Genomic DNA, 115,343 nt, shown 5'->3' with positions numbered 1-115,343 from the left:
GCACGCCCATGAACATCACCGCCACCGGCTCGGTGAAATCGAGGACGTGCCGCGCGTCGGAGACGATGAGCTCGGGCCGGTGATAGTCGGAGTCCAGGTAGACGGTGACGCCCGCGTCGGTGGTATCGGCCAGCAGCGCGCGGGCGTGGGCGAGCACGAGCGGATCGTTGTCGACGTAGACGATCTTGGATTCGGGTGCGACGCGCTGGGCCACCTCGTGCGTGTTCTGCATCGTCGGCAGGCCGGTGCCGATATCGAGGAATTGCCGAATCCCCTTCTCCGCGGCCAGGAATCGCACCGTCCGGATGAGGAACTGCCGTGACTGGACGGCCATGGTGGTGATCTCCGGATCGACCGCGATTCCCGCGTCACCGGCGATGCGATCGACCTCGTAGTAGTCCGTGCCGCCCATCCAGTAGTTCCAGATACGGGCGGAGTGCGGGATATCGGTGCGGATCGCGGGGCGGTGCTCTTCGGACATGGCGGACTCCTGGGCGGTCATGGTCGGAACGCGCCGGCGCGGATACCGGCGGTGGGGCCCGACGGCTGGTGAAACCGATGTCCACTGCGACAGTACAAGACTCGTCGCGGCCGACCCCGGTGGTCGGCGCAGTCCGATTCGACTCCGGCGGTTCCCTTCGCGGGCGGGCCGCGGGTGTGGTCACCGGTATCCGCCGGGGCTGTGCGCCTGCGCCGGGGGCCTGTGAACACGGTGTGGCGAACTTCGTGCTATCGTCCTGATGTCGGTGCAGATGCAAGAACACCTGCGTTTGCATCTGTAAGGACCGACGGTATGCGACAGTGGCGTCAGCGACCATGAGCAAGGAGTGGGTCCTATGTCGGAAGTTACGAACCAGGTGATCGGAGCCTGGCGGAAGAGCACCTTTAGTAACCCGAGCGGGAACTGTGTCGAGTTCGCCGAGGCGGCCAACAATCTGGTGGCCATGCGTAATTCGCGCTTCCCCGACGGCGGGGTGATCTTCTACACGCGCCCGGAGATCGAGGCTTTCCTGCAGGGTGCCAAAGCCGGAGAGTTCGACGATCTAGCGGGTTGAGAGGTAGCATGGGCCGTCGGCGTGGTGCGCCCGATCCGATGAGCGGCGCACCGTGGGTTAACCCGAAATCGGAGACGACTCCATGATCGCAGAGCCCGAGAACCGTGGTGGCGCGCAATCCGTCGAGGCGGAACGTGGCCCCACGGTTCTACGAATCGCTCTGGGCGGCCAGTTACGAAAACTGCGCGAGAGCAAGAAGATCACCCGAGAAGCCGCGGGGGACGCCATCCGCGGTTCCCACGCGAAGATCAGCCGGCTCGAACTGGGCCGGACGAGTTTCAAAGAGCGGGATATCCGCGATCTGCTGACGTTGTACGGCGTCGACGATGCGGAAGAGCGGGAGAGCTTTCTCGAACTCGCGCGTAAAGCAAACGAACCAGGGTGGTGGCACCGCTACGGCGATCTGCTGCCACCCTGGTTCAGCACGTACTTGGGTCTGGAGCAGGCCGCCAGCAAGATCCGTACCTACGAATCGCACCTGGTGCCCGGCCTGCTGCAGACACCGGACTACGCCCGGGCGGTTGTGACGCTCGGTTACGAGGATTCCGATACCGATCGCCGGGTGGCATTCCGCCAGCGCCGGCAGGAAATACTGCATCGTGCCGATCCGCCGGTCATCTGGGCGGTACTCGACGAAGCGGCGCTGCACCGTCCGGTCGGTGGCCGGGATGTGCACCGGGCGCAGATGGAACATCTGCTGGATCTGACCCGGCTGCCGAATGTGACCATCCAGGTTGTCCCCTTCTCCGCCGGTGAACACGCCGCTGCGGGAAGCTCTTTCACTATTCTCCGCTTCGCCGAGACCGAGCTGCCCGATATCGTCTACCTCGAACAGCTGACCAGCGCACTGTATCTGGACCGGCGTGAGGATCTGGCGCTGTACCTGTCGGTGATGGACCGGTTGAGCGTGCAGGCGGCGCCGCCGGAAGAGTCGCGCAGGATCATCGCGGACTATACGAAAGGCCTGTGAGCCGGGTCGAGCGGCGAAAGTCACGACCCGGCTTATGGTCTCGGCGACTCGACGCCGAGACCATAAGCCGGGGTCGGCGCGCGTCAGGCCCGGATGAAGGTCGACGCGACGCGCCAGAAGGTGTCCGGCCGCAACGACCGGAAGTCCCAATCGTCTGCCAGAGCGTGCGCGGTGGTGACGATCTGGTCGATATCGAAATCGTCCCGAGTCGCCGCACCGGTGGATTCGATAGCGTCGATAACGAATTCCACGGCGGTTTCGCGCGTCGAATCGCCGAGCGGGTGGCCGCTGTGAAGGCCGAATGTTGTCATATCAATACCGTTCGCCGGCTTGCCGATCGGGGTGGGACCGATTCCTGCTGGAGTGGTTGCGAATCGGGTCGGATCCGCCGGACTCTCCCGCAGGTGCGGCAGTAAACCACTGGCGAATGGTGTCGTCGGCTCACTCACGCGGCCTCCCCTTGTTTTCCCCTGTATAGCGGTGTGGAAAGAGTCTAGGTCGCTGGTGCTTTCAAATGCAAGTACATCTGCACGATCGATTCTTTGTGTGCGAACGGTTTTCGATGCCGGAATCAGCGTGCCAACGCGGCGACCGCGGCCTCGATCGGTGTGCTGCCGGCGATCAGATCCAGGGTGTGACCGGCGGTATGGCCCGCTTCGAGCAGTGCGGCGCATACCGCGGCCACATCCGCGCGCGGGATATCCCCCCGGTCGAGCCGCGGCGGCGCCAGGGTGACCGAACCGGTGCCGGGGGAGTCGAGCAGCCGACCGGGCCGCAGGATTGTCCAGTCCAGGTCACGGCTGCGCAAATCGTCCTCGGCCTGGGTCTTGGCGTCGATATAGGCGGCCCACACCTCGTCGGTGCCGGCGGCCGGGGCCAGGCCCGCACCCATCGCCGAGATCTGCAGGAAGCGACGGGTCCCCACCCGTTCGGCGGCCTCGGCCAGCAGCACGGAGCCGTCGCGGTCGACGGTGTACTTGCGGGCCACCCCGCTGCCCGGCCCGGCGCCGGCCGCGAAAACCACTGCGTCGGCCCCCTGGACGGTCGCGGCCAGGTCGGTCACCACCGCCTGCTCCAGATCCAGGACCACGGATTCGGCGCCGGTCGCGTAGACCTCCGGCGCATGGGCGGAGTTGCGGATCAACGCGATGACGCTGTGGCCACGGCCGGTGAGGAGTTCGGCGAGCAGGAGGGCGATCTTGCCGTGTCCACCGGCGATGACGATGCGCATACGGGGTCCTTTCGTGGTCAGCGTTCGGGTCCGCCGGGGTTGCAGGCGGCGTCGACGGTCGCGTCGTAGCCCACCGGCGGCCGCCAGGGTTCGAGATTCCAGGTGGGTTTGTCCGGGGCGATGAGGCGCGCCCACTCCCAGTGGCAGCGAAACTGGTCCCACATGCCCGGGGTGTCGGCGGCCGGATCGGCGGTACGGATCTCCTGCCAGGCGCGGAGGTCGGATCCGGGATAGGTGGTGTCGCGGCCCGCCCGGGTCGGATGGACCATCAGTCGCGGGCCGTCGGCGTTCTCGGTCCATTCCAGACGACCGATCAGGGGCTGCCCGGCGTACGGATCGACCGTGGGAGTGGGGCGGGGGGTGCGGGTGACGGCGGTCGCCTGCGCCGTGATCGTGGGCGTCGTGGTGGCCGCGGGCGCACTGTCGGACCTGATATCGGAGTCCGAACTCGCGCAGCCGCTGGCCAGGGTCGAGAGGATCGCCAATACGCCGACCGCGCGGGTCGCGGATTCGATCGGCACACTCGCTCCTAGGCCTCGGAGCCGGCCCGTCCGTCGCGCCGACTGCTTCCGAGCCTAGAGGGTCCCGCTGCTACGGTGCGGATCTGCCGGTGAATGCGGCGCGCGCCGGGATGCACGCACCGCCCCCGGCCGGCCGCTCAGCGCCACAGACTGTGGCAGGGTAGCCGGCGCAGGCCGGGTCTGATCTTGCTGTCCACCGTCACGGTGAGCCCCGCGTGCATTGCCGCGGAAGTGAATTCCCAGGCTTCGGCATTGGTCGCCGCGTACTCCAGGACGAGAGCGCTGCCCGCGGTGGTGCCGTCGAAGTAGACCGTGACCCGGTGGGTGAGGTGGTCGCGGGCGATGTCGTCGCGTTCGGCAGTGGCCGGTGTCGTGGCGTCCAAGATCCGCGTCTCCTTCCAGGCGTCCCCGACGGCGCCGTTGTGTGCCACAGTAGGTTCGCACCATTGCTGAGAACATGTTCCGGTGGTGGGTCTGGGGAATTCACAGTGCGCCGCGGAAGGCGCTCGGGGCGGTTCACACCGGTGTGTTCCCGCTCCTGTAGCGGGGTCGTGGGTATGAACCGCGTCGCAGCGGCCCGGCCCGGCGGGTTCGATGTCGGGTCCCTCCTCCGGCGAATGTCGTTCACACCACGACTGTTTCGTTTGGTCTCCGGCACCGCTCCCATGCGAAACTCGAATAATGGGTGCTTCTGGAATGCGATCGGCGTTGGAGGCGGAGACCTCGGCCGTCCCGGGGTTCACGGCGCGCGCCGCGGCCGACGGCGGGCCGACAGTGCTGCGGATGGTGCTCGGTGGCCGGTTACGGCGGCTGCGCGAGGCCAGCGGGTTGTCCCGGGAACAGGCCGGTGACCATATCCGTGGTTCGGATTCGAAGATCAGCCGGCTCGAGCTCGGGCGCACCAGTATCCGGGAACGCGATCTGGTGGATCTGCTCGAGCTGTACGGGGTCATCGATACCGAGGAACTCGCCGCGTTCCAGGAACTCGCTCGGCAGGCCAATACCTCCGGCTGGTGGCACCGGGACAACGACTGGCTGCCGAAATGGTTCGATATGTACCTCGGCCTCGAGCAGGCCGCCCAGGTGATCCGCTGTTACGAACCGCGTGCCGTGCCGGAGCTACTACAGACCGCGGACTATGCGCGCGCTCTGCTGACGCTGGCGCATCCGGGGGAGCCGGAGGACGCGATCGAACGCCGGGTGGCGCTGCGGATGCGCCGCCAGCACATTCTCGACCGGCCGCATCCGCCGCATCTATGGCTGATCGTGGAGGAGGCCGCCCTGACCCGCCGGATCGGTGGCTCGAGGATATGGGGCGCGCAGATCGACCGGCTGCTGGCCGCGGCTCGGCAGCCGCACATCACGGTGCAGATCCTGGCCGATCATGTGGGCGGTCCGGCACTGGCCGACGGCGCGTTCACGTACCTCCGGTTCGTCGAGGCGGATCTACCCGATATCGTCTATCTCCAGCAGCTCACCGGCGCTCTCTACCTCGACAAGCAGGCGGACCTGGACGCCTACCGCGCGGTCGCCAACCAACTGTCGGTGCACGCGGCGCCGCCGGAATACACACCGGGCCTGCTGACGGCTCTGCGCCGGCGTCAGCCGCGGATCATGGATCAGCCGGCCCGCCGGGAACAGGGCGGCGCCGGTCGCTGATCACCCCGGGGGGCTCGCCGGCCGTCGCGCCGAATTGCCCGAGTATTGAACTCGCAGGGGGTAACTCGTTACCGTCTTGTGATCGAACCCAAAACCGCGGGCCGGTCACTGATGAACTCTCCGGAGTACCGGTGGATCGTATCGACCGGCCGCGAGAGAGGTTACTGTTCGGTAGTTATGGTGGGCAGTAGAGCCGATTCCGGGAGCACGGACCTGGAAACCGAACTGGTGGCGCATCTGCGGCGCCCCGATCGATTCGGCGGAACCGCGGAGGTGGGCACGACGGTGCGGCGGTGTCTCGCCGATATCGCCGAAGTTCTCGCGCCCGAACCCGCCGCTCCCGCCGCCGCGCCACCGGCGGTCGTGACCGCGGCGGTGCGCTGGGCTCGGGAGGGGGTGGCACTGGAAACGGTGCTCACCGCCTGCCACGAATGTGCCCGGGATGCCTTGGAATTCCTCGCGGAGCGGATCGCCGCCACGGCATTGCGGGCCGAGGCGATGGTGGACGGGGCCCGGCTGCTGGTCCGGGTGGTGGAAGTGGTGAGCACCGCCGCCGCGGCGGCGTATCTGGACGAGCACCGGGTCGTCGCGCGGGAACACCAGACCTCGGCGCAGACCATGGTGGCCGCCCTGCTGAGCGGGCACGGAGTGGCCGCGCTGGCGAAACGGTCCGGCTTCCGGGTGGCGCCGGCCTATCAGGTTGTGGCGCTGGCGCTTCCGCCGCACGCCGAGGAACGCGCGGGCGGCCCGGAAGCGGTGTCGGCGGCCCGCCGGAAACTGCGCCGGGTGCAGGCCGCGCTGGGCACGCCGCTGGGGTCGCGGTCGCTGTCGCTTCTGCGTGCCGACGGTGGAACTGTGCTGATCCCGCTGGAAACGGACCGGTCCGGTCCGGGCAGTCCAACCGCGGCGGGGCTGATGAGCGCCGAGGTGCTGCAGTTGGTGGCCGAGGCCGCGGAGGTGCGGCCCATGGCAACGGTCGCCGCGGGCACTACCGCGGAGGTCCCGGAGCTGGCGGGGCGCACCCACGACGTACTGGACCGGCTCCGTACCAGCGGACAACCCCCCGGCCTGTACCGGATAACCGACGACGCGACCGCCGAACAGGACGACGCGGTCGCCGACGCGCTGCGAGTGCACCGGCTGCCGCGTCCCGTCGCCGCGCCGGGCCCGCGCGCCCGTCCGGGCACTCCGGGGGCCGCGTGATGGGTGAGCCGGGTGTGCGAGCGTTACTGCGAGGTACGAGATGAAATCACGGGTTCCGTTCCTGGCCGCACTGGCCGTACTGGGTGCGGTCGCCACTGCGATGCCCCCGGCCGCCGCCGATCCCGCGGGAAACCCGCCGCCTCCGGCGCCGGCCGCACCGGCCACGAGCACGCAGGAGTCCGGCGGCCGGTTGCTGCGCGTCCAGGTACTCGAGGATCGGCGGATCCGGTTACACATCCGTTCGGCCGCCATGGGCCGCGAGATCGCGATCGACACCCTGATCGGTTCCGGTCCGGCGCCCCGGCCCACGCTGTATCTGCTCGACGGCGTGGACGGCGGCCCGACCTCGGGCTGGCTGACCAAGGGTGGCGCGGCCGAATTCTTCGCCGACAAACCGGTCGACGTGGTGCTGACCACCGGTGGTACGGCCAGTATGTACGCCGACTGGATCCGGGTGGACGCCGCGCTGGGCCTGAACCGCTGGGAGACCTTCCTCACCGAAGAGCTCCCGCCCATTGTCGAAAAGTATCTGGGTTCCAACGGGACCCGGGCGATCGCCGGGGTGTCCATGGGTGCGCAGGCGGCGATGATGCTGGCCCAGCGGCATCAGGGTTTCTACCGGGGGGTCGCCGGGATGAGCGGCTGCTATTCCACCTCCGACCAGCTCGGCCGTGCGGTGACGACCATGACGGTGGCCTCGCGTGGCGGCAATCCGGAGAACCTGTTCGGCCCGCCCGCTTCGCCGGAGTGGCTCGCCCACGACAGTCTGCTCGGCGCGGACAAATTGCGGGGCACGCGGATCTATGTGTCGGTGGCCAACGGTTCCCCCAGCAACGCCGCACTGATGTCGATCGGTGACAGCCCGGAAATTCTGGCGGTTCTGCTCGGCGGCGGCTCGCTGCTGGAATCGGGTGCGCATCTGTGCACGCAACGATTCGCCGCCCGTCTCGCCGAACTCGGCATTCCCGCGGCGGTGGATTATCTGCCCGCGGGAATGCATTCCTGGCCGGATTTCGAAGTGCAATTGCATCGCAGCTGGCCGACCCTGCGCGCCGCTCTGGAATTACCGCAGAATTCCTGAATTACCGCAGTCGTGCGTGATCGCCACGGCGGACGAGCCGGTCGGGTCTCGTGGCGGGCGCGGTGATGCCGGTGCACGGGTGCCGGCGACCGCGGCGAGGACGGGGGCGGTGAACACGATCGGCGGTGCCGGGCCCGCGGGTTCGATGTGCGAACGGACCTCGCACCGGCTGATTTCGGGAAGACGGCGCCGACGGCCGCGGGTCGGCGACGTGGTCGCGCCGGTGTGGACCGGGCCGCGAGCGGCGCGGCGGCCGGAGCCGACGGGTGCGTCGAACAGGGAGCACTCCGAACGAGTGGGGTCCGAAACTCGAATCGAGAGAATTGCGCGATCCATATTCGCGCCGGTGTGATCGATTCTGTATCCGCTCGGATATAGGAAAGTCCATGGTTCCGTGCCGATTTGTTCGGGACGAAATACGACACGATCCGTCGATTCCGGATCGTGGCCAGAGGATCTCGCCGAAACCCGGCGCGCATCGCTCTGTGACGCGCGCCAAATCCATAATCTGCGCTTCGTGAGGTCTCCAGTTCCTGTTTGTGCGCGGCCGAAATCGGCTGCGGCGCCCGTACTGTCGGCGCAACTCGCCTGACGGGAAATCCCACCGCGCCAGGCGAATCGGACAGTGATGTTCTCCAGGAAGGCCCCCGATGACAAAACCGAACCCTGCCCGGCTGCGGTCGGCGGTATTGCTGGCCGCCACGGTGCTCGTCTGCGGACTCGCCGGTACCGGCGCGCGGGCGGAGCCCGCGACGGCGTGGACCGAACAGGATCTCGCCGCCTATATCGCGGCAGGCCGCACCGGTCAGCCGGTGGCCGGTTCCGGGAGCGCCAGCGGCTCGGCCTGTAACTCCGGCAGTGGGGCCGGGTCCGGTAACGGGTCCGGAGACTGTTACGGCGGCTCGGGCAGCAGCTCCGGCCTGTCGGGCGGATACGCCTCCGATACGGTCGGTTACGGACCGACGCAGACCGCGTGGCTGGCCGCTTTCGGGTACGGGCTGGCCCACGGTGACGCGGCACCTCCGGGCGCGAACGACTGGAACTGCAAACCCACCGCCGAACATCCGCGTCCGGTACTGCTCGTCCACGGCACCTGGATGAACGCCTACAACGGGTTCGCGTTCATGGGGCAGCCGCTGAAGGACGCGGGATTCTGCACCTTCACCTTCAACTACGGTCGCTCGAACCTCGTCCAGGGCGGTGGTGTCGGGTCGGTGCTGCCGGGCACCATGGGCACCGGTTACATCCAGGATTCGGCGAAACAGCTGGCCGTTTTCGTGGACCGGGTCCTCGCGGCGACGGGTGCGCCGGAGGTCGATGTGATCGCCCACTCGCAGGGCGGTTCGATGGCCAACTGGTACACCAAGTTCGACGGCGGGGCGGACAAGGTGAACAAGCTGATCACCTTCGGTGCCACCCATCACGGCACCACCCTCGACGGGATCGGGGCGCTGGGCCGGGCCATCAACAACTTCGGTATCGATATCCTCGGGTTCATCGAGATATTCGTCGGCCATTCCGGCATCCAGCAGACGGTCGGCTCGGATTTCGTGAACGAACTCAATGCCGGTGGCGATACGGTACCGGGCGTCGACTACACCGTTGTGGGCACCCGGTATGACGAGGTGACCACCCCCTACGATCTGACCTTCCTGCGTCCGGGCCCCGGGGCGACGGTTCGCAACGTCACCCTGCAGGATGGCTGCGAACAGGATCTCTCGGATCATCTGACGGTGATGTACTCCCCGCGGGCGCTGTCCATCGCGCTGCAGGCGCTCGATCCCGCCCGGTTCCCGGCCCTGCAGTGCACGTTCAATCCGTGGCTGATCGGTGGCGGCGGCAAGCTGTGACCGGCGGGTAGACGGGTGTGCTCGGAGTCCGGCCGGCCCGACTCCACCGGTCGGCTCGGAGCACACACGGCCGCCGCGGATTCGCGCAGGTCTTCTGCCTCACGGCCTGTGTCCCCTCGTCCGCGCGCGGCGGCAGCACGCCCACCGGGTGGCCACCGCTCGGATCACCCGGTGGGCTCGGCCGATCCGGTTGCCACCGGCCCCGTACCGCGTCCGGGCCGGTGGCACCGCGGTCTATGCGCGGGCGAGGAAGTCGGCCGCCTGGGCGCCGATGAACACACTGGGTGCGTGGGTGTGCCCGCGCACCAGGACCGGCATGATCGAGGCATCGGCGACGCGCAGGCCCCGCACGCCGCGTACCCGCAGTTGCGGGTCCACCACACTGTTCTCGTCCGAGCCCATCCGGCAGGTGCCGGCCGGATGGTAGAGGGTGTGCGAATAGCCGTTGAGTGCCAGCGCGCGGGTGGCTTCCGAGCCGCCGTCGGCGGGTGCGTCCGGCGGATAACAGAGGGGACCCAGCACCTCTCGCATGGCGGCGGTATCGGCGATCTCGGCGCAGTACCGCAGGCCGGTCATCAACGCCGCCCGGTCGATGCCCTGCTCGTCGGAGAGGTACTTCGGATCGATCACCGGCTTGGCCAGCGGATCGCCGGAGGCCAGTGTGATCGTACCGCGACTGTGCGGGCGCACCAGGACGGTCGCCAGGATGACGCCGTGGGCGGTCGGCTCGATCAGGCCCTCGTGGTAGAAGGGCGCGGGCGCGTAGACCAATTCGAGGTCGGGATGTTCCAGCTCGGGGCGGCTGCGGACGAATCCGTACGCTTCACCGACGTTCGAGGTGAGCATGCCGCGATGGCGCAGCAGGTAGTTGATCAGCTGGGCCGGTTTCTCGGCGTCGAACAGGGAATCGGTGTCGACGCCGTAACCGAGTCCGGTGACGAGATGATCCTGCAGGTTGGCGCCGACCTCGGGCGCGTGGTGGCGGACCGTGATCCCGTGCCGTTCGAGTTCGGCTCGATCGCCGATACCCGAGAGCATCAGCAGTTGCGGGCTGTTGATCGCGCCGCCACAGAGCACCACCTCGGTCCGGGCCGTCACCTTCTCGACCCGGCCGCCACGCGAGTACTCGACACCGACGGCGCGGTCGCCGTCGAACAACACCCGGGTGGCGGTGGCCTCCGGGTACACGTCGAGATTGCGCCGCTTCAGCGCCGGTCGCAGATACGCGTCGGCGGTGCTCCATCGTCGCCCCTTGTACTGGGTGACCATGGTCTGGGTGAAACCCTGCGGTTCGGGCAGGTTCGGTTCCTCGACGGGGAAGCCGCGTTCGGCGACGGCCCGCAGATAGGCGGCGGTCGACGGGCGCGGGCTGCGCTGGTGGGAGATGTGCAGGGGTCCGCCGGTGCCGTGGTCGGGGCCGGTCGCGCCGTCGACGTTCTCGATCGAACGGAACTGCTCGACCGCCCGGTCGAAGCCCCATTCCGGGCCCCCGGCGACCGACCACTCCTCGTAGTCGGCGCGGAAACCGCGCACCCACATCTGGGCGTTGAGCGAGGACGAGCCGCCGAAGGTTTTGCCGCGGGGCCAGTAGATCTGCCGATCGTCGAGCTGAGGCTGGGGTTCGGTCAGGTAGTCCCAGTCGTAGGGGGTACGGAAGAGTTTGGCGAAGGCGGCCGGTATGCGGATGAATTTGTCCTTGTCGGCCGGGCCGGCTTCCAACAGGATCACCGAGCGGCCCGGATCCGCGCTGAGCCGGTTCGCGAGTACGGCTCCCGCCGATCCCGACCCGACGATCACATAGTCCGCACTGACTTCTGTCACCTTCGCACCTTTCGATCTCGTGTACCCGCAAACATACGAGAGTGGAGCCGGATGCGAGGCGACTTCGCCGCGGCGTACGAATCGATCGGAAAAGCTCGTTCGTGGGTGACTTCGCGCGCCACCGGGGTATAACCGGCGCATGAGTTACCCGGTGGATTTCGGGGTGCTGCAAGCCGGTTCGATCCTCGCGATCATCCTCGGTGTGGCCCTGCTGGTTTCGGCGTTGTTCGCATTGCGCAAGAGGGGGCCGCGGGCCCTGATCGCCCGGGGCGCCGGCGGCGCGCTACTTCTGGCCGCCGCGGCGCTGGTGCTGTGGATCGCCACACTCGTCCAGACCTACCTCGGTCTGACAGGGGAGGTCCGGGCGGCGCACGTGGTGGTGGCACCGGTGTCGGGCGCGGAGCATCAACTCGAGGTAGAGCTGACGCTGTTCGATACCGATGGCGGTACCGCCGAGCGCAGTACGCACCGGGTCGAGGGCGATATGTGGGTACTGCAGGCGCAGTTGGTGGAGCTGGAACCGTGGGTCAATGCCCTCGGCTTCCATTCCGGATACAAGGTGTCGCGCCTGTACGGGCAGCGGCTCGACGGGGTGGCCACCGCGCAGAACCACATCTTCCTCAACGGCGGGGACCGCGACTTCTTCGAGGATATGAGCGAGAACCGCTGGTTCACCTCGCCGTTCGTCCGGTCGGCCTACGGCAACGCGGTGATCGCGACGCCCGGTGAGTACGACGTGTTCATCTCGCGCGACGCCATCAAGACCCGCGCGGTGGAGTGAGCGCGCTACCGGTCCTCGACCGCACCCCGGCAGATCTCGCTCAACTCCTCGACCACCGTGTCCAGTCCGCGTTCGGTGCGGGCGACGATCAGCGCGCCCTCCAGCGCGCTGATCACCAGTAGCGCGATGGAGCGGGCCCGCTCCGGCCGGGCCCCGTCCTCGACGAGTTTGGCGGCGACGAGTTCGCGCAACGTGTCGAATGCCGATCCGGCGGCGGCGACGGCGCCGGGTTCGTTGCCGAGTGCGGCGGCGGCGATCGGGCACCCGAGCGCGTAGTCGTGTTTGTCCAGCCCGCGGGCCAGCATATCGGCGAGTGCGCGCAGGGCCGCCGCGGACTGCGGCGCCGTCAGCGCTTTGGTGACTCCTGTGGTCACCCGGCTGCTCGCGGCCTCGGTGGCCTCGGTCATCAGCTGTGCCCGGCCGCCGGGGAAGTGGTGGTACACCGATCCGCGCGGTGCGCCACTGGCCTGGAGTACGTCGGTGAACGAGACGGCCGCGACGCCACGCCGCCGGATCAGTGATATCGCGCTGTCGATCATGGCCGCCCGTGGGCCCTCGGGATCCTTCGGTCGTGGCATGCGCTGCTCCCTCTTGCCCGTGATTACTATGTATGTTGTCATACTTATAATCGTCTCGCCGTGTCAGCGGCCCGATTGTTCTGGAGGATTCGTGACCGGGATCGACGCGCCGACCCATCCCTTCGATACGGCCATCGCCGTGGAATACACCGACGCGCACCGGCTGGCCGGTCACACCTGCCCCGATTACGCCAATATGGTCGGCCCGTTCGGCGGCGTCACCGCGGCGGCACTGCTGCGCGCGGTCGAGCGGCATCCCGAACGGGTCGGTGATCCGCTGTCGTTGACGGTGAACTACGCGGGCCCGATCGCCGATGGGCTCTTCGAGATCACCGCGCGGCCGGTGCGCACCAATCGCACGAATCAGCACTGGCAGCTCGAACTCACCCAGGACGGCGCGGTCACCACCACCGCGACCGCGGTATTCGGCATCCGCCGCGACACCTGGTCGGACCTCGAGCTGAGCATGCCGTCGGTGCCGGGGCCCGACGCCGAGGACGTGGTGCCGCAGATCTTCCCGGATTTCATCGCCTGGGGCCGCAACTACGATCTGCGGTTCGTCGCCGGCGCCGTCCCCGATGTCGAGCCCACCGCCGAGATTCCGGAGAACCCCGATTCGGTGAGCACCCTGTGGCTCCGCGACACCCCGGTCCGGCCGTTGGATTTCGCCTCGCTCACCGCTATGTCGGACGCGTTCTATCCACGCGTGTTCCTACGTCGCGGCCGCTACCTACCGGCCGGCACGATCTCGCTCACCGTGTACTTCCACGCCACCGCCGAAGAACTGGCCGCCCAGGGCACCGAATATCTGCTGGGCCGTGCCCGCGCGAACCGCTTCGGGCACGGCCATTTCGATCAGATCGCCCACCTGTGGGGTCACGACGGCACCCTGCTGGCGACCAGCCATCAGCTGGTCTACTTCAAGGGCTGAGGCCGCTGGTTCAGCTTGCGGCCGGATCGGTCACCGGTGTGATCGGCAACCGCAGCGCGCCCGGCGCCGATTCGGGGACCACCGGAGACTTCGGTGCCACCGGGGCGATCCGGCGGTACGGAGCGTCCTGCGGGGGCCGGGGATCCTGTTCGCCCTTGTTCGGCCAGTACGCGGCGGCGCGCTCGGCTTGGGCGGTGATGGTCAGGGACGGATTGACCCCCAGGTTCGCCGAGACCGCGGCGCCGTCCACCACGCTCAGGGTCGGGTAGCCGAAGACCCGGTGGTAGGCGTCGATCACCCCGGTATCGCGGTCGGCGCCGATCGCGGCACCGCCGAGGAAATGCGCGGTGAGGGGGATATTGAACACTTCGCCCCAGGTGCCGCCCGCGGTGCCGCCGATATGCTCGGCGACCCGGCGGGTGGCCTCGTTGCCGGCCGGGATCCAGGTCGGGTTCGGCTCGCCGTGCCCCTGCTTGCTGGTCAGCTTGCGGCCGAAGAGTCCCCGGGTGGTGTAGGTGGTGATGGAGTTGTCCAGATGCTGCATAACCAGCGAGATGATGGTCCGTTCGCTCCAGTTGCGGACACTCAGGAAGCTGAGCAGCAACAGTGGGTGCCGCAACGCGGTACCCAGGAACCGCAGCCACCGCGGAATCCGGCCGCCACCGTCGACCATCAGCGTTTGCAGTAATCCCATCGCGTTGGAGCCCCGCCCGTATCGCACCGGCTCGATATGGGTGTCGGGGGTGGGGTGGATCGAGGAGGTGATCGCGACGCCCCGGGTGAAGTCCTGGCCCGGCGCGAGCTTCTTGGTGGCGGCGCCGACGATCGATTCGGAGTTCGTACGGGTGAGCAGGCCGAGCCGGTCGGACAGTTCCGGGAGTATCCGCCGGTCCCGCATATCGTGCAGCAGGCGCTGGGTGCCGAGGGTGCCGGCGGCGACCACGACCTGGCGGGCGGTGTAGGTGGTGCGCTGTTTACGCACCCAGGCACCGGTGCGCTGCGCCGAGACCACCCAGCTTCCGTCGGGTTGGGGCCGCAGTTCGGTCACCGTCGTCATCGGCACCACCTGCGCCCCGGCGCGTTCGGCCAGGTACAGGTAGTTCTTGACGAGGGTGTTCTTCGCCCCGAACTTGCATCCGACCATGCAGTCGCCGCACTCCAGGCACCCGGTGCGGGCCGGGCCGACGCCGCCGAAGTAGGGATCGTCCACGGTTTCGCCGGGTTCTCCGAAGAACACGCCGACCGGGGTCCGGACGAAGGTGTCGCCGACGCCCATATCCTCGGCGACCTGTTTGAAGACTTCGTCGGCGGGCGTCATATGCGGGTTCTGCACCACGCCGAGCATGCGCTTCGCCTGCTCGTAGTAGGGCGTGAGTTCCCCGCGCCAGTCGGTGATATCGCGCCACTGTGGATCCTGGAAGAACGGCTCCGGCGGGACGTAGAGAGTGTTGGCGTAGTTGAGCGATCCGCCGCCGACCCCGGCGCCGCCGAGAATGAGCACATTGCGCAGGGGATGGATGCGCTGGATGCCGTAGCAGCCGAGTTTCGGCGCCCACAGGAATTTGCGCAGCTCCCAGCTGGTCTTGGGCAGCTCGTCGTCGGCGTAGCGGCGGCCGGCCTCGAGGACGCCGACGGTATAGCCCTTTTCGATCAGCCGCAGGGCGGTGACACTGCCACCGAACCCGGAACCGACGATGAGGACATCGAAATCCGTGGCCGCCTCGGACATGGGACTTCTCCTTGGGTTCGGATGGTCAGCAGTGACTTGCGGTAACATTAACACAGCCGAAGCGGAGCAACGCTCACTACTGTTGACAGTGCTCTCTGAATTGGTCAGGGTGGTCGTATGACCACCCCCCGCGCCCGCGCCCGGGCCCAGACGATGATCGATATCAAGCGGATCGCGCGCGAACATCTTGCCACCGACGGCGCCGCCGCCCTGTCGTTACGCGCGGTGGCCCGTGATCTGGGCGTGGTCTCCTCCGCGGTCTACCGCTACGTCCGCAGCCGGGACGAATTACTGACCCTGCTGGTGGTCGACGGATACGACGCGCTGGGCGATGCGGTGGACGCTGCGCTCGCCGCCGCACCCGACGATCCGATCGAACAGTTCCGGGTCACCGCGCGCACCGTCCGCGCCTGGGCGCTCGCCGAACCCGCCTGGTACGGCCTGCTGTTCGGTACTCCGGTACCCGGATACGCCGCCCCGGCCGATCGCACGGTCACCCCTGGCACCCGGGTGATCGTGACGCTGATGGGGCTCTTCGCCGCGGCCCATCGCCGCGGACTGCTCATGCCCCCGGTGACGGACGGGCCGCCGCTCACCGGGCCGCTCGCCGGTGATTTCGTCCGGATCCGTGCCGAATTCGGGCTGGAGGTGCCGGACTGGGTGCTGGCTCGCGGGCTCACCGTCTGGTGCGCGCTGTTCGGCGCCGTGAGCTTCGATGTCTTCGATATGTACGGTGCGGACACCTTCACCGACCGTACACAGGTCTTCGAAACCCATATCGCCGGCCTGGAAACGCTGCTCGGCGTGGCGTGAACCGGCTCTCGGAGCAGCTCGGGCTCGGCGTCACCGGCCGGGTTCCGCGGACTTTCCGGTATCCACCTCGGGCGACGCCGGATCCGCCGCGACCTCCTCGGCCGGACCCGCTTCGGCCACGGCCACATCGATCTGTTCGCTGATGTAGCGGACCACGACCGCCACCACCGCGACCACCGGTACCGCCAGGAACGCCCCCGTGATGCCGTACAGGGTGCCGCCCCCGGTGACCGCCAGCAGCACCACGACCGCGTGCAGTTTCATGGTGCGGCTCTGCAGTACCGGTTGCAGCACATTACCCTCGAGCTGCTGCACCGCGATGATGATGACGAGCACGATGAGCGCGGTGGTGAACCCGTTGCCGACCAGTGCCACGAGCACCGCCAGCGCGCCGGCGACGAACGCGCCCACCATGGGGATGAAACCGCCCAGGAACGTCAGCGCGGTGAGCACACCCCACAGCGGCACGCCGAGCAGGACCAGCCCGAGCCCGATGAAGAACGCGTCGATAAAGCTGACCAGCGCCTGGGTGCGGATGAATCCGCCGAGCACATCCCAGACCCGCACCAGCACTTCCTCGAAATGCCGGCCGCTGCGCCCGCCGGTGAACTTGTGCATCCACGGGACGAATTTCGGCCCGTCCTTGACGAAGAAGAAGCTGAGGATCAGCACCAGGAATATGGTGACCAGCACGGAGGTGGCGGTACTGACTCCGCTGAAGACACCGGAGGCGATCTGTTCGGCACTGGACTGCATCCGCGACACCACCGCGTCGACGGCCGAGTTCAGCTGTTCGTCGCGGATGTTCAGCGGTGGGCCCTGCAGCCAGTCCCGCACCGTATTGATACCCGTGGTGGCCTTGTCGGAGAGTTCGGGCACCTGATCCACCACCGAGGGCACGATCAACGCGATACCACCCGCCAGCACCCCGATGAAACCGATGAGCGTGAGCGAGGCCGCCGCGGCCGGCGGCAGTCCGGCTTTCACCAGCAGGCGGGTGGGTGGCCAGAGCACCGTGGAGACCACGATCGCGAGCAGCACCGGCAGCAGGACCACCCACAGTCTGGCGGCCAGGAACCCCAGCACCCAGGCGCCCGCCGCGATGGCGACCACGCATACCGCCCATTTGGCCAGCCACCACACGCCGGAACCGAAGACCTCCCCCCGATCGGGAGGCCGCGTGGCGCTGGTGGAGCGAGTAAGGTCGGCACGGACTTTCTTCTCCCCGTTCACCCGGCCAGTCTCGCACGACCCGCCCACTGCGGCATCGCACCGGCCGGGCCGAACGGATCACAGCACCACGCCGCGGTCCGGGCCGGTGCGGGGGTCGAATATCCGGCCGTGGGGGAGGCCGGTCGCGTTCGCCGAACGCTTCGGCCTGGATCCGGTGCCGGCTCGGCAACTGGTGCCCACGGCGCAGCGGCGTCCTGGATGCTCGCCGCCCGCGCCGCGTAGGTGCCTGCCCACGGCGCAGCGTGCCACCGCGACCCGGCCGGCGGTTGTTCGTGATGGACGCGGCCTGGTGCCGGCCGGTGCCGCGCGGCGAGGGGCTGTTCGGGCTCGCCGGATGATCGCATCGTGGCCGAACTGGGAACCACACCCCTGGCATGGCTGACCGCCGAACGTGTCACGCTGGCGTGCCGGCTGCTCGAACGCGGCGAACAGAACCTCCACCGTGTCGCCCGCCCGGCGGACTGGGAACTCCGTCCAATCTCAGGGCATGTATGCGCCGCCGAATCGGATTGACCCCCACCACCTACCGCCGCGATTCGGACCAATCACGACACCTTCCCCTTACCCCGGGCAGTGAACTACTACGCCACCCGATGTGCGACCGCGGGCATCCGAAGGGTCCGCAATTCGGCTACTACCGGGCGCGGAAGCCGGGCACTGTGGCCGACGCCGGAAGGCGGCTTGGCATCCGCCCAGCCGGTCGGGTCACCGGACGCGGATCAGCGCGGCACGGTGACCCCACCGGTGCAGCTGGTGAGTCCGTCCACGATCGAACACGCGCCCGGCGCCCGGGTCGGCCGGTAATCGCCGAGGACGCCGCCGCGCCGGGTGACGGCCGCATAGGCGTCCACGGCGTCGGTGGGCCGGCGGGCGAGGGCGGGATCGCCGAGCACGTCGACGGTGTACAGCCCGAACCTCGGTGTGTAGGAGCCCCATTCGTAGTTGTCGGTGAGGCTCCAGTAGTTGTATCCCATGACGTTCACACCGTCGGCCACCGCGCGCTGTATCCAGTACACGGTGTCGCGCAGGAGGTCGGCGCGGGTGTAGCCGTCCGCCCGCGGGCGCCCGTTCTCGGTCGGCATCCCGTTCTCCACGATGTAGAGGGGTTTGCCCGGAAACCGCCGCGCATAGTGGTCGAGCGCGTAGTAGATACCCTCCGATTGCAGCGGCATCGTCCACAATTTGCCGGGGTCGGGGATCCGGGCGAGGATGTCGGTGGGGGAGAACCCGTAGTAGTAGTCGATCCCGATGTAATCCAGTTTCGCGCCGACCCGGCCGATGAACGCGCCGTTCACGGCGTCTTCGGCCGTGGGGATATAGGCGACATTGCTGCTCACCATGGCCCCCGGCTGTACTCGGTGGATGTGGTCGTAGATCGCATTGTGGGCGTCGGCCAACCGGTCCTGCATCGCCGGGATATCCGTGACACCGATCCCGCCGTGACGCACCTCGTTCATGAGGTAGACGGCGGGTTCGTTGAAGGTGATCCACAGTGGTTCGTACCGGGCGTACCGGTCGACGACCCGGCGGGCGTTGGCGAGCCAGTCCTCGACCATTCCGGCGCGCCGCCACCCGCCGCGATCGACCTGCCAGCCCGGATAGACCCAATGGTCGACGGTGAGCATGGGGCGCATACCCGCCGCGCGAATGGCCGCGACGACCTCGTCGTAGAACCGGAACCCGTCCTCGTCCCACCCGCCCGGACGGGGTTGTACCCGGGCCCATTCGATCCCGATCCGGTAGGCGCGCACCCCGAGTTGTTCGGCCAGGGCGATATCGGACCGGTAGCGCGAGTAGAAATCGACCGAGTCGAAATACGGGTCCTCGGTTTTCCCCGCCGCGATATAACGGGTCCAGTTGCTGTCGGGCGCATGCCCTTCGGACTGGAATCCCGAAGAGGCCACCCCCCACAGGAAGTCGGCACCCAGCGGGGCGACCTCGACCGGGGGAGCGGGGCGCGCACCGGCTCGTCCCGTTCCCAGGACGACAGCGCCGGCGGCTACCGCGCTGGTGGTCAGAAATCGGCGACGGTTCACCGGACCCATCGGATCGGTCTCCTGTCCTCTGCTCGTCTCCGTCTCGCGGCGTTCGCACCAGACTAGCGGCGCGGCACCGCCTTCGGGCCGGACCGTTCGTATCCCCTTCCAGCAGCCTCGGCCGGGCGGAGTGGGGGAGTGGCAGGTGGCCGGGCCGGTGCCTTCAGGGAAAGACGCGTGCCGTGGTCAGTGAAAGGATCGGATCTCGATGGCCCATTCGGGCTATCGGAACTGCTGCGGTCAATTCTTGTTCGAGCACGGTGGTGGGGTCGCCGTCGGTGTACTGGACTTGCGGACCGAGGCCCGGTCCGTCTGCCGGGCCTCGGTCGGCCTCAACGACTTTCTGGTCGAGAGGATCTTATGCAACGCCGAGGACTCGGCGGCATCGTCTACCGCGAATGGGACTTGCCCTACGCGAGTAGATCAGGCCCTGGTTTCGGTTTGTTGGGGTGGATTCGTGATCGGCGTGTTCTGGGCCCCCGCAAGCCACCATCTGCCATCCTTCTCGACCAGTACGTACAGGGCAATCTCGGAGAATCCGCCCGCTTCGGCGGCGAGCCTGCGGATCTGGGTCAGCACGACCCCTGGCGCGGGCGAAGTCGCGCCGACAACTTCGAAGTGTGACGGCGGCGCAACCCGGGCGTTCATCAAGCGACGGTGAATGGCGTTCAATTCGGAGTAGCCGCTTACTGACGCACCATATGGACTGCCCCACACCACATCTGCCGCGAAAGCAGCGTCGTAGCCGTCCGCGTCGTGTGCTGCGCCTGACTGTTGCAGCCCTTCGGCGAACCGGGAGGCCACCTCGTGAGCCGTGGTGGCTCGCGATGGATCACCGAGAGTAGGTCGGGTTTGCATTCTGCCTTGCTCCAATCCTTCAATTATCGTCACCGAAAGCTCGGTGAATTTGCGCTCAGCGGAGGCTGCCGAGGAGCACACCGTGGAAGGGGGTGAGTTTGTCGATTCCGACGTGCCACAACTGCGGCATGATCCGGCCTCCCGCCTGATGGACCGCCTCGGCCACGGCCGACCAGCCCGCCAAAGCCTCGTCGCCGTAGAAGTGCGGGACCCGGGCGCTGTCGCCCGCCGAGTCGTGGACGATATAGGTGCCTCCACGACGCCGACCGCAAGGACGACGTGCAATGGCAGTTCGAGATCGGCCTGGACTCTGTTCTCGATGGCATCGGGACGCGCCTGGGTGATCCGAAGATATCTCGGGGACCGGTCGGCGCAGAGTAGGCCGAAGGACCGCTGCGGAGGCACCCGCAGCGTATTGGTTGGATGTGCGCGACTGCGACCCGGTCGCGACGGCCACGGTGGATCGTGCTGCTCAACCTGCGCGTCATCGACCAATCCGCCGTGACCGACGAGCAGTGCGAGGGTTGCCTGTAATTTTCGAGGTGCGATGGGCTGGTGCCGGCGATCGCTGCACGTCACTGTCGAAACCGCCACGCTCACACGCCGGCCGGAACGGCGGCGTCGGCGAATCGTGCTCCAGCGTCCGCGCCGGCAGGCGCTCGTGCAGCTCCTGCAACTCCATCCCATCCGCCGGCCGCCATGCCAGATGCCTGCCACCAACGTCAGGTCGGACTGTCGATATCTAGATATGCGCATCTGACTATGTAATCAAAACAGGTCCTTGCCGACTTTCGTGCGGGTAACTCAAAGCAAGGAGGGGAGGGCGCACCGTGCCGGCCGCAGGTCGGCGCCGTCCCTGGAAGGTGCGGCGTAGATCGCTGGTCCATTCGTCGGGGATCTCCCAGGGGATGAAGTGGCCGCCGTGCTAACTGCCGCGCACCGGCGGGCGCTCGCCGCCGCCTTGCCTGCCCTCACCCGGCTGACCCAGCTGGAGCGCGAGCGCTGACGCATGGCTCTGCCCGCAGCCGCCCCGGTCGCGGCAGCTCCGCGACCGTGCGCTCGTCTTCCCCGTCGCCTCGCTTCGTCCGGTTCTACCTGAACGCCTCGATATTGCGCTCCGCCCAGTCGGCGAAAGTGCGCGGTGGCCGTCCCAGCAGCCGCTCGATATCAGGGCTGATCCGCTGTTCGGCTTCCGTGGGCGTGCCGAGTACGCCGAGCGTCGCTTCGACCACCGGCTCAGGCATGTATTCCGTCATCCGGTCCCGCGCCTGGGTCCGGCTCAGTTCGGTGAACCGCACCGGTTCGCCCAGGAGATGCGCGATCACTTCGGCCTGCTGCCGGGGTGTGATCGCCACGGGCCCCGTGAGCGTATAGGTGTTTCCCTCGTGTCCCGGTTCACGCAGGGCGCGGGTGGCGACCGCGGCGATATCGGCCGGGTCGACGGCCGGAAGGCCGATATCGCCGAAGGGGGCGGCCACCTCCCGGCGGGTATGGACGCTGTGTGCCCACTGCAGCGCATTGGAGTCGAAATTCCCCGGCCGCAGAACGGTCCAATCCAGGCCCGACTGCCGGATCGCGTCTTCCAGATGCGGGGAGTGGCGCTGGGTACCGACCCCCTGCGACGACAGCAGCACCACCCGCCGGACCCCGGCCCGGCGTACCACCTGGACGACGGCGTCGATATCGCCGGCTGCCAGGAAATCCGCTGCGGTGAGCAGGAACAGCGAGTCCGCGCCACGCAACGTTCCCTCGATACTCGCGGGGTCGATCAGATCGGCCTGCCGGAACTGGACTCCGGCGGGTACTTCCGCTTTCTTCCGCGAGACGGCGGTGACCTGTTCCCCGGCTCCGGCCAAGGCCTCCACCAGCGGCCGGCCGACATTCCCTGTTGCTCCTGTAACCACGATCATCTCGTAACTCCCGTTCTCGACTGGCCTTTCGGACGATCCGACGGTACTTTCCTGTGGCTAGTAGGTACCTAGAGGAAAGTGAGGGAGTTGTGATCGAGGCCACACGTGAGGTGGATCCTGAACTCGCCTGCCCGATAGCCCCCGTCGTGGATATCGTCTTCAGCCGGTGGACCACGCCGATTCTCTGGACGCTCAATGAATTCGGCCGCCAGCGGTTCGGGGAACTGGAGCGGCGGATCACTACCATCACGCCGAAAGTGATGACCCAGCGACTGCGTCAGCTCGAGCGGGACGGCCTCGTCGTGCGCACCTACTACGCAGGTGTCCCGCCGCGGGTCGAATACGAGATCAGCGACTTGGGCCGGAGCTTGGCGCCGTTGTTCGCGACCCTGGCCGAGTGGTCGGTCAATCTCGACAAGGTCGAGGCGGCGCGACGTGCATACGACGCCCGGCAGCGGCCCCGGAACCCTGAAGACGGCCGCGCCGCGGAGTAGTCTCACCTGCACTGTGTCGCAGGTCACAACGGATTCGTGTCATATTTCCGATCTGTGCGGTGTCTCGGGGGCGTGATCGAGCACAACACACACCGCAAGGTTGTCGTCATCGGCGGCGGTTACGCCGGAACGGTCGCGGCCAATCGTCTGCGGAGGCGCACCGATGTCGATATCGCGCTGGTCAATCCTCGCCCAGAGTTCGTCGACAGAATCCGGCTGCACCAGTTCGTGTCCGGCACCGGTGATGTGGCGGTCGACTACGGCACCCTGCTCGGCGAGGGCATCGAATTGGTGGTCGACAGCGCGACGCACATCGACACCGCCGATCGTATGGTGCGGCTGGCGTCGGGTCACGCGCTGGACTACGACTACGTCATCTACGCGGTCGGCAGCACTACGGCGGTACCGTCTGTGCCCGGCGCGGCCGAGTTCGCCTTCTCTGTCGCCGAGGTGGAGTCCGCGCAGCGGCTGCGTGCCAGGCTGGAGGAGGTGCCTCGCGATGCTCGGCTCACTGTGGTCGGAGGCGGACCGACCGGCGTCGAGACGGCCGCCGAGCTGGCCGAACAAGGATGTACGGTCGCGCTGGTATGCGGCGGATCCCTGCTACCGTCGCTGAGTGCGCCGGGTCGGCGTTACGTCGCCCGGTGGCTGTCCAGGCATGGTGTGAGTGTGCTCGAGGGCGCCACCGTGACCGAGGTCCGGCCGGATGCGGTCGTGTTCGGCGACGGTGCGGTACGTCCGAGCGCACTCACCATCTGGACCACAGGTTTCGGCGGCCCGCAGTTGGCGGCCGAGAGCGGGCTGCGCACAGACACACTCGGACGGCTGCTCACCGACGAAACGCTGACCAGCATCGACGACGACTGCATCGTGGCGACCGGCGACGCCGTCGCGCCGTCGGGCCGGCCGCTGCGGATGAGTTCCCAGGGCGCCGGGGCGCTCGGGGCGCCGGCCGCCGACACTGTGCTGAGTCGCATCGCGGGCACCGAACCCGCGGTGGTCGATCTGGCACTTATCGGGACGTGCATCAGCCTTGGCCGGCGGGTCGGTATCCGGCAGCTCGCCCGCAAGGACGACACCGCGGTGAACTTCTACGTCGGCGGCCGCGCGGGCGCGAGGATCAAGGAGGTGACCTGCAAGGTCGGGGTGGGGAAAATCCGCCGCGAGGCCCGTAAGCCGGGTTCTCTCATCTGGCCCAAGGGCAACCCGCGTCCTGCCTTCGCCGCGTCGGTGGTCACCTCCATATGACGACCGACGAGCATGCAGGGCGGTTTACCGTGCTGCGTCCGCTGCTGTTCACGATCGCCTACGAAATCCTCGGCTCGGCAACCGAATCCGACGACGTGCTGCAGGACAGCTATGTGCGGTGGGCCGCGGTGGACTTGGCGACGGTGCGCGACACCAAGTCGTACCTGGCACGGCTGGTGACCCGCCAAGCGCTCAACGCCGTGCGGGCCGGCAGGCGCCGTCGTGAGGAGTACATCGGCCCGTGGCTGCCCGAGCCGCTGTTGCTCGACGAGCACGATGCGGCGGCGGACGTGATGCTCGCCGAGTCGGTATCGATGGCGATGCTCGTGCTGCTGGAAACACTCACACCCGACGAACGCGCGGTGTTCGTGCTGCGTGAGGTTTTCGGATTCGACTACGGCGAGATCGCCGCGGCGGTGGGCAAATCTGTGATGACGGTGCGCCAGGTGGCACACCGTGCCCGCTTTCACGTGCACGCGCGGCGTAAACGCTTTCCACCGGCCGACGCAGCGGAGATCGCGCGGATCACCGACCAGTTCATGACAGCGGCGACCACCGGTGACACGGCCGGGCTGCTTTCCCTCCTCGCGCCCGACGTCACCTGGACGGCCGACAGCGGCGGCAAGGCCACGGCGGCGCGGCGGCCGGTGGTGGGCGCGGAGAAGGTTGCCGCGGTCCTGATGAATCTGTTCCACAAGTGGCCGCCCACGTCGGCCACGCGGATCGAGATGATCCATTGCAACAACACGCCCGGGGTGGTCGCCTACACCGGCGACTGCCTGGCAGGCGTCTTCCTGATCGAAATCTTCGACAGCAAGATCACCAATTTCTACGCCATCCGCAACCCCGACAAGCTTGCGTCCCTGACCGTCCCGCGCACCCTCACGCGAGGAGTGCCCGGCGCCCACGTCCCGAATACACCGGACCGATTCGATATGGAGAGCTGAAATGCGCACTCGAGAAGCCCCGACAGGCCACTACGCGACCGAAGAGAAGCCGGCCCGCACCGCCCACACCGATCGGAACCGAGGCCGTATCCGATCCGTCGCCTTCTGGGCAACCACGGTTGCCATCGTCTTCGAGCTGGTTGCCGGATCGGTGTGGAACCTGGTGCTGATCGAATGGGTGGAAATCCAGTTGCGGCACCTGGGATACCCGCACTACTTCGCCTACGTTCTGGGTGCGTGGCAGGTCGGCGCGGCCGTCGCGATCATTGTGCCCGGGCTCCCCCTCATCAAAGAATGGGCGTATGCGGGTGCCTTTTTGCTGTGGTCGGGTGCCGTGGTGTCACATATGGCAGTCGGTGACGGCCTCGAGTCGCTGACATCGTGGGGCGTGGCGCTGATGTTCGCGATCTGCGCCATTGCGTCGTGGCTGCTGCGGCCGGCCGACCGTCGACTCCCGCAGACGCGGCTGCCCCGGGACCGCACTGCCGACGTCGGACAGGGCGAGGCCCCTCTGCCGAGAACCCGCCCTCGCGAGTGGGCCGTGGCAACCGGGCTCCTCGGTGTCCTGTATGCCACTTCATTCCTCACGCTGCCCGCAGTCGAGGACTTCATGCACCAGAACGCGACCGAACTCGGATGGATCGCCGAGTAGCTGCAAGGGAGAACTCGTGCACACAGGGAAGAAATACGACCGTCGAGCGCTGGTGGTCGGGCTCGGGATCAGGGGTCGCCGTAGCATTCGCCGAAAATCGGGCGGATATGGCGTAGTTGGCTGGTAGGGGCGGGTTCTCGTGTTAGCGGTGCGGATGTGGTGGGTTGGTGCTTGGCTGGGTGGTCGATGAGGTTGTTCGGCGCGGGTGGAGGCTGGGTTCGTGGCGACGCGGGTGTTCGCGGACGAGGAGTTGGAGCGTCTGCGGGGGTTCCCGGAGATCAGCCGTGAGGGGTTGTTCCGATATTTCACGTTGACCCCGGCTGATCTGGGGTTCGTGGATCCGGGTCGGGGCCGGGGTCCGGCTGACAGGTTGGGTTTGGCTGTCACGTTGTGCACGGTGCCTTGGTTGGGGTTTGTTGCGGATCGGTTGACGACTGCGCCGCCGGTGGCGGTGGCTCGTTCGGCCGAGCAGTTGCGGGTGGATCCGGTGGAGATCGGTTCCTACGGTCGGCGTGCGAAGACTCGTACCGAGCATGTGCGGCTGGCCGCACAGTATCTGGGCTGGCGCCCGGCCGGGACGATGGAGTTCAAGGAGCTGGAGGAGTTTCTGCTTGCGCGGGCGATGGAGCACGATTCGCCGACGTTGTTGTTCCGGCTGGCGTGTGAGTATCTGATCTCGGCGCGGGTGATCCGGCCGGGCCCAAGCCGAGACCTACGACCGGTTGGCTCACGAGTTCACCCCGCGGCGTTGCGCGGAGCTGGATGCGTTGCTGGATGTCGATCCGTCGATCGGGGTGTCGCGGTTGCGGTGGCTGTCGACCGGGCCGGTGGAGGCGTCGGCGTCGGCGGTGAAGGCCGAGGTCGACAAGCTGGGGTTTCTGCGCAACCTGGGTGCCGACACGGTGGACCTGTCGGTGTTGCCCGCGGAGCGGCGCCGGTTTCTGGCTACGATGGGCGGGCGCCTGACCCCGCACTGCCGAACGGTGGATGCGCGACGAACTCGCCGAACGCGGTAAGTCCGGAGAGGACCGTCAGGTTCTGCTGGACGAGTTGCTGGCGATCATCAACGACCCGTTGATTCCCGACGAGCAGGTCGGTGGCCTGGTGCAACGCCACCGGGCGTCGCAAGGTGTTCGATGACGCTCCGGCCGGGTTCGTGCCGGCCAAGTGGCGCAAACGGTCGAACGCGTCCGGTCACAACGGCGCACATCAGGAACCGGCGGCGTTGATGCCGGCGGTGTCCAGGACTCGTTCCCGGCCCTCGCCGCGGGTGACGGCGAGCATGGCCTGGCCCAAGCGCAGGCTGGTGGTGACATGGCCGGGGATGATCCGCCGCAACAGCGGGTACAGCGGCGTCACCACCCGATACAACGCGACATAGGTCTTGGTCTTGGCCCGGGTTCCGGGCAGGGGCACGATGAACGCGGGCCGGAACATGCAGGCCCGTTCGGACAGGGCGAGCAGTGCGTTCTCGGTCTCACCCTTCACTCGCGCCCACATCATGCGCGAGGTGCCGGTGCTGTCGGTTCCGGCGCCGGAGACGTAGCAGAACACCAAGTCGGGGTTGGCATCCAGCAGGGCGCGGGCCGCGGCGAGGGTGTAGTCGTAGGTGATGGTGCGGTAGTCGGTTTCGCTCATGCCGACCGCGGAGGTACCCAGGCAGAACAGGCAGGCGTCATAGCCGGGGAGTTCGGCCTGGATCGGGGTGAAGTCGGTGAAGTCGTCGTGGCGGAGCTCGCGCAGTTTCGGGTGGGTGCGGCAGGTGGCGGTGCGGCCGATCACCAGCACGTCGGTGACCGTGTCGTCGAGCAGGCAGGCTTGCAGTACGCCTTGGCCGACCATGCCGGTGGCGCCGAAGACGATGATGCGCATCGGGTCCCTGTTTCTGTGGTGTGTGCGGGCGATTCGGTCAGTCGAGGTAGCTGACGCCGGTCAGGTCTTCGGAGACCTGCCACAACCGTCGCGCCAACTCGGGGTCGTGGGACTGCTTGCTCGACGAAACCGGCTTCGGGTGGCCGCGCAGGCCCCCGAGACCGTCGGGGCCGTAGTACTGCCCGCCCGTCACACCGGGGTCGGTCGCCGCGCGCAGGGTCGGCAACGCGCCCATCGCCGCGGATTGGGAGAACAGCTTCATCGCGGAGACCTCGAGCACCGTGGGCAGGTGACGGCCCAGTTCGGTGTTCGATCCGCCGGGGTGTGCGGCGACCGCGATCGTGGCCTGGCCGGCGGCGGCCAGGCGGCGCTGGAGTTCGTAGGTGAACAGCAGGTTGGCGAGCTTGGATTGAGCGTAGGCGGCCACACGGCTGTAGCCGTGATCGAAGTTCAGGTCATCGAAGTGGATTGCCGCACGGATACGGTGCCCGACGCTGCTGACCGTGACCACCCGCGAGCCGGGCACGGGCAGCAGCGTGTCGAGCAGCAGGCCGGTCAGCGCGAAGTGCCCGAGGTGGTTGGTGCCGAACTGCAACTCGAAACCGTCGGCGGTGGTCTGTTTGGGCGGATACATCACCCCGGCGTTGTTGATCAGCAGATCGATACGCGGATGGCCGGCCTTGATCTCGGCGGCCGCGGCCCGCACGTCGTCCAGCGATCCCAGATCGAGGTGCTGCAACTCCACGTGGGCATCGGGCGTTGCGGCGGTGATCCGGTCCGCGGCGGCCTTGCCTTTGTCCAGGTTGCGCACGGCCAGCACGACCCGTGCACCTTTGGCGGCCAGCGCGGTGGCCGTTTCGAATCCCAGTCCGGAATTCGCGCCGGTGACGACGGCGGTGCGTCCGGACTGGTCGGGGATGTCGGTGGTGGTCCACTTCATCGTGCGGTCCTCCTCGCTAATATGGGATAAGCGGAACGAACACTCCGCTTGCATCTCGACTATACGGAACGTGCGCCCCGTTTGTCAGGCGTGCGGGAGGTGATCCACGTGACCGACAAGCCCAAACCGCTGCGTGCGGACGCGATCCGCAACCGGGAAGCCGTCCTCGAGACCGCCTACCAGAGCTTCGCCGCCGAGGGTTTGTCGATCCCCATCGACGAGATCGCGCGCCGCGCCGGAGTCGGTGCGGGCACCGTCTATCGGCACTTCCCCACGAAGAACGCACTGTTCGCGGCCGTGATCGATCATCGGCTGGCCCAGATCGTCGCCGCGGGGCGTGCCCTGCTCGACGAGGGCGATCCGGGGCAGGCACTGCCGGAGTTCATCCGCGCGATGGCGTTGCGTTGGGGCGCTGCGGATCAGGGATTGTCCCAGGCTATCGCCGGCGACGGGATAGACATCGACATCGTGGTTCCCGATACCGAAGCCCGGTTCATGGGTCTGCTCGGCGAACTCCTCACCGCCGCGAAACACGCCGGGACCGTCCGCGCCGACCTGACCGTACGAGAAACCAAGGCAATCATCGTCGCCTGCCAGGCCACCCAAACCCACACCCCCGACGTCGCCGATCGTGTCACCACCCTCATCCTTCACGGGATCCGGCCTCCGGCGTGAGGGGCAGGACTGGGTCGATAACGAACGTTTCCGACCCAGATCCGACCCCTGGCATCGGGGCCACGAATCCGCAGCTCACCGGAACCGGAAATCGAGTCAGAACCCGTGTGCGAAAACTACGGGACTAAAACGGACGTGTCAGCCCTTTGTGGGACAGTTCCGGCATGGCTCGGTTCGGATACGCGCGAGTCTCCACGCGTTGCAGGCACTCGAGGCACGGCAGATGTACGACGAACACGGCAAACGCCGCTACACCGTCGCCCAAATCGCCGAAACCTTCGCCGTCTCCCGCAAAACCATCTACCGACACCTCGACCGTCAAACCACCACCTGACCCAGCAGACAACGGCACATCCGCCCCGAGATGCGGCCGATGCAGCCTCAGCCAGCGCCGCGCGAAGGCCAGGCCCCGCACACGCTCAGCGCTGCCGGACCGTGGTCCTCAACACACCCAACTCGGGGGTAAAACCGCTGGTCAAGCCCTTGTCGTTGCCTTCCGCGCGATTACTACCCGAACCCCTACCGGGTCGGGTCGATCGGGCGCGGCGGATACGCGGGCAGCGCTGGTCCGCTGGTATCCCCCGGCGATCGCGCGAAGCTCGTCCTCGGTGAGTACGTCCGTTATTCGGTCGAATCCCTGTGGAGCGCGCTCCTCGACCAGCCGCAGCACGCGGTCGGCCGGGATATCACGGTTGGCCAGCACGACAGCATTGGCGATATCCAGGCGGGCCGCCTCGTAGGCCGTCAAACCGTCCCGGGGGTCGGCGGCGCGGGCGAGCTCGGTGGCGAGCACGCCGGCATCGAGAATCGCCTGCGAACCGCCGTTGGAACCGATCGGGTACATCGGGTGCGCGGCATCGCCCAGCAGGGCAACCCGGCCGAAGACCCAGCGCGACACCGGATCGCGGTCGACCATCGGATACTCGAGAATGCGCTCGCTGCCGGAGATGAGCGCACCGACATCGATTCCGTCGAAACGCCAACCGCGATAGTGCGGTAGCACCTCGTCGAGCCGGCCGGTCCGCTGCCAGTTCGCCGCCTGCTCCGTATGGTCCGGCATCCGGACCTCGGCGACCCAGTTGACCAAGGCCCGGCCCTCCCGCCGCGCCGCGGCCGAAATCGGGTAAGCGACCAGTTTTGCGGTGTGATTACTCCCGGCCATCACCATGGAAGCGCCGGTCAGGAACGGCTCAGTCATCGTGACGCCGCGCCACATGCGGATGCCGTTCCAGCGCGGCGCGCCTTCATCCGGATACAGGCCGGCACGTACGGCGGAATGCAGTCCGTCCGCGCCGATCACCAGGTCGGTGGTGATCTCGACGGTATGGTCCCGGGCTCGGTCGTGGACGGTGCTGCACACCCGGTCCGGATATTGACGGGCCGCGACGAACCGCATACCCGTGCGAATAGCGCCGGAGCCGAGGCGAGCGCGAACCGCGGCCGCGAGCAGTGTCTGCAATTCACCGCGGTGCACCGAGTACTGCGGATGATCGTGCCCGGCCGCCAGGCCACGGGGTTCACGCCAGATCTCGTTGCCGAACCGGTCCAGATGAACCAACTCCGCGGTGGGAATCGCCAGGCTGGCCAGGTCTTCCCCCAGGCCGAGTTCGCATAATTCGGCCGTGGCGTGCGGCAGGAGGTTGATACCGACCCCCAGCGGGAGCAACTCGGTGACGCTGTCGATGACGAGCACGTCGATACCCACGGCGTGCAGACGCAATGCTGTCGTCAGGCCGCCGATTCCGGCCCCGGCCACCAGGACCTTCACCGCGCCTCCGCCAGCGGTGCGAATTCGGGGCTGATGCGCTCGTGCAGGTGCGCCACCGGAATATCCGCGCGATCCTGCAACAGGCTTTCCTTGTATACGCAGCGATCGCCATTCGCCGTACCGGCGCGGGACCAGGTGGTGAGGCCCGATCCGAGCACGATACGTGCCAGGTGGTAGCCCATCGCGGTCATACTGTGCCCGATCGGCCGGTGCCGATCGGCGAGTACGGCCGCCGACTCGTGTCCCGCCACGATCACCACGGAATTCTTGGACACCACGGTTCCGTTCCCGATAGTGAGGACCGAACGCCGGATGATCACCGGCTCCGCCCCGGACAGACCGAGAGCGCAGCGGATACCACCCGTCAGCTCGGCCGCGGTCGTAGGGGATTGCTCGAGCAGATCGAGGCGCAGGGGGGCACCGACCAGAGCTTCGAGCAGAGTTGTCATCGAACCATCGGATCTGAGTAGTACCCGGGTTATCGCCGGAAAGTCCGATGCCTCTGTAACTGTCGATGGTTCCGCCGCCATAACTGCCGAATATAATTGCTATCGCACAAGTTTCCAGCGGGCGGGAATAGTTGACCGTAGTGATCTCCGGGGAAATTCACCGCAGGACACCGGATCGGCACGCCCCGGTTACAAACGCGGCAATCGATCGGCTGATAGGAACTGTTAGGCATTACCATGCGCGTTCGCGAACCGGGCAGCACCGACAGGCCCCCAACGCCAGCGAGTAGCGCCACCTCGGCCCGATGATCCGTTACACCACAACGACAACCGCCGTAACCAGGATGACGCCAGAAGTTCATCGTCGATTCCCGGCACCTCCCGGTAATACCCTTCGGTAATCCGTCGCGGACCCGCTACCGGCCGTAGTCCCAGAATTTCCCAGCGCTCCACCGTCCGGAAGCCGGGCCTGTGTTCTACTCGGTGAGAACACCACAACCGGCCGTGCCCGTTGTATTGTTTCTGCGCATCGGTAAGGCGGTAATGAACTTCGGCTATTGAATGGCAATTTCGTTTCCGGCGCCGCGGCCGAACACCCGTGCGAGGCGAGGTCGACTCCGGATGCCGAAGAGCACGCCGCCGCTTGGAAAGCAGGTTGAATAGATGTCCAAACTCGCTGCGGCACTGAGTAAGTCGCAACTGATCGGACGCAGGCCGGCGATACTGACCACACTGCTGATCGTGGTCGTGGTGGTCGGCGCGCTGATCGTGATACCGCTGTGGCGGGATTCTGCAACACCGGCCACCATCGACGCCGCGAACCTCGTGCCGGTTTGTGAGGTGGCCGAGGGGGATCCAGCCCGGGAATCCAACCGGCGGATCGCCGAATCCGCAGTGGCCGATCTGCTCTCCGGAACCCGGTCCTACCTCGGCCCGTGCGCCGAATACGGCGCGAGTCTGCCGCTCGGCGGCGGACGGATCACCGCCTTCTCACAGACGAACGAAGCGGGTGAACCGCTCGCCGTCGGGCTGACGGCCGACGACGCCGTCTATGACGCCCTGCCGTACGAACCGCCGTCGGGCCGCCTGTGGTGTCACGACAAGAACGCCGACGGCGTGGTGGCCGATCACGGCGAATGCGCCGGCGGCCACGAGACCGTCCTACCGCTGGGCAACACCTTCACTGCGCGTGCGGACGTTCCGTTCACCTATGTACTCGCGAACTGGAATCCACACGGGCACGTCCCGCCCGGCGTCTGGGATACCGCGCATTTCGATGTCCACTTCTATCTGAACGACAATGCCGAGCGGCTGGCTATCCGACCCGGATCGTGCCCGCAGCTCACCGACTGCGACGATTACCGGCTCGGCAAGATCCTGCCCGACCCGAAGTACCGTCACCCCGACTACGTCGACCTCGACGCGGTCGAACCGGGGATGGGCCAGCACCTGATCGACTCGACCACTCCGGAGTTGAACGGCGGCGATTTCACCAGCACATTCATCTACGGAAGCTGGAACGGCGAGATCACCTTCCTCGAACCGATGGTGGCTCTCTCCCGATACGAGGCCCTGCGCAGCGATAACCGGGAAGACTCCTGCGTCGATATCAAACAACCGCAGGCCTGGCAGCAGCCCGGCTGGTATCCGACGAAGTACTGCTTGCGCCACCGGGACAACCGTGCGGAGACGCTGACCACCCTCGAAGGTTTCGTCCGCCATACCGCGGGCTGACGGGCTCGGAGTACGCGGCTACAGCAGCGACCGGTTGCGGTTGCGGAAGCGGCGGCGGAATTCCGGTAGGTACTGTGACGGCGCGACCGAAGACGACGACCGTTCCAGCACACCGTCGTCGGCCACATAGAAGATCGCCCGGCCGATCGCGATCTCGCCCGGCGCAACCGGGGCGAACACCATCCAGCCGCCGTCCACACGGTCCGCGCGCAGGTCGTCCACCGGGTAGCCGGACGTATCCTCGCCGCTCTCGGTGAGATACGGGCCGACCAGGTCGATCGCCCGCCGCTCCGGAAGCGGGGCCGGGGCGGTGACACCGCCCAGCACCAACTGGTGGAAGGCGCTGTCGATATCGAACCCGTCCGCTTCGGGGAACACAGCGGTCAAGGTGGCGCGGGTGAGGGTGGCGGATTCCGCGGCCGCGACGAAGGTTTCGATCGCCGCCATCACCGGAAATGGCGGAAACCCCTCGACCGGGTCGCCGGTTACACCGGCGGAACGGTCGGCGGCGGCCTGGGCGCAGTTTCACCAGGGCACCGGTATGGCCATGCGCAAGCTGTTCGTACCGGCCGACCGCACCGAATACCGGATCCGAACCGTCATGGACCGCGTCGTAGGAACGACGCTCGGCCGGATGATCCTTTCGAAACGACAGCACCTCAGCAAGGCCGCGCGGATGAAAACGGTTGACATCGGCCTGGCGTGAGTCCTGTGGTAAACGTCAGGAGATATGCGGCAAGCGCGCGAGGACTCCTGATCGGTGGGGTAGGGGAGTAGTGCTACCCGGCTCCTGCGAACTCCTTGGGGGCACGGAACCCGACCGATCGAGAAGCGGGGTCACCCGGACAGTGAGCTATCGGCAAAGGGTTTGACTGCGATAGCTCACTGAGCATGATAGATCGATACGTAGATATGCGCATCTAAATATGTATCCACCTAATGGGTCCCCGAGCACCGATTTACAACCAAACAAAGGAGGGAAGAGGGCCACCCGAACGCAACATCTTCAGCTCGGGTGGCGCCGTCCCGTCGTCCCCGGCCCGCAACTAACAGGCCGTGCCGAACAGTTCAGCTCGCCGATCTGGCGAGGAGTTCCCCGATTCGGCTCTCGGCGGCCGGGGTCAGTTTCGTGAGCGCGAAGGCGGTCGGCCACAAAGTCCCGTCGTCCAGGTTGGCGGAATCGTTGAACCCGAGGGTGGCGTAGCGGGCCTTGAATTTGGCCGCGCTCTGGAAGAAGCAGACGACCTTGCCGTCCTTGGCGTAGGCCGGCATGCCATACCAGAGCTTCGGGGACAGCGTCGGTGCGCTGGTCTTGACAAGGGCGTGGATTCGTTCGGCCAGGGCGCGGTCGTTCTCCGACATCTCCGCGATCTTGGCGAGCACGTCGCCTTCGCCGTCGGCCTTGGCGGCGCGGGAGCCGCGGCGGGCGGCGGTCTTCAGCTCCTGCGCGTGCTCTTTCATCGCGGCCCGCTCCTCCGCGGAGAACGCGACGGTCGCGGTGTTCTTCGTGGCGGTGCGGGTGGTCTTCTTCTGCGTGGTCATTTCCGGTTCCTTCGTGAACATGTCGGGCGAGGTGGGGTCAGGCGGTGAATGCGGCCGGTCGGCGATGGCTCAGCGGTCCTGGATCAGGCCCAGCACATTGCCGTCGATATCGGTGACGGTGGCGACCAGGCGGCCCGCGCCGACATCGCGAACGGGTTCCCGCACGGTGGCGCCCGCGGCGGTGACGGCGGCGAGTTTGGTTTCGATATCGGGTACGTGCCAGTACGCCACCGGGGTGGTCATGCCCTGGGGGCCGCCGCCGGGCACCAGTCCGATGTGCTGGCCGCCGGTGTCGAAGCCGACGTAGTAGGTGCCCTTGGTCTGCGGCTGGATGCCGAGCAGTGCGGTGTACACCGCTTCGGCCTTCTCGAGATCGGAGACGGGATGCAGCACGGTCTTGATACCGAAGGTGGGTTCGGCGCTCATGGTCACTCCTCGTGGGTCGGTGTCGGTGGACGTGGGCCGGTGGCCGTCCCCGCGCTCGGCCGGCGATTACTCGGCCGGTCCGTTCGGGGCGCGTCCATGGCAATTACGTTATGGACGGGCGGCAGCCGGCACATCCGTGCCGACCACGGAACGCACCACGGAGTGAGCACGTAACCGTGCCCCCGTAGCGGTGCGGGGCGGGTACGCGAAGATGGGTGGCGTGTCGAAGCAGAAGGTCGCCGGCGGGATCTCGGACCGGGAGGCCGAAGTCCTGGCCCTGGTGGGGCAACATCGCAGCAATGCCGAGATAGCCGCGCAGTTGTTCATCTCGGTACGGACGGTGGAAACACATGTGTCCTCGCTGTTGCGCAAGGTCGGCGTCCCCGACCGGCGGGCCCTCGCCGACCGCGCGGTCGATTTCGCGCCCGCCGGACGCGCGAACGAGATCACCTCGCCGCTGCCTTCGCCGTTGACCTCGTTCATCGGCCGTGCCGGGGAACGCGCCGCACTGCGCGCGGCCGTCCTGGCGAACCGTCAGGTGACCGCGCTGGGGCCCGGTGGTATCGGCAAGACCCGGTTGGCGCTGGCTGTCGCCGCGGATCTGGCCGGTGAGTTCGCCGACGGTGTGTGGTTCGTGGACCTCGTCCCGGTCACCGATGCGGAGATGACGGGTGCGGCCGTGGCGCGGGCGCTGGGGTCGGGTGAGCAGCAGGGCCGGAGTCTCGACGATTCGGTGCTCACCGCGCTCGCCGATCGGGAAGTGCTGCTCGTGCTCGACAATTGCGAGCATCTACGGGAGGGGGTGGCACCGTTCGTCGAACGGCTGCTGGCCCGGTGCCCGGACGTGACGGTGCTGGTCACCAGCCGGGCTCGGCTGGTGGTGCCGTTCGAGCAGGTGTATGTGGTTCCCCCACTGTCGGTCGGTGAGGCGACCGAGCCCGCGGCGGCCGGGTCGGACGCGGTGACGCTCTTCCTGGACCGGGCGTCCGCGCTGGGTTGGCCGGTGGATCCGGAGCAGCTGGAGCGGGTCACCGAGATCTGCCGGCGGCTGGACGGTTCGGCGCTGGCGATCGAGCTGGCGGCCGCGCGGCTGCCCACGCTCGGCTTGGACGGGCTCATTGCGAGTCTGGCCGATCCGCTGCGTCTGCTGGTCGGTGGTCGCCGGGCCGATGACCGCCATCGCTCGATGCGGGCGATGCTCGACTGGAGTCAGGCGCTGCTGGAGGAGCCGGATCGCTGTCTGCTCCGGCGAGTAGCTGTATTCGTTGCGCCGTTCACCGCTGCCGATGCCGTCCGGGTGGCCGGGTACCGGCCGTTGGAGCCGGCGGCGGTCGCGGACGGTCTGGCGCGGCTCACCGAGCAGAGTCTACTGACCGCTGTCCTGTCCGGGTCGGGTACTCGGTACCGCGTGCTGACGACGATCCGGCAGTACGAGACGGAGCAACTCGATGAGGCCGGTGAGCGTTCCGAGGTGCTGGTTCGGCATCTGCGCTGGTGCACGGAAACGGGTGCGGCGCTGGCGCGCGGGTTGCCGGATGCCACGGGTGCGTGGCGAGCCGGTTTCGATGCGGTGGCCGACGATATGCGTGCGGCCCTGATCTGGGCGGAAGGGCAGCCCGCATACCGGGATCTCGCGTACGAGCTGGCGCTGTCGCTGGCAGAGCTGGCTTTCGCCCGGAATCTGGTCGGTGAGTCCCAGCGCCGCTACGAGCAGGCCGCCGCGCTCGCCGCCGATCCGGTGGCGGGAGCGGCGGCGTTGCGGTCGGCTGCGGCGACGGCCGGTTGCCGGATGGACGGCACGGGCATGTTCCGCCTGTACCGGGCGGCTGCGGAGATCGCCCTGGACGCCGGTGACGCGGCCGGGGCGGCGACGAATCTGGCGACGGCCGCGATCACCGTCTACCGGATGTCGGATACGTTCGCCGAGTCGCCGCCGACGGACGCCGCCGCGCTCTTGCTGTCGCAGGCACGTGAGCTGGCCGGTGGAGACGCCATGGCGGAGGCGGCGGTGGCGTTGGCCGAGTGCGGGGTGCCGGCCGATACGGGCGAGCCGGGGGCAGTTGGGGCCGCGGCTTTGGGTCCGGCCGAGCGTGCGGTCGAGTTGGCCTCGCGGACCGGGGACCGGCTGGTGCGGAGCGCGGCGCTGGACGCGCTGGCGGCGGCGCAGTTGTGGGCCGGTGATACGTTCGCTTCCGCCGCGACGACCAGGCAGCGGGTGGAGCAGCTGGTGGGGGTGCCGGTGTCGCCGGCGAGTGAGCTGGAGCGGGTGAACGCGCTCGCGGAGGCAGCGGAGTCCTGCCTCGGTGTGGGTGATCTGGTGGGTGCTCGTCGGTGGGGTGAGCAGTTGCGTGAGTTGCCGTTGCTGGCGGAGCGGGGTGATTTCGCCACGTCGCGGTTGCTCGTCGTGGATGCGCTGGCGGGCCGGGTGGATGATGTGCTGGCGGCGGCGAGCCGGTTCTGCGATGCCTGGACGCTTTCCGGGCGTGCGCATGCTCCGACGCTTGCTCCGGCGGCGGCCGCGGTGGCGATGGTCCACGGTTTGCGCGGCGACGGCCCGGCGCGCGCCGAGTGGCTGGCGGTCGCCGCCGATCTCGGGGTGGCACGGGAGCAGCAGGTCGCCTACCGCGCGGTGTTCGACGCGGTGGTGTTGCTACACGAGGGGCGTGCCGCCGAGGCGCTGTCGGGGTTGGCGGCCGAACCGGACGAGATGGATCAGCGGGTTGTCTGGGTGTGGCGGCACTGGTATTTCGCGTTGCGTGCCGAGTCCGCGGTATTGGCCGGTGATCCGTCGGCGCGGGAGCATGTGGTGACGGCTCGGACGGTGGTGGCCGGTGATCCGGTGGCGGGTGCGATCGTCGACCGTGCCGCTGCGCTGTGGGAGGGCAGTCCCGAGTTGTTGCCCGCGGTGGCGGCCGCTTTCGAGGCGGCGCAGTGTGGGTATCAGCGGGCCCGGACGCTGTTGCTGGCGGGCGGGGGTTTCGCCGCGGCGGGTGCGGCAGAGCTCGCGGAACTCGGCTGCACGGTGCCTCGGAGTCGATGATGTCGGCGGCCGGCACACCGCGTGTCACGGTGCGCTGTTGCCGCGCGCGCGACGATGTCCGGATAGCGTTCGGTGTGGCGCCGCCGTTGAGGTCGATGGCCGCGCCGGTCATACAGCCTGGCGGCGGCGGAGGTGAGGAAGCCGGTCGTCCGGGCGGTATCGCCGGGTGTGCCGGCGCGTCCGAGTGGGGTGTTGTCGATGTATTCCTCGACGAGCCCGGGGACGAGGGTGGCGCCGTGGGTGAGCGGGGTGTGCACAAAGCCGGGGTTGACGGCGTTGACGCGGATACCGCGCGGCGCGAGTTCCATGGCGGCGACTTCGGTGAGCATGAGTACGCCGGCTTTGGTGGAGCAGTAGGCGCCCATCCCGACTCCGGGCCGGCGGCCGTTGAGGGAGGCGACGAGTACCACTGATCCGTGGTCGCGCAGGGCGTGGGCGGCTTCGCGGACGGTCAGGAAAGCCCCGGTGAGGCAGACGTCGACGGTGGCTTTCCAGTCGTCGAGGGAGAGGTCGGTGAGGGTGCCGGGCCGGGAGATCCCGGCGCAGTCGACGATGGTGTCGAGGGGGCCGTGTTGTGCGGTGGCCCAGCCGATTCCGGAGGCGCCGCCGACGACGACCGCGACGGCGTGATCTGTGCTCATGGGTGTTTTCCTCCGTCGGGTGGCGAGATGGATTTCGAGGTCACGACTGGGGTGCGATCGTGGCGTGGGATGTGGCGGCCCGTCACCTCGATCGGGTCGCTTCGTTGACGGCGGTGTCGGTTCCTTGCGGGGGCGTGAGTGGCCCGGCGGGCGCCGGAATGTTCCTGTCCGGTTGGACGTTCATCGAACCAGTCGTTCCGTGGGAAAGGTCCTGTAATGTCCAGTGCTCGTTTTCGTTTCGACGGTAGGACCGCGCTCGTCACCGGCGGTAGCAGCGGTATGGGCCTGGCGACCGCACGGCGACTGCTCGACGAGGGCGCGCGGGTGATCATCACCGGCCGCGCCCGGGCGGGCCTCGCCGCCGCCGCGGCGGAACTGGACGCCGGTGACCGACTGGTCACCGTACGGGGTGATGTCGCGGATCCGGCCGACCTCGACGCGCTCGTGGATACGGCGCGTTCCCGCTTCGGCCGGCTCGATGTCGTGTTCGCGAACGCCGGGACCGCCGCGTTCCGCCCGGCGCCCGATATCACCGACGACTACTTCGATCGTGTGGTCGCCACGAACTTCAAGGGCGTTTTCTTCACTGTCCAGAAGACGCTGCCGTTGGTCCCTGATCATGGTGCGATCGTGGTGAACTCGTCGTGGGCGGTGCACCGCGGTGTCCCGGCGGCGGCACTGTATTCGGCGACCAAGGCGGCTGTCCGGAATCTGGCGCAGACGTTGGCCGCCGAATTGGCCCCGCGCCGGATCCGGGTCAATTCGATCAGCCCGGGCTATATCGACACGCCTTCGTATCGGGCGGAGGTCTCGGCGGAGGCGCAGGCCGCCGCGATCTCGTCGGTGGCTGCGGCACGGTTGGGTTCCCCGGCGGATATCGCCGCCGCGGTCGCTTTTCTGGCGTCGGACGAGGCGTCCTATATCAACGGCCAGGATCTGCTGGTGGACGGTGGTCTGATCACCGCGGTCCCCGCGATCATGGTCTGAATCCCCTCCGTTACTACCGCTTCGGCCTTTCTGGCCGCACCCGGCTCCCGCCCTCGCGAGGTCGACTCACACTGCCTGACACACAACCTACGCCGCGACACGCCACGATTATCAAATTAGAAACTGTGAGTTCTTCTGATTGCCGATTTCGGAATCCGGCACTCGTCAACGTGCTTAGGCCAGGCGCGGCGCACCGGTCTGTCGTGGACCGAGGTCGGCGCCCACCTCGGTGTGTCCAGGCAAGCGGCGCAGCAGCGGTTCGCCGCCCGGGTCGGCGAGAGTCCGGAAACCACTCGTCCAGCGCGGGGAGCCCGGTCATGACGCCCACCGCATCGCGAGGTCCCGCCGACACCGGGCGGCTCATACTGCATTCCCTCCGCTGTATCGGTCATGCCGGTGTCGCCCGGTTAACGGCAGCGACCGGGATGCCGGAACCTGTGGTCGAAAAAAATCTGATCGCACTGTCCGTGAACGGGCTCGTTACGCATTCGAGCGGCGATTTCGGAGGGTGGGGTCTGACCGACGCCGGGCGTGTGCTGAACGCGGAACAGATCGCCTACGAGCTGGACACTACGAAGACAGGCGCCGCCGTCACCGCGGCGTACCCCGCTTTCTCCCACTCAACTCGGAAATGCTCGACCTGTGCACGGCATGGCAGATGCGGTCCGCACACGGGATCGTGACCGCGAACGACCACATCGATTCCGAATACGACGCCCGCGTTCTCGATCGACTGACCGACCTGGACACGCGCGCGCAGATCGTCTGCGCGCACCTGTCGGCGGCTCTGCCCAGATTCCGGCGATACGGCCTCCGGCTCGCCGACGCTCTCGCGCGCGCTCGGGCCGGCGAGCCGGACTACGTGGCAACCGACACCTCGTCGTATCACACAGTGTGGTTCCAGCTGCACGAAGATCTCCTGGTGACCCTGGGCATCCCGAGATTCTGACCATGCGATACATCCACCCGCTTTCCACTGCGACCGAACAACCGGCGGACGTTTTGGGCGCCAAGGCATACGGGCTCATCGAGCTGCGCCGCCTGGGTCTGCCCGTCCCCGCCGGCTTCGTCGTCGGCACCGAGGTCTGCCGCGCCTTCCTGCGTGACGGACACTTTCCCGACGGCTTCCGTTCCGAGCTCGCCGTCGAGCTCGCCGGCCTCGAAGCCGCCACCCACCGCAGGCTCGGCGACACACGGAAGCCGCTGACGGTATCCGTCCGCTCCGGTGCGGCAGTGTCGATGCCGGGCATGATGGACACCGTGCTCAACCTCGGTCTCACCGCCGAGGCCACACGCGGATTGGCCGCCGAGACCGGCAATCCCCGGTTCGCTCTGGCCACCCGGCTGCGATTCTTGTCGAGCTTCGCGTCCACCGTCGCCGGTGCGGTCGGAATGAATTCCGGTGCGGACCGAGCGATCCACCAGGACGTCGCCGCGGGGCACGCACTCTTCCACCACGCGATCCGAGCTGCCGAGCACGTCATCTCCCAGCACGCAGGGCAGCAAGTCCTGCACAGCCCGTTCCGGCAGTTGGAGCTGGCGATCGCCGCAGTCTGTTCCTCCTGGGACACACCGCGTGCGCGTACATTCCGCGCGATCCACGATCTCCCGCCCGACCGCGGGACGGCGGTGACCGTGCAGGCGATGGTGTACGGGCATCGCGACGACCACAGCGGTACCGGTGTCGCGTTCAGCCGCAACCCGAACACCGGCGACCCCGTGCCCTTCGGCGACGTTCTGTTCGGTGGTCAGGGCGATGATGTCGTGTCCGGACGGTCGCCGACGCTGCCGCTGCACGAACTGGCCGCGCGGGAGCCGGCCGTGTGGTCCCGTCTCGTCGCGGCGCTGGCCCGGGTCGAAGCGCACTTCCGCGACTCCTGCTGTCTCGAATTCACCATCGAAGCCGGCGAATTCTGGATCCTGCAGGTCCACCGCGGGAAATGGCCGCCGGTGCCGCTGTCCGTGCCGCGGTGGACCTCGCCGACGAAGGACTCATCGAACAGCGGGAGGCGCTGTTGCGGATCACTCCGCACCAGCTTCGGCACGCCCGCATCCCGCGAATGGCTCTCGACAGCCTGGAAGATATCCTCGCCCGAGGACTGGGCGCCTGCCCGGGCGTCGCGGTCGGCCGCATAGCGACCACCTCCGACACCGCGGTCCGCATGGCCGCCGCCGGTCCGGTCATCCTGGTGCGGCCCGATACCTCCCCGCTCGATATGCACGGCCTCGCGGCCGCCGCCGGAATCCTCACCACCCGCGGCGGACCCGCCTGCCACGCCGCCGTCGTCGCCCGGGCCCTGGGCAAACCTGCCGTTGTGCGGGTCACCGACCTCTCGGTCGACGCCACGTCGATACGAACACCGGGGAACACCATCCCCGAAGGCACCCTCATCGCCATCGACGGAACCACCGGTGAGGTCACCGTCGGAAACCCCCACATCTACACCCCCGCCACCAATCCCCACCTGCATCGATTACTCGAATGGGCGGACCGGGCATCGGGCGATCACACCCCGCGCGAGGACACCGAACGCCTCACCGCCGCGCACTCCGTGCTCCTCGGCAACGCCGGATCGGGCGGATCTACTGCTCGGCCCCGGTTCTGCGCCGGGCGATGAGATCGGCGACACCGCCGATGCCCTCGCGTGGGCGCAGTTCGGTCTCGTCTTCGATGCGGGTGTTCGGGCCGAGTCCCGGCCGGCTGCCGACGAGGTCTATCCCGGCGGCGACGAGCACCTCGACGCCGAGTCCCTTGCGCCCCGGCTTCGGGTAAATCCCGGCCGGGAAGGGGGCAGGTGGTTGACGCAGCACTCGATCATGGCGGCGTCGATCTGACCGCTGCTGATCACCGCGATCTTCCTGCCATCGTCGGTCCGACGCTTCCGCTCGCTCAGCGACCGAGTCCGGTAATCGGGCCCAGGCGGCACCGGCCGTATACGAGTACGGGGTCCGGTGAACTGGCCAGTTCACCGGACCCCGTCCGGCTCCGGTTACCGGGCGATCGCCCGGCCGGAGGCCCGGCTCGGTTAGAACTGGCGCATCTGCTGGCGAAGCTGGTGGAACTGCAGCTCCCACTGCATGGCGCGATCCTGGGAGCGGCTGGACTGATCCTCGGCCTGCTGCGCGAGCTGGGCGGCCTGGTCCGACTGGTCCTGGGCCGACTGACAGCGCTGAGCGGCCTGGTTGGCCTCGCTCTGGGCCTGCTGAGCCTGAGCCTGGGCCCGGTCGGCCTCGCTCAGCGCCTGCTGCGCCTGGTTCTGCGCCTGCATCGCCTGCTGGCGGGCCTGCTGCGCCTGGTTGTTGGCCTGATTGGCCTGGCTCTGCGCGACCTGCGACTGGTGCTGGACCTGGCGGGCCTGCTGCTGCACCTGCCGGGCGATGTTCTGTGCCTGCTGCGCGTACTGCCGCGCGTTCTGGCATTCCTGCCGGATTTCATCCAGGCCCATGCGCAGCATGTCCAGGCTCTGGATTTCCTGCTGACTGGTTCCGTTGCTGGAACGGGTGGCAGTGCTGGTTTCTTGCGCCATCTGAGCATCCTTCCAAAGGGGGGGTTTGAAACGGACTGACTCGTGGAGCGCTCATATCCTCGCACAGCCGGACGCGGGACCAGAGGTCACGTTCGGAGAAAAATTGGCGGGGAAAGCCCAGCTCGGGCGGTATATCGCGGTTATCGGACGCGGCCCCCGCGTGACGCCGACCGATAGGTGCACCCGCGACATCGGCGGATGCCATACCGAGACCTCTCCGTCACCGGAACCGCCACCGGGCTCGTTGTCAGAGCCCGAGTTTGGTGACCGCGTTGTCGGCGAGCGGATCGGCCGTGCGGATGTAGCGGTGCACGGTGCGCGGGTTGCTCCATCGGCCCTGCCGCATGATCTCGCGGTCGGCGGCGCCACCGAGGGCGGCCTGGGTGGCGAAGCCGGCGCGCAGCGAATGGCCGGAGAACAGGGCGGGATCCAGGCCCGCGCGTGCCGCGTAGCGTTTGACGAGTTCGGCGACCGCTCGCCCGGACAGTGCGGTGGCGCCGAGGCCGCCGTGCCGGTTGATCGCGGGGAACAGGGGTTGGTCGGGCCGCAGCCGCGGATCGGGGTGGTAGCCGTGGCAGCGGTGGATCCGCGGGTCCGCGGCGGGTAGTTGCTCGACCCAGGGGCGCAGGTTCGCGGGGTTCTCGGTGTGCACGGCCAGCATTCGCATCCAGTCGGCGCACGCGCAGACGGGACAGGTGTGTGCCTGGCGGCCGCGCGGGAGCGCGACGTGTTGTTCGGTGATGCCGGTGGGGTCGGTTTTGGTGGTGGGCAGGTGGATCAGCAGCAGCGGTTCCCCGGTGCCGTGGTCGGTCCCGAAGTGGATATCGGCGAGCCGTAGACCGGCGAGTTCGCTGCGGCGCAGGGCCCCGGCGAAGCCGAGGAGCAGCAGCAGTGTGTCCCGGCGGCGGGCGGGTTCGCCGGGCCAGCCGGGCTCGGGGAGTCCGTCGAGGAGTTCGCCGAGGGTGTGCAGCAGGATCGGTCGTTTGCGGTGGGGCCGGCTGCGGCGGGTGCGGCGGATGCCGCGCAGGGTGAGGCGGACGACGTCGCTGCGGGTGGGCGCGGCCAGTCCGTTGGCGGCGTGCACGGCGGCGATGGCGGCGGACTTACGTTCCAGCGTGGCCGGACTGTAGGCGTGGCGTCCGTCGGGTGTTCGGGCGTCCGCGGCGGCGGCGAGGTAGACGGCGATATCGAGGGGATCGGCGGGGAGTGCGCACCGGTTCTCCGTGGCGCACCAGGCAGCCCAGGCGATCCAGTCGGTGCGGTAGGCGCGCACCGTGTTCGGGGACTGGGAGGCGGTGAGGTAGCGGCCGAGCGCGGTGGCCTGGTCGCTGTCGAAGCGTTCCCGGACCTGTCGCAGAGCGGCCGTGTCGACGAGGACGCTGGTGACGCCGCGCCGGAGTTCGGTGCGGACGGTGTCGGGTAGCGCGAGATCGGTGTCGTATTCGGTCACTGTTATCCCCTCGGTAATTACGTAACGTAATGCGTTTGGTTTGCATAAACGAAACGAAACATATTGCACGCCGGATGGTCTCGCCGCAGTCTACCGTCCTAACCTCCGATAATGTTCACTTATCGGAGGTTAGGAATTTCGAGCCGTTCGAACCTCAGTCGGCGACCCGCCCGGTTACGTTTCGTGTAAATACGTAGTCCGCCAACGAAACAACGCTACGATTCTCCGGTGCCCACTGTTTGCAACTACCCCGGCTGCAGCCGGCCTCTCGCCAAGCCCACCGGCCCCGGCCGGCCCTCGGAATACTGCGACCTCCCGGACCACACTCGCTGGCGCGCATGGCGTGAACGCCAGCGCCTCCAACAGGAAGGGGAGTCACCAACCGAAACCGTCACTGTGACACCTGCTAAAGGTCCAGTGACCACTGCGCGACTCCGCGCCGATGAACTACTCGCTCAATTCCGCACCCTCGCCGACCAACTCGGGACGACCCTGTCCGCCGCGGTCACCGAAATGAACACCCTCGCCGACCCGGCCGCCGCCGAAGCGCAGGTCCAGGCGGTGCAAGCCGATGCCGCCCGCCGAATCGCCGAAGCCGACATGGCCGCAGCCGCCGCCGAACAGTCGCGACGCGACGCCGTCGACGCCCGGACACGGGCCGAAGAAGCCGCCGAGGACGCCGCGCGGGCGGCCGAGGAAGCGGAAGCGCGCATCGCCGAATCGGATTCCCGTACCGCCGCAGCCGTACGGGACCGCGACGAAGCCCTGCGCGAAGTCGAGAGGGTCACCGCCCGCGCCGCCGACGATATCTTCGCGGCGCGCAGCGCGGCCGAAGACGAGATCCGCACCGCCCGCGCGGAATCGGAACAGCAGCAGCAACAGCTCCGCGACCACTGCGACCAAGAGATGGCACGGGCCCGACGCGCCGCCGATACCGAAATCGAGCGGATGCGACGGGAATGCGCCCAGCGTGAATCCGCCGCGGCGGCCGAACGCGATCTGGCCGTCCAGCGTGCCGCCGATACCGAGCGCGCCCTCGAACGTGCGGAACAGTCCGCCGCCGAACGGGCCCAGACCGCCCAGGAGATGCGGTCCGAACTGCAACGCCTGCGCGCGGACACCGACGCACTACGCGCCGAACTCGCCGAGGTGCGCCGGAGCGCCGCGGGGGATCTCGCGGCCGCCCGCGCCGAAGCAGGGGATCGGCTGGAGAAGGCACGTGCGGAGGCCGCACAGCGGCTGGAGGCACTGGAGCACGCCCGCACCCAGACCCTGGCTCGTGCCGAACGCGCCGAACGTCAGCTCGACGATCTCCTCGCCGACCGCGCCACCCGGCCGCCGGCCGCGCCGGTATCCACCGGCGACGCCGTCTGACGTAGCACAATCTCCGGTATGGCTCTCATCCACCGCACAACGATGGCACCGTCGAAATTGGAGTTGCTCGGCCGCTGGCTCCCGAGCCGCCCGTGGTATTCGGGTCCGGGGAGAGCCGAGGACCTGCGGCGGGTCGGCGGGTTCCGGCTCGACGACCCGTCCGGGGCGGTGGGGATCGAGTTCCTGGTGGTGACCGACACCGGAGGTGCCGAGCCGATCACGTACTTCGTGCCCCTGAGTTATCGAGATGCGGCGATCGACGCCGATCCCGAGGCGCTGCTCGGTACCGCAGAGCACGGCGTGCTGGGTACCCGCTGGATATACGACGGCACCCGGGACCCGGTGGCCGTCGATCGGATGGTGGCGTTACTGGCCGGCGGTGCGCGGGCCCAGCACGGCACCGAGAGCGATACCCCGGACCTGAGCGTTCTGGTCGCCGCCGCCGACCTCCCGGTGACCGGCTCGGCACCGATATCGGCCGCGGAGAATCCGGTCGGCACCGATATCACCGTCGCCGACGGGCAACTACGGGTGCACCGCGTGCTGGGCCGCTCGGAGCCGGTCCTGCGTTCCGGGCAGGTGGTCGTACCGTGGACCGCGCCCGACGGCGGCACCGTGCGCAGCGTGGTCCTCTCGGAACTGCGCTGACAGTGCGGTGACCGCGCCCTCGGGCGACGGTGCCCGCGGAGCGCGCCACCCGCCTCGGTGACCCGGTCACCGCCTCGTCACATGCGCAGCGGCAAACCGGCTTCCGTCCGCGCCACCCGGTCGGCGTGGACGATATGCGCGCGTTCGAGCAGCGCGATGAGTTCGGCTTCGCCCTCCCGGATCCGCCGGGTGTATTTACGCGGCAGCGCGGCGATCGTGTTCTCTTCGGCGGTCATCTTCGCGTAGGTGCGTTCACGCAGGATCTGATCCGCTTCGTAGCCGAGGTCGAGGTAGCGGGTGGCGTGCCGGCGGGCGCCTGCGACCGCGGTCTGGGCGCGTCCGGCGGGGCTGAGCAGGGAGGCCGCCACGGTCACCAGTAGTACGACGACGATCACCCCCAGTGAGGTGGCGGTGGATATCTCGGTGACCGGCACCGGGTCACCGTGGTTGATGAACGGCACAGTGTTGTGGTGCAGCGCGTGCAGGACGAGTTTGACCCCGATGAAGGCGAGGATGGCGGCCAGGCCGAAGCCGAGGTAGATCAGGCGGTCGAGCAGTCCTTCGAGCAGGAAGAACAGTTGACGCAGCCCGAGCAGGGAGAACGCGGTGGCGGTGAAGACGAGGAAAACGTTCTGGGTGAGGCCGAAGATCGCGGGGATCGAGTCCAGCGCGAACAGGACATCGGTGCCGCCGATGGCGATCATGGCCAGCAGCATCGGGGTGAGTCTGCGCCGGCCGTCGACGACGGTGACCAGTTTGTCGCCGTCGTAGCTGTCGGTGGTGTGCAGGAGCCGGCGGGCCAGGCGCAACACGACAGTGTCCTCGGAATGGCTGTCCTCGCTCTCCGGTTTCAGCATGTTCCCCGCGGTGATCAGCAGTGTGGCGCCGAATACGTAGAAAACCCAGGCGAAACGGTTGATGAGGGTGGCGCCGACGAAGATGAATCCGGTGCGGACCACCAGCGAGAACACGATGCCGGCCAGCAGCACTTTCTGCTGTGCCGCGCCGGGTACCCGGAAGGTGGTCAAGATGATGAGGAACACGAACAGGTTGTCCACCGACAGGGCTTTTTCGGTGATGTATCCGGCGAAGTATTCGACGCCCATGGTCGGACCGCCGAACACCCACACCACGAACCCGAACAGGATGGCGATACCCACGTAGGCGGCCGACCAGATCGCGGCCTCGGTCAGCGACGGTGTGTGCGCGGTGCGGACGTGGAAGAAGAAGTCGAACAGCAGCAGGCCCGCGATCAGTGCGAGTGCGCACGCCCATGCCAGCGGGGGAACGGTCACCTCGGCCTCCTGACGGGTCGCGTGGTGGTGCTGGGGCGACTGTAGCTCCGGATCCGCGGGCCGGCGGACCGGTGCAGGTGGCGTCGGGGAGGTCGGGCTACTCCGGGTGCGGTGCGGGCGCGGAGTTTGTGGATGTCACCGGACGGAGGGTGACCCGGTTGGTGGCGGAGTCGAAGGCGAGCAGCGGCGGCGCGGCGTCGTTTTCTTCGTCCCGGTGCATCAGTGTGTGCTGCCGCTGTTCGAATTCGATGTGCTTGGATCCCTGGAACATGGCCGATACCTGTTCGAATCCGGTGGCCGCCACGGTGCGGGAGCCGCGCCGCCGGGTCCACGGCAGGAACCGGCCGCCGGTGAGGCGGTTGACGACCACTTCGGCGAACGAGACGGCGATGAGCAGGCACACCAGGCCGGGTAGTGTCATCGCCCACACGACTCCCATAGCGGGATTGTAGGCGGGGTGCCGGCGGTGCTGTGCCCCGGCGATGTCAGGGGGCTGAACGGACACTCCCGGCAACCGTGCGGCAATACGGGGTCCGGACCCATATCATTTTGCTATGCCGACCTACGAGGAAGCGGACGCCGCTCCGGTGTTCGGTCGCGGTGTCCGCCAGACGGTGCTGGCGATGGGGGTCTGTTCGGTGGTGATCGGGGTGGCCACGGTGATCTGGCCGGACAAATCCTTGGGCACGGTCGGCAACCTTTTCATGTTCTCGCTGTTGTGCAGTGCGGTGACCCTGGCCGCGGTGGCATTCGGGAGCCGGTTGGGCCGGTTTCCGCGGGTATTGCTGCTGGTGGCGGCGCTGGCATCGCTGGTGACCGCGACCCTGTGCTTCCGGGCGGGCGATTGGACGCTGCTGCTGGCCATGTGGCTGGGGCTGGCGTGGGCGGTGCGGGGAATCGCGCACGCCGTGGCGGGGGTGTGGGACGACGACGAGATCACCGGAAGCGGAAAACAGGAAGTGTTCGGTCTGGTGACGCTCACCGCGGGTCTGGTGGTCGCGATCGCGCCGTTCGACGATATCGCGACGCTGGCGCTGGTGGCGGGGTGCTGTATCACCGTTTTCGGAGTTCTGGAGGTGTGGACGGCGGTCCGCTCGCCGGCGGCGGTGCGTGGCGCGGAAGCGGATTCGCCGACTCCGGACGAGCATCTGACGACGGTGATCGCGAGCGCTGGAGGTTCCGGGGGACGCACCCGCGACTGAGACGCCGGAAGGGCCCCGGTTTCGATACTCTTCCCGGTATGGCGATCATTGCGAGCCATCGGATCATGCGCCTGCGGGCTCTCATCGAGCACCCCAATACCGGCGCCGACGAGCGCGCGACCGCGCAACGCATGCTGGACCGGATGCTGGACCGCTCCGGCTATTCGGCGACCGGTGACCGCACCTACGGTGATCGCCATCATCGGGTCGGTAAACATGCCGATCTGCCGGCGGTAGCCGAGATGATCCGTGCCGATATCGCGTTGGGCCGCATGATGTTCGCTCCACAGACCCGGTTCGGTGAACCGGCGGTCCGGGATCCGCTCGGTGACGCCCCGGTGCAGATCGTGATCACCGTGGATCTCCCGCACCACGGGTGCATCGACATCACCATCGACAACGTGCCCCGGGATTGGGGATGGGTGATCGAGGACGGTATCGAATGCGTGAGCCCGCAGTTGCAGGAGCTGGCGACCGAACTGGCGGACATCATGAACGGTTACAACTTCGACGGCAGTGATATCGCCAAACGTTTCTTCGGCCGGGTGCGTATCCCGGATTTCACCCTGGTCTGGTAGCCGGCGTCAGGAGACGCAGAATTCGTTGCCTTCGGGATCCAGCATGACCCACCAGTGTCCGGCGGGGCCCTGATCCACTTCCCGGACGCGGGTCGCGCCGAGCTGTTCGAGGCGGGCCACCAGGTCGTCGAGGCCGCCCGGGGTGCTGTGGATATCGATGTGCAGCCGATTCTTCACGGTTTTGGTTTCTGGGACGTCCTGGAACAGCAGTCGGCGGCCCTGGCCGATACCGGTGTAGGGGTCGAACGGGTCGTCCGGGTGGCGGACCGCGGCCAGACCGCGGAAGGTTTTGCGGCCACCGTGTTCGGTGACGGCGCCCGGGTCGAGGTGGCCGGCGGCGAGTAGCTGGTCGATCAGCGCGCTCTGGTCTTCCGGTTCGTATTCCAGGGCTGCGGCCCAGAAGTCGGCGATGGCGGGTGCGTTCGCGCTGTCGATGACGAGTTTCCAACCCAAGGTCATGTAACCAGTTATAGTGGTTACATGACTTCTGGTGCAAGCCCCGGCCTGACGCTGCGCTCCCGCACCGGCGTCGACTACCACTTCGACCCCGGTGCGCTGTGCCTGGAACTGCTGCCCACCGGCGGCCCGGGCCCGTACCGCGTCTACGAGATCCTGCACACTCCCACCGACCTCGTCACCTGGGCCGGGCGATCCCGGCTCACCCCCACTCCCGAGGTCACGATCGCCGCGGCCGAGGTCACCGCCGCACGTCATCTCCGCGACACCCTCTTCGAGATCACCCGCGCCCGCTCCCACGGCGAACCGTCCACCGCCCGCGACCTGGACGTGCTGAACGACTTCGCCGCCGCGCCACCACTGATCCCGCGGATCACCGCCACCGGTGCCCGCGCCTGGACGCCGGGCACCGGCACCGCACTGCTGTCGACCGTGGCCCGCGACGCGATCGACCTGCTCACCGGGCCGCACGCCGGCCGTATCCGGACCTGCTCGGCCGCCGACTGTCAGCTCATCTACGTCGATACCTCGCGGCCCGGCCGCCGCCGGTGGTGCTCGATGGAGCACTGCGGCAACCGCAACAAAGTACGCGCGCACCGCGCCCGCACTCCCGAGAAAGAAGGATGACCACCATGCCCACCGGACTCACCGCGGACGCGGGCTGGCAGATCGGCGTCTCCCGAACACTGCCCCAGCCGCCGGATATCGTCTGGGACCACCTCACCGGCGCGGCGGGTCTGGCCTGCTGGCTGGGCTCCGGCGCCGACCCCACCTTCGCGCCCGGCGCGCAATACCGCACCGACGCCGGAGTGACCGGCGAAATACGCAGCTACCGCCCCGAGGAACGTATCCGTCTCACCTACGGCCCGACCACCGTGCAGGTCACGCTCACACCCGCGGCCGGGCACCGGACCCGCGTCCGTTTCCATCAGGAACGGATGTCGAGCGCCGCCCAGCGTGAACAGCAGCGGGCGCACTGGCAGCAGGTCATGGACCAGCTGGCCGCCGAACTGGGGTAGTGGTGCATCCGAGCGGGATCCGGCGCCAAGCCTGTAGTCCTGGCTGTGCGTCCAGCGCGATGCCGTAGCTGCGGCGGGTATTCGGCGCACCGATCGTCGTGTTCAGGTAGACATCACGGGCGTCGGCGAGCCGGACCCGGCCCGGCTCAGCCATCGTGATCGGCGGCGTTTTCGCCCTGGGCGAAAGGCGAGTGGTGGGGCAGGCACAGACGTCGGCACAGTCGCTTGCAGCGCACGCAGAGATGATCGACGCAGGCGATTACCGCACAAACACGCAGAACATCGCTCTGCACAAGGCAGCGGTCGACGCGATCCTCCGCGCCACCAGCGATGCCGGGCTCGCACCCGATCTGCTCACCCCCTTGAAAGCCCTCATCGACAGGCAGGTCTCCGCCGGACACGGCACACTCTCGCTGTCACGGACCATCGAGGAGATCGGCTGAACGGCCAGGCGATCACTTGGCACGGCATTCGGCAGTACCGGCTGTCCGGGTGGGGTGCTGGTGGTATGCCATTGGGCTGCCACTACCCCGAACTGGACGCGCACCGCCCCGGATCAGCCGGCGGCGACCTCGATACGCGGTGAATGGGTGACCGGGAAGTTCACCGACGCCGCGATGAAGCATTTCGCATGGGCGGCGCGGTGCAGTTCCCGCGCCCGGTCGGCCATCTCCGCGGCCGCCACGGTGACCACCGGGCGCAACTCCACCCCGGTGAAACGGCCACCGCCGTCGCTGTCCTCGGCCATGGTCCCCACCGCGTCGTCCCGGTAATCGAGTACCGTGACCCCTCCGGTCGCACAGAGGTGCAGATACCACAGCAGATGGCATTGGCTCAGTGAGGCGAGCAACAGCAGCTCCGGATTCCAGCGGCTCGCGTCGCCTCGGAAGGCCGGGTCGGCGGATCCCGGCAGGTCCGGGCGCCCCGGTGCCCGGGATACGTGGGCGCGGTCGTAGGACCGGTAGTCGACCGTCCCTCGTTCACCCGCCCCCGTCCACTCGGTGCGGCATTCGTAATGGTGCGTCTTCCCTGCCATGCCCGTGATCGTCGCCCGTGCCGGGGTAGTTTGTCGAACGGCGGAGCGGCGGTTCAGTCGTTCGATTCGTCCCGCAGATCCAATCCGATCGGAGTGACCGCCGGGATCTCCCCGGACGCCATGACCGCGCGGGCCAGGGGGCGCAGTGTCCGGAGCAGTTCCGCGCGTTCGCCGGGAGCCAGCACCGCGTACGCCGGCGCGGCCGCCGCGTCGGTCCGCGCCTCGATCTCGGCCTTCACCGTCCGGCCGTGCTCGGTGGGGCCGTTGTCGCAGGCCAGTCCTTTGCCGCGCAGTGTGTCCAGCCGGTTCGCCCATTCCGCGTCGTCGAAATCCCTGGATACCGTGTAGATCTCGCGTGGAACCCGGTTCGCCAGGGTCTGCAGCACATGCGCTTCGCGTCCGTCGATTCCGGCGGCGACCAGCGCGGCGATATGCCCGTCGCCGCGGTGCTCCCGCAGTAGTGTCGCCGCGTGCCACAACCGCGCCACCGGGTCCCGCGGTTCGGGTAGTGCCCGGTTGGCGGCGAACAGCGTCCGCCCTTCCGCCGGCGCCGCGGCCGCCGTCCGCGCCGCCAGTTCGGCCGCCGTCGCGACCTCGGGGCTGTCGGCGAGGTCCCCGAGCTGGCGGCGCAGCGCCGCGGTCGCGCCGTGCTCCCGGGCGGTCAGCGCCGCGTCCGGGGCGGCGAATTCCCATGCGGCGGGCAGGGCCGCGCGCACGCGCTCGATGGTGAAGTTGTAGAACAGCGCGTGCACCACTTCGGGACCGGCCGCGCCGAGCGGGGCGGCGCGGCCGGCGAAGTAACCCATCCAGAAACCGCGATATCCTGCCGTTTTCAGCGCCTGCAATGGTTCGGGTGAGAAGTAGCTGACAGCGTGCAGTGGTTCGAGCAGGCGCCAGGCCTGCCGCGCGAAGGCGGGGAGTTCGGTGCTCATGCCGCCACGCTACTGCGCCAGGCTCCTGCCGATTCGAGTGTTCACGCGGGCCATTGGAATTCGAGGTCCCGGCTGTAGTCCATATCCCGCTGATCCCATGCCATGGCCACCGTGCGCCGGGCTCCCGGGCCGATGATCGTGCGCAGCGGCGGGTCGGGCAGGTCCACCGTCGAATGTGCCGCACAAGCCGACCCGAACAGCCAGCGGGTAACCGGCCGCCCACCGCGCACCTTCGGTCAATGGGCCGCCGCGCACGCCGATAGTATCCGCTGAACATCGGGACGCGGGCGCGCGGCCGCCGACAGGATCGTCCGCCGGGCTGGGTTCGTTGCGGCGCATGGCATTGGACCGTCACCCGGCAGTTCCGGCCACGATACGTGCCGGTCTACATCGAAACTCCTGATAAGGCTGCCCCCTGCCCCGGATACGCGCCACGTATCGTGTCTTGGGAATGAAATATGATGCGTCACAAGGAAGACCGCTCGGTCGCATACAGGTGCGCCTTCCGATCGGCGGGACACGTCCGCCTACCACACGCACTGCTCAGTCTTTGCCGACGGGCATTCCGGCGTCGACGTCAGCGCCCTGATCCAACTCTGCACGACTAGGACTGAACGAATGAGATCGAACCGATCACGGCTACTGCCGATCACAGTCGCCGCGATAGCGGGGCTTCTGGCCGGATGCTCGTCCAATACGGAATCGCCCTCCACATCGCCGACGACTACGGTGGCAGCCGTGTCGCCCGAGAACCAGGATCCCGGCCACCGCCGGCTCAACCAGCTGGTCGGCGAATGGGACGGTGCCAAATCCACCTTCGTCGCCGGTGGCACCCCGGACAACCCCACCCGAGGCCAGATCGTGTCACGGTGGAGCTGGATCGCCGAGACCGGCAACAATTTCCTGCAGGAAGAGGCAGAGGGCAGCACAGGCAGCCGGCCCTACTACCGATACGGACTACTCGGTTACGGACCGACCGACGACCGTTACGAATGGACCACCGTCGACAACGTGACCCCGATGACCATGAGCTACAAGGGCGCCAAAGCATCAGGTAGCCAGGCCGACATCGAGATGACCGGTGAATTCACCGACCCGGGCATCCTGGGCCTGCAGCCCGTGGGCCAGACCATCCCGATGCGCACCAAGATCACTTTTGACTCGCCCGATCACGTTCTCATGGAAATATTCTTCACCCCACCTGGGCGACAGGAGATGCTCGCCGACCGGGTCGATCTGACTCGCCGCAAATAGCGGCGAGTCGAGCTCCCATCCAGCAAATCGCCGATATGCGCGGTGCAGCGTTGGCCGCGCCGTACTTCCCGACCCTGTTGCAGCGCGTGGCGCTCGGTTTCACTGAGGTCGGCGGTGTGGCCGGGCAAGGTGGCGGGCGACCTGGCCCGGCACCTCGATTCGGATCGGGCGGTGACACCGCCCGATCTCGGCGACGGTGAACGCCTCTGGGAGCGGCTCGAAGAACTCCCCGGCCGATTTTTCACCTGGAGCAGATCCCCGACCGCAGCGGGGTCGTCCACCATTACTTCTGGCGGCGCTGCCCCGGAAACGACGGATCGCCCGGGAATCCGAAGATTCCCGGGCGATCCGCTACCGCGGTGCGGTCACTCCGGCCGGATCAGGCCAGATCGAACCGATCCGCGTTCATGACCTTGTTCCAGGCGGAGACGAAGTCACGCACGAACTTTTCCTTCGCGTCGTCGGCCGCGTACACCTCGGCCACCGCACGCAGTTCGGAGTTCGAACCGAACAGCAGGTCGTAGCGGGTACCGGTCCACTTGACCTCGCCGGTCGCGGTATCGCGGGCCTCGAAGGTCTCCTGGGATTCGTCGATGGACTTCCACTCGATACCCATATCGAGCAGGTTCACGAAGAAATCGTTGGTCAGCGTCCCGACGTTCTCGGTGAACACACCCTGCTGCGACTGCTTGTAGTTCGCGCCCAGTACCCGCAGACCGCCGACCAGCACGGTCATCTCCGGAGCGGTCAGGTTCAGCAGGTTCGCGCGGTCGATCAGCAGGTGCTCCGACGGCAGCCGGTGGCCTTTGCCGATGTAGTTGCGGAATCCGTCGGCGCGCGGTTCGAGCACACCGAAGGAATCGACATCGGTCTGCTCCTGCAGCGCGTCGTTACGACCGGGCGCCACCGGCACGGTGACCTGCACGCCTGCCGCCTTCGCGGCCTCCTCCACACCGGCGGCGCCGGCGATCACGATCAGGTCGGCCAGCGATACCTTCTTGCCGCCGGTCTGGGCGCCGTTGAACGATTCCTGGATCTTCTCCAGTGCGCTCAGTACGGTCGCCAGCTGCTCGGGTTCGTTGATATCCCAGCTCTTCTGCGGTTCCAGCCGGATGCGGGCGCCATTGGCGCCGCCGCGCTTGTCGCTGGACCGGAACGTCGATGCCGACGCCCATGCCGTGGATACCAGCTGCGGCACGGTCAGGCCCGTGGCCAGCACCTGCTCCTTGAGCGCGGCGATATCGGCTTCGTCGATCACCTCGAAATCCACGGCCGGGATCGGGTCCTGCCAGAGCAGTACCTCGGAGGGCACCTCCGCGCCGAGGTACCGTTCGATCGGGCCCATATCGCGGTGGGTCAGCTTGTACCAGGCGCGGGCGAAGGCGTCCGCGAACTGGTCCGGGTTTTCCAGGAAGCGACGCGAGATGACCTCGAACTCGGGGTCGAAGCGCAAGGCGAGGTCGGTGGTCAGCATCGTCGGCTTCTTGCGGGCATCCGAATGCGCGTCCGGGATGATCGCGTCGGCGTCCTTGGCCACCCACTGGTTGGCGCCGGCCGGGCTCTGGGTGAGCTCCCATTCGTAACCGAACAGGATCTCGAAGAATTCGTTGGTCCACTGGGTCGGCCTGGTGGTCCAGGTGACCTCCAGGCCACTGGTGATCGCGTCGCCGCCCTTACCGGTGCCGTGCGTGCTCTTCCAGCCGAGACCCTGCTGCTCGATGAGCGCGCCCTCGGGTTCGACGCCGACCAGCGCGGCATCACCCGCACCGTGGGTCTTGCCGAAGGTGTGGCCGCCGGCGATCAGCGCGACGGTTTCCTCGTGGTCCATCGCCATCCGGCCGAACGTTTCCTTGATGTCCACGGCCGAGGCCAGCGGGTCCGGATTGCCGTTCGGGCCTTCGGGGTTCACATAGATCAGACCCATCTGGACGGCGCCCAGTGGGCTTTCCAGATCGCGGTCACCGGTGTAACGCTCGTCTTCGAGCCATACCGACTCGGGGCCCCAGTAGACGTCCTCGTCCGGTTCCCACAGATCGGCGCGGCCGCCGGCGAAGCCGAAGGTCTTGAATCCCATGGACTCCAGCGCGACGTTACCGGCGAAGATCATGAGGTCGGCCCAGGACAGCTTCTTGCCGTACTTCTTCTTGACCGGCCACAGCAGCCGGCGGGCCTTGTCCAGGTTGCCGTTGTCGGGCCAGCTGTTCAGCGGCGCGAAACGCTGCATGCCGCCACCGCCGCCACCGCGGCCGTCGATGGTGCGGTAGGTGCCGGCGCTGTGCCAGGCCATCCGGACCATCAGCGGGCCGTAGTGACCGAAGTCGGCGGGCCACCAGTCCTGCGAGTTGGTCAGGATCTCGGTGATATCGCGGCGGACCTCGTTCAGGTCGAGGGTCTTGAACTCCGTCGCGTAGTCGAAGTCGGGCTCCATCGGATCGGAGGCGGGCGCGTTCTTGCGCAGGATCTTCAGGTTGAGCTGGTTCGGCCACCAGTCACGGTTGCCGGCACCCGTGGTCGGGTGTTTGGCCGCGAACGGGCACTGGCCTGTGGTGCTGTCGGACACTGCGTTCCTTCCGGTGAAACAGGGGTCATTTCGGGCTGGGCGATACGGAGCAGTCGGGGCACAGACCCCAATAGATGACCTCGGCTTCCTCGATGGTGAAACCGTGGTCGTCGGCGGCGGTCAGGCACGGGGCGGGGCCGGTGGCGCAATCGACGTCGGCGATCGCGCCGCAGCTCCGGCACACGAGATGGTGGTGGTTGTCGGCGACCCGGGTCTCGTACCGGGCCACCGAACCGGTGGGCTGGATACGGCGCAGCAGGCCGGCGGATGTGAGCGCCCGCAGTACGTCGTACACGGCTTGATGTGACACCGCTCCCAGGGATTCACGCACCCGGCCGATGATCGAGTCGGTATCGGAGTGCGGGCGCTCGTGTACCGCGCTCAGCACCGCCAGACGCGGTGCGGTCACACGGAGCGCCGCCTCGCGCAACATGTTCTCGAACTCCGCGGTCGTGGTCACGATTCGGAGCTTACCGTTTTTCTTGAATGAATCAAGTATCAGCTCGAATCAAGATTTGAGCGCGCACAGCAGGCCCGGGTCGGTCCAGGTACCCGGGATAGATGCCCGCACTTCACGAACGACGCCGATCCGCCCGGAGGATATATGCGTTCCACAGTCCGCCGCAGGGTTATCGCCGCAATCGGTACGGCCGCCCGCGGCTGCGCCGGCCCGGCGGCGACAGCGGCCGCGCAGCGCGGAGTGCGCCACCCCGCACAGGGAGATCGCGCCGTCACCGCGGTAATACCGAGGTATTATCGTGGCAGTCGTGGAGTACGAATGGCACGCGTCCAGCGAACCGTTCCTTCGGCACTTCGAGGTCGCGGCCTGGGAAGTGGTGGAGGTGCTGTACTCGCCGCGGCGGTGGTCGCGTCCGGCGACCACCGCCCAGGCACTGGCGGTGCTCACCGTATGGGGCCGTACCGAGGACGGGCGGCCACTGGTGGTGGTCCTGCGACCGCGTTCGCACCCCGACCGATGGCAGATCCTCATGGCCGCGCCCATGGGGGACCGTCAGCTCGCCGAATTCACCGCATGGGAGGCGACCCGAGATGAATAACGAACCCGACCCCGGTTTCCCGCGCAGCGCCGCTGAAGCCGAACAGTTCCTCGACGGACTGGCCTTCGACGACACCGCGCAGGTGCCGCCGCTCCCACCGACCACCGACGAGGTGGAACGCGGGATGGTCACCACCTCGCTCAAACTCCCGCAGGATATGCGCGAGCGCATACGCGAGGTCGCCGCGGCGCACTGCCTCACCCCATCGATGCTGATCCGCCAATACATCGAACTGGGCCTGTCCAGTGAACAGCCGGAGCGCATGATCCCGTTGTCGGACGCCATCCGGGTGCTGTCCAGCCTCCGGCCCACCGCCTGAGCCCTGCCGCCGCCGTCCACCGGGACGTCCGGCCATCGCGCACGCCCTCCTCCCGCCCGCCCGGGCCGTGGGCACGCGCCCTTCGATCCCTCGCGCCCACCCGGCGGACCGAGGACCTCTCCGGCCGAACTCTGCCGAGAGCCGCACGGTCCGCCCGATTCCGAAGCGCCTCCCGAATCACTTAGCACGCCGAAGTACCCTTTGCGCCTGTCATGCGCCCTCGAGGCCGCTTTTAGGAGACTCCGGGAGCCGGCGTTTGCGGACCTCGCTCGACCTCGCTTATTATGGCGTTCCGAAGCTGGTCGTCGAGATTATCGAGAATGCACTCCGACGACTGCCGGTCCGATTGCCCGAATTACGGGCAGATCGGCACAACAAAGGGTTCTCCCGATTGTCGGGGTTGCGGAGAATCGACCGGGACAACAGGCGTAAAGCTAAGCCACGGCCGAAGGCGATTTGGTGCAGCCTATGAATACCGACGATGTTCGCTTCCTGATCAGCGATCCCGACATCACTCCGAGCCACATCCGTGACCTGCATGTATCCCAACCCAGGGACGGTAACGATGCGTGCACACACAGTGCGGACTCCGAAGACGGCGGGCCCGCCGGGTGGCGGTCGCACAGCCATCCCTCCCGCCGAAGAACGGCGCAATACCTGGTGCCTTCCAGCGGATTTCCGGCAGATACGGCCGACCGGTGGACGAGCCCGGAATTTTATAACCGCCGGGTATAGATCTACGCGCTTTATTTCCTTTCGGGATCGAATTCACGCCCGGTGAGCCCACCGTCCGCCATCGCAGGCAGGGCAAAAGTCTCGATTCGGCGACATAAATTGTTGTTCCAATGAAATCCCCTGCGCATATCAGGAGCAGTGAACCGGCTTTATAGGCCGGTTTCCCCCGATGCCGGGAAAATGGAGGACAGGTGACCCAGTCCAAGCGCAACTTAGACGGCCGGGGCCGATCGGATTCATCGGAGATCGGTTCGTCCACGACAACAGGCCCCTCGGCGTCGGGTAACGGCCCGGGTGCGGTCACGTTCACCGGCCCGCCCCGTCGCGATGTCCTTCCGCTGTCGGCCGCCCAGCGAGGAATCTGGTTCGCACAGCATCTCGCGGGATCGTCGCCGATCTCGGTGGCCCAATACGTCGAGATCGTCGGCGAACTGCAACCCGAGCTGCTCCTGGAGGCCTGCCAGGCCGCCGACCGCGAATTCGGCCCCGGACACCTCCGCCTGATCGAGGTCGACGGCGAACCGCGCCAGTACGTCGACGAGACGGCCGGATCACCGGCCTCGGTGGTGGATCTGCGTCGCCGTACCGACCCGGTCGCGACCGCGCACCGCCTCATGGTCGAGGACTATTCGGCGCCGCTGGACCTGCTCGGCGACTACCTCATGAAGTGCATCGTGTACCAGGTGGGCGACAACCACTACCTGTGGTACCAGCGCGCGCACCATATCGCCCTGGACGGGTTCGCCGCGGTGACGATGCTGCACCGCATCACCGAGCTGTACAACGCGTGGGTGCACGGCGCCGACGCACCCCCGGCCACCGCGAAAGACCTGGGCGAGATCATCGAGCAGGACCTCGCCTACCGGGGATCGGAACGCTTCGACAACGACCGCAAATACTGGACCGAACACCTCGCGGGCGCCCCGCCCGTGGTCAGCCTGGGCGGACGCGTCAGCAAACCCACCATCCACCCCGAACTCGTGAGTGTCTCCCTGCCGGAGGACACCGCGCGCCTGCTGGACAGTGTGGTCACCGAGCGCGGTACCAGCGTCACCCCGATCATCGTCGCGGCGTTCGCCGCCTACCTGGCCCGGATGACCGGAAGCGACGAGGTGCTGCTGAGTCTGCCGGTATCGGGCAGGCATTCGGCGGTGCTGCGCCGTTCGGGTGGCATGGTCGCCAATGTGGTGCCGTTGCGGGTGCGGGTCGCCGACCGCACCGTCGGCGAACTGATCGACACCACCCAGGGCGAACTGACCAGCGCGCTGCGCCGGCAACGCTACCGCCAAGAGGACATCTTCCACGATATGGGGATCGCCCGGGACGAGGCGGCCTCGTTCGGTCCGGCCGTGAACCTCATGATGGTGGACAACGAGATCGTGCTGGGCGAGACGACCGGTCGTCTCCACGTGCTCACCTCCGGCCCGACCGCCGACCTGTTCGTCAACATCTATCCGGGCGCGGGCCGCGACAGCACCCATATCGATTTCCAGGGCAACCCGAACGTCTACAGTGCCGCCGAACTCGCCGGCCACCACCGGCGTTTCCTCATGTTCCTGCACGAGTTCCTCGCCGGCGGAACAGAGAACACGGTCAGCGCGCTACCGCTGCTCGAAGCGCGAGAGCGGGCCGCGCTGCTGCCCGTGCGGGGCCCCCACGGCACCGGCACCCGGCTGCTGCCCGACATCCTGGCCGACACCGCCCGCCGCCACGGTTCCGGCAGCGCGATCGCCACGCCCGGGCACACGGTGACCTACGACGAACTGGACACCAGATCCTCTCGGTTGGCCCGCCATCTCATCACACTGGGAGCCGGACCCGAGACCGCGGTGGCGATCCTGCTGCGACGCTCGGTGGATTCGGTGGTCGCGGCCTGGGCGGTCGCCAAAACGGGTGCCGCCATCGTGCAGATCGACCCCGAGTATCCGCCCGCGCGGATCGAGCACATGGTCACCGACAGCGGCGCCTCCGTGGCGATCACCGTCGGCGACCACACGGACCGGTTGCCACAGCAGGTGCGCCGGCTCGTGCTCGACGATCCCGGCGCCCAGCGCGAATACGAGTCACACGCGACCGATCCGGTCACCGACGCCGACCGGATCCGCCCCCTGCGACCCGCCGACCTCGCCTATCTGACCTACACCTCCGGATCCACCGGGCTCCCGAAAGGCGTGCAGGTCACCCATACCGGCCTGGCGAACCTCATCGCCGACCGCAGCGACACCTACGGTATCGACCCGGCCGCGCGCGTGTCCTACGCTCTCTCACCCAGTTTCGATGCCTCGCAGGAACAGTTCCTCACCTGCTTCGCCTCCGGCGCCACCCTGGTGATCGTGCCGCCGGAGGTCATCGGCGGCGAACCGCTGACCCGGCTGCTCGCCGAACAACGCGTCACACATCTGACGCTGACCCCCGCCGTGCTGGCGACCGTCGACCCCGAGCCGCTCACCGATCTGCGTGTCGTGGTGGTCGGGGGCGACGTGTGCCCGCCGCACGTCATCGAACGATGGACCGGGCCCTGGTCGATGTACAACGAATACGGGCCCACCGAGACCACCATCACCGCCGCCGGAGCGCCCATCGAACCCGATCGTGACCTCACCGTCGGCGGCCCGATCCGCGGCGTCTCCGCCATGGTGCTGGACCGCGCCCTGCAACCGGTCCCCAAGGGCACCGCCGGCGAACTGTATCTGGCCGGGCCGGGTCTGGCGCGCGGGTACAGCCACCGTTTCGGCGAAACCGCGGCCCGTTTCGTCGCCGACCCCTACGGCGACCCGGGGGACCGCATGTATCGCACCGGCGACCTCGCGCGCTGGTCCGGTGACAGCGGCGAGATGACGCTGGAACTGATGGGGCGCAGCGATTTCCAGGTCAAGATCCGCGGCTACCGGATCGAACCGGGGGAGATCGACGCCGCGCTCGCCGGACACGCCGACGTGGACCTGTCGGTCACCGTACCGGTGCGGAACAAGGCCGACGCGACCGTGCTCGCCACCTATGTCGTTCCCGTGCACGGCCGCCGGATCGACACCGTCGAACTGCAGCGTTACGCCCGCGAAACCCTGCCCCCGCATATGGTTCCCGCGGTGATCCTGCCGCTGGACAGCCTGCCGGTGAACGCGTTCGGCAAACTGGACCGCGCAGCGCTACCCGAACCCGATTTCGGGACCGCCCCGGCCGGCCGGGCGCCGGCCACGCCCCGGGAGAACCTGGTGGCCGACCTGTTCGCCGAAGTTCTCGGCGTCGCGCACGCCGGCGCCGACGACAGCTTCTTCGCGCTCGGCGGCGACAGCATCCTGTCGATCCAGCTGGTGGCGCGCGCCAAGGCGGCCGGGTTGAGTTTCTCCACCCAGGATGTGTTCGAGGCCAAAACCGTCGCCGGGCTGGCCGCCGTGGCGACCGACGCCGGAGACGAGCCGCGGCTGGCCGAACTCCCCGGCGGCGGGGTCGGGCCGATGCCGCTGTCGCCGATCATGCACGCCATGCTCGGCCGCGGCCACTACAACCGGTTCGCGCAGGCCACTCTGGTGCAGCTCCCGGACGGCATCGAACACGCCCATCTGGTCCGGGCCCTGCAGGCCGTGCTGGACCGGCACGACATGTTGCGCGCCGTACTGCGCGGCGCCGAATCACTGGACCGGTTCGTCGACGTCCTCGACCGTGGGACGGTCGACGCCGCCACCGCACTGACCACGGTGACCCTGGCCCATCGGGACGCCGCCGAGGTCGACAGTCACCTGCAGGCGGCCGCGGACCGGCTCGACCCCGCCGACGGGGTACTGCTGCAGGCCGTCCGGTTGCAGGACTCCACCGGCCCCGACCTGCTGTGGCTGGTGATCCACCATCTCGCCGTCGACGCGGTGTCCTGGCGTCTCCTGCTCACCGATCTCGCGCAGGCCTGGGCGCAGATCACCGCAGGCGGCGAACCACAGCTCCCGGCGCCCAGCACTTCGGTGCGACGCTGGGCGCACGGACTGATCGAACAGGCGCCCGCCCGGCGCGCGACGGAACTCGGCCTGTGGCGCGGTATCCACGAACTGGGCGACCGCCTGCTCGGGCCACGCCGCCTGGACCCGCAACGCGATGTCGTGGCGACGGCGGGCCGCGTCCGGATCCGGATTCCCGCCGATATCACCGAGGCGGTGCTCACCACCGTCCCGGCCCGCTACCACGGCAACGCCAACGATCCACTGCTGGCGGCGCTGGCGCTGGCGCTGGGTGAGTGGCGGCGCCGGCGCGGTATGGCCGCCGGCGCGGAACTGATCTCGCTGGAAGGGCACGGTCGGGAGGAACAGGCGGTACCGGGCGCCGATCTCAGCGCCACGGTGGGCTGGTTCACCACCCGGTTCCCGATCCGGCTCGAACTGCGCGATATCGACCCGGAGGAGGCGTTCGCCGGCGGAGCGGCCGCGGGACGCGCCGTCGAGCAGGTGAAAGAGCAGCTGCGGGCGGTGCCGGACAACGGCATCGGCTACGGCATGGTGCGCTGCCTCGACCCGCAGGGCAGCACCGAGCTGGGAAGCGCACCGGACCCCCAGATCAGTTTCAACTATCTGGGGCGGGTGGGTGTCCGCGAACATTCGGGGGCGTGGACACCCACCCGTGAGTTCACCTCGTTGACCGCGACGAGCGATCCCCGGATGGCGCTGCCCGCGCTGCTCGATATCAACACGATCGCCGAACCCGGACCCGACGGCCTCGAACTGGACGCCACCTGGGAGTTCGCCGCACAGGTGCTCGACGCCACGGATGTCGACGAACTCGCCGGCCTGTGGGTGCGGGCGCTGCGCGCCCTGGCCGGCCATATCCGCTCCGAATCCGCGGGCGGCTTCACTCCCTCGGATTTCCCGCTGGTCACCGTGACACAGGACGAGATCGACCACTGGCTGCGCGACTATCCGTCGCTGACCGATGTGTGGCCGCTGACCGCACTGCAGGCGGGGTTGCTGTTCCACGCCATCTACGACCGCGACACCACCGACGGTTACACGGTGCAGGCGGCACTCACTTTCGCCGGGGACGTCGACGCGGACCGGATGCAGCGGGCCGCCCAGGCCCTCGTCGACCGCCACGACAGCCTGCGTACCGCCTTCGTCGAAAGCGCCGGCGGACCCCGCCAGCTCGTACTCGGCGACACCCGGGCCGACTGGCAGTACTCCGATCTCGGCGAGCTCCCCGACACCGAGGCCCGCGACCGCGCCTTCCAAGAGCTCGCGGTCGCGGCCACGGCACCGTTCGACCCGGCTCGTCCGCCGCTGCTGCGGTTCCATCTGGTGCGCACCGGCGTCGACGCATACCGGCTGCTGGTCACCAACCATCACCTCGTGCTCGACGGCTGGTCGATGCCGCTGCTGATCCACGAACTGCTCGCGCTGTACGCGTCCGGCGACCAGGCCGCCGAACTCGCCCCGCCGCGCTCCTACCGGGACTACCTGCAGTGGCTGCACGGCCAGGACCGCGACGCGGCGACCCAGGCGTGGCAGCGGATGCTCGCCGGCGTCGAGAGCCCGACACGCGTCACCGGTCGCCCCGGCCGCGCGGTCACCGCGGACAGCGGAGAGACCGGCCGCGCGCTCGACGCCGCGACCACCGCCGCGGTCCTCGACCTCGGCCGCACCCACGGAGTCACCGCCAACACCGCCATCCAGGTCGCATGGGCGCTGCTGCTCACGACCCTCACCGGCCGCTCGGATGTGGTATTCGGCAACACGGTCTCGGAGCGCCCGCCTCATATCCAGGGCGTCGAGTACATGGTCGGACTGTTCATCAACACGCTGCCGGTGCGGGTCCGCACCGACCCGCACGAAACCGTCGCCGACCTGCTCACCCGCGTCCAATCCGAGCAGGCCTCGATGCTGGATCACCGGCACATCGGCTTGGCCGAACTCCAACGGGCCACCGGTATCGCCGACATGTTCGACACGGTGACGGTGCTGGAATCCTATCCGCTGGACCGCGAAGGACTGTCCCGTGATCTCGGTGCCGCCGGACTGCGGCTCGTCGATATCGACGCCCAGGACGCCACCCCGTATCCGCTGAGCCTGCAGGTGACCCCGCCGTCGCGGGACGCCTCCGATACCGAGGAGAACAGCACCTACACGGTGACGTTGCGTTTCGCCACCGACCACTTCGACACCGATACCGCCCGCACCCTGCTCGAACGATTCGAACTGCTGCTGACCCGGCTCGTCACCGACCCCGGTCGCCGGGTCGCGGCCGTATCCGCGGCCCGCGACACCGAACACGCGGAACTGCTCTCGGTCCGCGGCGCGCCACCGGCCGGCGAACGCACCCTGCACGACATCCTGTCGGCCACCGCGCGCCGCCACCCGGACGCGACGGCCGTCCGCTCCGGTGACACCACCCTGACCTACCGCGAACTGGAACAGCGCGCCGACGCTCTGGCCCGCCGGCTCATCGAACGCGGCGCCGCCCCCGAAACATTCGTGGCCCTGGCCGTCCCGCGCTCCGCCGAACTGGCGGTCGCGATATGGGCGGTGGCCCGCACCGGCGCGGCGTTCGTTCCCCTCGACCCCGCCAACCCGCCCGAACGGCTCGCTGAACTGCTGGCCGATTCCCGCAGCGCGCTCGGCGTCACCGTCGAGACGGTCGCACCGCGACTCCCGGCCACGGTGGACTGGCTGATCGCCGACCTCACCCGCACACCCGATTCCGGTATCGAACCGGTCACCCCCGCCGACCTGCATCCCGGCAACGCGGCCTACCTCATCTACACCTCCGGGTCGACAGGTAAGCCGAAAGCGGTGCATATCGCCCACCGGGGCCTGGCCGATGTCGTCGCCGCCCAGGCCGAAGCATTCGCCGCGACCACCGATTCGGTGGTGCTGCAGGTCGCCTCACCGGGCTTCGACGCCTGCGTCTCGGAACTGCTGCTGGCCCACAGCAGCGGCGCCTGCCTGCTGGTGGCACCGCCGGAGGTGTACGGCGGCAGCGATCTCGAAGAACTGCTGCGCGACCGGCGGGTCACCCACGCCATCATCACCCCGTCGGTGCTGGGCACCATGGATCCGGCCGTTCTGCCCGCACTGGGGACGGTCGCGGTCGTCGGCGAAGCCACCGGATCCGACCTGGTGAACCGGTGGGCGCCCGGCCGCCGGCTGATGAACCACTACGGACCGACCGAATGCACCATCTGGGCCACCGGATCCGAGGTGCTGCGCCCCGGCGAACCGGTCACCATCGGCGGCCCGATCCGCGGCGTGACGGCCGCGGTACTCGATATGTGGCTGCGGCCGGTACCGGCCGGAATCGCCGGGGAACTGTATCTCGGCGGATCCGGTCTGGCCCACGGCTATTACGACCGTCCGGACACCACCGCCTCCCGGTTCGTCGCCGACCCGCACTCACCCCACGGCGACCGCATGTACCGCACCGGCGACTCGGTGCGGTGGGTGCGCGGCCGCAGCGGCCCGGAGCTGGAATACCTGGGCCGCAGCGACCAACAGGTCAAGATCCACGGCCTGCGTATCGAGCCCGGTGAGGTCGACGCCCACCTGACCCGGCACCCCGCCGTGGCCCGGGCGGCCACCGTCGCCCAGGACGGTCCGGCCGGAGAACCGGTCCTGGTGTCCTATGTCGTACCCGCTTCCGGAACCACCCTGGATGTGGCGGCCCTGCGCGACGACCTCGGCAGTTCACTCGCCCCCTACATGAACCCCGCCGCGATCGTGGAACTCGACGCGATGCCCCTCACCCCGGTCGGCAAGATCGACCGCAGGGCGCTGCGCGAGCACGCGTTCCGCGCCGAGGAAACACCCGGCCGGCCGCCGTCCACACCCGCCGAACGGGTCGTGGCGCAACTGTTCACCGAAGTCCTGCACCTCGACACCGTCTCCGCCGACAGCAACTTCTTCGCCCTCGGCGGCGACAGCATCGTCTCGATGCGGCTGGTGGCGCTGGCACGCGCGGCCGGGCTGACCCTCACCCCGCGCGAGGTGTTCGAGGGTAAAACCGTCGCCGCCCTCGCCGCGATGGCCCGCCACGACACCGACGCCGTAACCGCCGAGGACCTACCTCGCGGCGCGCACCGTATCGAGGACCGCGCCTACCGGCCGGCGGACTTCCCGCTCGTCACCCTCACCCGATCCGATATCGAGCAGCTGGAGCAGCGCTACGACACCCTGGCCGATGTGTGGCCGCTGTCGCCCATGCAATCCGGGATCCATTTCCACTCCACCTTCGACCCCGACGCCGGGGACAACTACACCGTGCAGACGGTGATCGGCTTCACCGGCAGCGTCGACGGTGAACGCCTGCGGCAGGCCGCGCAGGCGGTGGTCGACCGGCACGACATCCTGCGCGCCGCGTTCGTGGAAACCGCCGCCGGACCGTGCCAGATCGTGCTCGACCACGCCGAAGTCCGGTATCAGGAGGTCGATCTCGCGGTCCGCGGCGACGACCTCACCGCCGAATGGGACCGTATCGCCACCGCCGACGCGGCCGCCGGGTTCGACCTGTCGACCCCGCCGCTGATCCGCTTCACCCTCATCCGCGCCGAATCCGGAGCGTCCCGGCTGCTGATCACCAACCACCATGTGATCCTGGACGGCTGGTCGATGCCGCTGCTGCTCAGAGAACTACTCGACTACTACGGCGCACCCGACCACATCGGCGCCGCCGGCGCCGCCCCCTCCTACCGCGACTACCTGACCTGGCTCACCCGCCAAGACCTCACCGCCTCCAAGGCCGCCTGGGCGCAGGCCTACGCGGACGTGAATTCGCCCACCCGCGTCGCCCGCGGCACCGGACCGACCGACGCCACCGCCGCCGAGGTCACCGCTGAACTACCGGCCGACCGGCTCGCGCGCCTGCGCACCGTGGCCGCCGAAGCCGCCGTCACCGTCAACACGGCCGTCGCCGCCGCGTGGGCGCTGAACCTGCGCACCCTCATCGGCGAAACCGACGTGATCTTCGGTTCCGCGGTCTCCGGACGCCCACCCGAACTTCCCGGCGTCGATCAGACACTGGGCATGTTCCTCAACACGATCCCCGTCCGCGTCCAGCTCGACCCGGCGGCCTCACTGCGGGAACTGCTGACACAGCTGCAGGCCCAGCACGCCCGCATGCTCGACCACCACTACGTCGGGCTCCCCGATATCCACCGCAGCGCCGGCACGACCGAACTGTTCGACACCGCGATCGCCTTCCAATCCTTCCCCGTGGACCGCCCGGCCCTGCAGCAACTCGTCGACTCCGCGGGCCTGCGCGTGGACGAGATCACCGGCGTCGACGCCACCCCGTACCCGCTGAGCCTGGTCGTCGCCCCGCAACAGACCGAGCACGAGACCGGGCAGAGCCTGCACATCACCCTGCGGTTCCTCGACGACGCCTTCGACACCGCGCAGGCACACAGCATCCTCGACCGCTTCGTCGAACTGCTGCACCGTATCGCCCACGACCCCGCCACCCGGCTCGGCGAGCTCGCCCTGCCCGACCAGCAAAACCCGGTCCTGCCCGCCCCCCGCACGAGGCACCTCCCCGGGAGCACCCTCGGCGGCCTGCTCGCCGCCACCGTGGCCGCCGACCCCGACGCCATCGCGGCCACCTCCGGTCCGGTCGCCCTGACCTACCGGCAGCTCGACGCCCGCGCGAACCACCTCGCCCGGCTGCTGCTGCGTCGCGGCGGCCGCCCGGGCACCCTGGTCGCCGCCGCCCTGCCCCGGTCCCTCGACGCGGTCGTCACCGTGTGGGCCGCCACGAAGGCGGGCGCCGCATTCCTGCCGATGGATCCGAACCTGCCCGCCGACCGCATCGAATTCCTGCTGAGCGACTCCGGCGTCACCCTGGGTGTCACCGACGCCGCCTCCCGGCCGCGCCTGCCCGACAATGTCGACTGGCTGATTGTGGACACCGAAACGGCGGCCACCGGCAGCGATCCGGCACTGTCCGCGCCGGTCACCGACGCCGACCGCGGCGGCCCGATTCACCCGGCGTATCCGGCGTACGTGATCTACACCTCCGGGTCCACCGGAACCCCCAAGGGTGTCCTGGTCGCCCACCGCGCCCTCCCAGATGTGGTGGCGGCGCAACGCCGGATACTCGGTGTCGGCCCCGCCTCCACCGTCCTACAGGTCGCCTCACCCAACTTCGACGCCTCGGTGTTCGAACTGCTGATGGCGCACGGCTCCGGCGGCCGGCTGGTCATCGCGCCACCGGACGTCTACGGCGGACCGGAACTGGCCGCCCTGATGCGGCGCGAACACATCACCCACACGCTCCTGACCCCCTCCGCGCTGGCGACCCTCCCACACGACGGCCTCGGCGAGCTGCGGGTACTCTCCAGCGCCGGTGAACCGGTCGGCCCCGAACTGGTCGAGCGGTGGGCACCCGACCGCGCCATGGTCAACCTCTACGGTCCCAGCGAGACCACGATCTGGGCCACCGCGAACGCCGCGCTCGCCCCCGGCGAACCGATCACCATCGGCGGGCCTGTCGGGCCGGTCGCGGCCGTGGTCCTCGACACTTGGCTGCGCCCCGTACCGGCCGGGGTCGCGGGCGAACTGTACCTGTTCGGGGCGGGCCTGGCCGACGCCTATATCGGCCGCGCCGGGCTGAGCGCCTCCCGCTTCGTGGCCTGCCCGTTCGACGAACCCGGCCACCGCATGTACCGCACCGGCGATATCGTGCGCCGCACAGACACCGACGACCTGGAATTCGTGGGACGCAACGATTTCCAGGTCAAGATCCGCGGCAACCGGGTCGAACTGGGCGAGATCGACGCCGTCCTCGGCGCGCGCCCGGATGTGGCGTTCGCGGTGACCGTGCCGCGCAGCACCGAAGACCGGCCGGCAGTGCTGGTGTCCTATGTGGTGCCCGCCCCCGGCCACACCGTCTCCGGTACGGAACTGTCCGCCGCCCTCACCGAAGCCCTACCCGCCTATATGGTGCCCGCCGCGGTCCTCGTTCTCGACGAACTCCCACTGAACTCCAGCGGGAAACTGGACCGTGCCCGGCTCCCGGAACCGGTTTTCGCCGCCCACGAGTATCGGGCGCCGTCGACACCGGTGGAAACCGTGGTCGCCGAAGCCTTCCGCCATGTGCTCGGCATCAACCGGGTGGGCGCCGACGACAACTTCTTCGAACTCGGCGGCGACTCGCTCAGCGCCTCACTGGTCGTGGCGCGCGTCGGAGCCACCCTGAACGTGCGGGTTCCGGTGCGGTCGATGTTCGAAGCACCCACTGTCGCCGGTCTCGCCGCCCACGCGGAAACCCTCACCGGCGGCGACCGGGTACCTCTCACCGCCGGAGTACGCCCCGAGCCCGTCCCGCTGTCGCTGGCACAGCAGCGGATGTGGTTCCTCAACCGCTTCGAACCCGACTCCGCCGCCTACAACATTCCGGTGATGCTGCGGCTGACCGGCGACCTGGACACCGAAGCCCTCGCCACCGCGCTGCGCGACGTCGCCCGACGCCACGAAGTACTGCGCACCATCTACCCCGAGACCGCCGGCGAACCCGAACAGGTGATCCTCGACGAACCCGAGATCACCCTGGAACCCGTACGCGTCGAACCATCCGTGATCCCCGACGTGGTCAGCGAATTCATGAGCCGCGGCTTCGACGTCACCGTGCAGGTGCCGTTGCGCGTCGAACTGTTCGCCCTCGACACCGACGGTCACACCACCGAATACCTGCTGGTCCTGGTGGTGCACCATATCGCCGGCGACGGCCAGTCCATGGGCCCGCTGGCCCGCGACGTCATGCGCGCCTACGCCGCCCGCACCGCCGGGCACCCGCCGCTGTGGGAACCCCTGCCGGTGCAGTACGCCGACTTCGCACTGTGGCAGCGCCGGACCCTGGGCTCCGCGCAGGACCCCGCCTCGCTCATGTCGGCGCAACTGGAGTACTGGCGCACCACACTGGCCGGCGCGCCCGACCGGCTAGACCTCCCGGCCGACCGCCCCCGCCCCGCCGTCGCGTCCATGGCCGGTGGCCGCGTCCCGCTCGATATCGGCGCCGACCTGCACAGCAAACTGAGCGAACTGGCCCGCTCCCGCGGCACCTCCCTGTTCATGGTCATGCACGCCGCCCTGGCGGCCGTACTGGGCCGCCTGAGCGGCAGCGACGACGTGGTCATCGGCACACCCGTCGCCGGCCGCGGCGAACCCGGACTCGACGACCTCGTCGGCATGTTCGTCAACACCCTGGTCCTGCGCACCCCGATCCACCCCGGCGAGCCCTTCGCCGACCTGCTGACGCGCACGAAAGAAACCGACCTGCAGGCCTTCGAACACGCCGACGTACCGTTCGAACGGGTCGTGGAAGAACTGAAACCGGAACGCTCCGCCGACCGGCATCCACTGTTCCAGGTCGCGCTGGCGTTCCAGAACCTGTCGTCGGTCGATGTGGTGCTGCCCGATGTCACCGTGTCCCGCGCCGACGTCGACACCGGCATGTGCCAGTTCGACCTGCAACTCGTCGTCTCCGACAACTACGGCAGAGGCGGCGCGGCGCAGGGCATCTCCGGCATGCTGGTGTTCGCCCGCGACCTGTTCGACGAATCGACCGTCGCCGGGTTCGCGCAGCGACTGGTCCGGGTCCTGGAAGCCGTCGCCGACGATCCGGCGACACCGGTCGGCGATATCGACTGGCTGGACACCGACGAACACACCACGCTCGTCTCCCGTGTCGGACCGCGCCTCGAAGGCGCGCCCGCCCTGCTCCCGGACGCGTTCGCCACCGCCGTCCGCGACAACGGCGACGGTCTGGCCCTCGTCGCCGGCGACACCGCACTCACCTACCGCGAACTCGACATCCGATCGAACCGGCTGGCCCGCGCACTCGTCCGGCACGGCGCCGGACCGGAGAACCCGGTACTCGTCGCCGCCACCCGGTCCGTGACCTCGGTGATCACCTGGTGGGCGGTCGTGAAATCCGGCGCCACCTATGTGCCCGTCGACCCCCGCTACCCGGCGAGCCGCATCGAACAGATGGTGTCCGACTCCGGCGCCGCACTCGGCGTCACGGTCGCGGCGGCGCGCCCCGAACTCCCCGACTCCGTGAACTGGCTCGTTCTCGACGACGACACCGTCGCCGCGCGGATCGACACCCTGTCCGGCGACCCCGTCACCGACGACGACCGGCGCGCACCGCTGCGCGCCACCGACACCGCCTACATCATCTTCACCTCCGGCTCCACCGGTGTACCCAAGGGCGTCGCCGTCGAGCACCGCGCCATCGCCGACTTCCTCGCCGCTCAGCACACCGCCCACCGCACCGGCCACACCTCCCGCATACTGCATTTCGCCTCCCCGTCCTTCGACGCCTCCCTGCTGGAGATCATGCTCGCGACCGGCGGCGCCTCCACCCTCGTCCTGGCCCCGGCCGGAATGTACGGCGGCAGCGAACTCGCCGACCTGCTGCGCACCCAGCACGTCACCCACGCCTTCGTGACACCCGTCGCGCTGGCCTCCGTCGACCCCGCCGGCCTCGACGACCTGCAGGTCGTCATGTCCGGCGGTGAGGAAGTGCCCTCGGATCTGGTGAACCGGTGGGCCGGCACCGACCGCGCCGGCACCCGCGAATTCCGGGTACTGTACGGGCCGACCGAAACCTCGGTCGTGGCCACCGCCGCCCCCCACATGCTCCCCGGCGACCGGGTCCGGATCGGCGCCCCCCGCGCGGGTATGCGCGCCCTCGTCCTGGACTCCCGGCTGCAACCGGTACCGGTCGGAGTACCCGCGGAGCTGTACCTGGCCGGCCCCGGCCTGGCCCGCGGCTACCTGAACAGGACCGCCACCAGCGCCGCCCGGTTCGTCGCCTGCCCCTACGGCGAACCCGGGCAACGCATGTACCGCACCGGCGACGTCGTACGCTGGAACGCCGACCACGACCTCGAATTCGTCGGCCGCAACGACTTCCAGATCAAGGTCCGCGGCTTCCGGGTGGAACTCGGCGAAATCGACGCCGTCCTCAGCGCACGCGAGGACGTATCGTTCGCGGTCACCGTGCCACGCCGCGACGGCGTGGGACCCGTCCTGCTGGTGTCGTATGTGGTGCCCGCACCGGGCGCGGATATCTCCAGCGAAGAACTCGTCACCGCGGCCGCCGCGGCGCTACCGTCCTACATGGTGCCCGCCGCGGTGATGGTGCTCGACACGATACCGCTGTCACCGAACGGGAAACTCGACCGCAAAGCCCTGCCGGCGCCGGTCCTGCAGGCCAGGCAGTTCCGGGCACCGTCCTCACCGGTCGAAGAGATCGTGGCCGGGGTGTACGCCGAAGTACTCGGCACCGACGGCCCCGTCGGCGCCGACGACGACTTCTTCGAACTGGGCGGCAACAGCCTGATCGCCACCCGCGTCGCCGCCCGCATCGGCGCCGCGCTCGACGCGTCCGTGCCCGTCGCGATGATCTTCGAAGCACCCACCGTCGCGAAACTCGCCGCCCGCGCCGAATCGCACGCCGACACCGGCCGTATCGCGCTCACCGCCCAACCCCGCCCCGACCACGTCCCGCTGTCCTACGCACAGCAGCGGATGTGGTTCCTGAACCGGTTCGAACCCGACTCCGCCGCCTACAGCATCCCGATTGTCATCCGGCTCACCGGACAACTCGACATCGACGCCCTGCACGCCGCCGTCGACGACGTCATGACCCGCCACGAAGTACTGCGGACCGTCTACCCGCACCACGACGGCGAACCCGCGCAGGTCGTACTGCCCGCCGCCGACGCTGTACCACCCATGGCCGTCGCCGCCGTCGACCGATCCGAACTGGTGGACCGGCTCTCCACCTTCGTCTCCACGGTGTTCGACCTCACCACCGAGGTCCCGTTCCGGGTACGGCTGTACGAACTCGACCACGACGAGTGGATCCTGGCCGTGGTACTGCACCACATCTCCGGCGACGGATCATCACTGGGCCCGCTCGCCCGTGACATGATGGCCGCCTACTCGGCCCGCCTGCACCAGGAGCCCCCCGCCTGGCCGCCGCTGGCCGTGCAGTACGCCGACTACGCGATCTGGCAGCACACCGTACTGGGCACCGAGCACGACACCGATTCGCTGCTGCGCGCCCAGATCGACTACTGGACCGGGCAGCTCGCCGACCTGCCCGCCCTTCTGGAACTACCCACCGACCGGCCGCGTCCGCCCGCCCCGTCCTACGCGGGCGCCAGCATGCCGATCGAACTCGACGCCGAACTCCACGCGAAACTGGAGCGAGTCGCCCGGGCCCACAACACCACTCTGTTCATGGTCTTCCACGCCGCCCTGGCCGCCACCCTGGCCCGGCTCGCACATACCGACGACATCGCGATCGGCACCCCGTACGCGGGCCGCGGCGAACCCGAACTCGACGACCTCGTCGGCATGTTCGTCAACACCCTCGTCCTGCGCACCCGGCTCACCGCGGGAATGTCGTTCACCCAACTGCTCGAACACGTACGCGGCACCGACCTGGCCGCATTCGGGCACGCCGACGTACCCTTCGAACGGCTCGTCCAGGAACTCAACCCGGTGCGCACCCCCGCACACCACCCACTGTTCCAGGTGATGCTGGCCTTCCAGAACCTCACCACCACCGACTTCGAACTACCGGGACTGTCGGTCTCGGCCGTCGAAGCCGACACCGGAACCTCTTTGTTCGATCTGCAGGTCACCGTCTCCGACACCTACGATGCCTCCGGCGCACCGACCGGTATCAGCGGCGGACTCACCTATGCCACCGACCTGTTCGACAAAGCGACCGCCACCGGCATCGTCGACCGCCTGCTGCGGCTACTCGACGCGATGGCCACCGATCCCACCCAGCCCGTCCACGACGTAGACCTGCTCGACCCCACCGAACGCGACGCCGAACTGATCTGGTGCAACACCACCGCCTACCACCTCAGAAGGGACGAAACACTCGCCTCCGCGTTCACCGCCTCGGTGCGCCGACACGCCGACCTGCCCGCGGTCACCACGGCGGACGAGACACTCACCTACGCGCAGTTCGCGTCCCGCGTCAACCGCCTCGCCCGGCTCTTGATCACGCGTGGCGTCGGCCCCGACACGCTGGTAGCGCTGCGGATGCCGCGCTCGCTGGATCAGGTCACCGCGATGCACGCGGTGCACGCGGCCGGCGGCGGATACGTCCCGATCGACCCGGACCACCCGGCCGAACGTATCGACTACATGCTGGCCACCGCGAACCCCGTCGTCGTACTGTCCACCCTCGACGGGCTCGACCTCTCCGGCTTCGACGACGGGCCCGTCACCGACCGCGAACGCCGCACGCCGCTGCGACCGGAGAACATCGCCTACGTTCTGTTCACCTCCGGCTCCACCGGGCGACCCAAAGGCGTAGCCGTATCGCACCGCGCGGTGCTCAACCAACTGCACTGGATCATCGGAGCCCACTCCCTGAAACCGGAGGATGTGGTGCTGCAGAAGACCCCCGCCACCTTCGACGTCTCGGTGTGGGAACTGTTCGCCACCCTGATGGCCGGGGCGCGAATGATCATCGCGCAACCGTACGGGCACACCGATCCGGCCTACCTCGCCGACACCATCGCCGCCCACCGGGTCACCCTCACCTCCTTCGTGCCCTCCATGCTGGCGGCGTTCGCCGACACGGCCCCCGCCCGATCACTGACCTCGCTGCGGGCGCTGCTCGTGGGTGGTGAGGCATTCGGCCAGGACGTCGTATCCGCCGCCCGCCGGGTGCTGCCCGACACCGAACTACACAACGTGTACGGGCCCACCGAATTCACCCTGCACGCCACCGAACACCTGGTCACCGACACCGACCACGGCAACGTACCCATGGGCACACCGGTCTGGAACGTCCGCGCCTACGTCCTGGACAGCCGGCTGCAACCCGAACCGCCCGGAGTCGCGGGGGATCTGTACCTGGCCGGTGACCAGATCGCCCGCGGCTACCAAGATCGTCCCGGGCTCACCGCGGAGCGGTTCGTCGCCGACCCCTTCACTCCGGGCGAACGGCTCTACCGCACCGGGGACCTGGCGCGCCGCCTCCCCAACGGAGAACTGGAATACCTCGGCCGCACCGACTCCCAGGTGAAACTGCGCGGCCTGCGTATCGAACTCGGCGAGATCGAGGCAGTACTGGCCGAACACGACAGCGTCGCCCGCGCGATCGTGGCGGTGCACACCGCCGCGGCCGGGGACCAGCTCGTCGCCTACCTCGTCCCCACGAACGGCGCCACCCTCGACACCGCCGCGGTCCTCGCCCACGCCGCCACCGAACTGCCCGGCTACATGGTGCCCGGCACCGTCATGGTGCTCGACGCCGTGCCCTACACGGCCTCGGGCAAACTCGACCGCGCGCGCCTGCCCGAACCGGAGTTCGCGGTCGGTGAATACCGGGAACCGGCGTCCTGGCTGGAAAGCGAAGTGGTCCGCGCCTACGGGCAGGTCCTCGGCGTGGACCGTGTCGGGGCGGACGACGATTTCTACGCCCTCGGCGGTAACTCGCTACGGTCGGTGCAGGTGGTCAGCGAGCTGAAGAAGGAACTCGACTACGACGTTCCGGTCAGCTGGATCCTGTCCGATCCGAGCCCGGCCGGTCTGGCCAAACGTATCGAATCGGGGATGCGCTCCGGCCACACACAGACCGACGCGGCCGCCACCTTCGGTTTCGACGTCCTGTTGCCGATCCGGGCCGACGGCGACCGGCCACCGCTGTTCTGTGTCCATCCCGCCTCGGGCCTGGCCTGGAGCTACCGCCCGTTCGCCGAGTACCTGGCGCCCGGCCGGCCGATCTACGGCATCCAGGCACCCCAGATCGGCGGCGAACTGCCCGGGCCGGCCACAATCGAGGAAACCGCCCGCCGGTACTTCGCCGAGATCCGGACGGTCCAGCCGCACGGGCCCTACAATCTGCTCGGCTGGTCGCTGGGCGGTCAGATAGCGCACGCGATCGCCGTCGAGATGCGGGCGGCGGGGGAGCAGGTTGCGCTGCTGGCCCTGCTGGACGCCGAAGCCGCCCACATCGATCCCGCGGAGGTCGTCACGGTCACCGCCGGCGAATTGATCAGCAACCTCGGCCCGGTCCTGGGCATAGATTTCGTGGACCAGGACGCGACCCCGCAGGAGGCGGCCGACCTCATCAGGCGGCACCTCGGCGAAGGTTTCCCGGTCGATGCCGACATGATCCAGCGGATGACCGACGCCTATAACCAGTCCATGCGGGCAGCGAGTATCTGGCGGCCACAGCTTCTCGACGCCGACCTGCTGTATTTCACGGCGACGGTGGACCGCCGTCCCGACGCCGCCGGCTGGGCGGGGTGGGCGCCGGTCGTCGGCGGGCAGATCTCGAATATCGATATCGATGCGGCCCACCTGGCCATGACCGATCCGGCAGCGGTCGAGGAGATCGCCCGGATCCTCGACGAACGGCTCGGCCGGTGACCGCCTAGAAAATACCGACCGTTACGTAAGGGGTCCGCCCCGCCATCGATGGCCCCGGCACCGGGTGGGACCTACACGGGCTCCGGCACTCCGGCCTCACTCATCTTGGCGAGGCCGGCGCCAGCCTGCTGGAGCTGATGGCCAAGTCCCGACACCGGAACGCGGAGAACCTGCGCCGCTACTTCAAGCCGTCGCCCCAGGCGATGCGCGACCTCACAAGTCTCATCGGTCCCGGAGCAGATCGCCGCCGGTGACCTGACCAGCGGCTATGCCATATCCGCCCGAAATTCGGCGATTGCTACAGGAACCCCCTATTGGGCCGCCCGCGGTGATCCGACCCGCAAACAACGCGGCATCTACATCAGTAACCACTGACCACAGCGCCAGCTGGGCGCTACGCCATATCCGTTGATTCTTCGGCGGTGCTCCGGAACCCCGGTAAGTCAAAGTGCCAGACCAAGGCTCGGAAAAGCGAACTGCTCGGCGCGCGGCCGAGTTGCCTGGTTTGATCAGCCGCATGGCCCCGCGCCGTCGACCATGCTCTGTCCGCTGCCGCAGAGTGATGCGGAATGTTGCTCCAAGGCCCGCCGTGAGCCGGAACCGGTTGGGCTACAAGGAGAATTAACAATTCCGGTTGTCGAGCGCCGCCGCTGCCGAGGACGATGACAGTGAGTATGATCAGCCGACGTGGAACCTGATATGTGCGAATGCCTCGGCGTGAGAAGCCGACCAGGCTCGGCGTCAACGCTGATCTCACAGCGTATGAATGTAGGCGTCGTCACGCCATCGGGATCTTCTCGGTTTCCGAAGTGAACTGCGGCCCTGGCCACGGATTCAGGAGCGCGCTCCTGCCGCACTCTAGTCGCGCAGATGTATGGATATGGTCCATACCGTTTGCTGACGTGTCCCTGTGTTGCTCCCGGCCAGCGCAGTCGGTTCCCCGACAACATCAGCATGTTCGTATTCCTGTTACGCATTTGGGAGTTACCCATTGACCACGCCTTTCGAACCACCCTACCGGCAATCCCGGCACGCAGCCCCGCAACCGTCACCGTATGACCCACGGTTCCCGATGTGGGAGGAGGCTTTCGCCAACGACCCGCACGAGGCCTATAGGGAAATGCGTCGCGTACACCCTTCCTTGGCGTCGGTGGAAGTGTCGCCGGGGGTACCGGCCACGCTGGTGATCGGCTACCGCATCGCAGTGGATATCGGCAACGATGCCGCTCATTTCCCGGCTGATCCGCGAGTCTGGGAGAGGGACATCCCGGATTCGTGCCCGGTGAAGTCGATGATGCAGTATCGCCCGAATGCTCTTCGTAGCGCAGGCGCAGAACACCGGCGCTACCGCGACGCCAGCGTGTACAGCATCGACAGAATCAACCTGTACAACTTGCACGAAGAGATCGAGACCATCGCTCTCTGGGCAGTCAACGAATTCTGTGAACTCGGATACGCTGACCTGGTCAATCAGTACGCGGTTCCTGTCACCTTTGCCTATCTCAACCGAATGGTCGGTTGCCCCGCGGACATCGGTGATCGCGTCAAGCAGGGTATGGCGCTCATGTTCGAGGGCGATCCGAGCGGCACAGGCAACGCGATGTTCGTCAGCGCGCTGTCGGATCTGGTCATGCTGAAGCAGGAGGAGCCCGGCGACGACGTCACCAGCAGGCTGATTCGCCATGAGGCCGACCTGAGCCCCGAGGAGCTCGTGCATCAGCTGGTCACTATCTACGGTGCGGGGATCGAACCGTTGGCGAACCTGATCGGCAATACCCTGTTGCTGATAATGAGGGACGACCGCTTCCACGGGAACAGCGCGCTGACGACGTCTGACGCGCTCAACGAGCTGCTGTTCAAAGACCCGCCGCTGGCGAACTTCCTCATCACCTATCCGCCGCAGCCGATCCTCGTCGATGGGGTCTGGTTGCCCGCACATCAGCCAGTCGTGACCAGCTTGTCGGCGTGTAATAACGACCCGGCGATCGCCGGCGAATTCACCGACAATCGGTCGCATCTGGCATGGGGCACCGGCCCTCACGCCTGCCCAGCTCAGCAGGTCGCATTCGAGGTCGCGAAGAACGCGATTGATCAGCTGCTCGACAAGCTGCCAGATGTCCGGCTGGCTCGCCCCGCCGATGACCTGGACTACCGGCCGGGGCCCTTCCATCGCTCATTGGCCGAGCTGCCCGTCGTGTTCGAACCCGTCCGGCCTTTCGCCCCTGTCCCTTCACCGGCCGGCCGATTCTGAAAACCAGGTCGGCTTCGGGTTACGCCGAGGGCGTAACCCGAAGCCGACGGTGCGAGGCCTATGAGGTAGTCGGATCGGCGACTTCGGCCAAGGCGCCAGCGTGCTGCGCTACGAAGTCCCCACTGAAGGCTGTGCGCAACAGCTCCGACGGCAGCTCGAACGCACCCACCAGATCCGGCAGATGTACGGCAAGGGAATCGTGAAGCTGTTGACGCAGCTCCACCAGCGGCTTCACCGTCTTCGGCGCCGGTCCGTCCGGGAGCAAATCGGTTCCATGGGCCCCGTACTGGCCGATGGCGAACAGGGTGATTATCTGCGATATCACTTCCTGCGGCTCGGCCGGTAGTTGCCGCGCACGCTCGGCGAGAGCTTCGACGGCCCGGTGCACGGTCCGCGCCTCGGCCGCAGCCAGAGCCAGGTCATAGGTCTTGTCCCACCGCGCCTGCCGAGACCCTCCAGCGCTGGCGTAGGCCTCCACCATCCGGTGCTGCAGGAACCGCGCCCGTGCATCCAGCCAGGCGATCCAGTTCTTCGGGGTGTCGACATCGCACAGCACTTCGTCCCACGATCCGGGGGTCCACTCGCTGACCGAGGTCCTCAGATATCGATACGCGGCCTGCAGCGCAATGACGTAGGAGTCGCCTTCCGCTGTCGCCGCAGCATCACGCAGCGCGCGGTACACCACCACCAGGTTGTGGTCGAACACCCCCTGGGCGCCCATCCGGTCCCGCACTTCGCTGGTGACTTTCAGAGCCGTCGAGGTGGTGAGGTACTTGGTCAGCGACACCAGGTCGGTCAGCTCTGGCGCCTGCTCGTCTGCGCCGGACTCGGCGGCCGCGACGAAGGCGGAGAGTGCGATCTCCACTGCCGTGGTCGCGACATAGGTGTCTGCCACGGCATCGATGAGCCGGTCTCGGTGCGCGGGGACCTCCAAGAGCGGAAGCCGCGGGGCATCGTGGTCCAGGCTGGCGATGTCGCGTTGTTCGGCGTGCTGAAGGGCGATGGACAGCGCGCCCTGAGAGACTGCTGCCGACATCGCGGAGATCGCCAGCCGGCCCACACGCACCCGGCTGATCGCACGCCACACTTGATTGTCCGCGGGGATCGGTTCGACCAGCTGTCCGTTCTCGTCGATACGGGTCCCGGTGTGCGACAGCAGGCAGTCCTTCGGCACCCGCACATGATCGAAACGGGTGATCGAGTTGTCCATGCCCAGGGTCTTGTCGGGCAGACGACGGATCGTGATACCCGGGCGGACCGTTCCGTCTGCGTCCACCAGCCGTACGAGGAAGGGATAATTGCCGCGGCCCTCACCATCGATGACGAGGCGGGCGAATACGATCCCGAATCGCGAAATCCCGGGAACAGGCGGCGGCGCGGTGGTCGGCATGTAGTTCACTGCCGCATCGGTCGGCGTATGGATGACGAATCCGCCGCCATCGGAAGGATCGTAGGTGGCCGTGAGCTCCAAGTTCGGCAGGTCACTGCCATGGCCGGACTCGGTCAGCACGTAGGCGCCCACAGCGCGACCGGCCAGCAGGTCCTCGAGACAGGCTTTGACCTCCTCGCCAGGCGCCTGCTGCTCCAACAGGGTGCCAAGAACGAGATTGACCTGGACGGTCAGCAACGCACCGAGGTGCGGGTCGACGACCGTGGCCCGCTCGTGCAGGGCGACGAGGCGGCGAATATCAGAGATAGTGTCGGTGGCCGAGAGCTGGGGCAACAGCCGCAGGTACCGCTCGTAGGCCCGCTTCCCAGGGGCCTTCGTGGCCTCCCACCAATCCTGGTCGAAGTCGGACCCGCCGAAAACCCTGTTGTAGTCCTGCGCATCGGTGCGCCGATCACCGAACAACAGGGCCGCGAAATCACCCGCGTACCCATGCGAAACCATAACGCCTCCTATCTATTTCCACACCCCGGCAGCTGACCATCGGCCGCCGGGCATAACGGAGGTCGCCGCCGGCCCGAACGCACCCCGGCATGGCCACGACCGCGAACATTTCACGCGGTAGAAGCGAGCTGGAACCACAGTGCGTAGACGCCGAACGACCACCTTCAAGAAGTCAATGCATCACGCACCTTCACATGAGGCTTCGTTCGGCGGCCCGGCCGGCGCGGGTCGACACTCGACCAACCCCATGTGCACTCCAGGGGCCCTGTTCCCCGGAATCCTTCAGAGCGCACACCATGCCTGGAAACCGCACACGCGTCGAATGCTCCCTCTGATCAAAACCGGTCATCGAGGCCATCGGCGCGGGCCCGTAGGGCTCCTGCGCCGGTGCGTCATCCGGCGACAACCCCGTTGCCGCCCAGTTGCCGCTGGCAGACTGATACACGAAACCTATTGTGCCACAAATGGTCCACACCAGGCTTCCTGGACTGGGCAACGCCCCAACGGTCTAGCCTGTGAGCAGTATTTCCCTGGCTGCCCAGCGAATCCGGCCAGCAAGGGAACCACACGGCAGAACGCACTTTCTGTAAGTTCGCCACGCCTGGATCGCAGTGGCCTATGGCTTGGTCACGGTGGGGCGGTGGGCCGTGCAACCAGGTCCCCATCAGACCAGCGCCGCCTGCATGGCGACACCGTCGACGTAAGAATGTTTCTCCTTGACCGCGCCGTCTTCGACCAGAACGTAATCCGCGAGATCGACACAGATGTCCCGGCCGGTGGCCGAGGTACCGGTCAGCTGCCACTGCACCACCCAGAAGTCCGCACCGACCCGCAGCGATACCAAGTGGAAGGTCAGATCCGGGACAAGGGCGAAAGTTCCCGCCGCGGCCTCGCGAATCGCGGCCCGGCCGCGTGCGGGTTCCTGGCCCGAATGCAGGTGGAATACGGAATCGGCGGTGTGGAGTTCGACGATCCGGTCGGGATCGCGGTCGACCCAGCATGCGTGATAACGCTCGAACAGTTCACGAATTACGGTGCTCACGACGGTCTCCGATCGATTCATGGCCGCGGTGACGGCGGCATCGAACGCTCAGTATCGAGGGATCCAGTCCGGGGCAGCCATGGGCGCGGGCCCCCACTTCGACCGACTCCGTTGTGCCTACGCACAGCCCGCGCTACCTTGAGCAATAGTGAGCCAGGACACACAGTTCGAGAAGTCGCGCCTCCTGCGGGATCTCCACGCTGATTCGACGGCGATCACCGAGCTGGTGACCGCACGGATCGAGCACGAAGATATCGACTACGGCACCGCCGCGCTCGGCCACGACGAATTGCTCGCGCTGGTCGCCGACTGTTGCGCGGCGTGGCTGGACGCCCTCGCCGAGCTCCCGTACCCGCTGGAGCCCGCTCGCCGAGCCGGGCGGCTCAAGGCCGAACGCGGTATTCCGCTGGAAAGCCTGCTGCACGCCTTCCGCGTCGCGGGATTGATGTTCTGGGAGATCATCGTCGACTCCGCGGGGGACGACGACCGGGCGGCACTTCCCCGGCTGTCCACGCTGATATGGGCGACCGTCGACACCTACTCGGTCGCGGCCTCCGAAGCCTACCGGCGAGTGGCCGCCGGCGGGACCGCACAACCGAGCCAGGGCATGTTGCGCGCGCTGCTCGACCCCGGGCTGCCACCCGGGCAGCGCACTGAACTCGGCCGCCGGATGCATCTGCCCACCCGAGCCACCTCGGTGGTTCTGGTAGGCGATATTCGCCTCGACGCGACCGGTGTCACCACCGCGTCGACCGTGCTCGACGGCGATTCGGTCACCCTGGTGGTCGCCGCCGCACCGGCCACGCTCGATCGCGCGCTGCGGACAGTGCGGGCACGGGCCGGTGCGAGCCGGCCCTTCACCGATCTCGCCGACGCGCCCGCCGCACTGGACCAGGCACGATTCGCGCTCCGCTGCGCGAACCCGGCCGAGACGGGGATCCACACCTACGCTTCGGCACCGGAACGTGCGCTGATCGCCGCGAACCCCGATCTGGCCGCAGACGTCTTCGCCGACCTGCTCGCCGCATTCGATGGACTTGATCCCGCGGTCGCCGGGCTGCTCGTGGACACCGCGCTGGCCTGGTACGAATTCGGCGGCTCCACCACCGCAGTCGGACAGCACCTGCACCTGCATCGCAATACGGTCCTGCACCGTCTCAAGCGGATAGAGCGACTCACCGGCAAATCCTTCGCGTCTCCCGTCGATACCGCGCTGCTCTACCTGGCGCTGCACACCCGGTTACTCGGTACTCCCCGTGACCGGCAACATCCGGAACCGGAACCACCCGGAGGTGCACACCACGTCGGTTGATCCCGGCGGCGGGCCCACCGGGCTCATTCTGAGCGACGATGCGCACCACCTCTCGAATGAATCAGGGTCCGTGCGCCCGAAGACCTCGTGCCAGCCCGGGTGGGCGGTCGCTGGCTCGGTGGCCGACGCCTGTGGAGGTGCGTCTACAGATCCTTTCCGCTGGCTCAGGTACCAACGCGCCGCGGATATTTCGGCTTCTGCTTCGGTGATCATGGCGGTCCCTGCTGCCGAGCCCTGAGATGCCAAGTCGGGCGAAGCCGCAAGTCGATGCAATGCGCTGATTTCGGGATCTGGCATGTTCACGGCCTCTGCACTGGAGTGGTGTGTCCGATCTTTCGTAAACTCCGATAGACCGCGACCAGCGGCCGATCGAGCCGGCGCCCGCCGTCGGGCATCCCGAGAGCGGCTCTCCAGCTGGATAATCTCACCCCCGCGGGTGCTCTCGCAGAAATTGATCCTCGAGCCTTCCGACCCAGAGCTGCGGTCGTACTCCAATCCAAGAACTGGCCATCGAGCCACTGTCTCGCCGGATGGACCAGCTCCAGGGGCGGCCTCCTCAGGGCGCTGGCGTGCGAAGAGGTCGACGAAGGGCGCACCGGCGGCCACGAATGCGCCGGCCCTCCGCACCTCGAATCTCCCATCGGCGGGCATTACGCGGGCGCCCGCACAGACAGCGACAACGAATCCACGGCCCGGACCCGCTCGACCAAGAACGGTCCGATCCCACGGCCACCCGCCTCCCCGGCAGCCTCTACACAGGAGTGCAGATAAGGAACCCGCGCAGCCGGGCCCCCAGCGTTCGCCGACGAATACCCCCGCGTCGGCGAACGCTGGGGCGTCAATCGGGTAGCGCAGGCCACACCCCCGGTAGGTGCGATCGCCATGATCCCGCCGAGCGGCAGCCCCTTGACAGGTCTGTCCTGCCAGGATCAGCGCCGGAGCCGATCATCACGGCAGCGGACCTCCCACGCCGCGGCCAGATCATCGGCCAGCACTGGTGCACCGAGAACCTCATCGTCGAACTCGAAAGCAGCCAGCAGAGCAGGCAGATGACCGGCGAGTTCGTCGATGGCCTCGTAGAGCAGTCCGCCGCGAAGCTGCTGCTTCACCGCCTTCACCGCATCCAGATCGAGTAGGCCGTGGGTGAGGTACCACGACGCGTGCCGGTGGATCTGGTCCAGGGCGAAAACGTCCCGGACCGCCGCTATCTCGGGATGCCCGGCATGTTCCTCCAGTGCCAGCAGGGCTTGTTCGGCGGAGTATGCCTCAGCGAGTTCAAGAGCGTCCGGAATCACCTCGAGCCGGGCTTCCAGTGTGGGGATACCCAGGTGTGGCTGTGCTTCCTGTGCGATCGTCAGTGTCCGGGCACTGAGCAGGCGGGCCCGGTCCGCCGGATCGGCAGGATCGTGGGGGACGGGCTCGGGCGGCGGTGTGCCCGCCAGCTGTTTGGCCAGTACCCGACCTGCGACCGACCCCATGACGGAGACATCGCCCTCACCGGTCATCGCGGCGTGACAGACACCGAGGTAGCCGGCGACCCGATTGGCGCTGAACATCCCCTGGGCAGCCATTTTCACGCGGCAGTCGGTGACCGTCTGCAATGCGTGCCGCTGGATGAAGTCCTTGGCCAGCATCACCGCCACCACAGGCTCGCGAGCGGTGAGATCCGCACCCACGAGCGAGGTCTTCACCGCGTTGCCGTAGAGGGTGCGGGCGACGGTGCCGGCCAGGTCGGTGAGCAGCGTGTCACGCACGTGGGGGATGTCGAGCATGGTCGGCTTGTCGGTGGGTGTCATCGGAACGACTCGCCTGCTCGCATAGTTCAGGGCTATGTAGAGCGAGGCCCGGGCCTCGGCGTTCAAGCACGAGGACAGCGCCAGACGTCCAACGGTCAGCTGACTACTCGCCGAAGCGAACGCGCGCTTGCGGCTCGCCTCGTCGCGCCAGGTCAGTACGCCGTCGTCGTCGATGGTGGCGAGGTCGTTGCTCAACCAGGCATCGCGGTCGAGCCGCAGGTTGTCGAAGCTGATCACCGAGTTATCCATGATCACCAGCGGCTGATGACCGAGCTGGGTGATCGTCACACCGGCAGCCGGGGCGCCGTCGGCATCACGCAGACGTGCGGTGAACAGGTGGACGCCCTGATCGACACCCGCCGAGTCGACGAGCCGGGCACCGACGACGCAGACCCGGGACACCGGAATCCCGACGCTGGGCATGAATTTGCGGGCTTTCGGATCCGGGGTATTGAGCACGAACCCGTCGCCGTCCCAGGTCGCGGTGGTCCGCATGAACTGGATATTGGAGCCGCACTCGTACTCGGTCAGCAGAATGACGCCGACAGCGGTGGCATCGTCGAGATCCAGCAGATACGGTGCGGCCGAATCGGAGTCGGTGAGCGTGGCCAAGCTCCCCGTGGCCAGGTTGTAATGGCCGGAGATCAATGGAATCAGGTCCGTCGCCAGCACCGCGCATTGATCGAACACCGCGAACAGCTTGGGGAGGTCGGTCGCGACAGCACGGGCGCCGATCTGCCGGACGAGGTCGCCCAACTGATCGTAGGCGTTGAGACGCCGCTGCTCCTGGCTCTGCTGCTCCGTGACCGCGTAGTCCGGGTTGCTCAGGATCTTCTGCAGCTGCTGATGGAACTCCGGACTGCCGTGCCGAATGACCTCGGCCAGCGAAGCCTGCTCCACGTACGCGTCGGTAGCCATAACCGCCTCCTACTAGATTCCGTCCCAACAGTCACTCGTCGCCGCTGGGCATACTGGGCCATCGCCTCCGAACCTCGACGCAAACGAACCGGGCGGCCACCGCACTGTCACGCGGACGCCGCCGGGACCGGAGCCGAGGAGACGGACGGATCACTTGTCAAGAGATCAACTCAAACCCGCCTTCACCGTGGAGCTTCGTGCCGCGGACCAGCCGAGGCGGCCGCGCACCGCAGCCCGCTATGAGCGCGCGCGAAATCCGGTCGCCTGGCGAATCGCGGTGAGGGAGAAGGGAGTCCGACGGCCGCAACCGGACCATCCGGGGTGGCTGGTGGGGTGGGAAGTCGGTTCGGGCCGGCCAGCTCGTGGTCTGGGCGTGTCGCCGAGCCGATGTTGCGGTCGCTTCGAATTGTGGCATTATCGTTGCCACGCAGTTGCTATTGATCGACCGAGGCACGAAAAGTATTGTCTCACAATCGGTCTACGCGCTCATAGGGAACAATCACAACAATTGGTCTAGGCCGATGACCTGGCATTCCATGGATAATCAGCTGACCAGGCCGTACTCCGCCATGACAAGGCATCTCACCTGGCTGTAAATTCGCTAGAAATATTAGCCGACCAAACGGTCGGTATTGTTTGTGAATTCCAGTGAACGCGGCATACGGTCGATCCGCTTGCTCGACCCCGGTCGGTCAAGGGCAGGTGAGCCGCGTCGATATCGAAACTTCCACGCCTGGCCGCGTCGGTCACGGACTACGCCGGTACTCCTCCCGGAATCACGACCCTGGTGACCGGCCCCGCGCCCGAGTCCGGGCGAACTCACCCTGGAGGTCGGACCCTCGGAATCGATGACGAGGGTCGGTGTGAGTGCTCATGCGAACTTCGATTCGACCGTGAATCGGCCGGCGGAGGCACGCGTTCTGCCTCCTCGGCCGCTGAGGCCCCCACCGAGGCAAAACTGCCGCACCGAAGCGTGCCCGCGTCGCACCGTCCGGGAGAGTTCAGCCGTGTGTGGCGGCATGCCGGCGTCCGGAGGGGAGTAATTCGATTGCGCGTCGTCGCCGGCGCTGCCTATCGTGACGCAGATCCGGCCCGGTGCCGGCAACTCCGAACTCGAAGGTGGTGGACCATGTCAAATGCGCCCCGGACGGCCGCCGAGCTCCCGCGCGATCCCGCGAACCGCTCGGATCGGTGATCCGTAACCGACATCGGATTTCCTGTCCGGTGTGAGTCTTCCGCGGGGTCGATCGGGCTCGGCAGTATGCCGACCCATCGATCTCACAGAGGAGAACTCCCGTGTCCCACAGTGGCACGCCGAATCCACATCTATCCACCTTCACCTGCATCCGTTGCGGACTCGTGGTGTCCGCGGCCGGACCGGATGCCCAGCCGCGCTCACACTGTCCCAACTGCCTGGCCGGCACACACGGCCGGTGCCGTGCGCGCACGCATCCGATCGCGGTGGCCATACTGCGGGACGGCGACTGGATGCTGATCCAACGCTGCACCGGCTGCGATCACCTCGAAGCAGCCCCGGTGGCCGCGGACGACAACCAACTCCTGTTGATCCGTATCGCGGTGAAACCGTTGGCGCAACCGCCTTTCCCGCTCGAACATCTCGCACAACTCCGAGTGAGGTGAGCGCGATGTCACGCAGAAACGCCGGCCGTGGTCATCCGCAGCGGGCCAAGCCGGTCCACCGGGACGGGCCCGCGCGACGCGGGACATCGTTCCGTTGTCTCGGCTGCCGTTCGGAGGTATCGATGCAGGCACCGGGAACGGCGCACCGGAATCACTGCCCGACGTGCCTGGCCAGCAGGCACGTCGACCGGAAGATCCCGGGCGACCGCGCGGCGGCGTGTGGAGGACGCATGGATGCCATATCCATCTCGGTGCGCGGCACCGGTGAGTGGGTGATCATCCATCGGTGCTCCGCGTGTGGCGCGATGGGTGCCAACCGCTCGGCAGGCGACGACAACCCTCTCGCGCTCGTCCGCATCGCTGTGCGTCCGATCTCGTACCTCGATCGAGTACGCCGGGTAGCTGCCCAGGATACTGCGGCCGGATGATGTGAGCGAAGACCTCCGGGGACGATACGGGTTGGGAGATCACACCCATATCGGTCCGCGGAGGTCTTTGCGCGTCACCGTAACCCCGTTTCGCCGGGGCATTCACCGAGCTCGCCGTCGCCGGTCGCACCGCTGGGGTGACGGTCGCCCGACGGGGCCGCAGCGGTTGAACGGAGCTCACTCGGCGAGGTAGCGGAGCATCACCACCGTGTCGAAGTGCCTCGTCTCGGCCAATCGGAGCTGGAGGCGCTCGGCCAGCGAGGGGAACATAGGTGTGCCGCCACCGAGCACCACCGGCAACAGGAACAGCTGGTACTCGTCGATGAGCCCGTGCGGCATCAGCGAGGCCGCGAGGCTCGCGCCACCGACCTCCATGACGCCGTCACCGCCGGCCTTCAGTCTGCGAACTTCCTCGACCGCGTTCTCGCCGACCAGAGTGCTGTTCCAGTGCACCTCGGTAAGCGTCCGGGAGAAGACAACCTTCGGCTTCTCCGTCCAGAGCGCGGCGAACTCACGCTCGATGCGCGGCGCGTCCTCGGGCACGTGCGGCCAGTACTCGGCCATCAGCTCGTACAGCCGGCGGCCGTGCAGCGACACCTCGACGCCGCGGAAGCGGTCGTTGTGGAACTGGTGCAGCTCGTCGTCCGGGTCGGTCCAGTCGATGTTGCCGGCGCGGTCGTTGATGTAGCCGTCCAGAGACACGCTGAACCCGTAGATCAGTCTCCTCATAACCGGGTAGACCCGCCAGGCGCTCGAAACTCATCGAGAACGAGGCTTTCCGTGGTCATCGGGAGCTCAGAATGAGCCGGCGCTTTTGCGCTGGTTGGCGTTGAAGCGCGCCTTCTTCTGGCGATTCCCGCACGTGTTCATGTCACACCATCTGCGGGTGCGACTCTGGCTGGTATCGAAGAAGGCGGCTCGGCAGGTCGGCGACGCGCACAGGGCCAGTTTTCCGTCTCGTTCGCCTGCGATGATGCTGATCGCGTCGGCGGCGATCACGCCCAGGGCATCTTCTACACCGGAAGCCGAGCCGAGCTGCCATCGACGATTGCCCTCGGGCGTCAGGACGGCCGCGGCCCGACCCCGAATACTGCACTCATTGATGGTTCGGACAGCAGAGGCGGGGAGCGGGTCCTGGGTCGCGGCCGCGGTCGCGGCGGCGTGAATTGATTCCCTCAGGTCCCGAGCGAGTTCGAGCTGGGTGGTGGTGCAGGACTCCACGGCCAGGCCGTTCACTGCCAGCCAGTCGACGAGTCGCTGCGGCGTGGGAATGCGCTCCACGGCGTCGCCACGACGCTCCGTCAGAGTCGCCGTGAAGCTGGTCGCCAGCACGCTACCGAGGCGAAAGTCAGGAAATCCAGCAGGCATGGAACCACCTTAGCTGGTTGCATGCCGGCACGAATGCATGTTAGAACCGTCTTAGCCGGTTCCTCGACGACCAGGAGGTCTCATGCACCGTCCAACCAGCGACGTGCAAGCATTCGAAGCCCACGCAGCCGACGCCGACCTCGACGATCTGCGCGCGCGACTGGCCGCGGCGCGGCTACCGGAGGCCGAAACGGTCTATCGCGCCGCGCCCGGTCCTCGCAGATGGGAACACGGCGTTCCGCTTACCGACCTCATCGATGTCGTGAACTACTGGCACACCGGGTACAACTGGCGATCGTTCGAAGAGCGCCTCAACCGGATCGGCCAGTTCCGCACGACCATCGATGGCCTGGGAATCCACTTCCTGCACCGCCGATCCGCGCGCGCGGATGCCACTCCTCTGATCGTGACGCACGGCTGGCCGGGCAGTATTGCCGAGTTCATCGATGTAGTGGACGAGCTGGCAGATCCGAAGAATTCGGATGCGCCGGCGTTCCACGTCGTGGTCCCGTCGTTACCGGGCTTCGGTTACAGCGACAAGCCGGCCACCACCGGGTGGGGGACCGAAAAGATCGCGGCCGCATGGGTGGAACTGATGGGAAGGCTCGGCTACAACAAGTTCGCAGCTCACGGCGGCGACTGGGGAGGTAATATCACGACGGTTCTCGGCGGCAGGTTCCCGGCGCACGTTCTCGGCATCCACACAACGTTCGCGGAGGGGCCGCCCGGGTTGGCAACGGACGGGCTGACTGCGGTCGAGCGTGAGTGGACCGAGGAAACCCGCAATTTCTGGCGCCATCGCGCGGCGTACGCGAAGCAGCAGGCGACCCGGCCGCAGACCATCGGATATTCGCTCGTCGACTCACCGGTCGGGCTTCTCGCCTGGATCCTCGACAAGTTCGCTGAATGGTCGGATACCGAAGACAGCCCGTTCGAGACGATTTCCAGAGACCGCGTTCTCGACGACGTCACCCTGTATTGGCTGACGCGCACCGGCGCATCGGCGGCCCGCATCTACTACGAGAGCCACAACTCGCTGGACCCCGAACTCCGGGTCGACATCCCATCGGCAATCACCATGTATCCCCGCGACATCGAGAAGTGTCCGCGCCCCTGGGCGCAGAAGCGATATCGGCAGATCGTCCGATGGCGGTCGCCCGAGATCGGGGGACATTTCCCGTCGCTGGAGGTTCCCGAGTTCTTCGTCAAGGATCTGCAAGAAGGCCTGGCGGCAGTGCTGACCGCCAATCGGTGAACGCGGCCGGTGCCGGGACTCGGCGCACCGCTGCTGTATGAGGTGCCAGAGAAATCGTCTGCGGTATCAGGGAAGTGGAGCTGATGCAGTACACAGCGGGTTGGTTGACATAATCGACTCATCGGCAAACCCATTGCAGCACAGCAACACCCAGGGGAGTGGTCGCGACAGTCGGACTCGCACGGGGGTAGCGACGGCGTTCCGGAACTCCAGCACGGAGGGCGCCGACCGCTCGACAACCCCCGACCGGCCGGTCACGCCCCAGTCGATCGAATCCAGGAAAAGAGGAGAGGTTCAGCAGCAACGCCACACCAGCGACACCCGCCCTATTCCGTCACAGTGACGCATCGGCGGTTGCGTGAAATATTTGCCAAATCCGCTAGTAGTTAGTGACTCTGAACCCATTCCGGGTCCATCACCAACTCCCAACTCTCCTTTTCCTGGAAATGCAGAACTGCGATCGCAGGCCGCGCTACGCCACCACCGAAACCCATCCACCAAAGAACGCCGATAATCTACATTATGTCAACTGAACTCCTGCATGCAGCATCAACGAAGCGCGACCCCTATCCACATCAGAGCTTGGTGCTCGATCGGTCAGCGTTGGGGCGTCAGCGTGATGGCGCCGACCACCACTCCACCCAAATACGCCGGGCCCGTGTACCCGCCATGTCCGTCGCTGATCAGTACGACTCGGTGGCCGGGAAACAGGTCCACGTAACCACCGTCGGGCGTCGAATGAATTGGGTAACGCCCTATCAAGACCAGGTCCCCGCCCTCGACGCGCCCGTCGCGTTGCAGGAGCACGATGCCGGACGACCACGTCGTGGACGTATAGGCGCCGGGTTCGACGTCGGCGAATGATTCCCCGACCGTGCCGAAGAGCGTGGCGGCACCCACAGCCACGGCGATCGCAGTAGTCCGGACTATCGCTGGTCTGGCGCGTATGGACATCGTCAACTCCTGTCGCATCGGGTTGCCAACTCTACGCCTGCCAACTCCGACCCGGCCGAATATGCACGAATCGAATATGCAGAGTTACCAGTAAGAAGATGCCCCCGCCTCCCCCGGCCGCCGAAGGCGCTGATGTGGGCGGACGTCCACTCCTCGAAAGTGCGAGCTGGACGCCCGGTCACCTCCTCCACGGTGGGATAAATTATCGATTCGTCGAGTGTGCCATCGACGAAAAAACGGAAGAACGCATCGACGTACTCCTCGGACATCGTCGCTTCCATCTCGGCACGGGCCTGCGCGGGTGTCAGGGCTTCACAGCGCAGCTCGCGACCCAGCACTTCGGCCAGTACAGCGACCTGGTCGGCCGGCGAGCAAGAACATGCCGTCGACGCCTTCGAAGGCCTCGGTCGAGCTGTGCGGCACATCCAGTGCTCCTTCCGGTGAAATCTGTTGTTGCTCATTTGCCTGCCGGTGCCAGGGAGAGGTTCCAGAAGTCGGCGTATCGGCCACCACGGAGTAGCAGTTCGTTGTGGCTGCCCTGCTCGACGATCCGGCCGTTGTCGAGAAACACGATGTGGTCGGCGCGCTGGACGGTCCGCAGTCGGTGCGCCACCATCACAACGGTCCGGCCGGCCATCAGGCGTTCGATGCCTTTATGGACGGCGGCTTCGTTCACCGGGTCGAGGGCGGAGGTCACCTCGTCCAGCAGCACGATGGGTGCGTTCTTCAGCAACGCTCGCGCGATCGAGACCCGCTGGCGCTCACCACCGGACAGCAGTGCACCGCCCTCTCCGACATCGGTGGTCCATCCGTCCGGCAGACGCTCGATCACCTCGTCCAACCGCGCCGCGGCCGCCGCCGCCCGAACCTCGGCGTCGCTCGCACCGGGGCGTCCCAGGCGTACATTCTCCTCGATGGTGCCGTCGAAGAGATAGACGTCCTGGAAGACGATGGCGATCTGCTGGATCAGCCCCTCGGTGCTGATCTCGCGCACATCCACCCCGCCCACCCGTACCGCACCCGCGTCCACATCGTGGAACCGCGCGAGCAGTTGCAGCAGCGTGCTCTTGCCCGCGCCGGACGGACCGACAATGGCTACTCTCCGTCCGTCGGGTACGAAGAGCGAGATGCCTTCGAGCACGGGGCGGTCGCCGTGCCCGAAGGTGACGGAATCGAACGCGAGATCGTGGCGTTGCGGCTGGATCGGTTCGTGCGGTTCCGGGAGCGGCTCGGTGTGCAAGAGCGCATCCAGTCTCACCAAGACCGAGCGCGCACCGCGGAGTTTTCCGCCGATGTCCGCCAGCGACAGCAGCGGGTCCGCGCAGCGGGCAGCGAGCACCAGGATCGTCAGCGCTTCTGCCGCGCCGATTCTTCCGCCGAGCGCCAGATAGGTGGCCAGAACCAGCAGCCCGGTGAACATGGCCTGCACGGTGAGCGTCAGGCCCACCACGCCGGGCAGTGTGGCGAGGGTGAATCGTCGGGATGCGCGCTCGAGTTCCCGGAGCGAGTCGTCGAGTAATAGGAAGCGTTCCGTGGTCCGGCCGCCGGCGCGCAGCACCGGCTGGGCCTGCAGAAACTCGATGACCCGCCCGGTGGCCTCCTGTGCGCGTTCGGCGCGCTCCACGTCGCCGGCGGCTGTCACTCGTCCCGTCCATGCGTAGGCGGCCGCGACGAGCGGGACAGCGAGCAGTGCGGCCGAGCCCATCTGCCAGTTGAAGGCGAAGATCACGGCGACGATCGTCAGTGGAGTGACCGCTGCGGAGACGAACGGTGCCAGCAGATGCGCGATCACGCTCATTGCTTCCAGGACGCCGCGACTGGCCAGGACGGACATCTCCCCTATCCGGTTCGTGCTGTACCAGCCAAGAGGTAAACGTGCCAGGTGATCCCCGAGGCGGTGGTACATTCCCCGCAGCAATGTGGTCCCGACGCGGAAGCCGGACAGGTCGCTGAGATAACGCAGTGCTGCGAAGGCCGCGACCGCGACCCCGAACGCGGTCAGCCAGGGCCGGGCGTCTGCGGGTGTACTCCCGAACAGCGCTCGAAGGACAGGGACCAGCAATGCGTAGGACAATCCCTCGGCGACTGCGGTCGCCGTCATCAGGGCCACCGTGCGGCGCACCGGGCGGGCGTACTCGGGCCCGAGCACACGCATCAGCATTCGGATCATCGGTCCTGGCCTCCTTGTACTGCATCGGCGCGGGTTTCGGCCTCATCGGTGATCGCCGACCGGTAGGTGCGCCAGAAATCGGCGAATTTTCCGGTCCGTGCCAGAAGCTCGGTAAGGTGGCCACGTTCGACGATCGATCCGTTCTCCAGCATCACGACGGCGTCGGCGTCGGCGATGGTCTCCAGGCGATGGGCGATGACCAGGATCGTCCGTTCGCCTTTCAGCGTCGTCAGGGCTCGGCGCACAGCCTGTTCGGTCTGGGGGTCGGCGAAGGCGGTCGCCTCGTCGAGTACCAGAACGGGTGAGTCGGCCAGTAGCGCGCGGGCGATCGAGATCCGTTGCGCTTCACCGCCGGACAACGTGGCATCGGTGCCGATGACGGTGTCGTAACCGTGCGGCAGCTGCAGTATCCGGTCGTGGATGTTCGCCAGCCGGGCTGCGCGCATCACGTCTGCTCGGTCGGCGTGCGGCACTGCCAGCGCAATGTTGTCCGTGATCGACGCGCGCAGCAGCCGCACGTCCTGGAAGACGAACGACACCGTCCGGTACAGCTCCCGATCGGCGAGGTCGCGTAGGTCGATGCCGCCGAGCAGTACCGAACCGTGAGTGGGGTCGAAGAAACGGGGCAACAGCTGCACCAGAGTGGATTTTCCGCTGCCCGAGGGCCCCACGAGGGCAGTGACCGTCCCCGGTTCGAGTACCAGGTCGATACCGTGCAGGATCTCTCGGCCGGCGTCGTAGGCGAATCGGATGCCGCGCAGTTCCACCCGGTGGCCCTGAGGGGTGAGCGGGCGCGCGGGCTGCGGCAGCGGCTCCACCGCCAGCACGTCCCGGATCCGGTCGACCGCGCGGCGGGCGGCTTGCAGATCATCGAAGCCGTGTCCCAGAGCGGCCACCGGAGCGGTCAGCCCCAGGCCCAGCAGTAAGAACGGCAGTAGATCCGCCGCGGCCAGCGATCCGTTCTCGATCAGGACTGCCCCGCCGATCAGCACGACCGACAACACGAACGGCGGTGAAAGCACCAGCTGCATTGCCGCGGCGATCGGGGCGAGACCTCGCACCCACCGAAAGAAGGTGCCGACGAATTCGTCCACGGCCGTGCGGAACGCGCGGTGGGCGCGCCCGGCCCCACCGAACGCTTTGACCACCGCGATGCCCTGCACGAACTCGACGACCGAACTCGCGACCCGGCCCATCCCCGCATCGAATTGCTCCTGTTCGCGCAGCCGGGGCGGGGCCATCATCAACGGCACCAGTGCGAGTGCGAGCAGTACCGGTATCAGCGTGATCAAGGTCAGTCGCCAGTCGATGGTGAACAGGTAGATCAGCGACACCAGGGGCACCAGGAATGCGGAGACCAGCTCGCCGGGAGCGTGGGCGATGAACGGGTGCACAGCGCTCACATCCTCGCCCACCAGCTGAGCCAGCTCACCGGTCCGGCGGCGGGCAAACCAGCCCATCGGGACGCGGCCCAACTGGATCGCCAGCAGCCGCCGCAACGACAGTTGCACCCTGCTGTCGAGCAGATGCCCGAGCCCCGTCGATGCGGCCGTGAACAGCAGGCGGGCGAAGAGTCCGGTCGCGCCCGCGAGCACGACGATCCGGACATGACCGTGATCGGCCGGACCGGCCGATAAGAAGGTGCGGCCCAATTCGGCAACTGCCAGCAGCGGAGCCAGGCCCGCGACAGCACCGACGGCCTGCAGGAACACCACGGCGGTGAAAGTGCCCGCGTGTGGGCGCAGCAGTGCCGGGGCGCTCTGTTCCGCAGCGAAGTCGGTATCCGCGGGCCGCGGGGACGACTTCCCTGTGGCGGTAAGGACGACGGTCATCGTCTCGCCGCCCTTTTTGCGGTCGTCGTACCGCTACCCGTGTGCTCGGGTTGGTACGCACGCACCTGCAGCCGGCGGTCCGGCAGATCGAGTGCCGATGATGTGATGTGTGCGCCACGATGGGGTCGGCCGGTCGTCGTCCTGCCGAGCGCCGAGCGACGCCTGCGGTTCTGCGCTTCGCGTAACTCGATGATCTGCGCAGGGGTGATCGCATCCCGGTCGGGTTCGGTCGAGAATGCGGACAGTAGCCGCACACCCAGGGGAACTTTGCCTCGCATAACTGCTTCTCCATGAACTCGTCGACCGCCGTACTTCCGGCGGCGTAGCGATACTCTGGCGGAAGTGAGCATCGACGCGCTTTCGGAAATCTGCGGTCCTGTCCGGACGCCGGTGGCTTGGGTGCGCCCCGGCCACGTCGGCTATATCGGGCCGGACCTCGGTGTCGACCCGCATTCGCCTTCGGTTGCGATGCTCACTGTCGGCCTGGATGCGCCGCTCGTCTTGTGTACGGCACGTGGGTCGATACGCACCGGCAGTTCATTCGTTCCCGCTCGTACGACTCAGCGCATCACGGCCACAGAAGGTTGGATGCTGGCGTTGTTCGTCGATCCCACGGGGGCGCCTGCGACGGCCATCGCTGACGAGATGAGGGATTCCGTGGGGCCGTTCGGGCTCGCTCACCGGCGTGAGCGCGAACTCGTCGACCTGTGCCGGGCCGCGGTCGTGGACCCCGACCATATCTACGCGCGTGCGATCGCGGGTCCCGCGTCCGTCACCGATCCCCGTATCGAGCGGGTCGCTGCCACTATCCGCAGCGATCCGGCCCATGCTTTCCGCGCGAACCACATCGCTGCGAATCTGGGTTTGTCCACCACCCATTTCCTGCGCCTGTTCAGCCAGCAGTGCGGTACCACATTTCGGGGATATCAGCGGTGGAACCGCATGATCCACACCGTCCGCGGCGCCGTGGCAGGCCAAGATCTCACCCGGTCCGCCCTCGACGCCGGGTTCGCGACCCCGTCCCATTTCAGTGAAACCTTCCGCGACATGATCGGCCTGTCGGCGACCAGGATGCTGCGCGCCGGAATCAGCTTCGATCTCGGGAACTCGTGTGCGTCACAGCGTTTGTGAATCCATGTGAAGCGCCAGAAGAGCCACCCCCCTCGCCTATCCCGAACCGGATGACTCATAGGAAGCTCCTCTTTGTGTAGGAAGCCTCTTCCTTTGTTTTTTGCGGTTGGAGAACGCGTGTATGGCCATGAGGGGCGTATCCATGTTTAGATGCGCATATCCAAGTATGGGCATTATTTTTTCTGCGGCCGATTCGCAGGGGTTCGGCCTGGTCTGCGTTTTCAGCGATGCGGTCCCGCACTACGGCGGAGCGGATACCGACTGCGGAACTCATTCCCCTTTCACTCGCCGCCGAGACGGCCCGCCCCTCCCCTGCCCCGCAGCCGTTGCGGAAACACAGCCTGCCGCGTGCCGGGTGCGAGCGTGAGCGGGGGTTAGGCTCGGGACGGACTGGGCTCGTGTCAGCGACGACCTCCCGGAGGCGAGCTATGCGCAGACGTCGGCTGGTAGTTCTCTGTGTCTCCGTAGTGACCGCCGCGGGGCTGCTAGCGGGGTGCGGGGACCGGGAACCGACCCCGGTGCCGGGGGCGGCCGCGCCCTCGACCTCGCCATCGGATCCGCGGCCCGATCAGGCGGCCGGCGTCGCCATACCGCGCGGACGGGTCGAACACATTCTGGGCACGCTCGAATACCGCGCCGAGGAGTTGATGCGCGAGACCGATATTCCGGGGATGGCGGTCGCCGTCGTCTACGACGGCGAGGTGGTGTTCCAGAAGGGGTTCGGGCTGCGGGACGTCGACGGGCGGCAGCCGGTGAATCCGGGGACGGTGTTCCAGTTGGCGTCGCTGTCCAAGCCCGTGGGGGCCACCGTGGTCGCACATGAGGTCCAAGAAGGAGTGGTGAAGTGGGATACGCCGGTCCGTGAAGCGGCGCCGTGGTTCGCGTTGGAGGACCCGTATGTGAGCGACCATGTGACGATCGGCGACCTGTACGCGCACCGTTCGGGGCTGCCCGAGCACGCCGGGGACAAGCTGGAGGATCTCGGGTTCGATCGGACCGCGATTCTCCAGCGGTTGCGCATGCTGCCCTTGGCGCCGTTCCGCGATTCCTACGCGTACACGAACTTCGGGCTCACCGCGGCAGCGATCGCGGTCGCCGATGCGTCGAAGCAACGCTGGTCGGCGCTGTCGGAGCAGCGCATCTATCGGCCGCTGGGTATGTCGTCGACCAGTTCCCGGTATGCCGATTTCGTCGCGGCGGGCGACCGCGCGTCCGGGCATGTGCTGGTGGACGGCAAGTATCGTCCGGCGCAGCCGGGACGGCAGCCGGATGCCCAGTCCCCCGCCGGAGGCGTCAGTTCGTCGGTGACGGATATGGCGCAGTGGATGATGATGGTGCTGGCGAACGGGAAGCACGGCGGCGCGCAGGTGGTGGCGCCCGAGGCGCTGCTGCCCGCACTGACACCGCAGTCGGTGCCGTCGCCGCCGGCCGAGCCGGATGCCCGGGCGGGTCAGTACGGATTCGGTTTCAATGTGGGCAATTCGCCGGCGGGCCGGGTGGTACTGAGTCATTCGGGAGCGTTCGATCAAGGTGCGGCGACCGCGATGACGATGATTCCGTCGGTGAACGTGGGCATCGTAACGCTGACCAATGCCGCGCCGATCGGGGTGCCGGAGACATTGAACGCCGAGTTCGCCGATCTGGTGCAGTTCGGTGAGGTGCGGCAGAACTGGTGGGAGCTCTATTCGAAGGCGTTCGAGCAGTTGAACGCGCCGGCGGGTGAGCTGGTCGGGGCCCCGCCGCCGCCGAATCCGGCGCCGGCGCGACCGCTGGAGGATTATGCGGGTGAGTACGGCAACGACTATTTCGGTCCGGCGTCGGTGGCGGTGGACGGTGACGCGCTGCTGTTGACGATGGGGCCGCGCCACGTCGCGATGCCGATGCGGCATCGCGACGGTGACACGTTCGTCTTCGCCCCGGTGGGCGAGAGCGCGAATCCGGGCAGTATCTCGCAGGCCCGGTTCGACGGGGACCGGTTGTGGCTGGAGTTCTACGACTCCGACGGGTGCGGTATGTTCGTGCGCTGAGCTCGGCGTCAGGCGCCGACGTAGGCGGCGAGGTGTTCGCCGGTGAGGGTGGAGCGGGCGGCGACCAGATCGGCGGGGGTGCCTTCGAAGACGATGCGGCCGCCATCGTGTCCGGCGCCGGGGCCGAGGTCGATGATCCAGTCGGCGTGGGCCATCACGGCCTGGTGGTGTTCGATGACGATCACCGATTTACCGGAGTCGACGAGCCGGTCGAGGAGTCCGAGCAGCTGTTCGACATCGGCGAGGTGCAGGCCGGTGGTGGGTTCGTCGAGGATGTAGATTCCGCCTTTCTCGGCCATCTGGGTGGCGAGTTTGATGCGCTGGCGTTCACCGCCGGAGAGGGTGGTGAGTTGCTGGCCGAGGCGCAGGTAGCCGAGCCCGACATCGGCGAGCCGGTCGAGGATCTTGTGGGCGGCGGGGATGCGGGCGTCGCCGGAACCGAAGAACTCTTCGGCTTCGGCCACCGACATATCGAGCACTTCGGCGATATTGCGGCCGCCGAGGGTGTACTCGAGGACCGCGGCCTGGAAGCGTTTGCCTTCGCATTCCTCGCAGGTGGATTCGACGGTGGCCATGACACCCAGGTCGGTGTAGATCACGCCGGCGCCGTTGCAGGTGGGGCAGGCGCCTTCGGAGTTGGAGCTGAACAGGGCGGGTTTGACGCCGTTGGCTTTCGCGAAGGCTTTGCGGATGGGGTCGAGGAGTCCGGTGTAGGTGGCCGGGTTGCTGCGGCGGGATCCGCGGATGGCGCCCTGGTCGATGGTGACGACGCCGTCGCGGCCCGATACCGAGCCGGTGATCAAGGAACTCTTGCCGGAGCCGGCGACGCCGGTGACGACGACGAGGGCGCCGAGCGGGATGTCGACGTCGACGTTGCGCAGATTGTGGGAGTCGGCGCCGCGGACTTCGAGAGTGCCCGACGGGGTACGTACGGATTCCTTGAGGGCGGCGCGGTCGTCGAGGTGGCGTCCGGTGAGGGTGTCGCTGGCGCGGAGTCCGTCGACGGTGCCCTCGAAGACGATCTGTCCGCCGTTGCTGCCGGCCCGCGGGCCGATATCGACGATATGGTCGGCGATTTCGATGGCTTCGGGTTTGTGTTCGACGACCAGGACGGTGTTGCCCTTGTCGCGGAGCTGACGCAGCAGGTCGTTCATCCGCTGGATATCGTGCGGGTGCAGGCCGATGGTGGGTTCGTCGAAGACGTAGGTGACGTCGGTGAGCGAGGAGCCGAGGTGGCGGATCATCTTGGTGCGTTGGGCCTCTCCCCCGGACAGGGTGCCGGAGGGGCGTTCCAGGGAGAGGTAGCCGAGCCCGATATCGGTGAACGAGTCGAGCAGGTGCTGCAGGCCTTTGAGGAGTGGGGCGACCGACGGCTCGTCGAGTTCGCGCACCCAGTCGGCGAGGTCGCTGATCTGCATGGCGCACAGGTCGGCGATGTTCTTGCCGTTGATCTTGGAGGCGAGGGCTTCCTTGGTGAGCCGGGTGCCGCCGCATTCGGGGCAGGTGGTGAAGGTGACGGCGCGTTCCACGAAGGCCCGGATATGGGGTTGCATGGCGTCCACGTCCTTGGACAGGAAGGACTTCTGGATGCGCGGGATAAGACCTTCGTAGGTGACGTTGATGCCTTCGACCTTGATTCTGGTGGGCTCTTTGTAGAGCAGGTCGTGCAGTTGTTTCTTGGTGAACTTCTTGATCGGCTTGTCGGGGTCGAAGTAGCCGCAGCCGCGGAAGATGCGACCGTACCAGCCGTCCATGCTGTAGCCGGGGATGGTGAGGGCGCCCTCGTTGAGGGAGAGGCTGTCGTCGTAGAGGGCGGTGAGGTCGAAGTCGGTGACCGATCCCATCCCTTCGCAGCGGGGGCACATGCCGCCGAGGCGGCTGAAGGTCGCTTTCTCGGCGACCGTTTTGGCGCCGCGCTGCACGGTGATCGCGCCGCTGGCGGTCACCGACGGCATATTGAACGAGTAGGCGTTGGGTGAGCCGATATGCGGGTCGCCGAGCCGGCTGAACAGGATGCGCAGCATGGCGTTGGCGTCGGTGGCGGTGCCGACGGTGGAGCGGGGGTTGGAGCCCATGCGTTCCTGGTCGACGATGATGGCGGTGGTGAGGCCCTCGAGCAGGTCGACGTCGGGCCGCGACAGGGTGGGCATGAAGCCTTGGACGAAGGCGCTGTAGGTTTCGTTGATCATCCGCTGGGATTCGGCGGCGATGGTGGCGAAGACCAGGGAGCTCTTACCGGAGCCGGAAACGCCGGTGAATACGGTGAGTCGCCGTTTCGGGATCTCCACGCTGACGTCTTTGAGGTTGTTCACACGCGCGCCCTGCACCCGGATCAGGTCGTGGCTGTCGGCGGCGTGTGTCGCGGACGCCCGCGTACCGGTCTTCGTGGCGGTGCTCATCTGTCTCCCTCTGGTGCTGTCGCGGTCGTCGACATCGGCGTGTTCGGTTCCCGGCGGTCGAGTGTTACCGGCCGGCCCGTCCAATGGGCGGGCCGGTGTGCGGGCCGGATCGGTGGGTGGGCCTGCGGTCAGCGCAGTTGCTGGATGCGGATCATATTGCCCGCGGGGTCGCGGACAGCGCAGTCGCGGATACCGTAGGGCTGTTCGGTCGGTTCCTGGACGACTTCCACATCACCGGCCTGGAGGCGTTCGAAGGTGCCGTCGAGGTCTTCGGTGGCGAGGTTGATTCCGGCGTAGGTGCCCTTGGCCATCATTTCGGCAATGGTTTTGCGTTCTTCGTCGGTGATGCCGGGGTCGGCGGCCGGTGGGTGCAGGACGATGGAGGTTCCGGGTTGGCCGGCGGGGCCGACGGTGATCCAGCGCAGACCGTTGTAGCCGACATCGTTGCGGATCTCGAAGCCGAGGGTGTCGCGGTAGAACCCGATGGCGGCTTCGGGATCGTCCTGGGGCAGGTAGCTGGCGTGAATGGTGATGTCCATGCCGATCACGCTAACTGCGGGGTGGTTACCGGGGCTTCTCGATTCCTGATCGGTCTGGTCACCTGTTTGGCCGTGCACGACGGGATGCCGGCGGTGGCGTCGGCTTGTTGCCGCCGGTAGGCGCTGGGCGGCATGCCGACGAGTTCGGTGAAGCGGGTGCTGAAGGTGCCCAGTGAGGAGCAGCCGACGGCGAAGCAGACTTCGGTGACGGTGAGGTCGCCGCGACGCAGTAGGGCCATCGCGCGTTCGATGCGGCGGGTCATCAGGTATCCGTACGGGGATTCGCCGTAGGCGAGGCGGAACTGGCGGCTGAGGTGTCCAGCGGACATGTTGACACCCCGGGCGAGCGCCTCGACGTCGAGTGGTTGCGCGTATGCGCGGTCCATCCGGTCGCGGACGCGGCGTAACAGCGCGAGGTCGCGGAGGTGTTGCTCCGCGGTGGGTCTGCTGGTCACGTGGCCGATCGTCCCATATCGTGCCCGGGTTGCCCAGTTCCCGGTGGTGGGTTGCCGGCGTCGTCGGCGGTGCCGAGCCAGGCGAGCGCGGCGACGACGAGGGCGGTGACTCCGGTGTCGAGGGTGGGTTGCAGCACGGGCGCGAAGCGGGAGCTGTGGTTGACCGGGATGTCCCGGAACAGGGTGCCTTTTTCGACGGCGCCGGCGAAGGCGGCCGGGTCGGTGCCCCCGAGCCCCCAGTAGGTGAACGGGACGCCGAAGGCCGCGGGTATTTCGCTGATGTCCTCGCTGGCGGTCTGTGGCTCGATGGTGTGGGAGGCGGCGCCGAACGCGGTGGCGAAGGCCGCGGCGACCCGGCGGGTGGTTTCGGGGTCGTTGACGGTCGGCGGGAAGGTCGTGATCCGCTCGAATTCGGGTTCGCGTGGGGCGTCGGCTCCGGCGGCTTCGGCGCGCACGATCCGTTCGATGGCGTTGAGGACGTGCTCGCGGACTTCCGGCTCGTAGGTGCGCACATTGATCTCGAGGACGGCGTCGTCGGGGATGAGGTTGGGCCCGGTGCCGGCGTGGATGCTGCCGACGGTGACAACCGCGCGGGTGGTGGGCGCGATCTCCCGGGATACCACCGTCTGGAGGCGCAGTACGCATATCGCCGCCATGACGACCGGGTCGACGGAGGCCTGGGGTTGGGAGCCGTGGGCGCCTCGGCCGTGCAGGGTGACACGGAGGCTGTCGGCGGCGGACAGGAACGGTCCGGGGCAGGTGCCGACGGAGCCCGCGGGATAGGGCAGGACGTGCTGGCCGAGGACGACGTCGGGGGCGGGGATCTTGCCGGTGAGTCCGTCGGCGACCATGGCGCGGGCGCCGTCACCGTTTTCTTCCGAGGGCTGGAACAGCGCGATGAGCGTGCCGTGCCAGGCGGGCCGGGCCTCGGCCATCAGGCGGGCGGATCCGAGGAGGCAGGCGACGTGGACGTCGTGTCCGCACGCGTGCATGACCGGTTGCGCGATGCCGGCACGGTCGACGGTGGCGGTGGAGGCGTAGGGCAGGCCGGTGGCTTCCCTCACCGGGAGGGCGTCCATATCGGCGCGCAGCAGCACGGTGGGGCCGGGACCGTTGCGGAGGACGCCGGTGACTCCGGTGCCGGCGATGCCGGTGGTGACGTCGTAGCCGTAATCGCGTAGCGCGGTGGCGGCGAGCGTGGCGGTGCGGTGTTCGCTCATGCCGAGCTCGGGGTGGGCGTGCAGGTCGCGGTAGTGGTTCTCGATCTCCTCGCGGGCGGCGTCCAGGCCGGTCAGAACAGTTGTGGCGGCACGATTCATCGGTGGTGCCTCTCTGCTCGGGGGTCGGTGTCAGCTGCTGTCTTCGGTGCCGGTGTCGCGGGGACGGCCGCGACGGGTGGTGCGGACGCCGCGGACGGCGGCGGCCAGGCGGGTGTGCGGCTGCCAGTCCAGGCCGTTGGGCAGGCCCCAGCCGTACCGGACGGCGGCGAGTCGGAGAGCCAGTGAGAAGACGATGCCGGCGACGATGCCGATCGCGGGTGCGCCGAGATAGGTGCAGACGACCATGGTGCCGGCGACCACGGCGGCGACGGTGGCGTAGAGACCGTTGCCGCCGAAGACGGCCGGGACCCGTCGTAGGAGGACGTCTCGGGTGGCGCCGCCGCCGACGGCGGTGGTGATGCCGAGCAGTACGGCGGGGAGCCAGCCGAGGCCGGCGGCGAGGGTTTTCTGTGCGCCGGTGACCGCCCAGAATCCGATGACGGCGGCGTCGAGGGCGGTGAAGAGGCGGTCCCAGGCGTGTTCGCTGAGGTGGATGAGGAACGAGATGAGGGTGCCGGCGACGGCGGTGGGCAGGTAGGCGTAGTCGGTGAGTGCTACCGGGGGGCCTTGCTGGAGCAGGGTGTCGCGGATGATGCCGCCGCCGAGGCCGGAGACGATACCGACGACCAGGAACCCGAACAGGTCGAGTTTCTCGGTGCGGGATACGGCGCCGCCGAGCATCGCGCAGGCGAGGACGCCGGCGAGGTCGAGATATCGCGTGACCTGGTCGATGGTTTCGGCGGGTGCGGCCACCGCAGCAAACTAACACGCGTGAGGGTGGGTTCTCGGCGATGACGGGCGTCGTGTGGGCGCGCTGGTTCAGCCGATGCCGCTGCGGGTCTCGGGGGCCTTCGCCGGGTGGTGGCGGTCGTAGTAGCGGGCTACGCGGACTCGGTTGCCGCAGCGTTGTGGTGAGCACCAGCGGCGGCGCGGATGGGCGGGGATGAACAGCAGGACGCAGTCGTCGGCTTCGCACTGTTTCAGGCGGGCGATCGCCGGATCGGAGAGCAGTTCGACGGCGGCTTCGGCCAGGGCGGCGGCCAGCCGCGTGCTACTGGGGCCGGTACGGCGCACTGTGGCCGTGAGCGCGGTGCCGTCCCATACAAGATGCCGGACGGCAGGTGCGGCGGATTGGGCATCGGCCAATCCGTGCAGGGCGGCTGCCGGCGGGCGGCGGCGGGACAGCAACGCCTCGAGCACCGTGGAGATGTGGTCGCGGACCTGCCGCACCTGTCGCAAGGCCTCGGTGGTCAGGTATTCGGGCGGGTTTTCCGGCAGCCGATCGGCCTGTTTCCGGAGCCAGTCGGCCAACTGATCGGGAGTACTCAGGAGGTCGCCCTGGGCCGGGCGGGTGTTCACCAGATCCAGGGCCAGTGGCTCGCCCACCGGGAATGCTGCCGAGTTCATCCCACTAATGCTACTTCACCGCCTTGACACGTTAGCCGGGGTTCCGCTACAGCTAATGCATATCCTCGGAAAGAAAGCATGTGAACCCATGAGCTTGCCACTGGTTCATCACCGCTACCTCGATGTCGACGGCATCGGTGTCTTCTATCGGGAATCCGTGCCCGGTCGCGCCGATGCGCCGACGCTGTTGCTGCTGCACGGCTTTCCCTCCGCCTCTCATCAGTTCCGACGGCTGATCGATGTGCTCGGCGATCGCTACCGGCTCATCGCGCCCGACTATCCCGGTTTCGGAAACACCACGACGCCGGGAGATTTCGAGTACACCTTCGATCACCTGGCCGATATCATCGAGGCGTTCGTGCAGCAGCTCGGCCTGCACCGTTTCGCCATGTATGTCTTCGACTTCGGCGCTCCGATCGGATTCCGGCTCGCCGAGCGCCACCCGGAATGGATCACGGGGTTGATCGTGCAGAACGGAAACGCCTACGAGGCAGGACTGTCCGACGGCGCGCGGGAGTTCATTTCGCTCCGTCCAGAACAAGAGGGCGCCCGGGACACGATCCGCCGGCTACTGACCCCGGCGGGCACCCGCAGCCAGTACGAGACCGGAGTCCCTGAGGTCACCAGACTGTCCCCCGAATCCTGGTTGCTGGACCAGTATTTCCTGGACCTGCCCGGGCGGGAGGAGGCGCAGATGGCATTGGCTTTCGACTATCGGTCCAATATCGCCCGCTATCCGGCCTGGCAGGACTGGCTGCGGAAGTACGCCCCGCCCACCCTGATCACCTGGGGAGCGAACGATCCGTTCTTTCCCGCGCCCGGGGCGCACGCCTACCTGACCGACATCCCGGACGCCGAACTGCATCTGTTCGATACGGGCCACTTCGCCCTCGAAACCCATCTGGACGAGATCGCCCGGCTCATCGCCGGATTCCTCGACCGGCTACCCGATCCCGGGCTCTGATGGTCGGCCGGGCGATCCACGCCACGGGGCAACAACGCGTCCACCGACGGGCCGCAGCCGTCAGGGGCGGGTATCCACGGCCGCACTTCCACCGGCCGCGAGCCGCATGAGGTCGGTGTCGAGGTCGACGGTGGTTTCGCTGCCGCCGGCGCTGCCGAAGCTGTGCTGGTAGCTGGTCCACGATTCGTCTTTGACCTTGTGCGCGAAACCGCTCTCCATCAGCAGCACCAGTTCGAGGGCGGCGCGGTCGATGCGTTTGTCGAGGTCGGTGTCGCTCCAGTCTTCGGAGGCGGCGAACAGGGAGGTGGGCACGGTCATGGTGCGCAGGAAAGCGAACAGGGCGCGCATCTGTTCGTCGACGACCAGGGCGTGCCGGGAGCTGCCGGCGGTGGCGGCCAGGATCACCGGTTTGGCGATGAGCAGGTCGTTGTCGAGGACGTGGAAGAAGGAGGTGAGCAGTCCGCTCGGTGCGGCCTTGTAGACGGGGGCGGCGACGATCAGGCCGTCGGCGGCGGCGAGTGTTTCGATGGCGGCGGTCATCTTGGGGCCCATGAGCTGGGAGACGAGCGCGGTGGTGATCTCGGTGGCGAGTTCGCGGAGGTCGATGACGTGGACGGTGGCGGTGGCGCCGCGGTGGCGGGCGAGGGTGCCGACGCGGGCGGAGATCCGGTCGGCGAGCATGCGGGTCGAGGACGGGTTGCTGGTGCCGCCGCTGACCACGACCAGCCGGTAGGGGGTCGTGCCCTGGCCGTTGGTGGTGTTCATATCTCGTTCCTTTGCGTGATGTCGGCGAGTTTGCCGCAGAGCTGTTCGAGGGTGCGTAGTTCGTCGTCGGTGAGGGCGCCGGTGAGGGCGCGGGCGACGCCGACGGCATGGCGGCCGCCGATGCGGCGCTGCCGGGTCCGGCCCTCATCGGTGAGCGAGAGCCGGACCCCGCGGCCGTCGTGTGGGTCGGGGGTGCGTTGCACGAGGCCGCGGTCTACGAGCCGGTCCACCATCCGGGACAGCGCCGGCTGGGTGAGCAGGACGTGCCGGTTGAGTTCGGCGGGGCGGATGGGTTCGGGGCATTTGGACAGCGTGTAGAGGACGTCGTATTCGCGCATGGTGAGTCCGTGCCACACATCCTGGGCCGCGAACTGTTTCATCAGGACCGCGTGGGCGGTGAGTACTGCTTCCCAGGCGTCGTTGGCGAGCCGTCCGCTGGTTCTGGTCACTTGTCGGCCAGGGTCTTCGCGGTGTCCTGGTAGGGGCTGGCGCCGGCCAGGTTGTCGCCCTGGTTGGCGTTGGGGCGGGCCTGCCGGGCGGGCTCGTCGCCGTATTCGGCGGCGACGCGCGCCCGATGGGTGGGCGCCGGGGCGGATTCGGGGTCGCGGCGGGTCTCCAGTTCTTTGCGCAGTACCGGCACGACTTCCTCGCCGAGCAGGTCGAGCTGGTTGAGCACGGTTTTCAGCGGCAATCCGGCGTGGTCCATCAGCCACAGCTGGCGCTGGTAGTCACCGAAGGTGTCGTGGAAGGTGAGGGTTTTGTCGATGATCTCCTGTGGGCTGCCGACCGACAGCGGGGTCATTTCGGCGAAGTCCTCCAGGGAGGGGCCGTGGCCGTAGACGGGGGCTTCGTTGAAGTAGGGGCGGAATTCGTTCCAGGCGTCCTGGGATTTCTTGGCGATATAGGCCTGTCCGCCGAGTCCGACGATGGCCTGCTTTTTGGTGCCGTGACCGTAGTGTTCGAAACGCTGCCGGTAGAACTCGATGAGCTGGAGCGAGTGCGCGGTGGGCCAGAAGATGTGGTTGGCGAAGAAACCGTTGCCGTAGTAGGCGGCCTGTTCGGCGATTTCCGGGGTGCGGATGGAGCCGTGCCAGACGAACGGCGGCACACCGTCGAGCGGCCGCGGGGTGGCGGTGAAGCCCTGCAGCGGGGTCCGGTAGTTGCCTTCCCAGTCGACGACGTCCTCGCGCCACAGCCGGTGCAGGAGGTTGTAGTTCTCCAGTGCCAGCGGTAGGCCCGCGCGGATGTCCTTGCCGAACCAGGGGTAGACGGGGCCGGTGTTGCCGCGGCCGAGCATCAGATCCATGCGGCCCTTGGACAGGTGTTGCAGCATGGCGTAGTCCTCGGCGATCTTCACCGGGTCGTTGGTGGTGATCAGGGTGGTCGCCGTGGTGAGGATCAGTCGCTCGGTGCTGGCCGCGATATGGCCGAGCAGGGTGGTCGGTGAGGAGGAGAAGAACGGCGGGTTGTGGTGCTCGCCGATGGCGAAGACGTCGAGGCCGACCTCTTCGGTTTTGCGCGCGATCTGCACGATCGCGTCGATCCGTTCGGCCTCGCTGGGCGTCACGCCGGTCACGGGGTCGCGGGTGATATCGCTGACCGAGAAGATTCCGAACTGCATCGTGTGTCACTCCCACCGTAGGTTCTATGCATTTGCATCTACTTGAACCGAGGGGGTGGCGGGGTTATTCCTGCGCTGTGGGCGCGGGTGACGCGGCCGGGCTATCCCGTGGCGGGCGGCCGCAGCGGTGCCGGTTGCTGCGTGAGCGAGTCCAGATCGCGGATAGCGGCACAGCTACGGCGGATCATGGCGGCGAACATGGCGTCGCCGCGCTCGGAAGGGATGCCGTAGGCGGCGCCGAACACCGCGACCAGCGGGCCCTGCAGGGCGGCGAAGCGGTAGTCCTGCCAGCAGTCCTCGGCGGTGTAGCCGGTGACGCCGAGTTCGGTGAGCCGCCGGTGGTAGGTGGCGACCAGATCCTGTTCGGCGGCCCGCCGGGGCTCCGGGTCGAGGCCGGTGGTGATGAAGTAGGCGAGATCGCGGGCGGGCAGGCCCAGGTTGACGGTCTGCCAGTCGACGGCGGTCACCTGCGGCGGGTCGGCGTCGTCGAACAGGAGGTTGTCCAGGCGGTAGTCGCCGTGCACGAGTCCGAAGCGTTCGGGGCGGGCGACCAGCCAGTCGGCGATGACCTCACCGCAGGCCCGAACGGTCTCGTGGTCCTCGGCGGGGAGGCGGTCCCCGAGGCGGGCGAGGAAGATATCGGTGGTGGGGCCGTAGAGTTCGCGCAGCGTGCCGGCTTCTTCCGGACCGTTGCGGCCGAACCCCTCGATATCGAGCAGGGTGTCGTCACACCAGCGGGGGGCGTGCAGGCCCGCGAGCTCGGTCACGGCCGCGTGGGCGTGGGAGACGGGGCAGCCGCCGATCTGGTCGCCTTGGCGGGCAGGGGCCAGGTCTTCCAGCAGGAGGACGAATTCGCCGCCGTCGCCGTGTATCTCGGTGTGGTGGCAGCGCGGGGTGCGGACGGCGACCGTGGCGGCGATCTCGGTGTAGAAGCGGACTTCCTGGCGGTAGGCGCCGGCGAGCATGGCGCGGACGCCGGGGTCGGCGGCGGGGAGTTTCGCCAGGAGTTGTCGCGGGACACCGTCGCCGGTGAGCCGCAGCCGGTGCACGGTGCCGATCTGTCCGGTGCCGACGGCTTCTGCGGTCACGGCGGTGACGGGGCGGCCGAGGGCGGCGGTGAGCCATTCGGGGGTCAGTCCGGCGATCTCGGTCGAGGCGGTCATCGGCTGCTCCTGCCGGGGTTGGCCGGCAGGTGGGCGAACCGGCCGGGGTCGCGGTGGCGCCGCCACGCGTCGAGAACTGGTGCGAGTTCGGTGGGGGTGTTGCCGTGCAGGATGACGCCGTCGGAACCGGCGGCGAACTGGTCGGCGATCCGGGCCGCGCAGTGTTCGGGGGTACCGGTGGCGGAGGCAGCCGTCCATTCCGCGGGGAGCAGGTCTTCCACGGCGGCGAGGGTGGTGTCGTCGGCTACGGCGTCGAGGGCGCCTCCGGCGCCGGTGACCAGGGGGTGCGCCCGGAAGTCGGCGAGGGCCTGCGGGTCCCAGTCGTTGACCTGGACCAGGATGTCGCCGTACCCCTGCAGGTAGGTGCCGAGGCGGCCGACGAGTTTGCGCAGCCGGGCCGATTCGCCCTGGGTGTCGTCGACCACCGCCAGCACCGACCAGATGCGGACGGCCGCCGGATCACGGCCGGCGTCCGCGGCGGCGGCGCGGACCGTCCGGACGGCGCGGGCGGTGGTGTCGTCGGTGAAGAAGGTGTGCAGTACGACGGCGTCGGCGATCTGCCCGGCCAGGCGCAGGGTGTTGGTACCGATCGCGGTGAGGGTGACCGGGATGGCATCGTCGTAGGTGGGGTCGAGGTGCAGAATCGGGTATTTTCCGGCGGGGCCGTCGTGGCCGACGACGGTGTCGCCGCGCCAGAGGCGCCGGTAGAGCTCGGTGGCGTCACGGAGTTGCGCGGAGGTGATCCGGGGCAGGCCGATGGCGTCGAAGAGCGCACCGAATCCGCGGCCGAGGCCGAGGCTGTAGCGGCCCCGGGTGAGCCGGTGCAGGGTGACCGCCGCGGTGGCGGTGATCAGGGGGTGGCGGGTGTTGTGGTTGGTGGCCGCGGTGCAGATACCGAGGTCGGTGGTGACCGCGCCCGCGGCAGCGGCGAGAGCGAACGCTTCTTTGGTGTTGAAACGTTCGGACAGGAACATGGCGCCGAGGCCGAGTCGTTCGGCGGCGCGGGCTTCGTCGAGCAGGATATGCGGGTCGGTGGCGTGGCCGGCGAGACCGTAACAGCCGAGTTCGGGGAATGCGGTCACTGCCGACCGGCCTCGGCGTCGCGGCCGCCGATCATGCGGTGCAGTTCGTCCTGCGCCCAGGGTGGGGTGTCGTTGTGGTCGCGGAAGCCGAGGATGGTGGGTGTCGGGCGGTCGTAGCGGCCGACGAATCCGCCCGCGGCGACGAAGATCTGGCCGGTGACCCGCTCGGCGGCCGTACCCGCGAGGTACAGGTACAGCTGGGCGACGTGGTCGGCGGGTGGGGCGTCGAGGGCGGCGTCCTTGCTGATCTCGTCGAGCATGCCGCGGCGGTAGAGCTCCATGATCTTGGCTTCATAGGCGAACCCGCTGGAGAGCCGGGTTTTGGCGCCGGGGCATACGACATTGGCGCGGACTTTGTGTTCGGCCAGTTCGGCGGCGATGGCGAGGGTGAGGGAGTTGACCGCGCCCTTCCCGGCGGCGTATCCGGTGCCGCCGTAGTCGCCGAGATAGGCGAAGGAACTGGTGTTGATGATGCTGCCGCGGCCCTGGGCGACCATTTTCGGGGCGGCGGCGCGGCAGGTGTTGAACGTGGTGGTGAGGTGGGAGTCGAGCAGGGCACGCCAGTCGCGGGTGCTGACGTCGAGGATGGAGGAGCCCGCGGGTTCGGCGATCCCGGCACAGTTGACGAGCACGTCGACGGCCCCGAAGGTGCGCACGCAGGTGTCGACGAGGTCGGTGGCGGTGGATTCGTCGGCGGCGCTGCCGGCGACGCCGATCGCGCGGTGGCCGGCGAGGGTCAGGGAGTTGACCGTGCGTTCAACTGCGGGGGTGTTTCGTCCGTTGACCACGACTCCGGCGCCGTGTCCGGCCAGGGCGTGCGCGACGGCGTAGCCGATGCCGCTGGTGGCGCCGACGACCACGGCGCCGCGTCCCCACAGGGTCTGATTTCCGCTCATGGACCTGTTCTCGCTCGCTTCTCTAGGCCGAACACTATTCCGTACAGGTGTCCGGTCAGTATGGCATCCTGACGGCGCGCCGGGGGCGGCGAGAGGCGGCACACCTTGCTTGCGCGCAACACCCCGTAGTACTGTCCAGACAGGTGTCTACCATAGATCCTGGACAGTAATCTGGGGAAGGATTTCCACATGACTTCGGTGAAACCGCCGCGGGTGTCCGGAGGCGAACACGAACACGGCCACCTGGAGGAATTCCGCACCGACCCGATCGCGCTGATGCGCCGGGTGCGGGAGGAATGCGGGGACGTCGGCCAGTTCGAGCTCGCCGGACGCCACGTCGTCCTGCTCACCGGCGCCGAAGCGAACGAATTCTTCTTCCGCGCCGCCGACGAGGACCTCGACCAGGCCGCCGCCTACCCCTTCATGAAGCCGATCTTCGGCGAGGGCGTGGTATTCGACGCCAGCCCGGAACGGCGCAAGGAGATGCTGCACAACTCCGCGCTGCGCGGCGACCAGATGCGCGGACACGCGGCGACCATCGAAAAAGAGGTCGACCGGATGCTGGCGGGCTGGGGTGACGAGGGCGAGATCGATCTCCTCGACTTTTTCGCCGAACTCACCATCTACACCTCCTCGGCCTGCCTGATCGGGACGAAGTTCCGCGAGGAACTCGACAGCCGGTTCGCGCACCTCTACCACAACCTGGAACGCGGTACCGACGCGCTGGCGTATGTGGACCCGTACATGCCGATCGAGAGCTTCCGGATCCGCGACGAATCCAGGGCCGCGCTGGTCGAACTCGTCCAGGAAATCATGAACGGGCGGATCGCGAACCCGCCCGCCGACAAAGAGGATCGCGACCTGCTCGATGTGCTGGTCTCGGTGAAGAAAGAGGACGGCACCCCGCATTTCAGCGCCAGCGAGGTCACCGGCATCTTCATCTCGATGATGTTCGCCGGCCACCACACCACCTCGGGCACCGCCGCCTGGTCGGTGATCGAACTGCTGCGGCATCCGGAAGTGCTGTCCGGAGTCGTGAAGGAACTCGACGAGCTCTACGCCGACGGCCAGGAAGTGAGCTTCCACGCCCTACGCCAGATCCCGCAGCTGGAGGCGGTGCTCAAGGAGACGCTGCGGCTGCATCCCCCGCTCATCATCCTGATGCGGGTCGCCCAAGGCGAGTTCGAGGTATGCGGAAACCGGATCGAGCCCGGCGATCATGTGGCGGCGACACCGGCGATCTCCAACCGGCTGCCCGAGGACTTCCCGAACCCGGACAGTTTCGATCCCGGCCGCTATATCGACCCCAACCAGGAAGATCTGGTCAACCGCTGGACCTGGATCCCGTTCGGGGCCGGACGCCACCGCTGCGTCGGCGCCGCGTTCGCGCTGATGCAGCTCAAGGCGATCTTCTCGGTACTGCTGCGGGACTGGGAATTCGAGATGGTGCAGCCGTCGGAGTCCTACCGCAACGATCACTCGAAGATGGTCGTGCAACTGCAGCAGCCGTGCCGGGTGCGATACCGCCGCCGGCAGACGGCATGAGTGACGATGGCCTACGTCATCACCCAGCGGTGCTGCAACGACGGCAGTTGCGTGGCCGAATGCCCGGTGGACTGCATCCGGCCGCGCCCCGGCGATCCGCGGTTCGCGTCCGCGGAGATGCTCTACATCGACCCGGATACCTGCATCGACTGCGGGGCCTGTTACGAGGCGTGTCCGGTGGACGCCATCTACGCCGAAGAGGATCTGCCCGCGCATCTCGACGGATTCCGGGACATCAACGCGGGCTTCTTCGCCCGGCATCCACTGGAACCGGATATGTCCGCTCCGCCGCCGGTGCGGCGCCTGGCCAAGGACCTCGGGACCCTGCGGGTGGCGATCGTGGGCACCGGCCCGGCCGCCTGCTACGCCGCCGAGCAACTGCTCGTCGCCGGACCGGTCGAAGTGGAGATGTTCGACCGGCTGCCCACCCCCTGGGGCCTGGCCCGCTACGGGGTCGCGCCGGATCACGCCCAGACCCGTGGTGTCACCGATATGTTCGCGTCCGCATTCAAACGCGATGCGCTGCAGATGTATCTGAACACCGAGATCGGCACCCATATCGGCCACGCCGAACTGCGCGAGAGCGCGCACGCGGTGATCTACGCGGTCGGCGCGCCCGCCGACCGGCGCCTCGATATTCCCGGGGAAGATCTGGCGGGCAGTGTCTCGGCCACCGAATTCGTGGCCTGGTACAACGGGAACCCCGGCTACGCCGACCGGGTATTCGATCTGTCCGGTGACCGTGCGGTGATCGTCGGCAACGGGAACGTGGCCCTGGATATCGCGCGAGTGCTCACCATGGACCCCGACGAGCTGGCCCGAACCGATATCGCCGATCACGCACTGGCCGCGTTACGCGAGAGCGCGATCCGTGAGGTCGTGATCCTCGGCCGCCGCGGGGTGCTCCAGGCGGCCTACACCGCGCCGGAGTTCCGGGCACTCGGGCAGCTCGACGGCGTCGATATCGTCGTGGCCCCGGGCGACCTGGTGTTCGACGAGGCCGCGCAGGCCTACCGGGCGGGGACAGAGGCACCGTACGAACTCGGGTTGAAACTAGCGACCGCCGAAGAGTTCGCGGGCCGCTCGCCGCGGGACGGCAACAAGCGGATCGTGTTCCGGTACTGCGTCTCCCCCACCGAAATCGTGGGCGCGGATCGGGTGCGGGCGCTGCGGTACGTACGCAACGAGCTCACCGGCCCGGTCGCCGCGCCGACCGCGCGGCCGACCGAGGACACCGATGAACTCGATACGTCACTGGTGGTGCGGGCGGTCGGGTACCGGGGTGAACCGGTCGGCGGGCTACCGTTCGACCACCGGCAGGGCGTGCTGCCCACGGTCGGCGGACGGGTGGTCGATCCGGCGGGCGTGCCGGTCCCCGGTGTGTATGCGGCGGGCTGGATCAAACGGGGGCCACGCGGGGTGATCGGCTCCAACCGGGGCGATGCCGAGGAGACGGTGGCCGCGATACTCGACGATTTCACGGCCGGTGTGCTGCCCACCCCGGTCCGGGACCGGGCCGCGCTGGCGGATCTGGTGCGGGCCCGGCAACCCGATGTGGTCGACCGTACCGCGTGGCAGGCGGTGGATCGCGCCGAGCGCGCCGCGGGCGCGGCGGCGGGACGCCCCCGGGTGAAGCTGGCGACCGTGGCCGAACTGCTCGCCACGGCACGCCGCGGC

96 protein-coding genes and 1 pseudogene (2 of these 97 only partly in view) are annotated in these 115,343 nt (G+C 67.8%); 45 read left to right on the top strand and 52 right to left on the bottom strand.

The window, feature by feature from the left end; genetic code table 11:
- On the bottom strand, positions 1-481 hold the 5' portion of the coding sequence (locus tag NF4_RS11365; RefSeq protein ID WP_063127398.1) for an SAM-dependent methyltransferase. The gene continues 317 nt to the left of window position 1, outside the view; 481 of the gene's 798 nt are visible here — the first part of the coding sequence; it begins with the start codon at positions 479-481; its stop codon lies beyond the left edge, outside the window.
- Between the two features lie 355 nt (positions 482-836).
- On the opposite strand from NF4_RS11365, the gene NF4_RS11360 reads away from it, so the two are divergent.
- Together NF4_RS11360 and NF4_RS11355 are read left to right on the top strand one after the other, a co-directional pair.
- Positions 837-1,055, top strand: coding sequence for a DUF397 domain-containing protein (locus NF4_RS11360; protein ID WP_030519885.1), 219 nt, complete (start codon positions 837-839; stop codon positions 1,053-1,055).
- Positions 1,056-1,137: 82 nt separating this feature from the next.
- A complete protein-coding gene (locus tag NF4_RS11355; RefSeq protein WP_063127224.1) occupies positions 1,138-2,025 on the top strand; it encodes a Sco1979 family transcriptional regulator in 888 nt (295 codons plus the stop codon).
- Between the two features lie 83 nt (positions 2,026-2,108).
- Here the strand turns inward: NF4_RS11355 and NF4_RS11350 are convergent, their stop codons facing one another.
- The 4 genes from NF4_RS11350 to NF4_RS11335 form a co-directional block, all read right to left on the bottom strand.
- Complete coding sequence (locus NF4_RS11350; protein ID WP_063127223.1) at positions 2,109-2,336, bottom strand: hypothetical protein; 228 nt, start codon at positions 2,334-2,336, stop codon at positions 2,109-2,111.
- Between the two features lie 260 nt (positions 2,337-2,596).
- Positions 2,597-3,256: an SDR family oxidoreductase gene (locus NF4_RS11345; protein ID WP_063127222.1), complete on the bottom strand. Its 660-nt coding sequence runs from the start codon at positions 3,254-3,256 to the stop codon at positions 2,597-2,599.
- 17 nt (positions 3,257-3,273) lie between these two features.
- Positions 3,274-3,777 carry a DUF2599 domain-containing protein gene (locus tag NF4_RS11340; RefSeq protein ID WP_063127221.1) on the bottom strand — a complete coding sequence of 168 codons (504 nt, stop codon included), beginning with the start codon at positions 3,775-3,777 and terminating at the stop codon, positions 3,274-3,276.
- 137 nt (positions 3,778-3,914) lie between these two features.
- Positions 3,915-4,208 carry a hypothetical protein gene (locus NF4_RS11335; protein ID WP_232330408.1) on the bottom strand — a complete coding sequence of 98 codons (294 nt, stop codon included), beginning with the start codon at positions 4,206-4,208 and terminating at the stop codon, positions 3,915-3,917.
- 250 nt (positions 4,209-4,458) lie between these two features.
- Here NF4_RS11335 and NF4_RS11330 point away from each other — a divergent pair, with 250 nt between their 5' ends.
- The 4 genes from NF4_RS11330 to NF4_RS11310 all read left to right on the top strand — a co-directional run bounded on the left by NF4_RS11330 (position 4,459) and on the right by NF4_RS11310 (position 9,570).
- Positions 4,459-5,436 carry a Sco1979 family transcriptional regulator gene (locus NF4_RS11330; RefSeq protein ID WP_501193525.1) on the top strand — a complete coding sequence of 326 codons (978 nt, stop codon included), beginning with the start codon at positions 4,459-4,461 and terminating at the stop codon, positions 5,434-5,436.
- Positions 5,437-5,613: 177 nt separating this feature from the next.
- A complete protein-coding gene (locus NF4_RS11325) occupies positions 5,614-6,639 on the top strand; it encodes an RsbRD N-terminal domain-containing protein (protein ID WP_198165299.1) in 1,026 nt (341 codons plus the stop codon).
- Between the two features lie 40 nt (positions 6,640-6,679).
- Positions 6,680-7,720 (top strand): alpha/beta hydrolase, encoded by a 1,041-nt coding sequence (locus NF4_RS11320; RefSeq protein ID WP_063127219.1) that lies wholly within the window; start codon positions 6,680-6,682, stop codon positions 7,718-7,720.
- A gap of 650 nt (positions 7,721-8,370) precedes the next feature.
- Complete coding sequence (locus NF4_RS11310) at positions 8,371-9,570, top strand: esterase/lipase family protein (RefSeq protein WP_063127217.1); 1,200 nt, start codon at positions 8,371-8,373, stop codon at positions 9,568-9,570.
- Between the two features lie 234 nt (positions 9,571-9,804).
- Here NF4_RS11310 and NF4_RS11305 read toward each other — a convergent pair whose 3' ends face one another.
- Positions 9,805-11,391, bottom strand: coding sequence for a GMC family oxidoreductase (locus NF4_RS11305; protein ID WP_063127216.1), 1,587 nt, complete (start codon positions 11,389-11,391; stop codon positions 9,805-9,807).
- Positions 11,392-11,530: 139 nt separating this feature from the next.
- Here NF4_RS11305 and NF4_RS11300 point away from each other — a divergent pair, with 139 nt between their 5' ends.
- Positions 11,531-12,172, top strand: coding sequence for a hypothetical protein (locus NF4_RS11300; RefSeq protein ID WP_063127215.1), 642 nt, complete (start codon positions 11,531-11,533; stop codon positions 12,170-12,172).
- 5 nt (positions 12,173-12,177) lie between these two features.
- On the opposite strand, the gene NF4_RS11295 is transcribed toward NF4_RS11300, so the two are convergent.
- On the bottom strand, positions 12,178-12,750 hold the full coding sequence (locus tag NF4_RS11295; RefSeq protein WP_063127214.1) for a TetR/AcrR family transcriptional regulator: 573 nt from the start codon (positions 12,748-12,750) through the stop codon (positions 12,178-12,180).
- 91 nt (positions 12,751-12,841) lie between these two features.
- Here NF4_RS11295 and NF4_RS11290 point away from each other — a divergent pair, with 91 nt between their 5' ends.
- On the top strand, positions 12,842-13,681 hold the full coding sequence (locus NF4_RS11290) for an acyl-CoA thioesterase (RefSeq protein ID WP_063127213.1): 840 nt from the start codon (positions 12,842-12,844) through the stop codon (positions 13,679-13,681).
- Between the two features lie 10 nt (positions 13,682-13,691).
- On the opposite strand, the gene NF4_RS11285 is transcribed toward NF4_RS11290, so the two are convergent.
- A complete protein-coding gene (locus NF4_RS11285; RefSeq protein WP_063127212.1) occupies positions 13,692-15,410 on the bottom strand; it encodes a GMC family oxidoreductase N-terminal domain-containing protein in 1,719 nt (572 codons plus the stop codon).
- A gap of 117 nt (positions 15,411-15,527) precedes the next feature.
- Between NF4_RS11285 and NF4_RS11280 the strand changes: the two genes are divergently transcribed.
- Complete coding sequence (locus tag NF4_RS11280) at positions 15,528-16,223, top strand: TetR/AcrR family transcriptional regulator (RefSeq protein ID WP_063127211.1); 696 nt, start codon at positions 15,528-15,530, stop codon at positions 16,221-16,223.
- 30 nt (positions 16,224-16,253) lie between these two features.
- On the opposite strand, the gene NF4_RS11275 is transcribed toward NF4_RS11280, so the two are convergent.
- The gene (locus tag NF4_RS11275; RefSeq protein WP_063127210.1) at positions 16,254-17,456 is read right to left on the bottom strand and encodes an AI-2E family transporter; all 1,203 of its coding nucleotides are present in this window, start codon (positions 17,454-17,456) and stop codon (positions 16,254-16,256) included.
- Positions 17,457-17,801: 345 nt separating this feature from the next.
- Here NF4_RS11275 and NF4_RS36465 point away from each other — a divergent pair, with 345 nt between their 5' ends.
- Positions 17,802-17,969 carry a helix-turn-helix transcriptional regulator gene (locus NF4_RS36465; protein ID WP_198165298.1) on the top strand — a complete coding sequence of 56 codons (168 nt, stop codon included), beginning with the start codon at positions 17,802-17,804 and terminating at the stop codon, positions 17,967-17,969.
- Between the two features lie 206 nt (positions 17,970-18,175).
- Here the strand turns inward: NF4_RS36465 and NF4_RS11270 are convergent, their stop codons facing one another.
- The 3 genes from NF4_RS11270 to NF4_RS11260 form a co-directional block, all read right to left on the bottom strand.
- Positions 18,176-19,501, bottom strand: a complete 1,326-nt coding sequence (locus tag NF4_RS11270; RefSeq protein WP_063127209.1) for a family 1 glycosylhydrolase — start codon at positions 19,499-19,501, stop codon at positions 18,176-18,178.
- A 414-nt stretch (positions 19,502-19,915) separates the two neighbouring features.
- Positions 19,916-20,296 carry a Cif family virulence factor gene (locus NF4_RS11265; RefSeq protein ID WP_232330407.1) on the bottom strand — a complete coding sequence of 127 codons (381 nt, stop codon included), beginning with the start codon at positions 20,294-20,296 and terminating at the stop codon, positions 19,916-19,918.
- A gap of 1,145 nt (positions 20,297-21,441) precedes the next feature.
- Positions 21,442-22,260, bottom strand: coding sequence for an NAD(P)H-binding protein (locus NF4_RS11260; RefSeq protein ID WP_063127207.1), 819 nt, complete (start codon positions 22,258-22,260; stop codon positions 21,442-21,444).
- Positions 22,261-22,349: 89 nt separating this feature from the next.
- Between NF4_RS11260 and NF4_RS11255 the strand changes: the two genes are divergently transcribed.
- The 5 genes and pseudogenes from NF4_RS11255 to NF4_RS40010 form a co-directional block, all read left to right on the top strand.
- Entirely contained in the window at positions 22,350-22,754 is a 405-nt protein-coding gene (locus NF4_RS11255) for a winged helix-turn-helix transcriptional regulator (RefSeq protein WP_084533036.1), read from the top strand.
- A 72-nt stretch (positions 22,755-22,826) separates the two neighbouring features.
- Positions 22,827-24,002: an NAD(P)/FAD-dependent oxidoreductase gene (locus NF4_RS11250; RefSeq protein ID WP_063127206.1), complete on the top strand. Its 1,176-nt coding sequence runs from the start codon at positions 22,827-22,829 to the stop codon at positions 24,000-24,002.
- Positions 23,999-24,949 (top strand): RNA polymerase sigma factor SigJ, encoded by a 951-nt coding sequence (gene sigJ / locus NF4_RS11245; protein WP_063127205.1) that lies wholly within the window; start codon positions 23,999-24,001, stop codon positions 24,947-24,949. Before NF4_RS11250 ends, sigJ begins: the two co-directional genes overlap by 4 nt.
- A gap of 1 nt (position 24,950) precedes the next feature.
- On the top strand, positions 24,951-25,601 hold the full coding sequence (locus tag NF4_RS11240) for a DoxX family protein (protein ID WP_063127204.1): 651 nt from the start codon (positions 24,951-24,953) through the stop codon (positions 25,599-25,601).
- A gap of 220 nt (positions 25,602-25,821) precedes the next feature.
- A pseudogene (locus tag NF4_RS40010) lies at positions 25,822-26,775 on the top strand (DUF4158 domain-containing protein); the annotation flags it as partial.
- A gap of 35 nt (positions 26,776-26,810) precedes the next feature.
- On the opposite strand, the gene NF4_RS11230 reads toward NF4_RS40010, so the two are convergent.
- Together NF4_RS11230 and NF4_RS11225 are read right to left on the bottom strand one after the other, a co-directional pair.
- Complete coding sequence (locus NF4_RS11230) at positions 26,811-27,473, bottom strand: Rossmann-fold NAD(P)-binding domain-containing protein (protein ID WP_063127202.1); 663 nt, start codon at positions 27,471-27,473, stop codon at positions 26,811-26,813.
- 37 nt (positions 27,474-27,510) lie between these two features.
- Positions 27,511-28,413: an SDR family NAD(P)-dependent oxidoreductase gene (locus NF4_RS11225; RefSeq protein WP_063127201.1), complete on the bottom strand. Its 903-nt coding sequence runs from the start codon at positions 28,411-28,413 to the stop codon at positions 27,511-27,513.
- 108 nt (positions 28,414-28,521) lie between these two features.
- Between NF4_RS11225 and NF4_RS11220 the strand changes: the two genes are divergently transcribed.
- Positions 28,522-29,088 (top strand): TetR/AcrR family transcriptional regulator, encoded by a 567-nt coding sequence (locus NF4_RS11220; protein ID WP_063127394.1) that lies wholly within the window; start codon positions 28,522-28,524, stop codon positions 29,086-29,088.
- Between the two features lie 199 nt (positions 29,089-29,287).
- Positions 29,288-29,422, top strand: coding sequence for a helix-turn-helix domain-containing protein (locus NF4_RS37695; protein ID WP_157120167.1), 135 nt, complete (start codon positions 29,288-29,290; stop codon positions 29,420-29,422).
- A gap of 141 nt (positions 29,423-29,563) precedes the next feature.
- Here the strand turns inward: NF4_RS37695 and NF4_RS11215 are convergent, their stop codons facing one another.
- Both NF4_RS11215 and NF4_RS11210 read right to left on the bottom strand, forming a co-directional pair.
- Positions 29,564-30,856: a flavin-dependent oxidoreductase gene (locus tag NF4_RS11215; protein WP_063814549.1), complete on the bottom strand. Its 1,293-nt coding sequence runs from the start codon at positions 30,854-30,856 to the stop codon at positions 29,564-29,566.
- A complete protein-coding gene (locus NF4_RS11210; RefSeq protein WP_063127200.1) occupies positions 30,853-31,305 on the bottom strand; it encodes a hypothetical protein in 453 nt (150 codons plus the stop codon). Before NF4_RS11210 ends, NF4_RS11215 begins: the two co-directional genes overlap by 4 nt.
- Before the next feature lie 663 nt (positions 31,306-31,968).
- Between NF4_RS11210 and NF4_RS11205 the strand changes: the two genes are divergently transcribed.
- Complete coding sequence (locus NF4_RS11205; protein WP_063127199.1) at positions 31,969-33,039, top strand: hypothetical protein; 1,071 nt, start codon at positions 31,969-31,971, stop codon at positions 33,037-33,039.
- An 18-nt stretch (positions 33,040-33,057) separates the two neighbouring features.
- Here the strand turns inward: NF4_RS11205 and NF4_RS11200 are convergent, their stop codons facing one another.
- Positions 33,058-33,486, bottom strand: coding sequence for a hypothetical protein (locus NF4_RS11200; RefSeq protein ID WP_063127198.1), 429 nt, complete (start codon positions 33,484-33,486; stop codon positions 33,058-33,060).
- A 100-nt stretch (positions 33,487-33,586) separates the two neighbouring features.
- Between NF4_RS11200 and NF4_RS37690 the strand changes: the two genes are divergently transcribed.
- Positions 33,587-33,745 carry a hypothetical protein gene (locus NF4_RS37690; protein ID WP_157120165.1) on the top strand — a complete coding sequence of 53 codons (159 nt, stop codon included), beginning with the start codon at positions 33,587-33,589 and terminating at the stop codon, positions 33,743-33,745.
- A 362-nt stretch (positions 33,746-34,107) separates the two neighbouring features.
- Here the strand turns inward: NF4_RS37690 and NF4_RS11190 are convergent, their stop codons facing one another.
- Together NF4_RS11190 and NF4_RS11185 are read right to left on the bottom strand one after the other, a co-directional pair.
- Positions 34,108-34,581, bottom strand: a complete 474-nt coding sequence (locus NF4_RS11190; RefSeq protein WP_063127393.1) for an iron chaperone — start codon at positions 34,579-34,581, stop codon at positions 34,108-34,110.
- A 69-nt stretch (positions 34,582-34,650) separates the two neighbouring features.
- Complete coding sequence (locus tag NF4_RS11185) at positions 34,651-35,007, bottom strand: VOC family protein (RefSeq protein WP_063127392.1); 357 nt, start codon at positions 35,005-35,007, stop codon at positions 34,651-34,653.
- A gap of 220 nt (positions 35,008-35,227) precedes the next feature.
- On the opposite strand from NF4_RS11185, the gene NF4_RS11180 reads away from it, so the two are divergent.
- Positions 35,228-38,047, top strand: a complete 2,820-nt coding sequence (locus NF4_RS11180) for an ATP-binding protein (RefSeq protein WP_232330406.1) — start codon at positions 35,228-35,230, stop codon at positions 38,045-38,047.
- On the opposite strand, the gene NF4_RS11175 is transcribed toward NF4_RS11180, so the two are convergent.
- Complete coding sequence (locus tag NF4_RS11175) at positions 37,948-38,688, bottom strand: SDR family NAD(P)-dependent oxidoreductase (protein WP_063127195.1); 741 nt, start codon at positions 38,686-38,688, stop codon at positions 37,948-37,950. The genes NF4_RS11180 and NF4_RS11175 overlap by 100 nt on opposite strands.
- A 216-nt stretch (positions 38,689-38,904) precedes the next feature.
- On the opposite strand from NF4_RS11175, the gene NF4_RS11170 reads away from it, so the two are divergent.
- From NF4_RS11170 to NF4_RS38555, 4 genes are all read left to right on the top strand, one after another.
- Positions 38,905-39,675, top strand: a complete 771-nt coding sequence (locus tag NF4_RS11170) for an SDR family NAD(P)-dependent oxidoreductase (RefSeq protein ID WP_063127194.1) — start codon at positions 38,905-38,907, stop codon at positions 39,673-39,675.
- Between the two features lie 658 nt (positions 39,676-40,333).
- Positions 40,334-40,624 carry a hypothetical protein gene (locus NF4_RS38560; RefSeq protein ID WP_198165297.1) on the top strand — a complete coding sequence of 97 codons (291 nt, stop codon included), beginning with the start codon at positions 40,334-40,336 and terminating at the stop codon, positions 40,622-40,624.
- Positions 40,625-40,626: 2 nt separating this feature from the next.
- On the top strand, positions 40,627-41,811 hold the full coding sequence (locus NF4_RS11160; protein ID WP_198165296.1) for a PEP/pyruvate-binding domain-containing protein: 1,185 nt from the start codon (positions 40,627-40,629) through the stop codon (positions 41,809-41,811).
- The gene (locus NF4_RS38555) at positions 41,736-42,293 is read left to right on the top strand and encodes a PEP-utilizing enzyme (protein ID WP_198165295.1); all 558 of its coding nucleotides are present in this window, start codon (positions 41,736-41,738) and stop codon (positions 42,291-42,293) included. The genes NF4_RS11160 and NF4_RS38555 overlap by 76 nt, the downstream gene beginning before the upstream one ends.
- On the opposite strand, the gene NF4_RS11155 is transcribed toward NF4_RS38555, so the two are convergent.
- From NF4_RS11155 to NF4_RS11145, 3 genes are all read right to left on the bottom strand, one after another.
- Positions 42,259-42,486 carry a hypothetical protein gene (locus NF4_RS11155; RefSeq protein ID WP_063127193.1) on the bottom strand — a complete coding sequence of 76 codons (228 nt, stop codon included), beginning with the start codon at positions 42,484-42,486 and terminating at the stop codon, positions 42,259-42,261. The two genes, NF4_RS38555 and NF4_RS11155, sit on opposite strands and share 35 nt — an antisense overlap.
- A gap of 215 nt (positions 42,487-42,701) precedes the next feature.
- On the bottom strand, positions 42,702-43,202 hold the full coding sequence (locus NF4_RS11150) for a hypothetical protein (RefSeq protein ID WP_063127192.1): 501 nt from the start codon (positions 43,200-43,202) through the stop codon (positions 42,702-42,704).
- Positions 43,203-43,449: 247 nt separating this feature from the next.
- On the bottom strand, positions 43,450-44,652 hold the full coding sequence (locus NF4_RS11145; RefSeq protein WP_063127191.1) for a tyrosine-type recombinase/integrase: 1,203 nt from the start codon (positions 44,650-44,652) through the stop codon (positions 43,450-43,452).
- Between the two features lie 417 nt (positions 44,653-45,069).
- On the opposite strand from NF4_RS11145, the gene NF4_RS11140 reads away from it, so the two are divergent.
- Together NF4_RS11140 and NF4_RS11135 are read left to right on the top strand one after the other, a co-directional pair.
- Complete coding sequence (locus NF4_RS11140; RefSeq protein ID WP_084533034.1) at positions 45,070-46,026, top strand: hypothetical protein; 957 nt, start codon at positions 45,070-45,072, stop codon at positions 46,024-46,026.
- An 18-nt stretch (positions 46,027-46,044) separates the two neighbouring features.
- Positions 46,045-46,674 (top strand): maltokinase N-terminal cap-like domain-containing protein, encoded by a 630-nt coding sequence (locus NF4_RS11135; protein ID WP_063127189.1) that lies wholly within the window; start codon positions 46,045-46,047, stop codon positions 46,672-46,674.
- A 77-nt stretch (positions 46,675-46,751) separates the two neighbouring features.
- Here NF4_RS11135 and NF4_RS11130 read toward each other — a convergent pair whose 3' ends face one another.
- Together NF4_RS11130 and NF4_RS11125 are read right to left on the bottom strand one after the other, a co-directional pair.
- Positions 46,752-47,969 carry a TerC/Alx family metal homeostasis membrane protein gene (locus NF4_RS11130; RefSeq protein ID WP_063127188.1) on the bottom strand — a complete coding sequence of 406 codons (1,218 nt, stop codon included), beginning with the start codon at positions 47,967-47,969 and terminating at the stop codon, positions 46,752-46,754.
- 97 nt (positions 47,970-48,066) lie between these two features.
- Positions 48,067-48,408 carry a DUF6191 domain-containing protein gene (locus tag NF4_RS11125; protein WP_063127187.1) on the bottom strand — a complete coding sequence of 114 codons (342 nt, stop codon included), beginning with the start codon at positions 48,406-48,408 and terminating at the stop codon, positions 48,067-48,069.
- A 115-nt stretch (positions 48,409-48,523) separates the two neighbouring features.
- Here NF4_RS11125 and NF4_RS11120 point away from each other — a divergent pair, with 115 nt between their 5' ends.
- Together NF4_RS11120 and NF4_RS11115 are read left to right on the top strand one after the other, a co-directional pair.
- Positions 48,524-49,171 carry a DUF308 domain-containing protein gene (locus tag NF4_RS11120; RefSeq protein ID WP_063127186.1) on the top strand — a complete coding sequence of 216 codons (648 nt, stop codon included), beginning with the start codon at positions 48,524-48,526 and terminating at the stop codon, positions 49,169-49,171.
- A 38-nt stretch (positions 49,172-49,209) separates the two neighbouring features.
- Positions 49,210-49,749 (top strand): hypothetical protein, encoded by a 540-nt coding sequence (locus tag NF4_RS11115; protein ID WP_063127185.1) that lies wholly within the window; start codon positions 49,210-49,212, stop codon positions 49,747-49,749.
- 6 nt (positions 49,750-49,755) lie between these two features.
- Here NF4_RS11115 and NF4_RS11110 read toward each other — a convergent pair whose 3' ends face one another.
- Complete coding sequence (locus NF4_RS11110; RefSeq protein ID WP_063127184.1) at positions 49,756-50,208, bottom strand: VOC family protein; 453 nt, start codon at positions 50,206-50,208, stop codon at positions 49,756-49,758.
- 21 nt (positions 50,209-50,229) lie between these two features.
- Between NF4_RS11110 and NF4_RS11105 the strand changes: the two genes are divergently transcribed.
- From NF4_RS11105 to NF4_RS11095, 3 genes are all read left to right on the top strand, one after another.
- Positions 50,230-50,832, top strand: coding sequence for a CGNR zinc finger domain-containing protein (locus tag NF4_RS11105; RefSeq protein ID WP_063127183.1), 603 nt, complete (start codon positions 50,230-50,232; stop codon positions 50,830-50,832).
- Positions 50,829-51,224, top strand: coding sequence for an SRPBCC family protein (locus tag NF4_RS11100; RefSeq protein WP_198165294.1), 396 nt, complete (start codon positions 50,829-50,831; stop codon positions 51,222-51,224). Before NF4_RS11105 ends, NF4_RS11100 begins: the two co-directional genes overlap by 4 nt.
- 155 nt (positions 51,225-51,379) lie before the next feature.
- Complete coding sequence (locus NF4_RS11095) at positions 51,380-51,667, top strand: imine reductase family protein (protein WP_157120163.1); 288 nt, start codon at positions 51,380-51,382, stop codon at positions 51,665-51,667.
- Positions 51,668-51,780: 113 nt separating this feature from the next.
- On the opposite strand, the gene NF4_RS11090 is transcribed toward NF4_RS11095, so the two are convergent.
- From NF4_RS11090 to NF4_RS39775, 3 genes are read right to left on the bottom strand one after another with little or no spacing between them, the layout of a single operon-like run.
- Positions 51,781-52,260: an OsmC family protein gene (locus NF4_RS11090; RefSeq protein ID WP_063127181.1), complete on the bottom strand. Its 480-nt coding sequence runs from the start codon at positions 52,258-52,260 to the stop codon at positions 51,781-51,783.
- A 53-nt stretch (positions 52,261-52,313) separates the two neighbouring features.
- Positions 52,314-53,192, bottom strand: a complete 879-nt coding sequence (locus NF4_RS11085; RefSeq protein ID WP_063127180.1) for an SCO6745 family protein — start codon at positions 53,190-53,192, stop codon at positions 52,314-52,316.
- A 41-nt stretch (positions 53,193-53,233) separates the two neighbouring features.
- Complete coding sequence (locus NF4_RS39775; RefSeq protein WP_269749591.1) at positions 53,234-53,359, bottom strand: hypothetical protein; 126 nt, start codon at positions 53,357-53,359, stop codon at positions 53,234-53,236.
- A gap of 571 nt (positions 53,360-53,930) precedes the next feature.
- On the opposite strand from NF4_RS39775, the gene NF4_RS11080 reads away from it, so the two are divergent.
- Positions 53,931-54,446, top strand: coding sequence for a DUF1579 family protein (locus NF4_RS11080; protein ID WP_063127179.1), 516 nt, complete (start codon positions 53,931-53,933; stop codon positions 54,444-54,446).
- Positions 54,447-54,825: 379 nt separating this feature from the next.
- On the opposite strand, the gene katG is transcribed toward NF4_RS11080, so the two are convergent.
- Both katG and NF4_RS11070 read right to left on the bottom strand, forming a co-directional pair.
- On the bottom strand, positions 54,826-57,006 hold the full coding sequence (gene katG, locus NF4_RS11075) for a catalase/peroxidase HPI (RefSeq protein WP_063127178.1): 2,181 nt from the start codon (positions 57,004-57,006) through the stop codon (positions 54,826-54,828).
- A 25-nt stretch (positions 57,007-57,031) separates the two neighbouring features.
- Positions 57,032-57,439 (bottom strand): Fur family transcriptional regulator, encoded by a 408-nt coding sequence (locus tag NF4_RS11070; protein ID WP_373863723.1) that lies wholly within the window; start codon positions 57,437-57,439, stop codon positions 57,032-57,034.
- A gap of 325 nt (positions 57,440-57,764) precedes the next feature.
- On the opposite strand from NF4_RS11070, the gene NF4_RS11065 reads away from it, so the two are divergent.
- From NF4_RS11065 to NF4_RS11050, 4 genes are all read left to right on the top strand, one after another.
- Positions 57,765-58,064 (top strand): hypothetical protein, encoded by a 300-nt coding sequence (locus NF4_RS11065; RefSeq protein ID WP_157120161.1) that lies wholly within the window; start codon positions 57,765-57,767, stop codon positions 58,062-58,064.
- Positions 58,057-58,383, top strand: a complete 327-nt coding sequence (locus NF4_RS11060) for a hypothetical protein (RefSeq protein WP_063127176.1) — start codon at positions 58,057-58,059, stop codon at positions 58,381-58,383. The genes NF4_RS11065 and NF4_RS11060 overlap by 8 nt, the downstream gene beginning before the upstream one ends.
- 926 nt (positions 58,384-59,309) lie before the next feature.
- A complete protein-coding gene (locus NF4_RS11055; protein WP_232330405.1) occupies positions 59,310-77,495 on the top strand; it encodes a non-ribosomal peptide synthetase in 18,186 nt (6,061 codons plus the stop codon).
- A 1,072-nt stretch (positions 77,496-78,567) separates the two neighbouring features.
- A complete protein-coding gene (locus NF4_RS11050) occupies positions 78,568-79,746 on the top strand; it encodes a cytochrome P450 family protein (RefSeq protein WP_157120159.1) in 1,179 nt (392 codons plus the stop codon).
- Between the two features lie 58 nt (positions 79,747-79,804).
- Here NF4_RS11050 and NF4_RS11045 read toward each other — a convergent pair whose 3' ends face one another.
- On the bottom strand, positions 79,805-81,637 hold the full coding sequence (locus NF4_RS11045; protein WP_063127174.1) for an acyl-CoA dehydrogenase family protein: 1,833 nt from the start codon (positions 81,635-81,637) through the stop codon (positions 79,805-79,807).
- Positions 81,638-82,301: 664 nt separating this feature from the next.
- Positions 82,302-82,679: a nuclear transport factor 2 family protein gene (locus NF4_RS11040; RefSeq protein ID WP_198165293.1), complete on the bottom strand. Its 378-nt coding sequence runs from the start codon at positions 82,677-82,679 to the stop codon at positions 82,302-82,304.
- A gap of 148 nt (positions 82,680-82,827) precedes the next feature.
- On the opposite strand from NF4_RS11040, the gene NF4_RS11035 reads away from it, so the two are divergent.
- Complete coding sequence (locus tag NF4_RS11035) at positions 82,828-83,991, top strand: PucR family transcriptional regulator (RefSeq protein WP_063127172.1); 1,164 nt, start codon at positions 82,828-82,830, stop codon at positions 83,989-83,991.
- A gap of 929 nt (positions 83,992-84,920) precedes the next feature.
- Here the strand turns inward: NF4_RS11035 and NF4_RS11030 are convergent.
- Positions 84,921-86,705 carry an acyl-CoA dehydrogenase family protein gene (locus tag NF4_RS11030; RefSeq protein WP_063127171.1) on the bottom strand — a complete coding sequence of 595 codons (1,785 nt, stop codon included), beginning with the start codon at positions 86,703-86,705 and terminating at the stop codon, positions 84,921-84,923.
- Between the two features lie 1,296 nt (positions 86,706-88,001).
- On the opposite strand from NF4_RS11030, the gene NF4_RS11025 reads away from it, so the two are divergent.
- On the top strand, positions 88,002-88,346 hold the full coding sequence (locus tag NF4_RS11025) for an RNHCP domain-containing protein (protein WP_063127170.1): 345 nt from the start codon (positions 88,002-88,004) through the stop codon (positions 88,344-88,346).
- 5 nt (positions 88,347-88,351) lie between these two features.
- A complete protein-coding gene (locus NF4_RS36440; protein WP_084533032.1) occupies positions 88,352-88,774 on the top strand; it encodes an RNHCP domain-containing protein in 423 nt (140 codons plus the stop codon).
- Between the two features lie 177 nt (positions 88,775-88,951).
- Here the strand turns inward: NF4_RS36440 and NF4_RS11020 are convergent, their stop codons facing one another.
- Together NF4_RS11020 and NF4_RS11015 are read right to left on the bottom strand one after the other, a co-directional pair.
- Positions 88,952-89,503: a dihydrofolate reductase family protein gene (locus NF4_RS11020; RefSeq protein WP_063127169.1), complete on the bottom strand. Its 552-nt coding sequence runs from the start codon at positions 89,501-89,503 to the stop codon at positions 88,952-88,954.
- A 66-nt stretch (positions 89,504-89,569) separates the two neighbouring features.
- Positions 89,570-90,142, bottom strand: coding sequence for a CGNR zinc finger domain-containing protein (locus NF4_RS11015; RefSeq protein ID WP_063127168.1), 573 nt, complete (start codon positions 90,140-90,142; stop codon positions 89,570-89,572).
- An 82-nt stretch (positions 90,143-90,224) separates the two neighbouring features.
- Here NF4_RS11015 and NF4_RS11010 point away from each other — a divergent pair, with 82 nt between their 5' ends.
- Positions 90,225-91,397, top strand: coding sequence for an epoxide hydrolase family protein (locus NF4_RS11010; protein WP_063127167.1), 1,173 nt, complete (start codon positions 90,225-90,227; stop codon positions 91,395-91,397).
- A gap of 597 nt (positions 91,398-91,994) precedes the next feature.
- On the opposite strand, the gene NF4_RS11005 is transcribed toward NF4_RS11010, so the two are convergent.
- From NF4_RS11005 to NF4_RS10990, 4 genes are all read right to left on the bottom strand, one after another.
- The gene (locus NF4_RS11005) at positions 91,995-92,303 is read right to left on the bottom strand and encodes a hypothetical protein (RefSeq protein ID WP_369690921.1); all 309 of its coding nucleotides are present in this window, start codon (positions 92,301-92,303) and stop codon (positions 91,995-91,997) included.
- 50 nt (positions 92,304-92,353) lie between these two features.
- Complete coding sequence (locus tag NF4_RS11000) at positions 92,354-92,689, bottom strand: Rossmann-fold NAD(P)-binding domain-containing protein (RefSeq protein ID WP_063127165.1); 336 nt, start codon at positions 92,687-92,689, stop codon at positions 92,354-92,356.
- 119 nt (positions 92,690-92,808) lie between these two features.
- Entirely contained in the window at positions 92,809-94,521 is a 1,713-nt protein-coding gene (locus tag NF4_RS10995; RefSeq protein ID WP_063127164.1) for an ABC transporter ATP-binding protein, read from the bottom strand.
- Positions 94,518-96,353, bottom strand: coding sequence for an ABC transporter ATP-binding protein (locus tag NF4_RS10990; protein ID WP_084533031.1), 1,836 nt, complete (start codon positions 96,351-96,353; stop codon positions 94,518-94,520). Before NF4_RS10990 ends, NF4_RS10995 begins: the two co-directional genes overlap by 4 nt.
- Positions 96,354-96,998: 645 nt before the next feature.
- On the opposite strand from NF4_RS10990, the gene NF4_RS10985 reads away from it, so the two are divergent.
- Both NF4_RS10985 and NF4_RS10980 read left to right on the top strand, forming a co-directional pair.
- Positions 96,999-97,484 (top strand): helix-turn-helix domain-containing protein, encoded by a 486-nt coding sequence (locus NF4_RS10985; protein WP_232330403.1) that lies wholly within the window; start codon positions 96,999-97,001, stop codon positions 97,482-97,484.
- Between the two features lie 428 nt (positions 97,485-97,912).
- Complete coding sequence (locus tag NF4_RS10980; RefSeq protein WP_063127162.1) at positions 97,913-99,511, top strand: serine hydrolase; 1,599 nt, start codon at positions 97,913-97,915, stop codon at positions 99,509-99,511.
- Between the two features lie 8 nt (positions 99,512-99,519).
- On the opposite strand, the gene NF4_RS10975 is transcribed toward NF4_RS10980, so the two are convergent.
- From NF4_RS10975 to NF4_RS10950, 6 genes are all read right to left on the bottom strand, one after another.
- Positions 99,520-101,910 carry an ATP-binding cassette domain-containing protein gene (locus tag NF4_RS10975; protein ID WP_063127389.1) on the bottom strand — a complete coding sequence of 797 codons (2,391 nt, stop codon included), beginning with the start codon at positions 101,908-101,910 and terminating at the stop codon, positions 99,520-99,522.
- 128 nt (positions 101,911-102,038) lie between these two features.
- Positions 102,039-102,449 (bottom strand): VOC family protein, encoded by a 411-nt coding sequence (locus NF4_RS10970; RefSeq protein ID WP_063127388.1) that lies wholly within the window; start codon positions 102,447-102,449, stop codon positions 102,039-102,041.
- A 5-nt stretch (positions 102,450-102,454) separates the two neighbouring features.
- Entirely contained in the window at positions 102,455-102,904 is a 450-nt protein-coding gene (locus NF4_RS10965) for a helix-turn-helix transcriptional regulator (RefSeq protein ID WP_063127161.1), read from the bottom strand.
- On the bottom strand, positions 102,901-104,223 hold the full coding sequence (locus NF4_RS10960; RefSeq protein WP_063127160.1) for an amidohydrolase: 1,323 nt from the start codon (positions 104,221-104,223) through the stop codon (positions 102,901-102,903). The genes NF4_RS10965 and NF4_RS10960 overlap by 4 nt, the downstream gene beginning before the upstream one ends.
- Before the next feature lie 30 nt (positions 104,224-104,253).
- Positions 104,254-104,976: a trimeric intracellular cation channel family protein gene (locus NF4_RS10955; protein ID WP_063127159.1), complete on the bottom strand. Its 723-nt coding sequence runs from the start codon at positions 104,974-104,976 to the stop codon at positions 104,254-104,256.
- 66 nt (positions 104,977-105,042) lie between these two features.
- Complete coding sequence (locus NF4_RS10950) at positions 105,043-105,630, bottom strand: CGNR zinc finger domain-containing protein (protein WP_063127158.1); 588 nt, start codon at positions 105,628-105,630, stop codon at positions 105,043-105,045.
- Between the two features lie 88 nt (positions 105,631-105,718).
- On the opposite strand from NF4_RS10950, the gene NF4_RS10945 reads away from it, so the two are divergent.
- Positions 105,719-106,594: an alpha/beta fold hydrolase gene (locus NF4_RS10945; RefSeq protein ID WP_063127157.1), complete on the top strand. Its 876-nt coding sequence runs from the start codon at positions 105,719-105,721 to the stop codon at positions 106,592-106,594.
- 60 nt (positions 106,595-106,654) lie between these two features.
- On the opposite strand, the gene NF4_RS10940 is transcribed toward NF4_RS10945, so the two are convergent.
- The 6 genes from NF4_RS10940 to NF4_RS10915 form a co-directional block, all read right to left on the bottom strand.
- Positions 106,655-107,359, bottom strand: coding sequence for a CE1759 family FMN reductase (locus NF4_RS10940; protein WP_063127156.1), 705 nt, complete (start codon positions 107,357-107,359; stop codon positions 106,655-106,657).
- On the bottom strand, positions 107,356-107,808 hold the full coding sequence (locus NF4_RS10935; RefSeq protein ID WP_063127155.1) for a MarR family winged helix-turn-helix transcriptional regulator: 453 nt from the start codon (positions 107,806-107,808) through the stop codon (positions 107,356-107,358). Before NF4_RS10935 ends, NF4_RS10940 begins: the two co-directional genes overlap by 4 nt.
- Positions 107,805-108,980: an LLM class flavin-dependent oxidoreductase gene (locus tag NF4_RS10930; protein ID WP_063127154.1), complete on the bottom strand. Its 1,176-nt coding sequence runs from the start codon at positions 108,978-108,980 to the stop codon at positions 107,805-107,807. The genes NF4_RS10935 and NF4_RS10930 overlap by 4 nt, the downstream gene beginning before the upstream one ends.
- Before the next feature lie 101 nt (positions 108,981-109,081).
- Entirely contained in the window at positions 109,082-110,143 is a 1,062-nt protein-coding gene (locus tag NF4_RS10925; protein WP_063127153.1) for a phosphotransferase, read from the bottom strand.
- Positions 110,140-111,225, bottom strand: coding sequence for a TIGR03857 family LLM class F420-dependent oxidoreductase (locus NF4_RS10920; RefSeq protein WP_063127152.1), 1,086 nt, complete (start codon positions 111,223-111,225; stop codon positions 110,140-110,142). Before NF4_RS10920 ends, NF4_RS10925 begins: the two co-directional genes overlap by 4 nt.
- Complete coding sequence (locus NF4_RS10915; RefSeq protein ID WP_063127151.1) at positions 111,222-112,121, bottom strand: SDR family NAD(P)-dependent oxidoreductase; 900 nt, start codon at positions 112,119-112,121, stop codon at positions 111,222-111,224. Before NF4_RS10915 ends, NF4_RS10920 begins: the two co-directional genes overlap by 4 nt.
- 189 nt (positions 112,122-112,310) lie before the next feature.
- Between NF4_RS10915 and cyp51 the strand changes: the two genes are divergently transcribed.
- Positions 112,311-113,666, top strand: a complete 1,356-nt coding sequence (gene cyp51 / locus NF4_RS10910; RefSeq protein WP_063127150.1) for a lanosterol 14-alpha demethylase — start codon at positions 112,311-112,313, stop codon at positions 113,664-113,666.
- A gap of 6 nt (positions 113,667-113,672) precedes the next feature.
- Positions 113,673-115,343, top strand: partial view of a 4Fe-4S binding protein gene (locus NF4_RS10905; protein WP_063127387.1) — the 5' portion only. It continues 3 nt past the right edge of the window; only the first 1,671 of its 1,674 coding nucleotides appear in the window; its start codon is at positions 113,673-113,675; its stop codon lies off the right edge, out of view.

The sequence above is a fragment of the Nocardia fusca NBRC 14340 genome (assembly GCF_001618425.1).
GTDB lineage: Bacteria > Actinomycetota > Actinomycetes > Mycobacteriales > Mycobacteriaceae > Nocardia > Nocardia fusca.
This window is presented reverse-complemented; position numbering and strand designations above follow the sequence as displayed.

Bases quoted from the DNA above. Each gene is read 5' to 3' on its own strand.
- NF4_RS10975 (WP_063127389.1), bottom strand. From the start codon at position 101,910: ATGAGCACCGCCACGAAGACCGGTACGCGGGCGTCCGCGACACACGCC.
- NF4_RS11110 (WP_063127184.1), bottom strand. From the start codon at position 50,208: ATGACCTTGGGTTGGAAACTCGTCATCGACAGCGCGAACGCACCCGCC.
- NF4_RS11160 (WP_198165296.1), top strand. From the start codon at position 40,627: ATGCGATACATCCACCCGCTTTCCACTGCGACCGAACAACCGGCGGAC.
- NF4_RS11310 (WP_063127217.1), top strand. From the start codon at position 8,371: ATGACAAAACCGAACCCTGCCCGGCTGCGGTCGGCGGTATTGCTGGCC.
- NF4_RS11020 (WP_063127169.1), bottom strand. From the start codon at position 89,503: ATGAGGAGACTGATCTACGGGTTCAGCGTGTCTCTGGACGGCTACATC.
- NF4_RS10985 (WP_232330403.1), top strand. From the start codon at position 96,999: ATGAGGGATTCCGTGGGGCCGTTCGGGCTCGCTCACCGGCGTGAGCGC.
- NF4_RS11070 (WP_373863723.1), bottom strand. From the start codon at position 57,439: ATGTTGCGCGAGGCGGCGCTCCGTGTGACCGCACCGCGTCTGGCGGTG.
- NF4_RS11330 (WP_501193525.1), top strand. From the start codon at position 4,459: ATGGGTGCTTCTGGAATGCGATCGGCGTTGGAGGCGGAGACCTCGGCC.
- NF4_RS11050 (WP_157120159.1), top strand. From the start codon at position 78,568: ATGTGGGAGGAGGCTTTCGCCAACGACCCGCACGAGGCCTATAGGGAA.
- NF4_RS11360 (WP_030519885.1), top strand. From the start codon at position 837: ATGTCGGAAGTTACGAACCAGGTGATCGGAGCCTGGCGGAAGAGCACC.
- NF4_RS37690 (WP_157120165.1), top strand. From the start codon at position 33,587: ATGCGCAAGCTGTTCGTACCGGCCGACCGCACCGAATACCGGATCCGA.
- NF4_RS11185 (WP_063127392.1), bottom strand. From the start codon at position 35,007: ATGAGCGCCGAACCCACCTTCGGTATCAAGACCGTGCTGCATCCCGTC.
- NF4_RS11135 (WP_063127189.1), top strand. From the start codon at position 46,045: ATGGCTCTCATCCACCGCACAACGATGGCACCGTCGAAATTGGAGTTG.
- NF4_RS11350 (WP_063127223.1), bottom strand. From the start codon at position 2,336: ATGACAACATTCGGCCTTCACAGCGGCCACCCGCTCGGCGATTCGACG.
- NF4_RS11270 (WP_063127209.1), bottom strand. From the start codon at position 19,501: ATGGGTCCGGTGAACCGTCGCCGATTTCTGACCACCAGCGCGGTAGCC.
- NF4_RS11295 (WP_063127214.1), bottom strand. From the start codon at position 12,750: ATGCCACGACCGAAGGATCCCGAGGGCCCACGGGCGGCCATGATCGAC.
- sigJ (WP_063127205.1), top strand. From the start codon at position 23,999: ATGACGACCGACGAGCATGCAGGGCGGTTTACCGTGCTGCGTCCGCTG.
- NF4_RS10945 (WP_063127157.1), top strand. From the start codon at position 105,719: ATGAGCTTGCCACTGGTTCATCACCGCTACCTCGATGTCGACGGCATC.
- NF4_RS36440 (WP_084533032.1), top strand. From the start codon at position 88,352: ATGTCACGCAGAAACGCCGGCCGTGGTCATCCGCAGCGGGCCAAGCCG.
- NF4_RS11345 (WP_063127222.1), bottom strand. From the start codon at position 3,256: ATGCGCATCGTCATCGCCGGTGGACACGGCAAGATCGCCCTCCTGCTC.
- NF4_RS10980 (WP_063127162.1), top strand. From the start codon at position 97,913: ATGCGCAGACGTCGGCTGGTAGTTCTCTGTGTCTCCGTAGTGACCGCC.
- NF4_RS11150 (WP_063127192.1), bottom strand. From the start codon at position 43,202: ATGGCGCAAGAAACCAGCACTGCCACCCGTTCCAGCAACGGAACCAGT.
- NF4_RS11085 (WP_063127180.1), bottom strand. From the start codon at position 53,192: ATGAGCACCGAACTCCCCGCCTTCGCGCGGCAGGCCTGGCGCCTGCTC.
- NF4_RS11325 (WP_198165299.1), top strand. From the start codon at position 5,614: ATGGTGGGCAGTAGAGCCGATTCCGGGAGCACGGACCTGGAAACCGAA.
- NF4_RS10995 (WP_063127164.1), bottom strand. From the start codon at position 94,521: ATGATCCGAATGCTGATGCGTGTGCTCGGGCCCGAGTACGCCCGCCCG.
- NF4_RS11200 (WP_063127198.1), bottom strand. From the start codon at position 33,486: ATGGCGGCGATCGAAACCTTCGTCGCGGCCGCGGAATCCGCCACCCTC.
- NF4_RS10970 (WP_063127388.1), bottom strand. From the start codon at position 102,449: ATGGACATCACCATTCACGCCAGCTACCTGCCCCAGGACGATCCCGAA.
- NF4_RS11210 (WP_063127200.1), bottom strand. From the start codon at position 31,305: ATGACAACTCTGCTCGAAGCTCTGGTCGGTGCCCCCCTGCGCCTCGAT.
- NF4_RS11190 (WP_063127393.1), bottom strand. From the start codon at position 34,581: ATGACCACGCAGAAGAAGACCACCCGCACCGCCACGAAGAACACCGCG.
- NF4_RS11300 (WP_063127215.1), top strand. From the start codon at position 11,531: ATGAGTTACCCGGTGGATTTCGGGGTGCTGCAAGCCGGTTCGATCCTC.
- NF4_RS11175 (WP_063127195.1), bottom strand. From the start codon at position 38,688: ATGAGCACAGATCACGCCGTCGCGGTCGTCGTCGGCGGCGCCTCCGGA.
- NF4_RS11355 (WP_063127224.1), top strand. From the start codon at position 1,138: ATGATCGCAGAGCCCGAGAACCGTGGTGGCGCGCAATCCGTCGAGGCG.
- NF4_RS11320 (WP_063127219.1), top strand. From the start codon at position 6,680: ATGAAATCACGGGTTCCGTTCCTGGCCGCACTGGCCGTACTGGGTGCG.
- NF4_RS11260 (WP_063127207.1), bottom strand. From the start codon at position 22,260: ATGATCGTGGTTACAGGAGCAACAGGGAATGTCGGCCGGCCGCTGGTG.
- NF4_RS11105 (WP_063127183.1), top strand. From the start codon at position 50,230: ATGACTTCTGGTGCAAGCCCCGGCCTGACGCTGCGCTCCCGCACCGGC.
- NF4_RS11240 (WP_063127204.1), top strand. From the start codon at position 24,951: ATGCGCACTCGAGAAGCCCCGACAGGCCACTACGCGACCGAAGAGAAG.
- NF4_RS11030 (WP_063127171.1), bottom strand. From the start codon at position 86,705: ATGGCTACCGACGCGTACGTGGAGCAGGCTTCGCTGGCCGAGGTCATT.
- NF4_RS11225 (WP_063127201.1), bottom strand. From the start codon at position 28,413: ATGAAGTGGACCACCACCGACATCCCCGACCAGTCCGGACGCACCGCC.
- NF4_RS11115 (WP_063127185.1), top strand. From the start codon at position 49,210: ATGGCGATCATTGCGAGCCATCGGATCATGCGCCTGCGGGCTCTCATC.
- NF4_RS11170 (WP_063127194.1), top strand. From the start codon at position 38,905: ATGTCCAGTGCTCGTTTTCGTTTCGACGGTAGGACCGCGCTCGTCACC.
- NF4_RS11010 (WP_063127167.1), top strand. From the start codon at position 90,225: ATGCACCGTCCAACCAGCGACGTGCAAGCATTCGAAGCCCACGCAGCC.
- NF4_RS11090 (WP_063127181.1), bottom strand. From the start codon at position 52,260: ATGGCAGGGAAGACGCACCATTACGAATGCCGCACCGAGTGGACGGGG.
- NF4_RS10940 (WP_063127156.1), bottom strand. From the start codon at position 107,359: ATGAACACCACCAACGGCCAGGGCACGACCCCCTACCGGCTGGTCGTG.
- NF4_RS11125 (WP_063127187.1), bottom strand. From the start codon at position 48,408: ATGGGAGTCGTGTGGGCGATGACACTACCCGGCCTGGTGTGCCTGCTC.
- cyp51 (WP_063127150.1), top strand. From the start codon at position 112,311: ATGACTTCGGTGAAACCGCCGCGGGTGTCCGGAGGCGAACACGAACAC.
- NF4_RS10990 (WP_084533031.1), bottom strand. From the start codon at position 96,353: ATGACCGTCGTCCTTACCGCCACAGGGAAGTCGTCCCCGCGGCCCGCG.
- NF4_RS11230 (WP_063127202.1), bottom strand. From the start codon at position 27,473: ATGCGCATCATCGTCTTCGGCGCCACCGGCATGGTCGGCCAAGGCGTA.
- NF4_RS38560 (WP_198165297.1), top strand. From the start codon at position 40,334: ATGCGGTCCGCACACGGGATCGTGACCGCGAACGACCACATCGATTCC.
- NF4_RS10925 (WP_063127153.1), bottom strand. From the start codon at position 110,143: ATGACCGCCTCGACCGAGATCGCCGGACTGACCCCCGAATGGCTCACC.
- NF4_RS10915 (WP_063127151.1), bottom strand. From the start codon at position 112,121: ATGAGCGGAAATCAGACCCTGTGGGGACGCGGCGCCGTGGTCGTCGGC.
- NF4_RS11045 (WP_063127174.1), bottom strand. From the start codon at position 81,637: ATGGTTTCGCATGGGTACGCGGGTGATTTCGCGGCCCTGTTGTTCGGT.
- NF4_RS11120 (WP_063127186.1), top strand. From the start codon at position 48,524: ATGCCGACCTACGAGGAAGCGGACGCCGCTCCGGTGTTCGGTCGCGGT.
- NF4_RS11015 (WP_063127168.1), bottom strand. From the start codon at position 90,142: ATGCCTGCTGGATTTCCTGACTTTCGCCTCGGTAGCGTGCTGGCGACC.
- NF4_RS11280 (WP_063127211.1), top strand. From the start codon at position 15,528: ATGACCACCCCCCGCGCCCGCGCCCGGGCCCAGACGATGATCGATATC.
- NF4_RS11060 (WP_063127176.1), top strand. From the start codon at position 58,057: ATGAATAACGAACCCGACCCCGGTTTCCCGCGCAGCGCCGCTGAAGCC.
- NF4_RS10960 (WP_063127160.1), bottom strand. From the start codon at position 104,223: ATGAATCGTGCCGCCACAACTGTTCTGACCGGCCTGGACGCCGCCCGC.
- NF4_RS10930 (WP_063127154.1), bottom strand. From the start codon at position 108,980: ATGCAGTTCGGAATCTTCTCGGTCAGCGATATCACCCGCGACCCCGTG.
- NF4_RS38555 (WP_198165295.1), top strand. From the start codon at position 41,736: ATGGCTCTCGACAGCCTGGAAGATATCCTCGCCCGAGGACTGGGCGCC.
- NF4_RS11205 (WP_063127199.1), top strand. From the start codon at position 31,969: ATGTCCAAACTCGCTGCGGCACTGAGTAAGTCGCAACTGATCGGACGC.
- NF4_RS11285 (WP_063127212.1), bottom strand. From the start codon at position 15,410: ATGTCCGAGGCGGCCACGGATTTCGATGTCCTCATCGTCGGTTCCGGG.
- NF4_RS10950 (WP_063127158.1), bottom strand. From the start codon at position 105,630: ATGAACTCGGCAGCATTCCCGGTGGGCGAGCCACTGGCCCTGGATCTG.
- NF4_RS11100 (WP_198165294.1), top strand. From the start codon at position 50,829: ATGACCACCATGCCCACCGGACTCACCGCGGACGCGGGCTGGCAGATC.